Source organism: Asanoa ferruginea (genome assembly GCF_003387075.1).
Classification (GTDB): domain Bacteria; phylum Actinomycetota; class Actinomycetes; order Mycobacteriales; family Micromonosporaceae; genus Asanoa; species Asanoa ferruginea.
This window is the reverse complement of the sequence record NZ_QUMQ01000001.1, coordinates 3407511-3521303: the sequence shown is the minus strand read 5'-3', so window position 1 is coordinate 3521303 and position 113793 is coordinate 3407511. Positions and strand designations below refer to the sequence as shown.

Annotated in this window: 102 protein-coding genes and 2 pseudogenes (1 of these 104 cut by a window edge); 47 read left to right on the top strand and 57 right to left on the bottom strand. The window is 71.1% G+C overall.

Features of this window, described 5'->3' with window-relative positions; genetic code table 11:
- The first annotated feature begins 214 nt into the window (after window positions 1-214).
- Window positions 215-691: a GNAT family N-acetyltransferase gene (locus tag DFJ67_RS16640; protein WP_116068793.1), complete on the top strand. Its 477-nt coding sequence runs from the start codon at window positions 215-217 to the stop codon at window positions 689-691.
- 23 nt (window positions 692-714) lie between these two features.
- On the opposite strand, the gene DFJ67_RS16635 is transcribed toward DFJ67_RS16640, so the two are convergent.
- From DFJ67_RS16635 to DFJ67_RS16585, 11 genes are all read right to left on the bottom strand, one after another.
- Window positions 715-1713: a peptidase gene (locus tag DFJ67_RS16635; RefSeq protein ID WP_116068791.1), complete on the bottom strand. Its 999-nt coding sequence runs from the start codon at window positions 1711-1713 to the stop codon at window positions 715-717.
- Between the two features lie 16 nt (window positions 1714-1729).
- Window positions 1730-2266: a hypothetical protein gene (locus DFJ67_RS16630; RefSeq protein ID WP_116068789.1), complete on the bottom strand. Its 537-nt coding sequence runs from the start codon at window positions 2264-2266 to the stop codon at window positions 1730-1732.
- A gap of 168 nt (window positions 2267-2434) precedes the next feature.
- The gene (locus DFJ67_RS16625) at window positions 2435-3778 is read right to left on the bottom strand and encodes an FAD-binding oxidoreductase (RefSeq protein ID WP_116068788.1); all 1344 of its coding nucleotides are present in this window, start codon (window positions 3776-3778) and stop codon (window positions 2435-2437) included.
- A gap of 73 nt (window positions 3779-3851) precedes the next feature.
- A complete protein-coding gene (locus DFJ67_RS16620; protein WP_116068786.1) occupies window positions 3852-5045 on the bottom strand; it encodes an MFS transporter in 1194 nt (397 codons plus the stop codon).
- Window positions 5042-6214: a 4-hydroxybenzoate 3-monooxygenase gene (locus DFJ67_RS16615; protein WP_116076291.1), complete on the bottom strand. Its 1173-nt coding sequence runs from the start codon at window positions 6212-6214 to the stop codon at window positions 5042-5044. The genes DFJ67_RS16620 and DFJ67_RS16615 overlap by 4 nt, the downstream gene beginning before the upstream one ends.
- Before the next feature lie 5 nt (window positions 6215-6219).
- Window positions 6220-7341, bottom strand: a complete 1122-nt coding sequence (locus tag DFJ67_RS16610; protein WP_116068784.1) for a 5-methyltetrahydropteroyltriglutamate--homocysteine S-methyltransferase — start codon at window positions 7339-7341, stop codon at window positions 6220-6222.
- 14 nt (window positions 7342-7355) lie between these two features.
- A complete protein-coding gene (locus tag DFJ67_RS16605; protein ID WP_116068782.1) occupies window positions 7356-8813 on the bottom strand; it encodes a benzaldehyde dehydrogenase in 1458 nt (485 codons plus the stop codon).
- A complete protein-coding gene (locus tag DFJ67_RS16600) occupies window positions 8810-9598 on the bottom strand; it encodes an ABC transporter ATP-binding protein (RefSeq protein WP_116068781.1) in 789 nt (262 codons plus the stop codon). The genes DFJ67_RS16605 and DFJ67_RS16600 overlap by 4 nt, the downstream gene beginning before the upstream one ends.
- On the bottom strand, window positions 9598-10371 hold the full coding sequence (locus DFJ67_RS16595; protein WP_116068779.1) for an ABC transporter permease: 774 nt from the start codon (window positions 10369-10371) through the stop codon (window positions 9598-9600). The genes DFJ67_RS16600 and DFJ67_RS16595 overlap by 1 nt, the downstream gene beginning before the upstream one ends.
- Window positions 10368-11183 (bottom strand): ABC transporter permease, encoded by an 816-nt coding sequence (locus DFJ67_RS16590; protein WP_116068778.1) that lies wholly within the window; start codon window positions 11181-11183, stop codon window positions 10368-10370. The genes DFJ67_RS16595 and DFJ67_RS16590 overlap by 4 nt, the downstream gene beginning before the upstream one ends.
- Entirely contained in the window at window positions 11183-12148 is a 966-nt protein-coding gene (locus DFJ67_RS16585) for an ABC transporter substrate-binding protein (protein ID WP_116068777.1), read from the bottom strand. The genes DFJ67_RS16590 and DFJ67_RS16585 overlap by 1 nt, the downstream gene beginning before the upstream one ends.
- Window positions 12149-12336: 188 nt before the next feature.
- On the opposite strand from DFJ67_RS16585, the gene DFJ67_RS16580 reads away from it, so the two are divergent.
- The 7 genes from DFJ67_RS16580 to DFJ67_RS16550 are packed head-to-tail and all read left to right on the top strand — an operon-like array spanning window position 12337 to window position 17511.
- The gene (locus DFJ67_RS16580) at window positions 12337-13140 is read left to right on the top strand and encodes a CoA transferase subunit A (protein WP_116068775.1); all 804 of its coding nucleotides are present in this window, start codon (window positions 12337-12339) and stop codon (window positions 13138-13140) included.
- The gene (locus tag DFJ67_RS16575) at window positions 13137-13910 is read left to right on the top strand and encodes a CoA-transferase subunit beta (RefSeq protein ID WP_116068773.1); all 774 of its coding nucleotides are present in this window, start codon (window positions 13137-13139) and stop codon (window positions 13908-13910) included. The genes DFJ67_RS16580 and DFJ67_RS16575 overlap by 4 nt, the downstream gene beginning before the upstream one ends.
- Window positions 13903-14619 carry a protocatechuate 3,4-dioxygenase subunit beta gene (gene pcaH, locus DFJ67_RS16570; protein ID WP_116068771.1) on the top strand — a complete coding sequence of 239 codons (717 nt, stop codon included), beginning with the start codon at window positions 13903-13905 and terminating at the stop codon, window positions 14617-14619. Before DFJ67_RS16575 ends, pcaH begins: the two co-directional genes overlap by 8 nt.
- Complete coding sequence (gene pcaG, locus DFJ67_RS16565) at window positions 14616-15170, top strand: protocatechuate 3,4-dioxygenase subunit alpha (RefSeq protein ID WP_116068770.1); 555 nt, start codon at window positions 14616-14618, stop codon at window positions 15168-15170. The genes pcaH and pcaG overlap by 4 nt, the downstream gene beginning before the upstream one ends.
- Window positions 15145-16344 (top strand): lyase family protein, encoded by a 1200-nt coding sequence (locus DFJ67_RS16560; protein WP_116068768.1) that lies wholly within the window; start codon window positions 15145-15147, stop codon window positions 16342-16344. The genes pcaG and DFJ67_RS16560 overlap by 26 nt, the downstream gene beginning before the upstream one ends.
- A complete protein-coding gene (locus DFJ67_RS16555; protein WP_116068767.1) occupies window positions 16337-16720 on the top strand; it encodes a carboxymuconolactone decarboxylase family protein in 384 nt (127 codons plus the stop codon). The genes DFJ67_RS16560 and DFJ67_RS16555 overlap by 8 nt, the downstream gene beginning before the upstream one ends.
- The gene (locus DFJ67_RS16550) at window positions 16717-17511 is read left to right on the top strand and encodes an IclR family transcriptional regulator domain-containing protein (protein ID WP_116068765.1); all 795 of its coding nucleotides are present in this window, start codon (window positions 16717-16719) and stop codon (window positions 17509-17511) included. The genes DFJ67_RS16555 and DFJ67_RS16550 overlap by 4 nt, the downstream gene beginning before the upstream one ends.
- A 21-nt stretch (window positions 17512-17532) precedes the next feature.
- Here the strand turns inward: DFJ67_RS16550 and DFJ67_RS42740 are convergent, their stop codons facing one another.
- From DFJ67_RS42740 to DFJ67_RS16535, 5 genes are all read right to left on the bottom strand, one after another.
- Entirely contained in the window at window positions 17533-17694 is a 162-nt protein-coding gene (locus DFJ67_RS42740) for a hypothetical protein (protein ID WP_170215884.1), read from the bottom strand.
- A gap of 194 nt (window positions 17695-17888) precedes the next feature.
- Window positions 17889-18038 (bottom strand): hypothetical protein, encoded by a 150-nt coding sequence (locus DFJ67_RS42735; protein ID WP_170215883.1) that lies wholly within the window; start codon window positions 18036-18038, stop codon window positions 17889-17891.
- 316 nt (window positions 18039-18354) lie between these two features.
- Entirely contained in the window at window positions 18355-19107 is a 753-nt protein-coding gene (locus tag DFJ67_RS16545) for an SDR family NAD(P)-dependent oxidoreductase (RefSeq protein ID WP_116068764.1), read from the bottom strand.
- On the bottom strand, window positions 19091-19588 hold the full coding sequence (locus tag DFJ67_RS16540; RefSeq protein ID WP_116068762.1) for an SRPBCC domain-containing protein: 498 nt from the start codon (window positions 19586-19588) through the stop codon (window positions 19091-19093). The genes DFJ67_RS16545 and DFJ67_RS16540 overlap by 17 nt, the downstream gene beginning before the upstream one ends.
- Window positions 19585-19914, bottom strand: a complete 330-nt coding sequence (locus DFJ67_RS16535) for an ArsR/SmtB family transcription factor (protein WP_116068761.1) — start codon at window positions 19912-19914, stop codon at window positions 19585-19587. Before DFJ67_RS16535 ends, DFJ67_RS16540 begins: the two co-directional genes overlap by 4 nt.
- A 152-nt stretch (window positions 19915-20066) precedes the next feature.
- On the opposite strand from DFJ67_RS16535, the gene DFJ67_RS16530 reads away from it, so the two are divergent.
- Window positions 20067-20492 (top strand): YciI family protein, encoded by a 426-nt coding sequence (locus DFJ67_RS16530; RefSeq protein WP_116068759.1) that lies wholly within the window; start codon window positions 20067-20069, stop codon window positions 20490-20492.
- On the opposite strand, the gene DFJ67_RS16525 is transcribed toward DFJ67_RS16530, so the two are convergent.
- The gene (locus tag DFJ67_RS16525; protein WP_239097432.1) at window positions 20479-21738 is read right to left on the bottom strand and encodes an RNA polymerase sigma factor; all 1260 of its coding nucleotides are present in this window, start codon (window positions 21736-21738) and stop codon (window positions 20479-20481) included. The two genes, DFJ67_RS16530 and DFJ67_RS16525, sit on opposite strands and share 14 nt — an antisense overlap.
- Before the next feature lie 71 nt (window positions 21739-21809).
- On the opposite strand from DFJ67_RS16525, the gene DFJ67_RS42305 reads away from it, so the two are divergent.
- The 3 genes from DFJ67_RS42305 (at window position 21810) to DFJ67_RS16510 (ending at window position 24894) form a co-directional block, all read left to right on the top strand.
- A complete protein-coding gene (locus DFJ67_RS42305) occupies window positions 21810-22256 on the top strand; it encodes a hypothetical protein (protein ID WP_147315520.1) in 447 nt (148 codons plus the stop codon).
- A gap of 1219 nt (window positions 22257-23475) precedes the next feature.
- Window positions 23476-24132, top strand: a complete 657-nt coding sequence (locus DFJ67_RS16515; protein WP_170215881.1) for a GntR family transcriptional regulator — start codon at window positions 23476-23478, stop codon at window positions 24130-24132.
- A gap of 15 nt (window positions 24133-24147) precedes the next feature.
- Window positions 24148-24894 (top strand): GntR family transcriptional regulator, encoded by a 747-nt coding sequence (locus DFJ67_RS16510; RefSeq protein ID WP_170215879.1) that lies wholly within the window; start codon window positions 24148-24150, stop codon window positions 24892-24894.
- A 2-nt stretch (window positions 24895-24896) separates the two neighbouring features.
- Here the strand turns inward: DFJ67_RS16510 and DFJ67_RS16505 are convergent, their stop codons facing one another.
- From DFJ67_RS16505 to DFJ67_RS16490, 4 genes are read right to left on the bottom strand one after another with little or no spacing between them, the layout of a single operon-like run.
- Window positions 24897-25754 carry a potassium-transporting ATPase subunit C gene (locus tag DFJ67_RS16505; RefSeq protein WP_116068754.1) on the bottom strand — a complete coding sequence of 286 codons (858 nt, stop codon included), beginning with the start codon at window positions 25752-25754 and terminating at the stop codon, window positions 24897-24899.
- On the bottom strand, window positions 25754-27892 hold the full coding sequence (gene kdpB / locus DFJ67_RS16500; protein WP_116068752.1) for a potassium-transporting ATPase subunit KdpB: 2139 nt from the start codon (window positions 27890-27892) through the stop codon (window positions 25754-25756). Before kdpB ends, DFJ67_RS16505 begins: the two co-directional genes overlap by 1 nt.
- A 7-nt stretch (window positions 27893-27899) precedes the next feature.
- Window positions 27900-29555, bottom strand: coding sequence for a potassium-transporting ATPase subunit KdpA (kdpA, locus tag DFJ67_RS16495; RefSeq protein WP_203783640.1), 1656 nt, complete (start codon window positions 29553-29555; stop codon window positions 27900-27902).
- A complete protein-coding gene (locus DFJ67_RS16490; protein WP_116068750.1) occupies window positions 29555-29644 on the bottom strand; it encodes a potassium-transporting ATPase subunit F in 90 nt (29 codons plus the stop codon). Before DFJ67_RS16490 ends, kdpA begins: the two co-directional genes overlap by 1 nt.
- 207 nt (window positions 29645-29851) lie before the next feature.
- On the opposite strand from DFJ67_RS16490, the gene DFJ67_RS16485 reads away from it, so the two are divergent.
- Window positions 29852-30463: a pyridoxamine 5'-phosphate oxidase family protein gene (locus tag DFJ67_RS16485; protein ID WP_116068748.1), complete on the top strand. Its 612-nt coding sequence runs from the start codon at window positions 29852-29854 to the stop codon at window positions 30461-30463.
- Here the strand turns inward: DFJ67_RS16485 and DFJ67_RS16480 are convergent.
- The 4 genes from DFJ67_RS16480 to DFJ67_RS16465 form a co-directional block, all read right to left on the bottom strand.
- Window positions 30460-31689, bottom strand: coding sequence for an alanine--tRNA ligase-related protein (locus tag DFJ67_RS16480; protein WP_116068746.1), 1230 nt, complete (start codon window positions 31687-31689; stop codon window positions 30460-30462). The two genes, DFJ67_RS16485 and DFJ67_RS16480, sit on opposite strands and share 4 nt — an antisense overlap.
- A gap of 226 nt (window positions 31690-31915) precedes the next feature.
- A complete protein-coding gene (locus DFJ67_RS16475; protein WP_116068744.1) occupies window positions 31916-32644 on the bottom strand; it encodes an aminotransferase class IV in 729 nt (242 codons plus the stop codon).
- An 89-nt stretch (window positions 32645-32733) separates the two neighbouring features.
- Window positions 32734-33735, bottom strand: coding sequence for a S1 family peptidase (locus tag DFJ67_RS16470; protein WP_116068742.1), 1002 nt, complete (start codon window positions 33733-33735; stop codon window positions 32734-32736).
- Window positions 33736-33936: 201 nt separating this feature from the next.
- Window positions 33937-34701 (bottom strand): enoyl-CoA hydratase/isomerase family protein, encoded by a 765-nt coding sequence (locus tag DFJ67_RS16465; protein WP_116068740.1) that lies wholly within the window; start codon window positions 34699-34701, stop codon window positions 33937-33939.
- Between the two features lie 37 nt (window positions 34702-34738).
- On the opposite strand from DFJ67_RS16465, the gene DFJ67_RS16460 reads away from it, so the two are divergent.
- Window positions 34739-35245, top strand: coding sequence for a mycothiol transferase (locus DFJ67_RS16460; RefSeq protein ID WP_116076286.1), 507 nt, complete (start codon window positions 34739-34741; stop codon window positions 35243-35245).
- Here DFJ67_RS16460 and DFJ67_RS16455 read toward each other — a convergent pair.
- Window positions 35242-36186: a pirin family protein gene (locus DFJ67_RS16455; RefSeq protein ID WP_116068738.1), complete on the bottom strand. Its 945-nt coding sequence runs from the start codon at window positions 36184-36186 to the stop codon at window positions 35242-35244. The genes DFJ67_RS16460 and DFJ67_RS16455 overlap by 4 nt on opposite strands.
- 24 nt (window positions 36187-36210) lie before the next feature.
- On the opposite strand from DFJ67_RS16455, the gene DFJ67_RS16450 reads away from it, so the two are divergent.
- From DFJ67_RS16450 to DFJ67_RS16435, 4 genes are read left to right on the top strand one after another with little or no spacing between them, the layout of a single operon-like run.
- Window positions 36211-36945, top strand: coding sequence for an MBL fold metallo-hydrolase (locus DFJ67_RS16450; protein ID WP_116076285.1), 735 nt, complete (start codon window positions 36211-36213; stop codon window positions 36943-36945).
- A gap of 10 nt (window positions 36946-36955) precedes the next feature.
- On the top strand, window positions 36956-37597 hold the full coding sequence (locus DFJ67_RS16445; RefSeq protein ID WP_116068736.1) for a DUF2461 domain-containing protein: 642 nt from the start codon (window positions 36956-36958) through the stop codon (window positions 37595-37597).
- A 17-nt stretch (window positions 37598-37614) separates the two neighbouring features.
- Window positions 37615-38349 carry a PIG-L deacetylase family protein gene (locus tag DFJ67_RS16440; RefSeq protein ID WP_239097232.1) on the top strand — a complete coding sequence of 245 codons (735 nt, stop codon included), beginning with the start codon at window positions 37615-37617 and terminating at the stop codon, window positions 38347-38349.
- An 8-nt stretch (window positions 38350-38357) separates the two neighbouring features.
- On the top strand, window positions 38358-39836 hold the full coding sequence (locus DFJ67_RS16435; protein ID WP_116068733.1) for a hypothetical protein: 1479 nt from the start codon (window positions 38358-38360) through the stop codon (window positions 39834-39836).
- Here DFJ67_RS16435 and DFJ67_RS16430 read toward each other — a convergent pair.
- Window positions 39804-40445, bottom strand: a complete 642-nt coding sequence (locus DFJ67_RS16430) for a response regulator transcription factor (protein WP_116068732.1) — start codon at window positions 40443-40445, stop codon at window positions 39804-39806. The two genes, DFJ67_RS16435 and DFJ67_RS16430, sit on opposite strands and share 33 nt — an antisense overlap.
- The gene (locus tag DFJ67_RS16425; RefSeq protein ID WP_170215878.1) at window positions 40385-42283 is read right to left on the bottom strand and encodes a sensor histidine kinase; all 1899 of its coding nucleotides are present in this window, start codon (window positions 42281-42283) and stop codon (window positions 40385-40387) included. The genes DFJ67_RS16430 and DFJ67_RS16425 overlap by 61 nt, the downstream gene beginning before the upstream one ends.
- A 134-nt stretch (window positions 42284-42417) precedes the next feature.
- On the opposite strand from DFJ67_RS16425, the gene DFJ67_RS16420 reads away from it, so the two are divergent.
- Together DFJ67_RS16420 and DFJ67_RS16415 are read left to right on the top strand one after the other, a co-directional pair.
- Complete coding sequence (locus tag DFJ67_RS16420) at window positions 42418-43176, top strand: ABC transporter ATP-binding protein (RefSeq protein ID WP_116068729.1); 759 nt, start codon at window positions 42418-42420, stop codon at window positions 43174-43176.
- Window positions 43161-44684: a hypothetical protein gene (locus tag DFJ67_RS16415; protein WP_147315519.1), complete on the top strand. Its 1524-nt coding sequence runs from the start codon at window positions 43161-43163 to the stop codon at window positions 44682-44684. Before DFJ67_RS16420 ends, DFJ67_RS16415 begins: the two co-directional genes overlap by 16 nt.
- 67 nt (window positions 44685-44751) lie before the next feature.
- Here DFJ67_RS16415 and DFJ67_RS44360 read toward each other — a convergent pair whose 3' ends face one another.
- Window positions 44752-45441, bottom strand: a complete 690-nt coding sequence (locus tag DFJ67_RS44360; protein WP_170215876.1) for a fasciclin domain-containing protein — start codon at window positions 45439-45441, stop codon at window positions 44752-44754.
- Window positions 45442-45613: 172 nt separating this feature from the next.
- Between DFJ67_RS44360 and DFJ67_RS16405 the strand changes: the two genes are divergently transcribed.
- Entirely contained in the window at window positions 45614-48727 is a 3114-nt protein-coding gene (locus DFJ67_RS16405) for a putative bifunctional diguanylate cyclase/phosphodiesterase (RefSeq protein WP_116068725.1), read from the top strand.
- Here the strand turns inward: DFJ67_RS16405 and DFJ67_RS16400 are convergent.
- A complete protein-coding gene (locus DFJ67_RS16400) occupies window positions 48724-49620 on the bottom strand; it encodes a Gfo/Idh/MocA family protein (protein WP_116068723.1) in 897 nt (298 codons plus the stop codon). The two genes, DFJ67_RS16405 and DFJ67_RS16400, sit on opposite strands and share 4 nt — an antisense overlap.
- Window positions 49621-49668: 48 nt before the next feature.
- Here DFJ67_RS16400 and DFJ67_RS16395 point away from each other — a divergent pair, with 48 nt between their 5' ends.
- A complete protein-coding gene (locus tag DFJ67_RS16395; RefSeq protein WP_239097234.1) occupies window positions 49669-50043 on the top strand; it encodes a hypothetical protein in 375 nt (124 codons plus the stop codon).
- Window positions 50036-50455 carry a hypothetical protein gene (locus tag DFJ67_RS16390; protein ID WP_116068721.1) on the top strand — a complete coding sequence of 140 codons (420 nt, stop codon included), beginning with the start codon at window positions 50036-50038 and terminating at the stop codon, window positions 50453-50455. The genes DFJ67_RS16395 and DFJ67_RS16390 overlap by 8 nt, the downstream gene beginning before the upstream one ends.
- Here DFJ67_RS16390 and fabG read toward each other — a convergent pair.
- The 4 genes from fabG to DFJ67_RS16370 all read right to left on the bottom strand — a co-directional run bounded on the left by fabG (window position 50452) and on the right by DFJ67_RS16370 (window position 54443).
- A complete protein-coding gene (gene fabG, locus DFJ67_RS16385) occupies window positions 50452-51273 on the bottom strand; it encodes a 3-oxoacyl-ACP reductase FabG (protein ID WP_116068719.1) in 822 nt (273 codons plus the stop codon). The two genes, DFJ67_RS16390 and fabG, sit on opposite strands and share 4 nt — an antisense overlap.
- 45 nt (window positions 51274-51318) lie before the next feature.
- Entirely contained in the window at window positions 51319-52971 is a 1653-nt protein-coding gene (locus tag DFJ67_RS16380; RefSeq protein WP_116068718.1) for an alpha-amylase family protein, read from the bottom strand.
- Window positions 52972-53047: 76 nt separating this feature from the next.
- A complete protein-coding gene (locus tag DFJ67_RS16375) occupies window positions 53048-53734 on the bottom strand; it encodes an SDR family oxidoreductase (protein WP_116068717.1) in 687 nt (228 codons plus the stop codon).
- Between the two features lie 22 nt (window positions 53735-53756).
- Window positions 53757-54443 (bottom strand): SDR family oxidoreductase, encoded by a 687-nt coding sequence (locus DFJ67_RS16370; RefSeq protein WP_116068715.1) that lies wholly within the window; start codon window positions 54441-54443, stop codon window positions 53757-53759.
- Between the two features lie 92 nt (window positions 54444-54535).
- On the opposite strand from DFJ67_RS16370, the gene DFJ67_RS16365 reads away from it, so the two are divergent.
- The 3 genes from DFJ67_RS16365 (at window position 54536) to DFJ67_RS16355 (ending at window position 56544) form a co-directional block, all read left to right on the top strand.
- The gene (locus DFJ67_RS16365) at window positions 54536-55102 is read left to right on the top strand and encodes a TetR/AcrR family transcriptional regulator (RefSeq protein WP_116076278.1); all 567 of its coding nucleotides are present in this window, start codon (window positions 54536-54538) and stop codon (window positions 55100-55102) included.
- A 10-nt stretch (window positions 55103-55112) separates the two neighbouring features.
- Window positions 55113-55616 (top strand): RBBP9/YdeN family alpha/beta hydrolase, encoded by a 504-nt coding sequence (locus DFJ67_RS16360; RefSeq protein WP_116068714.1) that lies wholly within the window; start codon window positions 55113-55115, stop codon window positions 55614-55616.
- Between the two features lie 100 nt (window positions 55617-55716).
- Window positions 55717-56544: an alpha/beta fold hydrolase gene (locus DFJ67_RS16355; protein ID WP_116068712.1), complete on the top strand. Its 828-nt coding sequence runs from the start codon at window positions 55717-55719 to the stop codon at window positions 56542-56544.
- Here the strand turns inward: DFJ67_RS16355 and DFJ67_RS16350 are convergent.
- Both DFJ67_RS16350 and DFJ67_RS16345 read right to left on the bottom strand, forming a co-directional pair.
- Window positions 56534-57880, bottom strand: coding sequence for a DUF1501 domain-containing protein (locus tag DFJ67_RS16350; RefSeq protein WP_116068710.1), 1347 nt, complete (start codon window positions 57878-57880; stop codon window positions 56534-56536). The two genes, DFJ67_RS16355 and DFJ67_RS16350, sit on opposite strands and share 11 nt — an antisense overlap.
- A gap of 4 nt (window positions 57881-57884) precedes the next feature.
- Window positions 57885-59663, bottom strand: coding sequence for a DUF1800 domain-containing protein (locus DFJ67_RS16345; RefSeq protein ID WP_116068709.1), 1779 nt, complete (start codon window positions 59661-59663; stop codon window positions 57885-57887).
- A 138-nt stretch (window positions 59664-59801) separates the two neighbouring features.
- Here DFJ67_RS16345 and DFJ67_RS16340 point away from each other — a divergent pair, with 138 nt between their 5' ends.
- The 6 genes and pseudogenes from DFJ67_RS16340 to DFJ67_RS16320 all read left to right on the top strand — a co-directional run bounded on the left by DFJ67_RS16340 (window position 59802) and on the right by DFJ67_RS16320 (window position 65794).
- On the top strand, window positions 59802-60083 hold the full coding sequence (locus DFJ67_RS16340; RefSeq protein ID WP_203783656.1) for a hypothetical protein: 282 nt from the start codon (window positions 59802-59804) through the stop codon (window positions 60081-60083).
- 80 nt (window positions 60084-60163) lie between these two features.
- Window positions 60164-60838 carry a YidC/Oxa1 family membrane protein insertase gene (locus DFJ67_RS16335; protein WP_116068705.1) on the top strand — a complete coding sequence of 225 codons (675 nt, stop codon included), beginning with the start codon at window positions 60164-60166 and terminating at the stop codon, window positions 60836-60838.
- 76 nt (window positions 60839-60914) lie between these two features.
- Window positions 60915-62297: a carbohydrate-binding protein gene (locus DFJ67_RS16330; RefSeq protein WP_116068703.1), complete on the top strand. Its 1383-nt coding sequence runs from the start codon at window positions 60915-60917 to the stop codon at window positions 62295-62297.
- A gap of 77 nt (window positions 62298-62374) precedes the next feature.
- Window positions 62375-63238 (top strand): annotated as a pseudogene (locus DFJ67_RS44700) (cellulose binding domain-containing protein); the annotation flags it as partial.
- A pseudogene (locus DFJ67_RS44695) lies at window positions 63225-64225 on the top strand (chitinase); the annotation flags it as partial. The pseudogenes DFJ67_RS44700 and DFJ67_RS44695, both read left to right, overlap by 14 nt.
- A 9-nt stretch (window positions 64226-64234) precedes the next feature.
- Window positions 64235-65794, top strand: a complete 1560-nt coding sequence (locus DFJ67_RS16320) for a cellulose binding domain-containing protein (protein WP_239097235.1) — start codon at window positions 64235-64237, stop codon at window positions 65792-65794.
- Window positions 65795-65824: 30 nt separating this feature from the next.
- Here the strand turns inward: DFJ67_RS16320 and DFJ67_RS16315 are convergent, their stop codons facing one another.
- The 5 genes from DFJ67_RS16315 to lysX all read right to left on the bottom strand — a co-directional run bounded on the left by DFJ67_RS16315 (window position 65825) and on the right by lysX (window position 73139).
- Window positions 65825-66631, bottom strand: a complete 807-nt coding sequence (locus DFJ67_RS16315; protein ID WP_239097236.1) for an inositol monophosphatase family protein — start codon at window positions 66629-66631, stop codon at window positions 65825-65827.
- A complete protein-coding gene (locus DFJ67_RS16310; RefSeq protein WP_116068700.1) occupies window positions 66628-67275 on the bottom strand; it encodes a DedA family protein in 648 nt (215 codons plus the stop codon). Before DFJ67_RS16310 ends, DFJ67_RS16315 begins: the two co-directional genes overlap by 4 nt.
- A 69-nt stretch (window positions 67276-67344) precedes the next feature.
- The gene (locus DFJ67_RS16305; RefSeq protein ID WP_116068698.1) at window positions 67345-68781 is read right to left on the bottom strand and encodes an FAD-binding oxidoreductase; all 1437 of its coding nucleotides are present in this window, start codon (window positions 68779-68781) and stop codon (window positions 67345-67347) included.
- A 313-nt stretch (window positions 68782-69094) separates the two neighbouring features.
- Window positions 69095-69772, bottom strand: coding sequence for a DUF998 domain-containing protein (locus tag DFJ67_RS16300; RefSeq protein WP_116068696.1), 678 nt, complete (start codon window positions 69770-69772; stop codon window positions 69095-69097).
- Between the two features lie 10 nt (window positions 69773-69782).
- A complete protein-coding gene (gene lysX / locus DFJ67_RS16295; RefSeq protein ID WP_116076272.1) occupies window positions 69783-73139 on the bottom strand; it encodes a bifunctional lysylphosphatidylglycerol synthetase/lysine--tRNA ligase LysX in 3357 nt (1118 codons plus the stop codon).
- A 112-nt stretch (window positions 73140-73251) separates the two neighbouring features.
- Here lysX and DFJ67_RS16290 point away from each other — a divergent pair, with 112 nt between their 5' ends.
- The 6 genes from DFJ67_RS16290 to rocD all read left to right on the top strand — a co-directional run bounded on the left by DFJ67_RS16290 (window position 73252) and on the right by rocD (window position 79836).
- Window positions 73252-74031 carry a hypothetical protein gene (locus DFJ67_RS16290; RefSeq protein WP_116068695.1) on the top strand — a complete coding sequence of 260 codons (780 nt, stop codon included), beginning with the start codon at window positions 73252-73254 and terminating at the stop codon, window positions 74029-74031.
- Window positions 74032-74074: 43 nt separating this feature from the next.
- Window positions 74075-75217: a carboxylate-amine ligase gene (locus DFJ67_RS16285; RefSeq protein ID WP_116068693.1), complete on the top strand. Its 1143-nt coding sequence runs from the start codon at window positions 74075-74077 to the stop codon at window positions 75215-75217.
- Window positions 75210-76586, top strand: a complete 1377-nt coding sequence (locus DFJ67_RS16280; protein ID WP_116068691.1) for an FAD-dependent oxidoreductase — start codon at window positions 75210-75212, stop codon at window positions 76584-76586. The genes DFJ67_RS16285 and DFJ67_RS16280 overlap by 8 nt, the downstream gene beginning before the upstream one ends.
- A 64-nt stretch (window positions 76587-76650) precedes the next feature.
- A complete protein-coding gene (locus DFJ67_RS16275; RefSeq protein WP_116068689.1) occupies window positions 76651-77538 on the top strand; it encodes an ABC transporter permease family protein in 888 nt (295 codons plus the stop codon).
- Window positions 77539-77779: 241 nt separating this feature from the next.
- Window positions 77780-78625 (top strand): dimethylargininase, encoded by an 846-nt coding sequence (gene ddaH / locus DFJ67_RS16270; protein WP_116068687.1) that lies wholly within the window; start codon window positions 77780-77782, stop codon window positions 78623-78625.
- Entirely contained in the window at window positions 78622-79836 is a 1215-nt protein-coding gene (gene rocD, locus DFJ67_RS16265) for an ornithine--oxo-acid transaminase (protein ID WP_116068685.1), read from the top strand. The genes ddaH and rocD overlap by 4 nt, the downstream gene beginning before the upstream one ends.
- A 1242-nt stretch (window positions 79837-81078) precedes the next feature.
- Here rocD and DFJ67_RS16260 read toward each other — a convergent pair.
- Both DFJ67_RS16260 and DFJ67_RS16255 read right to left on the bottom strand, forming a co-directional pair.
- Window positions 81079-82185: an FHA domain-containing protein gene (locus DFJ67_RS16260; RefSeq protein ID WP_116068683.1), complete on the bottom strand. Its 1107-nt coding sequence runs from the start codon at window positions 82183-82185 to the stop codon at window positions 81079-81081.
- A complete protein-coding gene (locus DFJ67_RS16255; RefSeq protein WP_116068681.1) occupies window positions 82182-82475 on the bottom strand; it encodes a 4a-hydroxytetrahydrobiopterin dehydratase in 294 nt (97 codons plus the stop codon). Before DFJ67_RS16255 ends, DFJ67_RS16260 begins: the two co-directional genes overlap by 4 nt.
- 110 nt (window positions 82476-82585) lie before the next feature.
- Between DFJ67_RS16255 and DFJ67_RS16245 the strand changes: the two genes are divergently transcribed.
- On the top strand, window positions 82586-83347 hold the full coding sequence (locus DFJ67_RS16245; RefSeq protein WP_147315518.1) for a hypothetical protein: 762 nt from the start codon (window positions 82586-82588) through the stop codon (window positions 83345-83347).
- Between the two features lie 41 nt (window positions 83348-83388).
- A complete protein-coding gene (locus DFJ67_RS16240; RefSeq protein WP_116068675.1) occupies window positions 83389-84153 on the top strand; it encodes a hypothetical protein in 765 nt (254 codons plus the stop codon).
- 72 nt (window positions 84154-84225) lie between these two features.
- Here DFJ67_RS16240 and DFJ67_RS16235 read toward each other — a convergent pair whose 3' ends face one another.
- The 4 genes from DFJ67_RS16235 to DFJ67_RS16220 form a co-directional block, all read right to left on the bottom strand.
- Complete coding sequence (locus tag DFJ67_RS16235; protein ID WP_116068673.1) at window positions 84226-85239, bottom strand: fatty acid desaturase family protein; 1014 nt, start codon at window positions 85237-85239, stop codon at window positions 84226-84228.
- Window positions 85240-85339: 100 nt separating this feature from the next.
- A complete protein-coding gene (locus DFJ67_RS16230; RefSeq protein ID WP_147315517.1) occupies window positions 85340-89257 on the bottom strand; it encodes an SCO7613 C-terminal domain-containing membrane protein in 3918 nt (1305 codons plus the stop codon).
- A gap of 48 nt (window positions 89258-89305) precedes the next feature.
- The gene (locus DFJ67_RS16225; protein ID WP_116068670.1) at window positions 89306-90346 is read right to left on the bottom strand and encodes a 1-acyl-sn-glycerol-3-phosphate acyltransferase; all 1041 of its coding nucleotides are present in this window, start codon (window positions 90344-90346) and stop codon (window positions 89306-89308) included.
- Window positions 90346-91194 carry a patatin-like phospholipase family protein gene (locus DFJ67_RS16220; RefSeq protein ID WP_116068669.1) on the bottom strand — a complete coding sequence of 283 codons (849 nt, stop codon included), beginning with the start codon at window positions 91192-91194 and terminating at the stop codon, window positions 90346-90348. The genes DFJ67_RS16225 and DFJ67_RS16220 overlap by 1 nt, the downstream gene beginning before the upstream one ends.
- 100 nt (window positions 91195-91294) lie before the next feature.
- Between DFJ67_RS16220 and DFJ67_RS43260 the strand changes: the two genes are divergently transcribed.
- A complete protein-coding gene (locus DFJ67_RS43260; RefSeq protein ID WP_203783644.1) occupies window positions 91295-93094 on the top strand; it encodes a serine/threonine-protein kinase in 1800 nt (599 codons plus the stop codon).
- Here the strand turns inward: DFJ67_RS43260 and DFJ67_RS16210 are convergent.
- The 10 genes from DFJ67_RS16210 to DFJ67_RS16160 all read right to left on the bottom strand — a co-directional run bounded on the left by DFJ67_RS16210 (window position 93083) and on the right by DFJ67_RS16160 (window position 106331).
- Complete coding sequence (locus DFJ67_RS16210) at window positions 93083-94333, bottom strand: ABC transporter ATP-binding protein (protein ID WP_239097237.1); 1251 nt, start codon at window positions 94331-94333, stop codon at window positions 93083-93085. The two genes, DFJ67_RS43260 and DFJ67_RS16210, sit on opposite strands and share 12 nt — an antisense overlap.
- A gap of 73 nt (window positions 94334-94406) precedes the next feature.
- Window positions 94407-95207 carry a hypothetical protein gene (locus DFJ67_RS16205; RefSeq protein WP_116068665.1) on the bottom strand — a complete coding sequence of 267 codons (801 nt, stop codon included), beginning with the start codon at window positions 95205-95207 and terminating at the stop codon, window positions 94407-94409.
- Between the two features lie 264 nt (window positions 95208-95471).
- Complete coding sequence (locus tag DFJ67_RS42730) at window positions 95472-98897, bottom strand: cyclic nucleotide-binding protein (RefSeq protein WP_170215874.1); 3426 nt, start codon at window positions 98895-98897, stop codon at window positions 95472-95474.
- 259 nt (window positions 98898-99156) lie between these two features.
- On the bottom strand, window positions 99157-100815 hold the full coding sequence (locus DFJ67_RS16190; protein ID WP_116068662.1) for a trypsin-like peptidase domain-containing protein: 1659 nt from the start codon (window positions 100813-100815) through the stop codon (window positions 99157-99159).
- Window positions 100816-100820: 5 nt separating this feature from the next.
- Window positions 100821-102470 (bottom strand): sensor histidine kinase, encoded by a 1650-nt coding sequence (locus DFJ67_RS16185; RefSeq protein WP_116076271.1) that lies wholly within the window; start codon window positions 102468-102470, stop codon window positions 100821-100823.
- An 11-nt stretch (window positions 102471-102481) separates the two neighbouring features.
- Window positions 102482-103183 carry a response regulator transcription factor gene (locus DFJ67_RS16180; RefSeq protein WP_116068660.1) on the bottom strand — a complete coding sequence of 234 codons (702 nt, stop codon included), beginning with the start codon at window positions 103181-103183 and terminating at the stop codon, window positions 102482-102484.
- Window positions 103184-103257: 74 nt separating this feature from the next.
- Complete coding sequence (locus tag DFJ67_RS16175) at window positions 103258-103848, bottom strand: PadR family transcriptional regulator (protein ID WP_116068659.1); 591 nt, start codon at window positions 103846-103848, stop codon at window positions 103258-103260.
- Entirely contained in the window at window positions 103845-104678 is an 834-nt protein-coding gene (locus DFJ67_RS16170; protein ID WP_116068657.1) for a DUF4097 family beta strand repeat-containing protein, read from the bottom strand. The genes DFJ67_RS16175 and DFJ67_RS16170 overlap by 4 nt, the downstream gene beginning before the upstream one ends.
- 82 nt (window positions 104679-104760) lie before the next feature.
- Complete coding sequence (locus tag DFJ67_RS16165; protein ID WP_116068655.1) at window positions 104761-105603, bottom strand: lysophospholipid acyltransferase family protein; 843 nt, start codon at window positions 105601-105603, stop codon at window positions 104761-104763.
- Window positions 105600-106331 (bottom strand): GNAT family N-acetyltransferase, encoded by a 732-nt coding sequence (locus DFJ67_RS16160; RefSeq protein WP_116068654.1) that lies wholly within the window; start codon window positions 106329-106331, stop codon window positions 105600-105602. Before DFJ67_RS16160 ends, DFJ67_RS16165 begins: the two co-directional genes overlap by 4 nt.
- A 114-nt stretch (window positions 106332-106445) precedes the next feature.
- On the opposite strand from DFJ67_RS16160, the gene DFJ67_RS16155 reads away from it, so the two are divergent.
- From DFJ67_RS16155 to pta, 6 genes are all read left to right on the top strand, one after another.
- Window positions 106446-107087, top strand: coding sequence for a hypothetical protein (locus DFJ67_RS16155; RefSeq protein WP_116076269.1), 642 nt, complete (start codon window positions 106446-106448; stop codon window positions 107085-107087).
- A gap of 70 nt (window positions 107088-107157) precedes the next feature.
- A complete protein-coding gene (locus tag DFJ67_RS16150; RefSeq protein ID WP_409362931.1) occupies window positions 107158-108072 on the top strand; it encodes an ABC transporter ATP-binding protein in 915 nt (304 codons plus the stop codon).
- Complete coding sequence (locus tag DFJ67_RS16145) at window positions 108069-108899, top strand: ABC transporter permease subunit (protein ID WP_116068651.1); 831 nt, start codon at window positions 108069-108071, stop codon at window positions 108897-108899. The genes DFJ67_RS16150 and DFJ67_RS16145 overlap by 4 nt, the downstream gene beginning before the upstream one ends.
- 133 nt (window positions 108900-109032) lie before the next feature.
- Entirely contained in the window at window positions 109033-112815 is a 3783-nt protein-coding gene (locus DFJ67_RS16140; protein WP_116068649.1) for a multifunctional oxoglutarate decarboxylase/oxoglutarate dehydrogenase thiamine pyrophosphate-binding subunit/dihydrolipoyllysine-residue succinyltransferase subunit, read from the top strand.
- Window positions 112816-112819: 4 nt separating this feature from the next.
- A complete protein-coding gene (locus tag DFJ67_RS42725; RefSeq protein ID WP_170215872.1) occupies window positions 112820-112996 on the top strand; it encodes a DUF6104 family protein in 177 nt (58 codons plus the stop codon).
- A gap of 47 nt (window positions 112997-113043) precedes the next feature.
- Window positions 113044-113793, top strand: the 5' portion of a protein-coding gene (gene pta, locus DFJ67_RS16135) for a phosphate acetyltransferase (protein ID WP_116068648.1). It continues 1350 nt past the right edge of the window; the window shows 750 of its 2100 coding nt (coding positions 1-750); the start codon lies at window positions 113044-113046; the stop codon falls past the right edge of the window.

Genomic DNA, 113793 nt, shown 5'->3' with positions numbered 1-113793 from the left:
CCACCAGGCCAGCGCCAGGCGCTCGCTACCGACCCAAGCCAGCGCGACGTCCTCGCCGCGCGCCACCAGGCCAGCGCCAGGCGCTCGCTACCGACCCAAGCCAGCGCGACGTCCTCGCCGCGCGCACCGCACGCGCCGATCGCGCATTCGCGCGCTGAACGCGGCGGCGCGTAACGCGGTGGCGGTCCTTGGCCGGGTGGGGCATTCTGCTGCGATGGTGGATCTTCGGGTGTTGTCCGACGATGACTGGAAGCTGTGGCGAGACCTGCGGCTGGCCGCGCTCGCCGAGGCGCCCTACGCCTTCGGGTCGAAGCTTGCCGACTGGCACGACGCGGGCGAAGACATGTGGCGCGATCGGTTGCGCATCGCGGGGGCGTTGGACCTGGTCGCCTACCTCGGTGAGGAACCGGTCGGGATGGCCAGCGGCGTGCCTACCGGCCCGGGCACCGTCGAGGTCATCTCGGTCTGGGTGAGCCCGGCCGGGCGCGGCCACGGCGTCGGTGACGCACTGATCAAAGCCATCGCCGACTGGGCCGCCACCTCGGGTGCGACCGTCGTGCGGCTGTCGGTCCGCGCAGACAACGCGGCGGCCATCCGCCTCTACGAGCGGGCCGGATTCATCCACATCGGACCCAACGACGAGGACCCCGCCGAGATCCTCATGGAGCAGACCGTGTCCGGGGCCCCATAACGAGGGGCCCCGGACATCGGGGCTCAGTGGTGCCGGGGCCGGTAGTGAAGACCGACGACCGGCGTGACCGGTCGACGCCGGCGAAGCGCGACCGCGCCGGTGAAAACGGCGAGTAACGCACCGCCGCCGGCCAGGCCGATCCAGCTCCACGGCCAGGTGCCGCCGTCGGCGACCAGGCTGACGCCCGGCGGTGGGAGCGTCACCACGCGGTTGAGCTTGTGCTTCACGATGCCGCTGGCGAGTTCGAGGTCGAGCTTCCAGTCGCCGTCGGGCAGTTTGGCGTCGAGCGCCGCCATCACGATGCCGGTGGCTCCGGGTGCCAGCGTGGTGGCCGTGTTCAGGTGGTAGGGGCCGGCCCGCATGCTGCCTGGGCCGTCACTGAGGCTCAGCGTGCCGGTCAGGTCCAACGCCCGTTCGCCGGTGTTGGTGACCGCCGTCGAGATCACCGGCACGCCGTCTGCGCCACGGGTGGTCTTGATCTCGCCAATGTCGAAGTTGGACACCGGCTCGCCGCCGGGGCCGACGTTGAGGTAGACCCGGATCCCGGCCCGCCGGATCGCGCCGATGTTGCCATGCTTGTCGGGAGCGATCCGGGTCTCCGACCACAGCACGCCGTAACGCTCACCCTTCGACGCCTTGTCCGGCACCGCGATGGTCGCCTCGACCTCGGCCGTGTCGCCGGGTTGAAGGACTACCTTGTCGACCGACAGCTTGATCCACGAGGTCAGCTCGTTGCCCTCGCGGTCTGCGCCCGGCAGGAACTCGTCGTTGTTGAGGCTCGCCGCTCCCGGATAGACCTCGAACTCCCGGGCCTGGTCGGTCTGGTTGAGCACCTCGAAGCGCCGGGTGATGGTCGAGCCGGGCTTCAGGTGGTCGACGATATACATGTGCGCCCGCGGATCGTCGCGTCGCGAGACGGGCGCTTCGAGCAGCCGGATGCCGATCTGCCCGTCCTCCGCAGGCGCGGCGGCGCCTGGGGACGACGGCACGGCGACCGCGGCGAGAATCGCCGCGATCGCCACGCCTAAGGGCAGTCGGTTATGCCACCGAATGCGTCACCGTGCCGGTGTAGGTGCCGGCAACGGCGGCCGCCGGCAGTTGGATCGACAGGTTCGGGTTCCACCGCACCGAGTTGGAACCGACCGCGGTGGCGGTGTAGGCCGTGCGCGGGGCACCCAGGTTGCCCGGAAGGCCGGCCACCGGCACCGGAAGGCCGGAGACGATGGTGGCCAGGCCGGGGGTGTAGGTGGCCTGGTCGGCGCCGATGGTCTCCGCGGGGGTGCCGCCACCGGTCTTGAAGGGCGTGGACGAGACGGTGGCCGTCCAGCTGGCTACGAGCAGACCGCGCGTGTCGGCGACGGTGACCGGGCCGATGCTCCCGGAAACGGTCCCACCGGTGACCCCGGAACCGAGATCGACGGTAGTGGTGGGCGCGGTGATGTTGAGGCCGCCCGCGCTGATCGCGAACGTGATGGGGGTTTCAGCGCTGGGTGCGGCCACGGCGGGCGCGGCTCCGAATCCCACCATTGAGGCGAACGCCGCGAGGGCGGCCGCCAGGGTGACGCGTCTGGACATCCTGTAACTCCTCACGAACCACGCCCTGCATCGGGCGTCACGACGGCAACTTCGTGATCACCATAAGAAGTATTCACGTAACTAATCCGACGTATCAGGAAAAATTCCGGCGCAGCGCGAGGGTGACAGGGGTGGGGCGCGCCGCAGCGGCGCGCCCCACGAGATCGATCAGGCTGGCTTGGCCAGAACCGAGTCGGGATCGTAGTGCCAGCGGATCTCACCGAGCCGGGTGTTGGCCTCTTCCGACCACATGGTGGCCAGCCGCTCCGCCGTCACCGGCAGGCCCATCAGGTTGGGATTGCCCTCGGGCAGCGTCCAGGGCGCGACGAGTTGGCGCCAGTCGAACGCCGCGTCGGGCATCACCTTCTCGAACTGGTCGGGCCGCACGCCGACCAGCGCGGACGCCACCACGCCGGCCCGGCCGGCGACCGCCGAGCCGCCCTCGACGTCGCGCGCCGCGGCACCGCCCAGGTGGCGCAACTCGGCCGAGACGAACGGCGGGTCGGCCGCGGGGCCGAAGGTCGACAGGAACGCGGTCGCGAACTCCTGGTCGATCTGGCCCAGCAGCACCCCGTAGACCTGGCTGGCACCCGGCTCGGTCGGATCGTTGTGGATCCTGGCGATCTGGCCCGCCGGCATCTCGCCGAGCGCGTCGAGGTAGACCGGGGCCGCACCGCGCAACGGCGCCGCCAACTCGGCGCCCCGGTCGACCGGCCCCGGGTAGGCGAATCGCAACGAGAGCACCGTGCGCCCGCGCAGCGGCTCGGGGATCTGCTCGAACGGCGGCATCCGGATGATCGCCGCGCTGGTGGAGACCTGGTCGTCTGCGGTCGCGATGTAGTCGACCCAGGCCCGCAGGGCCGGCTCGATGTCGGCGCCGTCGAACATCAGCGAGCCGCCGTAGAGAGTGGACAGCTCGACCAGCCGGACCCGCACCTCGGTCACGATGCCAAGGCCGAACCGGCCGCCGCGCAGTGCCCAGAACAGGTCGGGGTGGTCGGTGTGGTTGGCCTCGACGATCTCGCCGGCGCCGGTGACGACGGTGAAGCTCTCCACATAGTCGGAAGCGAAGCCGTGGCTGCGCGCCAGCGGGCCGAGCCCGCCACCGACCAGCAGGCCGACGACGCCGACCGTCGACGCCGCGCCGGCGATCGGCAACAGGCCGTGCTCGGCCGCCGCCGCGACCACGTTGCCCCACTGCTGCCCCGCACCGAGCGTCGCGGTGCGGGTCTGCGGATCGATGGTCAGCCGGTCGAGCCGCTTCGTGTTGATCATCAGGCCCGACGTGATCGGAACCTCGGCGCCGTGCCCGGTGCCCTGCACGCTGACGTGCATGCCGTGGTCGCCGGCGTAGCGGACCGCTGCCGCGACGTCTTCGGCCGACGTCGCGCCGACCACGAGTTGTGGTGTGTGCGTTGCCGCGGTGTTCCACGCGGCGACCTCGTCGGCGTAGCCCTCGTCGTAAGGGGCCAACACCGGGCCCGTCACCTGAGCCGACAGGGTGGAAGTCATCAAACTCCTCCGATGGCGTGGGTGTGTGTCCCGTCCGTTGTAGCCGCCGGGTGCGACATTCCCACGCCCATCCTCACCGCCCTGCGGGGTCGCTGTGGCGCAGGACACGCCTGGTGGACGCGTTGCCGGCGGCCACCCCGACGACGAGCGTCACCAGACCGACGCCGACCAACGCCAGGTAAGGCACCCGGAATCCGCCCGTCAGGTCGTGCAGGAAGCCCACCGCCACCGGACCCACCGCGGCCAGCAGGTAGCCGACGAAGAACGCCATCCCGGACGCCTTCGGAGTGGCGGCCGGCGTCGGGGCGATCTGCCCGACCACGGTCAGCGCGAGCGTGAAGTTGGCGCCGACCCCGATGCCGAGCAGTCCGGCCCAGAGAGCCGGCGCGCTCAACGGGCTCACCCCGATCAACCCGAGCGGAACGATCGTCAGGAGCAGGCAGACGACGATCGCCGGCCGCGGGTCGCGACGGGTCAGCGCGGGCGCCGCCAGGGCGGAGACGACCTGGGTGGCGCTGAAGAGGGCGAGCAGCCCGCCGGCCTTCCCCGCGGACCAGCCGAGGTCGGTGTAGGTGGCCGCCAACCAGGCCAACGGCGCGTAGTAGAGCAGCGACTGCCCACCCATATACAGCGTGACCATCCAGGCGCCCCGGTCCCGCCACGGCGACCAGTCAAGCTCGGCGGCAGCAGCCGCCGGCGGTGCCGCGGACGACGGACGGACCACCAACCAGACCACCAGAGCAAGAACAGCCGGCACCGCCCAGATCGCCAGCGAAGCCCGCCACGACCCACCAAAGACGGTCCGCAACGGCTCGGTGCCGCCCGCGCCGATCAGCGCGCCGGTGATCAGGGCCGTCGTGTAGAGACCGGTGACCGGCCCCACCCGCGCAGGAAAGCGGGCCCGCACCAGTGCCGGCATCAGCGCACCGCCGACCGCGATCGCGACGCCGACGAACACCGTCGCCGTGTAGAGCAGCCCCACGCCCGCCAGCGGCCGGACCGCGGTCGCCACTGCCACCAGGGCCAGCGCGAACGCCATCGTCCGGCCGGTGCCCCACCGAGCCGCCGCCCACGCCGCGGCCGGCGCGAACAGCCCCATACAGACGACCGGCACCGACGTCAGCACGCCCGCCGCGGAGCCGGAGAGGCCGAGCGAGTCACGCAGCGAGTCGACGATCGGCGGAACCGACGCGATCGCCGGCCGCAGGTTGAGGGCGGCCAGCAGCACCGCCGCGAGCCAGGCGGCGGCCGACCAGCGGCCTTTCACGGAAACGGGAAGCCCACGTAGTTTTCCGCCAGCGACGTCGCCGCCGCCCGCGACGACGTCACGTAGCGCAGTTGAGACAGTTGCAGCGCGCGGTCGAACGGGTCGTTGTCGCTGGTCGGGTGCAGCATCGAGGTCATCCACCAGGAGAAGTGTTGCACCCGCCAAACGCGGCGCAGGCAGGCCTCGGAGTAGGCATCGAGACCGGTCGCGTCGCCGCTGGCATACCAGGCGGTGAGCGCGTCGGCGAGCACCTTGACGTCGGCCACCGCGAGGTTGAGCCCTTTCGCACCGGTAGGTGGCACGATGTGTGCCGCGTCCCCGGCCAGGAACAGCCGTCCGTATTGCATCGGTGACACGACGAAGCTGCGCATCGCGGCGACCGAGCGTTCCAGGATCGGCCCGTCGGCCAGCGACCAGGCCGGGTCCGAACGGTCCAGCCGGGCCCGCAACTCGCTCCAGATCCGCTCGTCGGGCCACTCCGCCAGGTCTTCGTCGGGCCGGACCTGAAGGTAAAGCCGGGTCACCGTCGGCGAACGCATGCTGTGCAGCGCGAAGCCCCGCGAACTGTGCGCGTAGATCAGTTCCTCCGACGACGGCGGCGCTTCCGCCAGGATGCCGAGCCACGCGTGCGGATAGTCGCGCTGGTGCACGGTCAGCACACCGGGAGGGATCGCCGCGCGGGACACGCCATGAAACCCGTCGCATCCCGCGATCACGTCGCAGTGCAGCGTCTGCGCCACGCCGTCGGCGTCCACATAAGACACCGTTGGCGTTGACGTCAGAGCTGACAACGCGACCGACGAGACCGAGAAATGCAGCGGACCGTCCCAGGCCGCGATCAGATCCTTCACCACCTCGTGCTGCCCATAGATGGTGATCTCCCGCCCGGCCAACTCGGTCAACGGGATCCGATGCGCCTCCCGCTCGAAGAGCAACTCGATGCCGTGATGCACCATCCGCTCACGGTGCAGCCGGTCGCCCAGCCCCAGCGAGGTCAGCAGATCGACCGTGCCGTGTTCGAGCACCCCGGCCCGGATCCGTGCCTCCACATGGGACCGAGTCTGCCGCTCCAGCACCACACAGTCGATGCCGCGCGCGCGGAGCAGGTGGGCGAGCACCAGACCGGCCGGACCGGCGCCGATGATGCCCACCTGCGTGCGTGTTTCCAAATCAGTCAGCCCCACACCTCTTGCGCCGTCTCCACGATCAGCGCCAGCTTGGCCACCTCGTCGTCGTAGCTGAGCGCGTTGCCCTCGACCGTCGAGGAGAAGCCGCACTGCGGCGAAAGGCACAGCTGCTCGAGCGGCACATAGCGGCTCGCCTCGTCGATCCGCCGCTTGAGCGCGTCTTTCGACTCGAGCTCGCCACGCTTGGTCGTGACCAGACCAAGAACGACCATCTTGCCCGGGGGTACGAAACGCAGCGGCGCGAAGCCGCCGGAGCGCTCGTCGTCGAACTCCAGGAAGAACCCGTCGACCGCCAGCTCGGAGAACAGCGCCTCGGCGACGAAGTCGTAGCCGCCCTCGGCCGCCCACGACGACCGGAAGTTGCCCCGGCACATGTGGGTGGTCACCGACAGCCCGGCCGGCCGGCCTTCGATCGCCGCGTTGATCTGCTTGATGTAGCGCAGGTGCTGGTGCTCGGCGTCGTCGCCCCGCTCGCTGAGCTGCTTGCGCTGCTCGGGGTCGTTGAGATAGGCCAGGCTGGTGTCGTCGAGCTGCAGGTAGCGGCAACCGAGCTCGGCGACGGCGGCGACCTGGGCCGCGTAGGCCGCGGACAGGTCGGCCCAGAACTGCTCCTCGTCGGGGTAGACCGCCGGATCGATCGACGCCTTCCCGCCCCGGTAGTGCACCATGCTCGGCGACGGGATGGTCAGCTTCGCGGTCACGCCGTCTTCCACAGTGGAGGCGAGGAAGGCGAAGTCGTCGCCGAAGATGGTCTTCTCCAGCCGGACCGGGCCGTCGACGGCCAGCGCCGCCGAGGTGAAGTCGAGGTCGCCCTGCTTGTTGTGGAAGTGCACCCGGATCTTCTCGTCGGTGCTGTGGATCCCGCCGAGCTGGTAGATGAAGTCCATGTGCCAGGACGTACGCCGGAACTCGCCGTCGGTGGCCGATCGCAGCCCGACGTCGCGCTGCATCCGCACCACGTCGCGGACCGCGTCGTCTTCCACCGCCCGCAACTCCTCGGCGGAGATCGTGCCGGCCGCCCGGTCGGCCCGCGCCTTGAGCAACCGTTCCGGACGCAGCAGGCTGCCGACGTGGTCAGCCCGGAACGGCGGCGTGTCGCGCAACGTCATGTCGTGCACCTTTCCTAGAACGGGTAAGCCGGAATCTCGCCACGCAGCGTGATCCAGCGCTGCTCGGTGAACGCGTCGAGGTTGCCGGCGCCGCCGAACCGCGCGCCGGTGCCCGAGTCGAGCACACCGCCGAACGGTGCCACCGCCTCGTCGTTGACGGTCTGGTCGTTGATGTGCACGATCCCGCTCGGGATCCGCTCGGCGAGAGCCAGCCCGCGCATCGCGTCGCCGGTCAGGATGCTCAGCGACAGCGCATAGGAGGAGTCGGCGGCCAACGCGGCGGCCTCGTCGAGACTGCTGAACCGCACGACCGGCGCGACCGGACCGAATACCTCCTCGGCGTACGCCGGCATGTCTGTGCGCACCTCGTCGAGCACCGTCGGCCGGTAGAAGAGCCCCTCGTGCTTGCCGCCCGCCACGAGCCGGGCACCGGCGTCGACGGTCGCGGTGACCAGGGCGTGCACCTTGTCACGCTGGCCCTCGTCGACCAGCGGGCCGAGGGCCACCTGCCCGGTGAACGGGTCACCGACCGGCAGGTGGTCGGCATGCTCGGCGAGCGCCGCGACGTAGTCGTCGGCGATCCGCTCGTGCACCAGGTGGCGCCCCGCGGTCATGCAGATCTGGCCCTGGTGCAGGAACGAGCCCCACGCCCCGGCGGAGACCGCCCGATCGAGGTCGGCGTCGTCGAGCACCACGATCGCCGAGTTGCCGCCCAACTCGAGGTGCACCCGCTTGAGGTGGCGGGCCGCGAGCTCGCCGACCCGGCGCCCCGTCGCGCTGGAGCCGGTGAACGAGATGACCCGGATCGCCGGGTCGGCGACCAGCGCGGAGCCGGCCTCGGCGCCGCCGGGCAGCACGTGCAGCAACCCGGCCGGCAGCCCGGCGTCGGCGAACACCCGGGCGATCGCGAAGCCACCGCTGACAGGGGTACGCAGGTCGGGCTTGAGCACGACCGCGTTGCCCAGGGCCAGCGCCGGCGCGACCGAGCGGATCGACAGGATCAGCGGCACGTTGAACGGCGAGATCACCCCGACCACGCCGACCGGGACCCGCTTGAGCAGGCTCAGCCGCGGTTGGTTGCTCTGGAGGATCTCGCCGACCGGGCGGTGTGCCAACGCGGCTGCCTCGTAGCACTCCTGGGTCGCGACGCCGACCGCGAAGTCGCCGAGTCCCGGCACCGCGCCGGTCTCCCGGACCACCCAGTCACGCAACTCGCCCGCGTTGGCCTCGATCAGCGCGCCGGCCCGGCGCAGCACCGCCGCCCGCTCCTCGAACGTCTTGGCCGCCCACTCCCGCTGTGCCGCCACGGCGGTCGCGGCCGCGTCGGCGACGTCACCGGCGTCGGCCACGCCGGTGCGCCCGAGCGACGTGCCGGTCGCCTTCTCCAGGATGTCGGCCGTGCCGCCTGACGGGGTGCGCCACTCGCCGCTGAAGATCTTGCCGTCCCACTCCTGCGGGTCGAAGAATGTCATGCCGGTGCTCCTTCTGAAGCTGGTGCCGTCACTTTCCTGATCCGCGCGTAGACCTGGCTGCGCAGTTCGGTGAAGCGCGGGTCGGACCGGGTGGTGAGCTGGTCGCGGTCGGCGGGCAGGTCGATGGCCAGGTCTTCGGCAACGGTGGTCGGCGAAGCCGACAACACGATCACCCGCTGGCCGAGGTAGACCGCCTCGTCGATGTCGTGTGTGACGAACAGCAGCGTCACGCCCAGCCGCTGCCACACCGAGCGGACCAGGTCTTCCAGGTCGGCCCGGGTCTGCGCGTCGACGGCCGCGAACGGCTCGTCCATCAGCAGCACCTTCGGCTGGAAGGCGATGGCCCGGGCGATCGCCACCCGCTGCTGCATGCCACCGGAGAGCTGCCACGGGTAGGCACCGTCGGCATCGGACAGTGCGACGGCCGCGAGCGCGTCGGTCGCCAGCTTCCGGCGCTCGGCGCGCGCGATGCCCTGGGCCTTGAGCGGCAACTCGACGTTGTCGCGCACCCGCAGCCACGGGAAGAGACTGCGGCCGTATTCCTGGAAGACCACCGCGAGGCCCGGCGGCGGTGCGGTGACCGGCGCGTCCTGCACCCGCACCTCGCCGGCGGTGGCCGGCAGCAGGCCGGCGAGCACCCGCAACAGGGTGGTCTTGCCGCAGCCGGAGGGGCCGACCACGCAGGCGAACTGTCCTTCAGGAACGGAGAACGTCAGGTCACCGACCGCCGTCACGCGGCGGCCGTGCCCGTCGTACACCTTGTGCAGGTTCTTGACCTCCAGCATCAAAACTCCCGTTGTCCCGCGCGCTGGCCGTGGTACCAGCCGAGCAGCGACCGCTCGGCGAGTCTGAACAGCAGGGAGAGCACGATGCCGATCAGGCCGAGCAGGAGCACGCCGCTCCACATCTCGGGGATCTGGAAACCCCGCTGGAATTGCAGAACCGTGAAGCCGAGGCCCTCGTTGGCGGCCATCATCTCGCTGATCACCATCAGGATGATGGCCAGCGGAAGGGCCTGCCGGGCACCGGTCACGATCTGTGGGCTGGCCGCCCGGAGCACCAGGTGGCGCAGGCGGAGCAGCCCGGTGATCCGGTAGGTGCGGCAGGTGTCGCTGAGCACCTCGTCGCGGGCCCGCACGCCCTCGATGGTGTTGAGCAGCACCGGCCAGACGCAGCCGAACACGATCACCAGAATCTTGGTGCGGTCGCCGATGCCGGCGAGGAGGATCGCGGCCGGGACCAGGACCGGCGGCGGGAACGCGCGCAGGAACTCGAGCACCGGTTCGAGCAGGTCGCGGACGACCCGGTTCAGGCCGATCAGCGCGCCCAGCGCGACGCCCAGCAGCACCGCGAGGAAATAGCCGGCGAGCAGTCGCCAGAGCGACGGGAACACCTGCTCCTGGAACATCTCCCAGGTCCAGGTGCGGCCGAACGTGTCGACGATGGTCGACAGCGACGGCCAGTAGAAGTCGGTGCTGCCGGCCGAGCCGAACCACCACGCCGCGATGAGCACGACCGGCAGACCGACCGCGAGCACGACGCGCCAGAGAATCCTCATGCCGCACCCTTCTCGGCCCGGTTGGCCGGGTGCCAGGAGAGCAGCCGGCGCTCGCCCCACCGGACCACGAGGTTGATCAGCACGCCGAGCAGGCCGGTGACCACGATGAGGGCGTAGACGAGGCGTACCTCATTGCTCTGTTGTGCGGTGTCGATCTCCTTGCCCAGGCCGGGCGAACCGATCACCAACTCGCCGGTGATGGTCAGGATCAGCGCGACGGCGGCGGCCAGTCGCAGGCCGGTCATCACGTAGGGCAGCGCGCTCGGCCAGACCACGTGACGCACCCTGGCCCAGGGGCTCAGCCGGAACGAGCGGGCGGTGTCGAGGGCGACCGGGTCGACGTCGGCGACGCCGTGCACGACCTGGATCAGCATCTGCCAGAAAGCCGCGTAGACCACCAGGATAAGGGTCGAGCGGACCGTCGGACCATAAAGGACGATCACCAGCGGGATCAGCGCGACCGACGGGATCGGCCGAAGGAACTCGATGGTCGTGGTCGTCGCGGCACGCAGGATGGGCAACGAGCCGAGCAGCACGCCGATGACGGCGCCGGCGACCACCGCGATCGCGAGGCCGCCGGCCCAGGTGCCGAGCGTGTGCAGCAGCGCCGTCCAGAACGAGCCGTCGTCGAGCTGCCCGACCAGGGTCACCAGGATCTGGCTGGTCGGCGGCGCGAAGTCGATCGGCACCACGCCGATCCGCGGCGCCACCTCGAGCACCAGCCCGAAGCCGATGAGGCCCAGCGCGCCCAGGGTGACCGACCGGTATCGCCGGCCGGTCACCCGCGGGCGGCGCGCCGCGACGGAGACCATCAGGGAAGCAGCCCCGCCACGTCGGGCTTCTGCTTCAGCAGCCCATCGGTGACCGCGGCGGTGGCCAGTGCGTCGATCGACTCGCGGTTGATGTCGGCCGGCCACTTGGGCAGCGTCATCTTGGCCCGGGTCGCCGGATCGATCTTCGTGTAGGTGCCGATGATGTCGCGCACCTCGTCGCTGTGCGAGTCGGCGTAGGCCAGCGACTCCTGCATCGCCTCGGTGAAGCGCTTGACCAGGTCGGGGTTCTCCCCGGCCAGCTTCGTCGAGGTGAAGTAGAGCGCCACGGTCAGGTTGGGCGCCGCGTCCACATAGCTCGATGCGATTTTCCGCATGCCGGCGGCGATCGCGGCCTGCTGGAACGGCTCGACGACGAAGATGGCGTCGACCCGGCCCGCCTGGAGCGCGCCGACCTGCTCGGGGAACGGCAGTTCGGTGAACTTGACCTGGCTGGGGTCGCCACCGTCTTTCTTCACCGACGCGCGCACGCTGGTGTCGACGATGTTCTTCAGCGTGTTGGCCGCGACCGTCTTGCCGACCAGGTCCTTCGGCGACTTGATCGGGCTGTCGGGCTTGACGAACAGCCCGGCGAAGTCGTCGGCGGCGCCGGTCGAGTTGTTGCCGTTGCAGACCACCTTGAGCGGCGCGTTGTTCGACTTGGCCAGCAGCAGCGAGACGGCGTTGCTGAACCCGAACTGGTATTGACCGGAGAGAACGGCCGGCACGATCGCCGCGCCACCCTGTGCGGTGGTCAGGGTCAGGTCGATGTTGCGCTTGCTGAAGAAGCCCTTCTCCTTGCCGAGGTAGATGGGCGCGACATCGAGGATCGCGATGACGCCGGCGTTGACCGCGTCGGGCTTGCCGGAAGCCGCGGGCGCCGCGGAACCGTCGTCGGATGAGTCACCGCACGCGGCTGTGGCGAGCAGGGCCACCGCGGTGAATAGTGCAATCAAGGGGCGTCGCATCGGAACTCCATCCACGTCAGGGGTGAGCGGAGAAGGCGGGGTGTTCGCATAGCGCACAGATGTACATCGGGAAACCTAGAAGAGCGCCGCACCAGAAGTCAATGTTTGTCGTTGTTGACGGGCGAACGGCGCGGTTCATAGTCTGGCTGCTGAACGGTTGTTCGCACAGCGCACAGACTTGGAGCCGCATGGCCGAACTCGTCAGCCTCGCCGAGGGTGTGGCGGAGCTGGTCCACGACGGCGACGCGGTCGCGTTGGAGGGCTTCACCCATCTCATCCCGGTGGCCGCCGGCCAGGAGATCATCCGCCAGGGCCGGCGCGACCTGACGCTGATCCGGATGACCCCCGACATCGTCTACGACCAGCTCATCGGTGCCGGTTGCGCGGCCCGCCTGGTGTTCTCCTGGGGCGGCAACCCCGGCGTCGGCTCGCTGCACCGGTTCCGCGACGCCGTCGAGCGGGGCTGGCCCCGGCCGATCGAGATCGAGGAGCACAGCCACGCCGGCATGGCCAACCGCTACGTCGCCGGCGCGTCCGGGCTGCCGTTCGCGGTGCTCCGCGGCTACGTCGGCACCGACATCGCCCGGCACACCTCGACGGTCAGCACCGTCACCTGTCCGTTCACCGGCGAGGTGCTCACCGCGGTCGCCGCGCTCAACCCCGACGTCGCCGTGATCCACGCCCAGCGGGCCGACCGCCGTGGCAACGTGCAGATGTGGGGCATCACCGGCGTGCAGAAGGAGGCGGTCCTGGCCGCGTCGCGATCGCTGGTCACGGTCGAGGAGATCGTCGACGAACTCGACCCGCGCCCCGACGCCGTGGTGCTGCCCGGCTGGGTGGTCACGGCGGTGGCCGAGGTGCCGCGCGGCGCCCACCCGTCCTACGCGCAGGGCTACTACGACCGCGACAACGACTACTACCAGTCCTGGGACCCGATCAGCCGCGACCGGTCGACGTTCTCCCGCTGGCTCGACGAGGTGACCGCCGGATGACCGGATGGACCGCCGACGAGATCATGACCGTCACCGCGTCGCGCACGCTGGCCGGCCGCACGTCGTGCTTCGTCGGCATCGGCCTGCCCAGCACCGCCGCCAACCTCGCGCGCCGCACCTGCTCCCCCGACCTGGCGCTGATCTACGAGTCGGGCGCGATCGGCGCCAAGCCGAGCACGCTGCCGCTCTCGATCGGCGACGGCGAGCTCGCGGAGACCGCCGACGCGGTGGTCACCGTCCCGGAGATCTTCAACTACTGGCTCCAGCCGGGCCGGGTCGACGTCGGCTTCCTGGGCGCCGCGCAGATCGACCGCCGGGGCAACATCAACACCACGGTCATCGGGGAGTACGCGCACCCGTCGGTGCGGCTGCCCGGCGCCGGCGGCGCCCCGGAGATCGCGGCGTCCTGCAAGGAGACCATCGTGGTCGTCCGGCACAGCCCACGCACGCTGGTCGAGCGCCTCGAGTTCATCACCTCGCTCGGCTTCGGCGACGGCCCCGGCCACCGCGCGGCGCTGGGCCTGCGCGGCCGCGGCCCGGTCCGGCTGATCACCGACCTGGGCGTGCTCGAGCCCGACCCCGACACCTGCGAGCTGACCCTCACCCACATCCACCCCGGCGTGGCGGTCGACCAGGTGCGGGCGGCCACCGGCTGGCCGCTGGCCGTGCGCGCCGAGTTGCCGGTCACCGAACCCCCGACGGCCGCGGAACTCACGGCCCTGCGAGCACTGACGACGAGGTCGTCGACGAGAGGAGGCGGCAATGGCTGAGTGGATCACGCCTGCGCCCTACCGGAGCGATGTCGAAGGCGAGCAACCGCCGCTGGCGGTGCCGACCTACGGCTCGACCGCGTTGCGCAGCCCGCGCCAGCCGCTGGTGGTGCTGCCGCAGGGGCTGACCGAGCTGACCGGCCCGCTGCTGGGCGAGGGCCGGGTCGGCGCACTCGACCACGACCTGACCCGGCAGCACGAGGGCGAGCCGCAGGGCGAGCGGATCGAGGTGTTCGGCCGGGTGCTCGACGGCGACGGCCGCCCGGTGCGCGACACGCTGGTCGAGATGTGGCAGACCAACGCCGCCGGTCGCTACCGCCATGCCGGTGACCGGCACCCGGCGCCGCTCGACCCCAACTTCACCGGCGCCGGCCGGGCGATGACCGACGGCGAGGGCCGCTACCGGTTCGTCACCATCAAGCCCGGCGCCTACCCGTGGCGCAACCACCACAACGCCTGGCGGCCGGCGCACATCCACTTCTCGCTCTTCGGCCAGGCGTTCACCCAGCGCCTGGTCACCCAGATGTATTTCCCGAACGACCCGCTCTTCGACCAGGACCCGATCTTCAACTCGATCCGCGACCCGGCCGCCCGGCAGCGCCTGGTGTCCGCCTTCGACCTCGACGCCACCACGCCGGAATGGTCCCTGGCCTACCGCTTCGACATCGTCTTGCGCGGCCGCGAGGCGACCCCGATGGAGGACGCATGATCTTGCCTACGCCTTCGCAGACGGTGGGGCCATTCTTCTCCCTGGGTCTGCCGTGGAGCGACGGTCCCTACGCGGTGCCCGAAGACGCGCCGGGCGCGTTCTGGCTGCGTGGTGTGGTGGTCGACGGCGCCGGCGAGCCGGTGCCGGACGCGCTGATCGAGACCTGGCAGGCCGACCCGGCCGGGCGTTTCGACCATCCCGACGACCCGCGCGGCGCGGTCGCGACGCCCGGGTTCCGCGGCTTCGCCCGCTGCCCGACCGACGCGGAGGGCCGCTGGGCGATCCGCACCGTGCGGCCGGGCCCGGTGCCGGGCCCCGACGGCACCCTCCAGGCGCCGCACATCGACGTCTCGGTGCTCGCCCGCGGCCTGCTCGACCGCCTGGTCACCCGGATCTACTTCCCCGACGAGCCGGCCAACGCCGGCGACCCGGTGCTGTCCGGGATCGACCCGATCCGGCGCCCGACGCTGGTCGCGAAGGAGTCCGACGACGGCCTGGTCTTCGACATCACCCTCCAGGGCGATCATGAGACCGTATTCTTCGCCTTCTGAGCCCGGCCGGGCCGCCGGCGAAGGGCTCTTCGACGGGATCCTGGCCCGTGGCGCGGTGCCCGCGGCCGTCGCCGACGACGCCTGGGTGCGCGCGATGCTCGACGTCGAGTCGGCGCTCGCGGCCGCCAACGCCGCGGCGGGCGTGATCCCGGCCGCGGCGGGCGAGGCGATCGTCTCGGCGTGCGTCGAGCTGGCACCCGACCCCGCCGACCTGGGTCGCGCCGCCGCCGCGCACGCCACCCCGGTCGTACCGCTGGTCGCCGCGATCCGGGCGGCGCTGCCAGCGCCGGTCGCCGAGTTCGTGCACACCGGGGCGACCAGCCAGGACGTGCTCGACACCGCGGCCATGCTGATCAGCAGCCGGGCGCTGACCGCGCTGCTGTCCGACCTGGACGCCGCCGCTGACGCCGCCGCCGGGCTGGCCACGGCACACCGCGACACCCCGATGATCGGGCGGACACTGCTGCAACAGGCCGTGCCGACCACGTTCGGGCTGACCGCCGCCGGCTGGCTGGCCGGGCTCGACGCGGCCGCCGGGGGCCTACGCGGGTATCAACCCGCCGCCCAACTCGGCGGCGCCGCCGGCACGCTCTCCGGCCTCGGCGCCGCCGGGCCGGCCGTGTTCGCCGACTTCGCCCGCCGGCTCGGCCTCGGCGCGCCCGAGCTGCCCTGGCACACCGAACGCAGCCGGATCGGCCGCCTCGCCGGCGCGCTCGGCGTCGCGGCGGGCGCGCTCGGCAAGCCCGCCCGCGACATCACGCTGCTCGCCCAGAACGAGGTCGGCGAGGTCGAGGAGGCCGCACCCGGCGGGTCGAGCGCCATGGCACACAAGCACAACCCGGTCGCCGCGGTCAGCACGCTGGCGGCGACCGCGCAGGCACCCGGCCTGGTCGCCACCCTGCTGGGCAGCGCCGTGCAGGAACACCAGCGCGCCGCCGGCGCCTGGCAGGCCGAGTGGCGCCCGCTGCGCGAACTGCTGGTCACGGTGGGCTCGGCCGCGGCCTGGCTGCGGGCCGGCCTCACCGGCCTGGTCGTGCACGCCGACGTGATGCGCGCCAACCTCGACCGGGCCGGTTGGCACACCGAACGCGGCGCCACCGACCCTTTTGGCAGCGCCGGCCATTTCGTCGATCTCGCGTTGGCCCGCTACGCATCCCGGAGGACCGATGGCTGACGAGAGTTCCGGCGAGGCCGTCCGCCGCGAGGTGCTCGGCGACGCCCACGTCGACCGGGCGGCCGCCGCCGCGACCGCGTTCAGCGCGCCCTGGCAGGAACACGTGACCGCGCACGCGTGGGGCGCGGTGTGGACCCGGCCGGGCCTCGACCGCCGCACCCGTTGCCTGGTCACCATCGCGCTTTTGGCCAGCCAGCACGCGAGCGGCGAGTTGGCGATGCACGTACGCGCGGCGATCGGTCAGGGTGTGACCCCGACCGAGATCCGCGAGGTCCTGTTGCATACTGCGGTCTACGCCGGTGCGCCGGCGGCCAACACGGCGTTCGCGACCGCCCAGCGAGTGCTCGACGAGCTAGGCATCGAGGAGGCGTCGTGACGACGGTGCGCTCGGCGGACTTCGTGCAGTCGCTCGAACGCGGCCTCGCGGTGATCCGCGCCTTCGACCGCTCCCATCCGGAGCTCACGCTGAGTGAAGTAGCCGCGTCCACCGGTGTCACCCGGGCCGCCGCCCGCCGCTTCCTGCTGACCTTGATGGACCTGGGCTACGTGCGCACCGACGGCCGTTTCTTCTCACTCAGCCCGCGGGTGCTGGAGCTGGGCTACGCCTACCTGTCCAGCCTGTCACTGCCCGAGGTCGCCGAGGTGCACCTGGAAGCGCTGGTGGCCGAGGTCAACGAGTCGTCGTCGGTATCGGTCCTAGACGGCCCCGACGTGGTCTACGTGGCTCGGGTGCCGACCTCCCGAATCATGACAGTGACGATCAATGTGGGCACCCGCTTCCCCGCGTACGCCACCTCAATGGGTCGGGTCCTGCTCGCAGGCCTGCCCGACGAAGACCTGGCCGCCTACTTCGACGGCGTGACCATCGACCGGCTAACCGCCCGCACGATCGGCACGGTCAGCGCGCTGAAGACAGAATTGCAGCGGGTACGCGCGCAAGGCTGGTCGCTGGTCGACCAGGAGTTGGAGCAGGGCCTACGCGCGGTGGCCGCCCCAATCCGCGACCGCGCCGGCCGCACAGTGGCAGCGGTCAACATCTCCACGGCCGCGAGCCGCACCACCCTAGAGGCGATCCGCCGCGACCTGGTGCCACCATTGCTCGCCGCCGCCGCCCGCATCTCCGCCGACCTCCCGGCCGCCACCCGCGCAGAGCGAAGAATCAGCTAGGTTTCTGGCTATTGACCTGCATTATCCAATCGCTCCGACGGGGCAGATTTCCCACCGCTGATCGGCAATAATTGATGCATGCGGCAGCTCCAGTTCTTCACCACGAAAGAGCTGGCTGTCATGCGCGACCGCACCGCGTCCCGCAATTATTCGGCCGCGGGTGACGAGTTCCGTCGCGAGCATCAGCGCCACCGCGCCTGGGGTTTAGGACAACGGCACGCCGAGCGTCTGCGCCAGTTGCGTGGCACTGACCGCGACCCGCGCTCGCCGACTGTCAGCGGAAACCATCCAGGGCCCGCTATTCCGCCTGTCTCCGAGGCATCAACGCCACCCAACCAGCCACCGCAGGCGACCCCCAGCCCAAACGTCGTCGCACGTCAGCACCGCTCGCGCGACGCAAAGGCCGCCGACCAATCCGGGCCGCCGGCCAAGGCATCGCTGGCCACGAAGGCATCGACCACACTGGTGGGAGATTCACCGTCGGGGCTAGCGGAGAAAACGCCGACATCTCCGACGAAGACCACCATCGGCCATCTCCGGGCGCCAGCAAAGGGAGCGTCGCAACCGTCCACAAAAGCATTCACCGAACCGACCAGGTCGCACTCTTGCGCCCGTCGAGAAACGCACCATCACGGTCCGCAAAGACCAATCCACGTCCCAAACAAGAATTGCACCGGCGCAACGTTCCGGAGAACGCACTCCCGCGGCCCACCGGAACGACGATCAAGACCGGCCCTACAGCGACCGACCACATTCGCCGGCACCCGCCAATAACACCTACACGTCGGCACGCCAATACCAGCGCGCCCCCGTTTCAGGCGGGCGATTCATCGCGGACGCGGCCTAGTCGACGGTCGCGCCGACGGTCAGGTTGAGTTTGGTGGCGGTCAGCGTGCGGGCCCAGTCGGAGGCGGCGAAGACCGCGGCGTTGGCCACGTCGTCGAGGGTTGCCGCGCGGCCGAGCATGGTCTGGTCCTCCGTCATCTTGGCGATCGCGCGCTGGGTCTTCGGGTCCTCGTTGGTCAGCGACTCGGGCACGCCGCCCGTCTGCAAGGTGAGCACCCGGATGCCGTGTTGGCCAAGCTCGCGGGCCAGCGTGCGGCGCAGCGCCTCGACCGCGCCGAACGCGACCTGGAGTCCGCCGAGGTTGGCCTGCGGGTCGCCGTAGCCGCCGAAGGTCAGCACCACGCCGCTGCCCTGCCGGATCATTTGGGGCGCGGCCGCCTTCGTGGTCAGCCACAGCGCGCGCAGCCGGCTGGTCACGTCGGCCTCCAGGTCGGCGTAATCCATCTCGACCATCGGCTTGCCGAACGCGTAGGGGTGGGCGATCAGGTTGAACGAGACGTCCAGGCTGCCGAATCGCTCGGCCACGTCCCGCGCGTGTGCGTCGACGGCGGCCTCGTCGAACGCGTCGAACGCGGCGGTCTCGGCCCGGCCGCCGGCCGACGTGATCTCGTCGGCGACCGCGCGCAGCGCCGGCTCGGAACGGCCGACCAGGTGCACGGTCGCGCCCTCGCGCCCGAACGCCCGGGCCACCGCGGCACCGATCGCGCCCGCGCCTCCGTAGAGCACGGCGTTCCTACCCTGCAACAACATGGTCATCTCCTTCACGCGATGTCACGAGTGCGTCCAGCTTGTCCAGCGAGGCCCGCAGCCCGACCTCCATGCCGCCCCGCACGTAGAAGTCGCGGTCCTGCACGGACTGGAAAACGGTGTTCTGGCGGAGCACGGTGCGCTCGCCCCGCTCTGAAAAAGTGATCGTGTTGAGGTAGACCCGGCCCGGCTGCCGGTCGAACTCGTAGGTCTGCACGATTCCCTGCGTGCTCGGTGTGCCGTGGTAGAGCCCGAAGAACGAGAAGCGCTCACCCTTCGGGTCGGTCTGGGTGTAGCGCCACCGCCCGCCGTCGCGCGGCTCGAGCACGTCGACCGTCAGGTCCACCTCGTCCGGCCCGAGCCAGCGCGCCAGCAGGTCGGGCTCGGTGTGCGCGCGCAGCAGCCTGCTGGCCGGCGCGGCGAACTCGCGGGTCACCACGACCTGCGGCACGCCCGGCTCGGCGACGATCTCGATCCTGGTCATGTCTCGTCCTCCAAGGTGGCCAGCAGCTCGTCGAGCTGGTCGTAGGTCGTCTCCCAGTAACGCCGGTATTCGGCGAGCCAACTTGTGGCGGCGCGCAGCGGCGCGGCTTCGAGATGGCTGAGCCGCCGCGTCGACATGCGGCTCCGGGAGATCAGCCCGGCCTCTTCCAGCACCTTGAGGTGGCGGGAGATCGCCGGCTGCGACATCGCGAACGGCGCGCAGATCTCCCCGACGGTCGCGTCGCCCCGGGTCAGCCGCATCAGGATCGACCGGCGGGTCGGGTCGGCGAGCGCGCCGAAGACGGCGCTGAGCTGGTCGGTGACCATCCATAACCAATCTGTTCTATAGCAACTTGGTTAAGGATGCCTCGCCCCCGGAGAACTGTCAAGAAAAGTTGGTGACCCCGTGTCGAATCGCCAGCGCTCTGGACGACGCGTCAGTGAACGGAAGAATGACGTGACCGATTGGAGACACCGCGATGCGATTCATGCTGATGCTCAAGGGTGACCCGCCACCCGGTGCGATGCCGCCGCCCGACCTGGTGCAGGCGATGCACGAATACGACCAGGAACTCGAACGCGCGGGCGTGCTGCTCGCGGCCGAGGGACTCTACGACAGCTCGCAGGGCGCCCGGGTGATCTACGCCAAAGGCGACCGCACGGTCGTCGACGGCCCGTTCACCGAGGCCAAGGAGCTGATCGCCGGCTTCTACCTCATCGACGTCAAGTCGCCCGAAGAGGCGATCGAGTGGGCCCGCCGCTGCCCGGTCGACCGCGCGATCCCGGAGGGCGCCGACTACGAAGCCGTGGTCGAGGTGCGCCGGGTGGCCGAGCCGGCTGAGATCCCGACGATCAACGAGGAGCAGGCCGCCCAGGCCGAGCGCTTCCAGATCAGGCGGGCGTAGCCCGCTCCAGCAGCAGCGCACGCTCGCGCGCGTTGTTGGTCAGTGCCGCGGCCCGGGTGAACTCCACCCGGGCCTCGTCGGCGCGCCCCAGCCGGTCGAGCAGGTCGCCGCGCACCGCGGGCAGCAGGTGGTAGGCAGGCAACAGCCCGGCCGCGACGATCGCGTCTACCAGGTCGAGACCGACGGCCGGCCCTTCCGCCATGCCGACCGCGACGGCCCGGTTGAGCTCGACCACTGCTGATTGAGCAAGCGGGGCGAGCGCGTCGTAGAGCGCCGCGATCCGCCGCCAGTCGGTCTCCTCGGGGGTGTGGGCCTGTGCGTGGCACGCGGCGATCGCGGCCTGCAACGCGTAGGGGCCAGGCTGGGCGCCGATCTCGTCGACCCGGCCGAGGGCGGCCAGCCCGCGCCGGATCAGCAGCGGATCCCAGTGCGCGCGGTCCTGGTCGAAGAGGCGAACAGCCTCGCCCTCGGGACCGACCCGCGCACGCAGCCGAGACGCCTGGAGCTCCATCAGCGCCACCAGACCGTGCACTTCGGACTCACCCGGCATCAGGCCGGCCAGGATGCGACCAAGCCGCAGGGCATCGGTGCACAGCGCGGGTCGCACCCAATCGTCGCCGGCGGTGGCGGCGTACCCCTCATTAAAGATCAGATAAATCACTTCGAGTACGGACGACAGCCGCGCCGCCCGCTCGCCCGGCTCGGGCACCTCGAACGGAATCTTGGCGTCGGCCAGGGCCCGCTTGGCCCGCACGATCCGCTGCGCGACGGTCGGCTCGGCGACGAGGAACGCGCGCGCGATCTCGGCAGTGGTCAACCCGCCGAGCAGCCGCAGGGTGAGCGCCACCCGCGCTTCGGCGGCCAACACCGGATGGCAGGCGACAAACACCAGCCGCAACATGTCGTCTTCGATCTGCTCGGTCGCGGCGGCGTCGAAGTCGACCTCGATCGACTCAGGCAGCGCCCGGCCGATCTCATGCAGCTTGCGGGCGTAGCGCTCGTTGCGCCGGATCAGGTCAACCGCGCGGCGCTTGGCCACGGCCATCAACCAGGCACCCGGGTTGCGCGGCACGCCCTCGGCAGGCCACTGCTCCAGCGCGGCGACAAGCGCGTCCTGCGCGAGCTCTTCGGCCACGCCGACATCGCGCATCATCCCGGCCAGCCCGGCGATCAGGCGCGGCGACTCGATCCGCCACACCGCCTCAACCGTGCGCCTGACCTCGTTCTCCGTCTCCACCGGCGGCACGGCGACAAACCTACCGTTGCGGCGGCCGGCCTTGTTGCAAATCTGTGGCAACAACCGCGAGGATGCGGGACGTGACGATCGTCGAGGTGGTGCTCCTATCCGCCACCGACGGCTCACTGCGGTTCCGCACCGTGTCCGCCCCGCTGCCGGCCGGCCCACATCCCGACGACCTGGCACTGCACCTGGCGGGCCTGAGCCTGTGCACCCCGGGCGCGACGCTCCACTCGACCAGTTGGCGCTACGCCGCGGGGTCGGTGGTCCTCACCTATGCCGCACTCCCCGACCCGGCGCCGCACAACACCAGCCCGCTGTCACCCGACCGAATGGTGATCGGGCGCGCCGCCCTCGCACCGTCCCCGCCACGGGTCGACGCCGACGCGGTCGCCGCACACGCCGCGCGCCACCTGGCGCTGCTGGCCAGCACCGACCCGATCGTGGCCAACGCGGCGGCCGCACAGCCGGACCTGTGGGACCTGCTGGCCAAGCTCCCGGCCGGCCCGGCCGGCGCTTTGCGCTAGCCCGGGACTCGCTGGCCAAGCTCCCGGCCAACCGACCGACGCCTCACGCCAGCCCAGCACCCGCCCGCCAAGCCCCCGACCAACCAACCGACGCCGCACGCCAGCCCAGCACCCACCAGCCAAGCCCCCGACCAACCAACCGACGCCGCACGCCAGCCCAGCACCCACCAGCCAAGCCCCCGGCCAACCAACCGACGCCGCACGCCAGCCCAGCACCCACCAGCCAAACTCCCGGCCAACCAACCGACGCCTCACGCCAGCCCGGCACCCACCAGCCAAGCCCCCGACCAACCAACCGACGCCGCACGCCAGCCCGGCACCCACCAGCCAAGCCCCCGACCAACCAACCGACGCCTCACGCCAGCCCGGCACCCACCAGCCAAGCCCCCGACCAACCAACCGACGCCTCACGCCAGCCCGGCACCCACCAGCCAAACTCCCGGCCAAGCTCCCGGCCAACCGGCCGAAGCCTTGCGCTTGCCCGGGACCTGCCGGCCGACCCGGCAAGCCCTGCCAGCCCGGCCGGCGCGCTGCGCGAGACCGGAACCTGCTGGCCCCAGCCCGATCAGCCCCGGCCGGCCCGGCCCGCGCCCCGCGCCCTGCGCCCGCGCCCCGCGGCCCGCGCGAGGCCGTGACCCGCGCCCCGCGGCCCGCGCGAGGCCGTGACCCGCTGGCCCCAGCCCGATCAGCCCCGGCCGGCCCGCCCTGCGCCCTGCGCCCCGCGCCCCGCGCCCCGCGCCCCGCGCCCCGCGCCCCGCGCCCCGCGCCCCGCGCCCCGCGCCCCGCGCCCCGCGCCCCGCGCCCCGCGCCCCGCGCCCCGCGCCCCGCGCCCCGCGCCCCGCGCCCCGCGCCCCGCGCCCCGCGCCCCGCGCCCCGCGCCCCGCGCCCCGCGCCCCGCGGCCCGCGGCCCGCGGCCCGCGCGAGATCGTGACCTGCTGGCCCCACCCCGACCAACCCTGCGGGCGCCCTGCGCTAGCCGCTTTGCTCTGCTCACACCTACGCGCCCCTCCCCGGCAGGAGCAGGTGCGTAGGTGTGAGCAGAGCAAGTGACGCAAGCCGATTGCCGACATTGTGCGGAGCCATACACCAACGATCGGAATATGGCTTATTTGGTATAGCCTGCTTCACACATTGACAGACGCCACCGCATCGGGTCGGTGCACAACGGATACTGCACAATGTATTGTGCCTGATGCCTCACCCCCAGAAGGAGCAGGTCGTGGAGGCGCAGCTCATGCCTGGTGAACGGCGCACCGCTCACCAGATGGTCCGCGACTCGCTGCGCCTGGCGATCCTCGACGGCACGCTGCGCGCGGGCTCGCGTCTCGTCCAGGCCGACGTCGCAACGCGGCTCAACGTCAGCACCACGCCCGTCCGCGAAGCGCTGCGGGACCTGGCCTCCGAGGGGTTGATCCGGCTCGACGCCCACCGCGGCGCGATTGTCCGGGAGACCAGCCTGCACGAGGTACGCGAGATCTACCTGCTCCGCCGGTTGATCGAGCCCGAAGCCGTGTCGATCGCCGTCCACGCGATGGAGCCCGAGGTGCTGGCCGCGCTCGAACAGCTCCAAGCCGAGATGGACAAAGGGCCCGACCTCGGCCGCTGGGTCGCCCTCAACCGCGAGTTCCACCGCTTGTTCAACGGCGCCGCCCGGCTCGATCGGCTCGCCGAGATCCTCAACAACCTCGACGACAACGCCGCGGTCTACGTCAACCTGGCACTGCGGGCCGCCCACACCGACCACCGCGACGCCACCAACCGCCACCACCAGCGGCTGCTCGAAGCGTGTCGCGACGGCGACGGTGAGGGCGCGGCCAAGCTGGTGGTCGAGCACCTACAGCAGACGCTCGCGACCATCGAAAGCGGCCTGCGCTGATACATAATGCACGGTGTGCTTGACGGGCTGGACCTCACGACGCTGGTGCCCGGGCCACAGCGACGGACCGCGCACGAACTGGTCCGCGACACCCTGCGCCGGGCGATCTTCAGTGGCTTGCTGGCCGGCGGCACCCACCTCGGCCAGGCCGAGATCGCCAGCCAGCTCGCGGTCAGCACCACGCCGGTCCGCGAAGCCCTGCGCGACCTGGCCGCCGACGGGCTGATCCGGATCGACCCGCACCGCGGTGCCGTCGTGCACGATCTCGACCACGACGACCTGCGGGAGATCTACGAGATCCGTGAGGCCCTCGAACCGCTCGCGATCCGCCGGGCCGCCCGGCACATCACGGCCGACGAGCTGGCGACGGGCGGCGACCTGCTGGACCAGATGGACCGGGAGACGGACCCGGCCGTTTGGGCGGAGCTGAACTGGGCGTTCCACGCTCTGCTCGGTCGGGCGTCCCGCTCACCGCGCCTCTTCTCCCTGGTCACCAGCGCGCAGGGCAGCACTGCCCGCTACGTCGGCGAGTCGTTGAAAGCCCACCCCGAACGGCTGGCCGAGGCCAACGCCGACCACCGGGCACTGCTCGCCGCGCTGGCCGGCCACGACGCCGACACCAGCGCCAAGCTGGTCACCGTCCACCTGCACCACACCCTGACCCTGCTCCTCGACGACCGAGACACCCGCCACGACCGAGACACCCGCCACGACCGAGACACCCGCCACGACCGCCACGACCGCCACGACCGCCACGACTGACATCAGCGCACCGGGAATTCCTGGTCGAGCGCCAGGTTGAGCCGCACCACGTTGACCCGCTTCGCACCCATGAAGCCGACCGACCGCCCGGTGGTGTTGTCGTCGATCAACCGCTGGATCGCCGCCGGAGTCGCGCCCCGCACCCGCGCCACCCGGGGAAGCTGGAGCTGCGCGTACGCCGGCGTGATGTGTGGGTCGAGCCCCGAGCCGCTCGCGGTCACCGCATCCGACGGCACCGCCGGCGAACTCGGCGCGTCGCCGCGGATCGGCACCACCACGCCCTTGCTGTAGTCGCCGCCCGGCACCGCGCTCTCCACCGGCACACCGCCGTAGGTCGCGATGAACGGCGGCTCCGGCGCCATCTGGTTGACGCTCACCGCCCGCGTCACCGGCCCGGTCAGCCCGTCCCGGCGGAACACCCGCAACACGGCACCGACGCCGGAGCGCGTGCAGAACGGGCGTGCACCGTCGACGCCGTTGAGTGCACCGATCTCCCGGCTCCGGGTGCAGACCTGGGTGAGCAGGCTCGGCGAATCCGCCGTGTCCTCGACGCTCTCCGGGCCCAGGTTGCTGGCCGAACTGGCCGTCGGGTCGTAACCGTCGCCGGCGGCCGACGGGCGGCTCTGGAAATAGCGGGGAATCCCCACGCCGGACGAATCGACGAAACTCTGGCCGATCAGTTTGCTGCCGACGTTCTGGCCGCCCGAGCTGATCAGCGAACCGGTCGCGCGGTGGTGCAGCCCGGGGATCAGACCGATCCCGACCAGCAACAAGGGGTACGCGATGCCGAGCACGACGGTGAACACCAGCACCGCCCGGAACGCCGCGAGGTGCTGGCCGAGCCAGTTGGGTAGGCGCATCAGGAAATCCCCGGAATCCATTGCACGATGGCGATGTCGAGCACCTTGATGCCGGCGAACGGCGCGATGATCCCGCCCAGCCCGTAGATCAACAGGTTGCGGCTCAGCAGTGACGACGCGCTGCTCGGGCGGTAGCGCACGCCGCGCAGCGCGAGCGGGATCAACACCACGATGATCAGCGCGTTGAAGATGATCGCCGACGTGATCGCCGACGCCGGCGAGCTCAGCCGCATGATGTTGAGGCCGTCCAGGCTCGGGAAGATCGGCGCGAAGATGGCCGGGATGATCGCGAAATACTTCGCGATGTCGTTGGCGATCGAGAACGTGGTCAGGGCGCCCCGCGTGATCAGCAACTGCTTGCCGATCTCCACGATCTCGATCAGCTTGGTCGGGTCCGAGTCGAGGTCGACCATGTTGCCGGCCTCTTTCGCGGCCGACGTGCCGGTGTTCATCGACACCCCGACGTCGGCCTGGGCCAGCGCCGGCGCGTCGTTGGTGCCATCGCCGGTCATCGCGACCAGCCGGCCACCCTCCTGCTCCCGCCGGATCAGCGCCAGCTTGTCTTCCGGCTTCGCCTCGGCGAGGAAGTCGTCGACCCCGGCCTCTTCGGCGATCGCCCGCGCGGTCAGCGGGTTGTCGCCAGTGATCATGATGGTCCGGATGCCCATCCGCCGCATCGCGTCGAACCGCTCGCGCATGCCGCTCTTGACGACATCCTTCAGGTGTACGACGCCCAGCGCCCGCGCCGGTTGCCCCTCGAGGTGCTCGGCGACCACCAGCGGGGTGCCGCCGGTCGCCGAGATGCCGTCGACGACCCCGCCGACGTCTTCGCTCGGGTGCCCGCCGTTCTCCCGCACCCAGCGCATCACCGCCGCCGCCGCGCCCTTGCGCACGCGCCGGCCCGCGCCACCCTCGGTCAGGTCCACACCGGACATCCGGGTCTCGGCGGTGAACGGCACGAACTCGGCCGACGGGATCACGCCCTCGTCGCGCTCGCGCAGCCCGAACTCGTTCTTCGCCAGCACCACGATCGACCGCCCCTCGGGGGTCTGGTCGGCCAGGCTGGAGAGTTGCGCGGCGTCGGCCAACTCCCCCGCCGGCACCCCGCCGACCGGCAGGAACTCGGTCGCCTGGCGGTTGCCGAGGGTGATCGTGCCGGTCTTGTCGAGCAGCAGCGTGTTGACGTCGCCGGCCGCCTCGACCGCCCGGCCCGACGTGGCCAGCACGTTGCGCTGCACCAGCCGGTCCATGCCGGCGATGCCGATCGCCGAGAGCAGTGCGCCGATCGTGGTCGGGATGAGCGCTACCAGCAGCGAGACCAGCGCGATGCCGGTCACGCCGTGCTCGTTGATGGTGAGCGTGTTCGGCGCCGCGCCCTGGAACGCCTTGGCGAAGATCGCCACGGGCTGGAGGGTCACCACGGCCAGCAGGAAGATGATGGTCAGCGCGGCCAGCAGGATGTTGAGCGCGATCTCGTTGGGTGTCTTCTGCCGCGAGGCGCCCTCGACCAGGCCGATCATCCGGTCGATGAAGCTCTCACCCGGCTTCTGGGTGATCTTGACGACGATCCGGTCGGAGAGCACCCGGGTGCCACCGGTAACCGCGCTGCGGTCGCCGCCGGACTCGCGGATGACCGGGGCCGACTCGCCGGTGATCGCCGACTCGTCGACGCTGGCGACGCCCTCGACCACGTCACCGTCGCCGGGGATGACCTGGCCGGCTTCCACCACTACGACGTCGTTCTGCCGCAACTGGACAGCGTCGACCGTCTCCTCGCGGGGCGTGGCCTGGCCCTCGCGCCAGTCGATCAGGCGCCGGGCCACCGTCTCCTGCCGGGCCCGCCGCAGCGTCGCCGCCTGCGCCTTGCCCCGGCCCTCCGCCACCGCCTCGGCCAGGTTCGCGAAGATCACCGTCAGCCACAGCCAGACGGTGATCAGCCAGGCGAACGTCGACGAGTCCTGGATGGCCAGCGCGGTGGTGAACAGCGCGCCGAGTTCGACGATCAGCATCACCGGGTTGCGCCAGAGGGTCGCCGGGTTGAGCTTGCGCACCGCGTCCGGCAACGACTTCCAGAGCTGTCGTGGGTCGAGCAGGCCGCCGCCGATCCGGCTGGGTTGTTCGATCGCCCCCGCGGTCATGGTCGCCTCACAATCCTTCGGCCAGCGGGCCGAGCGCGAGCACCGGCAGGAAGGTCAGCGCGATCAGGATGACCACGACCCCGACGACCATGCCGATGAACAGCGGCCGGTGGGTGGGCAGCGTGCCGGCCGACACGGGCACCGGGCGCTGCCGGGCCAGCGAGCCGGCCAGCGCGAGCACGAAGACCATCGGCAGGAAGCGGCCGACCACCATGCACAGCCCGGTCGCGGTGTCCCACCACTGGTCGTTGACGGTGATGCCGGCGAATGCCGACCCGTTGTTGTTGGCCGCCGAGGTGAACGCGTAGAGCACCTCGGAGAACCCGTGCGGGCCGACGTTGAGCATCGTGTTCTTGTTCTTGGTCGCCATCGCCACGGCCATCCCGATCAGCACGACCAGGGGCGTGATCAGGAAATACAGCGAGGCAAACTTGATCTCGCGAGAGGAGATCTTCTTGCCGAGATACTCCGGGGTACGGCCGACCATCAGCCCGGCGACGAACACCGTGATGATCGCCAGCATCAGGATGCCGTAGAGACCCGAGCCGACACCGCCGGGCGCGACCTCACCGAGCATCATGTTGATCATCGGGATCATCCCGCCGAGCGCGGTGTACGAGTCGAAGAACGAGTTGACCGCACCGGTCGAGGTGAGCGTCGTGGCGGCGCCGAACGTCGCCGAGTCGGAGATGCCGAACCGCACCTCCTTGCCCTCGAAGGCGGCGTTCACCGAGTTCGGCACCGTGCCGTTGTGCAGCAACTCGAACGTGTTGACCAGGATCACGCTGGTGATCGCCAGGATGGTCACGACCGCGAGGATCGCGTGACCCTGCCGCTTGTCGCCGACCATCCGGCCGAACACCCGGGGCAGCGCGAACGGGATCAGCAGGATCAGGAAGATCTCGATCCAGTTCGTCCACGGTGTGGGGTTCTCGAAGGGGTGCGCGCTGTTGGCGTTGTAGAACCCGCCTCCGTTGGTGCCCAGCTCCTTGATGACCTCCTGGCTGGCCACCGGCCCGCCCGGGATGTGCTGCGTGGCACCGGCGAGCGTGGTGACGTCGGTGCCGCCCGACAGCGTCTGCACCACGCCGCCGGCGATCAGCACGATGGCGGCGACCACCGACACCGGCAGCAGCACCCGCAGGGTGATGCGGGTCAGGTCGACCCAGAAGTTGCCGAGCGCCTGGGTGCGGTTGCGGGCGAAGCCGCGGATCAGCGCGACCGAGACCGCGATGCCGACGGCCGCCGAGACGAAGTTCTGCACCGCGAGCCCGGACATCTGCACCAGGTGACCGAGCGTCGACTCACCGGCGTACGACTGCCAGTTGGTGTTGGTCACGAAGCTCGTCGCGGTGTTCCAGCCCTGGTGCGGTGACATGCCCGGAAAGCCGAGCGAGAGCGGCAGCTTGCTCTGTAGCCGGGTGAAGCCGTAGAGGAACAGGATGGACAGCAGCGAGAACGCGAACACGCTGCGGGCGTAGACCGGCCAGCTCTGCTCCGCCGCGGGGTTCACCCCGACCAGCCGGTAGAGCAGCCGCTCGACCCACGAGTGCCGGGTGCCGGTGACGACCTTGTAGATGTAGTCGCCGAAGTAGCGGTAGGCCAGCCTGGTGAACAGCACCAGCGACAGCACGAAGAAGACGCCGGCGATCGTCGTCGACATCAGAAGCGCTCCGGGAACAGCAGCGCGATGACCAGGAAGACGGCCACCAGGAACGCGATGATCAACCCGGCCAGGTTGACCGCGCTCACAACCGCTCGACCTGCCGCACGATGATCGCCAACACCACGAAGAGCGCGATCGAGATCAGGATGTACGCCACGTCTTGCACCGGTGCCTCCGTGCCCACAAAGGTGATGAAAACGTCCTCTCATATCAAACCGCCCAGAAATATCCTGCGTGGCGCTTTGCCGCAATCGCGTAACGTCGACGGCGCCAGACGACCTGGGGGAGGACGGATGACCGCGGTCACGTCACACGAGGAGCTCCGCGCACTGCTCGGCCAGCCCGGCGCGCGGGTGCTCGCCAAAGACCGCAAGGAGCTGCACCAGCTCGACCGCGACTGGCTCGCCGCCGCGCCGTTCTGCCTGGTGGCGACCGCGGGCGCCGACGGCACCTGCGACGTCTCGCCGAAGGGCGACCCGGCCGGCTTCACGCTCGTGCTCGACGACACCACCATCGCGATCCCGGAGCGGCCGGGCAACAAGCGGGCCGACGGCTTCCACAACATCATCGACAACCCGCACGTCGGCCTGATCTACCTGATCCCGGGCCGCGACGACACGCTGCGGATCAACGGGCGGGCGACGATCCTGCGCGACGCGCCCTGGTTCGACCAGATGATCGTGCGCGGCCACCGCCCGGCGTTCGCCCTCCAGGTCGAGATCGAGCAGATCTTCTACCACTGCGCCAAGGCGTTCCTGCGCTCCGAGCTGTGGAAGCCGGAGACGTGGCAGCCCGAGGTGCTCCCCCGCCGGGCCGCGCTGATCAAAGAGGTGGAGCGGCCGGCCGAGACCCTGGCGGAGCTCGACCGGCACTATGGCCCCGACTACGCGAAAAACATCTACTAGCGGCCGGCGCGGCTGCGCTCGCGGTGCTCGCGCATCAGCCGCGCGAAGCCGTCGGTGTCGACCGACACCCCCGATTCCCGCGCGATCTCGACCGTCAGGTCGACCGGGAAGCCGAAGGTGTCGTGCAGCTTGAACACGGTCTCGCCACTCAGCGGCCCGCGCCGCAACTCGCTGTCGAGCAGCCGGTTGCCCGCCCGCAGCGTGCGCCGGAACGCCCGCTCCTCCCGCTCGACGACCTCCCGCACCTGCTCACCGGTCACCTCGGTGACGCTGTCCGCGATAGGGCCCAGCACCGGCTCGTCGACGCCGAGCAGCACCAGGCGACGCACCGCGCGGCGGAGCAGCCGGCGCACCACGTAGGACCGGCCCTCGTTCCCGGGCCGGACCCCTTCGGAGATCAGCAGCACCGCCGCCCGGAGGTGATCGGTGATCAGCCGATGCGCCGCCGGATCGTCGTCGCGCCCGGTCGCCTCGCGCACCGCGCGCAGCGTCGGGAGGGCCACGTCGACCTCCTGGAGGTTGTCGACCCCCTGCAACACCAGCGCCAGCCGGTCCCGGCCGAGGCCCGTGTCGATGTGCCGGCCCGGCAGGTCGCCGAGGATCTCGTCGTCGGAGTCGCCCCGCCGGTATTGCATGAACACCAGGTTCCACAACTCCATGAAGCGCTCGCTGTCGACCGCCGGGCCGCCGTCGCGGCCGACGGTCGGCCCGCGGTCGTAGAAGATCTCCGAGGTCGGGCCGCTGGGGCCGGGCACGCCCATGCTCCAGAAGTTGTCGTCGGGCCCGAGCCGCTGGATCCGCCCCTCGGGCACACCCAGTGAGCGCCACAGGTCGACGCTCTCCTCGTCGCCGCGGAGCACGGTCATCCAGAGCCGCTCGCGCTCCAGCCCGTAGCCGTCGGTGAGCAACTCCAGCGCCCACGCCATCGCCTCGCGCTTGAAATAGTCGGCGAACGCGAAGTTGCCGAGCATCTCGAACGCGGTCGCGTGCCGGTCGGTCAGGCCGATCCGGTCGATGTCGACGGTGCGCACGCAGCGCTGCGCCGACATCAGCCGCGGCCGGGGCGGGCTGGTCCGGCCCAGGAAGTAGGGCTTGAACTGGACCATGCCCGCGTTGGTGAAGAGCAGGTCGGGCTCGTCGGTGACGAGCGGGCCGGGCGGCACCTCGAGATGGTCGAGGCCGCCGAAATAGTCGAGGAAGGTCGCGCGTATCTGGTCGGATCGCATGATTTACGCCGTTTCGGTCGCGTGGATCAGCGCGTCCACGAGCCCGGACGTGGGCTCCTCACCGCGAAACGTCGCGGACGCGTGGGTCGGTTGACGCACTCGCCGAGCCGGCACCGAGGGTCAGGCGAGGACGAAACCTCAGCCGACCGGCTCGGCGCGGCTAGCTCGCCGCACTCCCACACACATGCCATCAATGATGACCACCACCGCGCCCAGCGGCAAACCGTTAAACCGGATCCCAGGGTACGGTCGCGAAAAGGCGGTCGAGATCGGCCATCAGGCCCGGCTCGGGCAGGCAGGGAATGTCGTCGATCGATGCGACCGCTGCCAGGCCGATCGAGTTGGCGAGGAAGGCGCCGTGGAACCCGGCGACGTCGGCCAGCGTGATCGGCTGCCGGGTGGTCGGCCGGTGCTGCTCGATCAGCAGCATCGCGGTGCCGTGCAGCCAGGGTGGCGCGGGCCAGACCACCGCACCGTCCGCGTCGAAGAACCCGATGTTGGCCACCGACGACTCGGAGATCGTGCCGTCGGCCGCGGTGAGCAGCGCGTCGTCGTAGCCCTCGGCCCGCACCCGCCGGGCCCATTCCGTCTGCGCGAACCCGCCGAGGTGCTTGAGGTGCGGGAACGGCCGCAGGTAGGGCACCGACCGCAGCCGCACCGGGCCGGTCGCCGGCGGCGTCGGCGGGGCCACCGAGACCATCAGCAGCGCCGGGTCGCGCACCGTGACCCGGACGGCGGCGTCGCTGTCGCCGGCCAGCGCGTGCCGCACGTGGCTGCGGACCCGCTCCGGGTCGAGCGGCTCGCCGAACAGCTCCCGGTTGGCGGCGTCGAGCCGGTCGAGGTGGTTGGCCAGCCCCTGCACGCCACCACCGCGCACCTGCATCGCGGTGAAGTGGCCGTAGGTCGAGAACAGTTCCTCAGCGGCCGCGGGCCGGCCGTTCACCTCGATGCGCACCCACCAATGGTCGCGCGGCGACCCCCGGCTCGGGGTCCGGGGGTCGCCGGCCGGCCCGCCTCAAGCGGACTCAGGGGAGGGAGGGGCGATTAGAAGACCGAGACGCCGTAGACGCTGAGGGGCTCGGTGACGGGCTGGAAGTAGGTCGTGCCGCCGCTGCTGCAGTTGCCGCTGCCACCGGAGGTCAGGCCGAGGGCCGAGTTGCCGGCGTAGAGCGAGCCGCCGCTGTCGCCAGGCTCGGCGCAGACGTTGGTGCGGATGAGGCCGCTGACCGAACCCTCGGCGTAGCGGACCGTCGCGTTGAGACCGAGCACCGTGCCGGACCGAATGCCGGTGGTGCTGCCGCGGCGGGTGACCCGCTCACCGACGCTCGGGGTGCGGGCGTTGGTGATGTCGACGCTGCCGACGCCACCGGTCTTGGTGATCGTCGTGTTGGTGTAGCGGACGATGCCGTAGTCGTTGCCCGGGAAGCTGGTGCCGGCGCGGGTGCCGAGCACGGTCGTCGAGCTGGAGTTGGCATACCAGGTCGTGCCGATGTTGGTGCAGTGGCCGGCCGTCAGGAAGTAGTTGGTCGTGCCGGACCGCACGTTGAAGCCGAGCGAGCAGCGCGCGCCGCCGGTGTAGATCGCGTCGCCACCGGAGATGGTGGTGCTCAGCTTGGCGGTCAGCTTCTCGATCCGGGCCCCGCCGTTGCTGGCGGCCACACCGCTCTGCAGCGCCGCGAGCTTGGCACCGGTGACGGTGGTGTCGACGTCGATGACGACCTGGTTGGAGACCGGGTCGACCCACCACGCGGTGCCGGTCACGCCCTTGTCGAGGCGGGCGGTCAGCGCGGCGAGGTCGGAACCGCTCCGCTTGACGATGCGGGCCTTCCCGCCGCGGGCCTTGACGGCCGAGGCGGCGGCGGCGTCGGTCACGTTGACGACCGTCGCGCCGGACGAGTCGACATAGGAGCCCGCGTTGCGGTCGGCGCCGAACGAGTCGGCGAGGGTGGTCGCGGCGTCGGCGCTCAGCGGGGTCGAGGCCGCTTGAGCAGGTGACACCGCGAAGAGTGCTCCCGCCACCAGGGTCGTGGCCGTGGCGGAGAGCATGACGCGTCGGGTGATACTCACTGATCCTCCCGGGGGATGTGGACCGGCCGGTCGGCCGATCCGGAGGCATCGATCTGTCGACATGTTTCCAGTCGAATAGATCAGCGTCAACGCCTAAGGGACGACCGATCCTGACCATTAGGTCGAGGTCATATCACCGGAATAATGGAAACGCTATTGGCGAAAATGAATACGTTTCGATCACGGACGCCAGCGGAAGTTGGCCGGCCGGCGCTCCAGAAACGCGGCCGCGCCCTCGGCGACGTCGCCCGCGCGGAGCATCTCGGCCTGCCAGAACGCCTCCCGCTCGGGCGACGGGCGGCCGGCAACGGCGAGGTCGATCGTCTCCTTGGCCGCCGCGATCGAGAGTTGCGAGCGTTGGGCGATCGTGTCGACCAGGCGGGCCACGTGCGCGTCGAGTTCGTCGGCCGGCACCACCTCGTCGACGAGACCGATCACGGCCGCCCGAGCCGCGTCGATCTGGTCGGCGGTGAACAGCAGCCACTTCGCCGCCGCCGGACCGACCAGGCCGAGCAGCCGGCGCGTGGTCGGGCCCGGATAGACGATGCCGAGCCGGGCCGGCGGCACCGCGAACCTCGCGTCGACCGAGGCGATCCGCAGGTCGCACGCGACCGCGAGTTGGCAGCCGCCGCCGACGCAGTAGCCGCGGACGCGGGCGATGGTCGGCTTCGGGAACGCCGCGAGCCGCTCCTCCGCCCGGGTCGGCGGGCTGTCGGTGCCGACCAGGTCACGCACGCCGGTCAGGTCGGCGCCGGCGCTGAACGTGTCGCCGGCACCGGTGAGCACCAGCACCCGCACCTCGGGGTCGGCGGCGGCGGTGTCCAGCAGTTCCGGCAGGCGGCGCCACATCGCCGGGGTCAACGCGTTGCGGCGCGGAGGGTTGCTGATCGTGATGGTCGCCGTGTGCCCGGCGAGGGTGAGATCGATCGTGCCTGCGTCTTTCACGGGCCGACGCTAACCAACGAGGAGCATGATGGTGCGGATGGACATCAACGACCTGTTGAGCGACGCCTTCGGCCGGCTGCCCGGCCTCGTCCGCGGCGCCGTCTCCGGCCTCGACGCCGAACAGTTGCGCCGCCCGCCCGCGCCCGGCGCCAACACCGTCGGCTGGATCGTCTGGCACCTGACCCGCATCCAGGACCACCACGTCGCCGACCTGATCGGCGACGACCAGATCTGGGTGACCGGGCCGTGGGCGCCACGCTTCGAGCTGAACCCCGATCCTGACGACACCGGCTACGCGCACGGCCCCGACGAGGTGCTCGGCGTGCGCCCGGCCAGCGGCAAGGTGCTCGTCGACTACTACTCGGCCGTGCACGAGCGCACCGCGGCGCTCGTCAAGGCGGTCACGCCGGAAGACCTCGACCGGATCGTCGACCGGGCCTGGAACCCACCGGTGACGATGGGCGTGCGGTTGCTGAGCGTGCTCAACGACGACGTGCAACACGCCGGCCAGGCCGCCTACGTGCGCGGCATCATCCTCCGCTAGAGGGTGTTGCCGTGCCGGTCGCGCACCTTCAGCCTGGTAGTCGGCAGCGCCGGCGCCGGTAGCGCCTCGCCGGCGTAGCCGCGCACCGTGCCGAACCGGTCGCCGGAGGCCCACTCCTCCCGGGCCTGGCGGATCTCCTCGTCGCTGCGGGCGACGAAGTTCCACCACATCACCAGCGGCTCCTCGAACGGCTCGCCGCCCACCAGGAACAGCCGCGCGCCCTGCTCGCTCGCGATGTTGGCCGTCGTGCGTTCCGCGCCGAGGTAGAGCAGGCCGCCCGGGGTCAGCTCGGTGCCACCGACGTCGGCCGCTCCGTCGAGCGACAGCAGCCCGTATTCGAAGTCTTTGCGCAGTGCCAGCGACGTGCGCGCACCCGGCTCCAGCAGCAACTCGGCGCCGAGCAGCGGGGTGTGCACGCGGGCCGGCGAGGTCAGGTCGCCCAGCTCGCCGACGACCACCGTGGTGGTTACGCCGGCGATGTCGGCCGACGGGAGCACCGGGTGGTGCTCGAACCGGGCCGGCTGGTGCCGGGCCTCCTCCGGCAGCGCGACCCAGAGTTGGAGGCCGTGCATGAGCGGCGGATGCTCGGCCGGCGACTCCTCGGAGTGCGCGATGCCGTGCCCCGAGGTCATCAGGTTGAGCTGGGCCGGCCGGATGGTCTGGAGGCTGCCCAGGCTGTCGCGGTGCAGCACCTCGCCGGCGACCAGCCAGGTGACCGTTTGCAGGCCGGTGTGCGGGTGCGGCGGCACCTGCATGCCGGGCCGGCCGAGCACGTCGTCGGGCCCGAACTGGTCGACGAAACACCAGGCGCCGATCATCCGGCGGGGTCGCTGCGGCAACAGCCGCCGCACGGTCGTGTATCGCCCCAGGGGCACATCGTGCCCGGGCAGCAGGACGCTGGCGGGAAGCCCGGCCAACGCGACGGCGCCGTCAGTGCTCACCCGTCCGAGGGTAGCCTCCTGCCGGTGAGGCTGACCGTGCTCGGCGCCCGGGGCGCCTTTCCCGAGGCCGGCGACGCGTGCAGCGGCTTCCTGGTCGAGCACGACGGGTTCCGGTTGTTGCTGGACGCCGGTTATGCGACGTTTCCCCGGCTGCTCGCCGTCTGTCCGGCGGCCGCTGTCGACGCGGTGCTGATCACCCACGGTCACCCCGACCACTGCGTCGACCTCAACCCGCTGCTGCGGGCCCGCTCGCTGGCCGACGACCCGCCGCCGGCGCTGCCGGTCTACGCCCCGCCCGGAGCGCTGGACGCGGTGCTCGCCCTGGACCGGCCCGGAATGCTCGACTACGCGCTGAACCCGGTCGGCGACGGCGCGCGGATCCAGATCGGACCGTTCACTGTGGACGTGCGCGAGCTGCCACACTTCGTGCCCAACAATGGGGTACGCGTCGCGGCCGGCGGCGTGGCCCTCGCCTACCAGGGTGACAGCGGCCCGACCCCCGACCTGGCCGCGCTGGCCGACGGCGCGGCGCTGCTGATCGCCGAGGCGACCTATCCCGAAGCCGTGCCGGAGCACAGCGCCGGCCGGCTGAGCAGCGCGCTCGACGCCGGCGCGGCTGCCACCGATGCCGGCCGGCTGCTGCTCACCCACCTCTGGCCCGGCCTGCCGGCCGCCCCCGCGGTCGACGCCGCCCGGTCGGCGTACGCCGGCCCGGTCGAGATGGCCGACGCCGGTCTGGTCCGCGATCTCCCGGGATAAGGTCGTCTCCGTGGCGTTCAGCGGCTGGCCGAGTGAGGCACTGGAGTTCTACGAGGGGCTCGAGGCAGACAACTCGAAGACCTACTGGATGGCGCACAAGGCGGTCTACGACGAGCAGGTCCGGGCGCCGATGGAGGCGCTGCTGGCAGACCTGGAGGCCGAGTTCGGCCCGGGCCGGATCTTCCGCCCCTACCGCGACGTGCGGTTCAGCGCCGACAAGTCGCCCTACAAGACCGCGATCGCCGCGACGCTGACCCGCGGTGGCTACATCCACCTGTCCGCGGCCGGGCTGGCCGCCGGCAGCGGGATGTACCACATGGAGCGCGACCAACTCGCCCGTTACCGGGCCGCGGTCGACGACGACCGGATCGGCCCGCCGCTGGAGCGGATCGTCGCCGAGGCCGCTGCCGACGGCGTCGGGATCCACGGGCACGACCGGCTCAAGCGGGTGCCCCGCGGCTACCCGCCCGACCACCCGCGCGCCGACCTGCTGCGGCACAAGGGCGTGGTGGCGTGGAAGGAGTGGCCTATCGCGCCCTGGCTGGGCACTGCCGCCGCCAAGCGCCGGGTGGCAGACTTCCTCCGCGCGTCCGTCCCGCTCAACCAATGGCTGGCCACCCACGTGGGCCCCAGCATGCCCGCTGCCGAATGATCGACAGGAGTGCGCCCGTGTCCGACATCGAGCCATACGAGTCCGTGCGGGAAGACTGGCAGCGGGCCCTGGCCGTGGTGGCCCACCCCGACGACCTCGAGTTCGGCTCCGCGGCGGCGGTGGCCCGCTGGACCGCGCAGGGCAAGGAGATCGTCTACTGCCTGGTCACCAGCGGTGAGGCCGGCATCGACGGGATGGCGCCCGACGAGACCCGGGTGGTCCGTGAGGCCGAGCAGCGGGCCTCGGCCGGCGTGGTCGGCGTCTCCGCCGTCGAGTTCCTCGGCCTGCCCGACGGGATCATCGAATACGGCGTGCCGCTGCGCCGCGAGCTGACCCGGGTGGTCCGCCGGCACCGGCCCGACATCGTGATCACCAACAACTTCCGCGAGACCTGGGACGGCGCGGAGGCGCTCAACCAGGCCGACCACATGGCGACCGGTCGGGCCACCCTCGACGCGGTGCGCGACGCCGGCAACCGGTGGATCTTCCCGGAGTTGGGGCTCGAGCCGTGGGGCGGCGTCCGCCAGGTCTGGGCGGCCGGCTCCCCCGCCGGCCGGCACGCGGTCGACATCAGCGGCACCTTCGACCGCGGCATCGAGTCGCTCCAGGCGCACGAGGCCTACCTGCGCGGGCTGGGCGAGGGCGCCTTCGATCCGGAGGAGTTCCTCGAGGGTGTCGGCCGCGCGGCGGGCACCCGGCTCGGCACCCGCTACGCTGCCTCGTTCGAAGTGTTCACGATCAACCTGTTCTGAGGGACGCGATGTCGACTCCCGCGCCGTTGGCGGCTGAGCCCGGCACGGCACCGGCGCCGGCGGGGTGGCGCCAGCGGCTGACCGGCTGGCTGCGCGGCGGCGGGTGGGTGGCGGTCGCCGCCTACCTGATCGCGCAGGCCGGGCTGCTGTTCTGGTGGGCGGCCAACTTCCCGGGGCTGTTCAGCCCCGACTCCCTCGACTACATCTGGCAGTCGACCACCGGCAACTGGAACAACCACCACTCCATCCCCTACACCGCGCTGGTCTGGCTTTCCCTGCAGTTGACCGGCGGGGTCGGCGCGTTGACGCTCGGTCAGACGATCGCGATGGCCCTCGGCGTCGCCTACCTGCTCACCGGCCTGCGCCGGCTGGGTGCCCCGGCCGCCGCGCTGCTGCCGGCCGCCGCCGTGCTGGTCGCGCTGCCACCGGTCGGCACCTTCTTCGCCTGCGTCTGGAAAGACGTCGGGTTCGTCATCGCCGTCACGTTCCTGGTCGGCACGCTGGTGAGGCTGGTCGCGGCCGACCGGAAGCGGCGCGGCGGGCACCTGGTGTGGCTGCTGGGCGGCGAGGCGTTGCTGGCCGCCGTGTTCCGCCAGAACGGCTTCGTGATGGTCGCGATCGTCGCCGCGGTCGGCGCGGCGGTGCTGGCCGGCGCCCGGCTGCGGATCGCCATCGCCGGCCTCGCCGCGATCGTCGTCGCGCTCGGGCTCAACCTGGCCGTGCTTCCCGCGATGGGCGTCAAGAACGGCTTCGCCGGCGTCTCCCTGGAGGCCTTCGTCGGCGACATCGCGGTCGCCTACCGGCACGATCCGGGCAGCTTCACGGCGCAGGACCGCGCGGCACTGGAGACCACCGCACCGCTGTCGCTGTGGGCGTCCAGTGGCACCTGCGCCAGCACCGACACGACCGTCTACGACCCGGCGTACGACCGGGACGCCTCCATCGCCAACCAGGACGCGCTGATGGGCGTCTGGTTCCGGGTCGCCCGCCGGACGCCCGGCGAGGTGGTCGCGACCCGGTGGTGCCGGGGTGCCCTCGCGTGGAGCGTCACACCCCGCTACGGCCTGTCCCGCAACCCCAACCCGTGGAGCGCGAAGACCTACGTGGCGCGCGATCCCCGGATGGCGCAGACCCCGTTCCGCGGCGCCGTCACCTCGAAACCGCTCAACGACACCGTCTACCGGCTCGCGCAGCGCGGCGTGCGGGCCACCAACGGTCGCGGGGTCGAGTGGATCGCCTGGCGCGGCGCGACGCTCGCCTACCTCACCTACGCCGTGGTCGCGTTCGCGGCCTGGCGCCGGCGCGACCCGACCCTGCTGCTGGTCGCCGTGCCGACCGCCGCCGTCCAACTCTCCGTGCTGCTGGTCAACAACGTGCAGGCGGCCCGCTACATGGCGGCGCCCTACGTCGTCGGCGTGCTGCTGCTCCCGCTGCTGTTCGTGCGCCCGGCCCCCTCAGCGCCCGTCGAGGAAGGCCAGGACGGCTAGCACGCGCCGGTTGTCGTCGTCGGAAGCGGCCAGCCCGAGCTTGCCGAAGATGCTCGCGGTGTGCTTGCCGACCGCGCTCTCGCTCAGAAACAGCCGTTGCCCGATCGCGCCGTTGGACCGGCCCTCGGCCATCAGCTCGAGCACCTCGCGCTCGCGCGGGGTCAGCCGGCCGACCTTCTGGTCGCTCCGCGCGAACAGCTTGGCGATCACGTCGGGGTCCATCGCGGTGCCGCCGGCCGCGACCCGGCGCACCGCGTCGACGAACTGCTCGGCGTTGAACACCCGGTCCTTGAGCAGATATCCGACCCCACCGGTGCCGTCGGCGAGCAACTCGCGGGCGTAGAGGCGCTCGACGTGCTGGGAGAGCACGAGCACCGGCAGGCCGGGCAGTTCGCGGCGGGCGGCGAGCGCGGCCTGTAGCCCCTCGTCGGTCTGGGTCGGTGGCAGCCGCACGTCGACCACGGCGACGTCGGGCCGCTCGTCGAGCAGGGCCCGGAGCAGATCGGGCCCGTTGTCGACGGCGGCGACGACGGAGAACCCGTGCGCGCTCAGGAGTTGCTTGAGTCCCTCGCGGAGGAGGTAGAGGTCTTCGGCGAGAACAACGCGCACGGAACCTCCAGCGTCACGGTCGTCGGTCCGCCGGCCGGACTGACCACCCGGACAGTACCGTCGAACGCCGAAAGCCGGTGCCGCATGCCGCGCAGCCCGCTGCCCACCGCCGGGTCGGCGCCGCCCCGCCCGTCGTCCTCGACCACGGCGGTCAGCACGCCGTCATGATGGGCGAACGCGATCTCGACCGTCGACGCCGCCGCGTGCTTGGCCGCGTTGACGAGCGCCTCGCTGACCGCGAAGTAGACGGCGGACTCGACCGGCTCGGGCACCCGGCCGGCCAACCCGCCCGCGACGGTGGCCGGCACCGGGCTGTCCAGTGCGAGCGCGCGGACCGCCTCGACCAGGCCGCGTTCGGCGAGCACCGGCGGGCGTACGCCGCGGACCAGGTCACGCAGCTCGGCCAGGGCCCGGGCGGTGCTCTCCCGCGCGTCCGCGACGAGCCGCCGGGCCGCGGCCGGGTCGGTCTCGATGAGCGCCTCGATCGCCCCGAGCGCCAGGCCAACGGCGACCAGCCGCCCCTGCGCACCGTCGTGCAGGTCGCGCTCGATCCGGCGCAGCTCGGCCGCCTGCGCCGAGGTCGCGTCGGCCCGGCTCTCGGTGAGCTGCTCGACCCGCGTCGACAGCCGGGCCTTCGCGGTCGGCGCGAGCAGCACCGCGGTCCACCGGCCGTGCCATCGCAGCGCGGCCGGTGCGGCCAGCGCACCGGCGACCACCAGCACGACGCCGGCAGCCAGCGCGAGCGTCGGCCGGTCGGCGAGAACCAGCAGCGCCGGCGGGTCGTCCACCCGGGTCAACCGCAGCAGGGCCGGCAGCGCGACGCCGAGGAAGCCGTAGCCCACGGCACCGGCCGACATCAGCACCAGGGCACCGCCGACGAACGGGTCGGTGACCGTCCACAACAGATCGCGCCAGGTCGCCGGGTCGTGCCAGATCCACTCCAGGCGCTGGAAGAACCGGGTCCAGCCGGTCGACTTGTAGAGGTTGTCGCCGACGGCGTAGAGGCCGTCCGGCCGGCGCGGCGGCAGCGGCGGCTCGGGCCGGTAGGGGGTCTGGATCGACACGCCGGACCATTGCTCCGCGAGCCGGCGGCGGATCTCGGTGACCCGGCGGGTCAGCGCCGCGTTCTCCGGTATGGTGCCGACCACGCCCACGGCGAACAGGGCCAACGCGGCAGCCGACAACACCGCGAGGCCGGCGGTGACCACGGTCAGGCCACCGAGCGCGGCCAGCCGCACCAGCGTCATGAATCGCAGGCCCAGCCACGCTTTCAGCGAACCGACCTCGTCGCGCGGTCCGAGCATCCGCCGGGTCCAGCTGTCGTGTGCCCGCAGCGCCGCCGGCGCGACGACGACGCCGAGGGCGATCAGGGCAAGTCCGACCGCAATCCAGTAACCGGTGGCGAAGGCGACGGTCAGCCCTGCGATGACGAGCGCGGCCGGGCCGGCGCCGAGCACCACGCCCACCACCGGGTTGAGCAGCATCCAGCCGACGTCGCGCCAGGTCGCCGGGTCGCCCAGCACCCAGTTGAGGTAGCCGACCTGCCGGGGCCAGAACGGTGAGTGGTAGAGCATGCGGTCGTAGCGGTAGCGGCCGTCGGCCTCGGGCCGCGGCGGGCCGGGGCGGTCGCGGTAGGGCCGCGGGACGTCGCCGCACGACCGGCGGACCAGATTGGTCACCGGACGCAGCTGGACGATGGGCCAGGGCAGCAGGAAGATCAGCCCCAGCCCCAGACCGGGCACGAAGAGCACGAGGTGCACGACCAGCAGCCCAGCGGACGCGACCGCGTAAAAGCCACGGAGCAGGCCGCGAGCCAGAGCGCCGAGTCCACGGGTCATGCGCCACAGTCTCGCCGAATCAGTGCCGCGCGGGCAGTGCGGCCAGGCACAGCGAACGGCGGTGTAGGTAGCTCCACCCCGCTCGGTAGCTGGACGCATTCCGCGCGCCGGCCCGAGTTTCTAGCGTTTTCGGCATGACAACGAACGCGCTCCGGCTCGCCGGACTGACCAAGCGATTCGGAGACCAGACAGCGGTCGACGGGATCGACCTGACCGTTCCGGCTGGCTCGTTCTTCGGCCTGGTCGGCCCCAACGGCGCCGGCAAGACCACGGCGCTCTCGATGGCCGTCGGCCTGCTGCGCCCCGACGCGGGCACCGCCGAGATCTTCGGCACCGACGTCTGGCGGGCGCCGACCGCGGCGAAGCGCCTGGTCGGGGTGCTGCCGGACGGCATGGCGATGACCGAGCGGCTGACCGGCCGGGAGATGCTCACCTTCCTGGGCCACCTGCACGGGCTGCCGGCCGGCGTCGTCGCCGACCGGGTCGACGAGCTCCTCTCGGTGCTCGACCTCGACCGCGCCGAGCGCACCCTGATCCTGGGCTACTCGGCCGGCATGCGGAAGAAGATCGCCCTGGCCAGCGCGCTGCTCGGCGCACCCCGGCTGCTGGTGCTCGACGAGCCGTTCGAGGCGGTCGACCCGGTGTCGGCGCTGACCATCCGGTCGATCCTCAAGCGGTTCGTCGCCGGTGGCGGCTCGGTGGTGCTCTCCAGCCACGTGATGGCGCTGGTCGAGCAGCTCTGCGACACGGTCGCGGTGATGAACGCGGGCCGCGTCGTCGCGGCCGGCCCGATCGACGAGGTCCGCGGCGGCCGAACCCTCGACGAGGTGTTCGTCGAGCTGGTCAACGCCCGCACGGCCGGTGAGGAGGAGCTGTCATGGTTGGCGTCCTGATGGGGATGAAGTGGCGGATCCTCCGCAACTCCTTCACCGGCACCAAGGCGACGTCGATGGTCACCGGCGTGGTGGCCGGTCTCGCCGCCGCGGGCTGCACCCTCTGGCTGACCATCTCGGCCGGTCCGGACCGGGCCGGTGGCGCGCTCCTGCTGACGATGGCGTCCTGGTTGGTCGGCTGGATCGTCGGGCCGATGATGGGCGGCAGCGACCCGGGCGTGCGCCGCGAATACCTGCGGCACGTGCCGCTGACCGACCGGCAACTCGCCGCCGGGCTCTTCGGCGCCGCGCTGGTCGGGATCGGCCCAGCGGTCACCCTGATCGCCGGAACCTCGCTGATCTGGTACGCGCTGCGCGTCGGCGCCGCCGCCGTGCCGGTGGCCCTGGTGACCCTGGTGCTCTTCGTCCTGCTGCTGGTCGCACTCTCCAATGTGGTCGTCGCGTTGGTCGGCCGGGTCGTCAACAGCCGGCTGAGCGCCGCGCTGATGGCGATCCCGTGGGGGGCGATCGTCTGCCTCGGCGCGCAGGGCTGGGTGATCATCGCGGCGATCACCGGCGGCCCGGAAACGGCGCTGCCCCCGTTCATCGCCGACAAGCTGCGGCTCGCCCCCTCCGGCTGGCCGGTCGTGGCGATCGAGGCGGCCGGGCGGGGCGACTGGGCGCTGGTCGTTGCCGTCGTCGCGGGCCTGGTCGCGCTGATCGCGGCGGCCCTGGCGGGCTGGGCGCTGCTGCTGCGCCGGCCGGCCGGCCGGACGGTGATCCGGGCCGCCCGCTGGCGCGGCTGGCGGCCGGCGACCCCGCTGGCCGCCGTGCTCGGCAAGGAGTTGCGCACCTGGCGCCGGGACCTGGTCCGGATCCACTTCCTGACCTTCTCCCTGGTGTACGCGCTGACCTATGTGCTGCTTCCGCTGCTCATCAACGTGACCGACTACCTTCCGATGGCCGGTGTGTTCTTCGTGGCGCTCGCCGTCGGCAGCAGCGCACACCTGCACAGCTCCGACGGCACGGCACTGTGGCAGACGCTGCTGGCACCGGGCTCGGAGCGGGCCGACATCCGGGGCCGGCAGCGCGCCTGGCTGCTGGTGGTCGCTCCGGTGGCGATCGCGCTGACCGTCGTCGGGCTGGTCTGGCACGGCAAGGCCGACATGGTGCCCTGGGCCGTCGGCCTGCTGCCGGTCGTACTCCTCGGTGGTGCCGGGCTGTTGATCCTCTTCTCGGTCCTGATGCCGATCCGGATCGCCGACCCGCACCTGCGCGGCAACAACCCGGGCTCCGACGGCGGCGCGATTTCCGGCATCGTCTGGCTCTCGCTCATCGCCCTGGTCGTCGTCGCGTCGCCGGCGCTGGCCCTGCTGATCACCGGCACCGTCCGGCACAGCGAGGTGCTCCGCTGGTCGGCGGTGCCGGTGAGCGTCGTGCTCGGCGTCGGTCTCGCCTGGGGCTTCGGCCGGCTGGCGATCACCCGGCTGACCCGCCGCGGCCCGGAACTGCTGGCCAAACTGGGCTGACGGGTGAAAGGAAGGGCCCCTTGTCAACTCAGAGCGTTAACAAGGGGCCCTTCCTTTCACCCGTGGATCAGGTGGCCGACGGAGTCGGCGTCGCGCCCGGGAGCGTCAGGACGGCGTCGATGAGGTAGACGGTGGCGTTCTTGGTCTGGATGTTGCCGCAGACCACGCTCGCGGTGTTGTTGACCGTGAAGTCCTCACCGCTGCCCGTCACGGTCAGGTTCTGGCCTTCCATCGTCTTGTGCGTGCCGGCCAGGTTGCTCGGGCTCAGCCGCTGCGGCACCACGTGGTACTCCAGCACCTGGGTGAGCTGCGTCTTGTTGGCCAGCAGCGCGTTGAGCTGCGACTGCCCGAGCTGGTTGAACGCGTCGTTGGTCGGCGCGAACACCGTCAGGTTCTGTGCGTTGTTGAGGGTGTCGGTCAGCCCGGCGGTCTTGATCGCGTTGGACAGCGTCGACAGCTGCGGGTTGCTGGCCACCGCGGTGGCCACCGGCTGCGAGGCCATCGACGACAGGCTGCCGGCTCCCGAGCTCGGGAGCGAGGAGCAGCCGGGGCCGAAGGCCGGGCCGCCGCTGCCGGCGGTGTTGGACCCCGACGGCTGAGGGCTGGCGCTCGCACTTCCGCCGGGCGACGCGGTGGCGGTCGTGCCACCGGTTGGCTGAAGGGCGGTGGACGGGCTGGTGTCCGAGCCGCACGCCGCCATGGCCAGGGCCATCGCGGCCACCGTGACGGCAAGACCCGCTGTCCTGAAGACACGCATGATGCTGAGATCCCCTCATGTCGGTTTTGAGATGCTTTACACAGATTCGTACCAGCATGGGGGAACCGATGATGCCTACTTGACGTAATCGAGACATAGCGTTGCGTGATGGCAAGGCTCGTCGGCGTAACGTGTAAATGCCGGTTAATTGACAATTGATCGGAGTTGGTGCATGACGCGGCGGATCGGGCTGGCCGCCTACGGTCTCTGGATGGCCGTGCTGGCGGCCATCTACTTTGTGGTGCCCGACTCCTGGCTGACCGGCGTATGGACTGTCATCAGCGCCAGCAGCGTCGCCGCCGTCTATGTGGGCATCCGGATCAACCGGCCGCGGATGGCCCGCACCTGGCTCTGGTTCTGGGCGGCGATAGTTTTCCTGGCCGCTTCCGACCTGGCGTTCAACCTCACGCTGCCGGGCGGCCCGGCCAGACCCCCGCTCACCCTCTCCGACGACATCCTGTTGCTGATCTCGTTCGTCCTGCTCGGCGTCGCGCTGATCAAGTTCGCCCGCGCCGCCGAACCGGAGCGCGACCGGCCGGCGCTGATCGACGTGCTCGTGCTGATACTCGGCGTCGGCCTGCTCGTCTGGGTGCTGACCGTCGAGGCCAACTTCCAGCAGCCGCAGACCGGCGTGATCGCCGACGTCCTGCTGATCGCCTACCCGGTCGCCGACATCCTGCTGCTCGGCCTGATCGTGCGCCTCGTCACCGCCGTCCGGTTCACCCCGGCGGTGCTGTTGCTGGTGCTCGGCACGGTGGGCTACGTCGTCGCCGACGCGCTCTTCCGGGTCGGCCGGGTGGACGGTGCCTGGCCCATCGGGGTCCCGCTCGACCTGGGCTATTTCGCGCTCTACGGGTTCTGGGGCGCGGCCGCCCTGGTGCCCTCGATGCGCAAGATCACCGAGTGGGAGTTGCCCCGCCAGCGCGACGTCACCGTTCTGCGCCTGGTGTTGCTCGCGTTCTGTGCGCTGATCCCGCCCGCGATCCTCTTCTACGAGTCCCTGGCGTTCGAGTCGGTCCGGCACGGTGTGGTGATCGCGGTGGCCTCGTTGGTGATGTTCCTGCTGGTGCTCACCCGGCTGGGCTACCTCGCACAGCGGCTGCGCGAGCAGATCGCCCGGGAGCGCGGGCTCCGCGACGTCACCGCCGCGCTGGTCTCGGCCGCCGACAACGAAGGGATCGCCGACGCGCTCGACGACGGGATCCGCCGGGTGCTGGGGCCGGGCACCAACTACCGGTTCCTCCTGCTCACCGACGGCGTCAACAGCGAGACGCCCGGCCGGCACATGGGCATCCTGCCGACCGACCGGTCGCACGAGGCGATCCGCGCGCTGCGCGAGCCCACCCTGATCCACTCGGGTGATCTCCCGGCGCCGACCGCCGACGCGCTCGGCGCCCGGCGGGTCTCCGACGGCCGCCAGACGCTGATCCTGGCCCTGCCACTGCCGATCGGCGAGGGTGGGGAGAAGCCCGACACGATCGGCGCCATGTTGGTCGACGCCGCGGAGCGCCCCCTGGTGTCGGCGCAGGACCGGCTCGCGGTGCTCGCCTCGCAGGCCGCACTGGCCATCGACCGGGTGGCGCTGAGCGAGAAACTACGCAAGCGCACCAGCGAGGAATACTTCCGGGCACTGGTGCACAACGCCGCCGACGTCATCCTGATCGTCGACAGCGACGACCGGATCGCCTACGCGAGCCCGTCCGCCCAGGCCATGTTCGGCGACATCGACCTGGTCGGCAGCGGGTTGCTCGAACACAGCGCGCCGGCCGAGCGACACCGGGCCGAGCGGGTGTTCCGGCGACTCCAGGCGCAGCCCGCGGACAGCGCCGACCTCAACTCGCGCGGCAGCACCGACTGGACGCTGAAGCGCGCCGACGGCACCGCCGTGCAGGTCGAGATCTCGGTCCGCGACCTGCGCGACGACCCGACCGTGCGCGGCCTGGTTTTCACGCTGCGCGACGTCACCGACAAGCGCCGGCTGGAGCGCGAGCTCACCCACCGGGCCAACCACGACGCGCTGACTGGGCTGGCCAACCGGGCGCTGTTCGCCGAGCGGATGCAGAAAGCGATCGACGCGCGGCGCGGCGTCGTCGGGGTGCTGTTCATCGACCTCGACGACTTCAAGGTGGTCAACGACACGCTCGGGCACGCCAGCGGCGACCAGGTGCTCAAGGCGGTCGGCCGGCGGATCAGCGCCGCGCTGCGCCCGCACGACACGGCGGCCCGCCTCGGCGGTGACGAGTTCTCGGTGCTGATCGACGACGCCGGCGAGCCGGCCGATGTCGAAGACGTCGCCGACCGGATCACCCGGGCCCTGCGCGAGCCCTACACCATCGCCGGCCACCAGATCAGCTGCTCGGCCAGCATCGGCATCGGCACCACCGCCGACGCCGAGGACGGCGCCGAACTGCTGCGCCAGGCCGACCTCGCGCTCTACGTCTCCAAGGGCGCCGGCAAGAGTCAGTGGCGGCGCTACCAGCCCGAGTTGCACACCACGATCGTCGAGCAGTTGGAGCTGCGCGCGGAGCTCGACCACGCGATCCACAACAACCAGCTCGTGCTGGAATACCAGCCGATCGTCCGGCTCTCCGACGGGCACACCGCCGGCTTCGAAGCGCTGCTGCGCTGGAACCACCCGACCCGCGGCCGGCTGGCGCCCGACGCGTTCATCGACGTGGCCGAGGAGTCCGGGCTGGTGGTGCCGATCGGCGAGTGGGTGCTGAAGACCGCCGTCGAGGCCGCGCGGACCTGGCGGCGCGAGCACCCGACCGGCGCGCCGTACGTGGCCGTCAACGTCTCGGCCCGGCAGTTCCGCACGCCCGGCTTCGTCCGGCTGATCAAGCGTGAGCTGGCCGGGCACGGGTTGCCACCGTCGTGCCTGATGCTGGAGATCACCGAGAGCCTGCTGCTCCGCGACGACGAGCAGGTCTGGGACGACCTCGCCGAGGTACGCCGGCTCGGCGTGCGGGTGGCGATCGACGACTTCGGCACGGGCTACTCGTCGCTGAGCTACCTGCGGCACGTGCCGCTCGACGTACTCAAGATCGACCGGTTGTTCACCGGCACGATCGCGACGTCGGCGCAGCAGCGGGCGCTGGTCGACGGCATCGTGCGGCTGGCGCACACGCTGGGCCTGGAGGTGGTCGCCGAGGGCATCGAGACCACCGAGGAACGCGACCTGCTGCGCCGCACCGGCTGCCCCTACGGCCAGGGCTTCCTGTTCTCCCGACCGATGCCTCTGCCGGCCGCCCTGCGCTGGCTGCGCCTCAAGCAGCTGGCCGCTTAGAGTTTCGCGACGCGGCCGTCTTCGCGCGACCGCTCGGCCGCGGCCAGCACCGCGACCACGTCGCGTCCGAAGTGGACACCGACGTCGTGGCTGGCGCCGCCGATCTCGGCGATCAGCAGGTCGATGGCGGTGGCGAAGACGGCCCGCACGTCGCCCTCGCCGCGCGGCACCGATGCGACCCCGTGCTCACCGAAGAACGTGATGTCGCGCAGCACCGCGGCCGGCGGCGCGTCGACTGTCACGGTGACCGTGCTGACCGCGCCGGAGGTGTGCCGCAGCAACAGGTTGGTGGTGGCCCGCGGCCCTTCGATGGCGGACACCTCGGCGACCGGGCCGAGCACCGGCAGCACCTGCGACAGCGCGTGCGGGCCGACGTCCCAGAGGCCGCCCTCGGTGCGCCGCCACGGCGACGCGCCGTAGGGGTTGCCGGGCTGGAAGATCGAGCTCAGGTGGGCCATCCGGCTGCCTTCCCAACCGCCGGTGGCGATGATCTCGCGGAGGGCAGCGGTCACCTTGTCGTCGAACCGGGCGGTGAAGAACACCACCGACGCCACCCCGGCCTCGTCGGCCGCGGCGACCACCCGGTCGGCCGCGTCGACGCTGAGCGCGAGCGGCTTGTCGAGCAGCAGGTGCTTGCCGGCCTCGGCGGCCCGCTCGGCGATCCCGGCCTGCACGTCGGGCGGCAGGGCGACGGCCACCGCGTCGACGTCGGCGAGCAGCGCGTCGATCTCGGCGTAGGCCCGGCTCCCGGTCTCGCCGGCCAGCGCGGCCGCCTTGGCCGGGTCGCGGCCCCAGACACCGACCAACTCGGCGTCGGGGTGGGCGACGATCGCGGGCGCGTGGGTGGCGGTGGCCCAGGGGCCGGTGCCGAACAGACCGAACCGGAGAGGCATGGGCCCAGTCTGCCCGATGAGCTGCGGCGCCTTCGCGCCGAGTACGGTGTGCCCGTGAACGGCACGCTCTCCGGACTCGTGATCGGCCTGTCGCTGCTGGTCGGCGTCTGGGCCCTGGTCGAGGCGCTGCGCGAACGCGCGCCGGGCCGCGGTCAGCTCCTCGGGTTGGCCCTCGTCGAGGTCGCGCTGATCGCGCTGCTGATCTCGGCGGCGGTCGCGGCCTCGGGCGGCGACCGGCCGGCCAGCGCGGTGACGTTCCTGGGCTACGTCGTGACGATCATCTGCCTCCCGCCGCTCGGCTACGTGCTGGCCAAGCTGGAGCCGACCCGCTGGGGCTCGGTGATCATCCTTGTGGTCTGTCTGACGGTCCCGGTGCTGGTGTTGCGCCTGCACCAGACGTGGCAGGTGGTGACGAGTGGCTGAGACGACCGCGCCGCGCACGCTGGGCACCGGCCCCGGCCGGGTGCTGATCGCCGTCTATGGCATCTTCGCGCTGTCGGCCAGCGGCCGGGCCGTCGTGCAGATCGCCACGAAGTTCACCGACGCCCCGCTGGCCTACCTGCTGTCGGCGTTCGCCGCCGCGGTCTACATCGTGGCGACGGTCGCCCTGGCCAAGGGCGGCGAGACGTGGCGCCGGGTGGCGCTGGCGAGCTGCTCGATCGAGCTTGCCGGCGTGGTCGCGGTGGGCCTGCTGACCGTCTTCGACGCTGCCGCCTTCCCCGACGACACGGTCTGGACCGACTTCGGCCGCGGTTACGGCTACGTCCCGCTGGTCCTGCCGATCATCGGCCTGCTCTGGCTCCGCTACGCCGGCAAGCGCCGCGCGGTCGTCTAGAACAGCACCCCGAGCTGGGGGCCGCCGGAGACGTAGATGACCTGGCCGCTCACGAAGCCGGCACCCTCGCTGGCGAGGAACGAGATCGTGTGGGCCACGTCTTCTGGCTGGCCGATCCGCTTCACGGCGGTCTGCTCGGCGCCGCCCTTCTTGAGCGCCTCGAAGTCGACGCCCATCCGGGCCGCCGTGGCAGCGGTCATCGCGGTCTCGATGAAGCCCGGCGCGACCGCGTTGGCGGTCACCCCGTAGCGGCCGAGCTCGATCGCCAGGGTCTTGGTGAAGCCCTGCATGCCGGCCTTGGCCGCCGCGTAGTTGACCTGGCCCCGGTTGCCGAGCGCCGAGGTGCTCGACAGGTTGACGATCCGGCCCCATTTGGCCTGCACCATGTGCCCCTGCACGGCGCGGGTGACCAGGAACGCGCCGCGCAGGTGCACCGAGAGCACGGTGTCCCAGTCGTCGTCGGTCATCTTGAAGATCAGGTTGTCGCGCAGCACGCCGGCGTTGTTGACCAGCACGGTCGGCGGACCCAGCTCGGCCACCACCCGGGCCACCGCGGTCTCGACCTGCTCGCGGTCGGCCACGTCGGCGCCGATGCCGACCGCGGTGCCACCGGCGGCGGTGATCGTCTCCACAGTGGACTTGGTCGCGGTCTCGTCGAGATCGAGCACCGCCACGGCCAAACCGTCGGCGGCCAACCGTTGTGCGGTCGCCGCGCCGATCCCGCGCGCCGCCCCTGTGACGAGCGCCACTCGCGTGACCGGAAGACGGGCCGCCGCGTCAGCGGCGGGCTGTCTGAGGACCTCAACGTTATCTGCCATGAGTCTTCCTCCCCTTTGGTTACCGCACAGTAGCGGACGCCGCGCTCAACTGGCAGGGCTGCGGTTGAGGCGGATCCAGCGGTAGCCGTAGCCCGCGACCTTGAGCTCGGAAAGGTCGCCGACCTCCGGGTATTCCTGGTCGGCCAGCACGTCGTTGGGGTGGTCGGCGTCAATGGCGAGCTTGCCGAGGTCGACGGTGGCCGGGCGGCGGCCGAGGTTGTGCACGAACAGCATGCAGCCGGTCGGGCCGTCGGCCCGGTGCGCCAGCACGCCGGCCGGCACCGCGACGTCGACGTGGGTGCACGAGCCGGCACCGACCTCGGGCGCCTCGCGGAGGGTGCGGATCATCCGCTCGAACCAGGACAGCAACGACGTCGGGTCGTGCCGCTGTGCGGTCACGTTGACCTGTTCGTAGCCGAAGTCACCGCCGGAGACGACCGGCCGGACCAGCTTGTCGGATGCCGCGCTCGAGAATCCACCATTGGGCAGGACAGACCATTGCATCGGGGTACGGATCGCCTGCCGCCCGTCCAGCGACAGGTCCTCGCCCATGCCGATCTCGTCGCCGTAGCGGAGCACCGGCGTGCCGCGCAACGAGAACTGGAGCGCGTAGGCCAATTCCAGCCGGCGCCGGTCGTTGCCGAGCATCGGGGCGAGCCGGCGGCGGATGCCCCGGTCGTAGATGCGCATGTCCTCGTCGGGGCCGAACGCTTCGTACACCTCGGCGCGTTGTTCGGCGGTGAGCCGGGAAAGGTCGATCTCGTCGTGGTTGCGCAGGAACGTGGCCCACTGCCCGCCCGCCGGCAGCATCGGGGTGTCCCGCAACGCGTCGATCAACTGCTCCGGCTCCTCGCGGGCGAGGGCGAGCACCAGCCGCCCGTTGAGCATGAAGTCGAAGAGCATGTGCACCCGGTCGTTGGCCTTGGGGCCGGTGCCGAAATAGTCGACCAGCTTCGCCGGCTCGACGTTGGCCTCGGCCAGCAGCACGGCGTCGCCCCGCCGCCATTGCGCGTGCTCGCGCAACTCGGTCAGGAAGTCGAAGTCCTTCGGGGAGTCCGGGTTGCCCGGCTCGGTCAGCTCGATGATGAACGGCAGCGCGTCGATCCGGAACCCGGCGACGCCGAGCTGCAGCCAGAAGGCGATGATCCGCTTGATCTCTTCGCGTACCTCGGGATTGGCGAAGTTGAGGTCGGGCTGGAACTTGTAGAACCGGTGGTAGAACCAGGCCTTCGCGGTGCGGTCGTAGGACCAGGTCTCGTCCTGCTCGCCCGGGAAGACCATGCCCTGGTTGCGGTCGCTGGGCTCGGTGTCGCTCCAGACATACCAGTCGCGGTAGGGCGAGTCCGGCGACGATCGGGCCGACTGGAACCAGGGATGCTGGTCGGAGGTGTGGTTGACGACCAGGTCGATAATCACCTTGATGCCCCGGTTGTCGGCCTCGTGCAGCAGTTCGGCGAAGTCGCCGAGCGAGCCGAGCCGCGGGTCGACGCCGTAGAAGTCGCTCGCGTCGTAGCCGTCGTCGCGGCCGGGGGTGGGATGGATCGGGTTCAGCCACAGGCAGGTCACACCCAGCCGGGCCAGGTAGTCGAGGCGGCCGATCAGCCCCCGCAGATCGCCGACGCCGTCGCCGTCGGAGTCCTGGAACGTGTCGACGTCGAGGCAGTAGACGACAGCCTTCTGATACCACCGGTCACTCATGTGCTCTGGAGTTAACCCCGGGGCGGCCCGGCCAAACCGAACCGCCCCGGGGCGCGCACATGGTGCGCATGCGTGCTCAGCCGAGCAGCAGCGTCGGGTCGCCGTTGAGCGCGGCCCGCACCGCCCGGGTGAACTCGTCGCCGAGCACCTCGTCGGCGTCGGCCTCGACACCGTCGACGGCGGCCCGGGCGATCACCCGCGGGTCGGCCTTGGGCTCCGTCGTGTAGGACGCCATGTCGGTGTCGACGTAGCCCATGTAGAGCCCGGTCACCCCGATGCCGAGCGGCTTGAGCTCGCCCCGCAGGTGGTTGGTGGCCGACCAGAGGGCCGCCTTGGCCGCGCCGTAGCCGGCCGCTGGCAACCAGGACAGCACCGACGCGACGTTGAGCACGTGCCCGCCGCCGTTGCGGGTGATGCCCGGCACGAAAGCCCGGGTTACCTCGAGTGGGCCGAACAGGTTGGTCTCGAACTCACGCCGGAGGTCGGCCAGGTCGCCGCCGACGACGCTGCGGTTCAGCGTGTCGATCCCGGCGTTGTTGACCACCAGGGTGACGTCGCCGGCGGTGGCCGCGGCGCGCTCGATCGATGCCAGGTCGGTCACGTCGAGCGCGATCGGGACCGCGCCCGGGGTGGTCACCGTGCGTGGGTCGCGGGCCGCCGCGTAGACGGTCTTGGCACCGCGCTCCAGGAACTCTTCGACGAAGGCCTTGCCGAGCCCTCGGTTGCCGCCCGTAACCAGGACGGTGGCGCCGTTGATCTGCATTTTCTCTTCCTCACTGATCGATTCAGCCGAGCAACGCGGCGGGGTCGCCGCCGAGCGCGGCCCGGACGGCCTTGGTGATCTCATCGGCCAACACCTCGTCGGCGCCGGCCTCGATGCCGTCCGCGGCGGCCCGGGTGATCACCCGGGGCTCGCTCTTGGGCAGCGTGACGTGTGCGGCCAGGTCGGTGTCGACGTAGCCCATGTAGAGCCCGGTCACCTCGATGCCGCGCGGCCGCAGTTCGGTGCGCAGCGCGTTGGTCGCCGACCAGAGCGCCGCCTTGGTCGCGCCGTAGCCGCCGCTGGGCAGCCAGGACAGCACCGACGCGACATTGAGCACGTGACCGCCGCCGTTGCCGACCATCGCCGGCACAAAAGCCCTGGTCACGTCGAGCGGGCCGAAGAGGTTGGTGTCGAACGCGCGGCGGAGGTCCGCCGGGTCGACCTCGATGAAGGTGGGGCTGGAGGTGCTCACGCCAGCGTTGTTGACCAGCAAGGTGACGTCGCCGGCCCGCTCCGCCGCGCGGGCGATCGACGCTGGGTCGGTCACGTCGAGCGCGATCGGAACGGCGCCGAGGTTGGTCACGCTGCGTGGGTCACGGGCGGCCGCGTACACCTTCCTGGCCCCGCGCTCGAGGAACTCTTCGACGAAGGCCTTGCCGAGCCCGCGGTTGCCACCGGTCACCAGGACGGTGGAGCCTCTGATCTGCATCTCTGTTCCTCCGGGGGGGGGTAAACCGATCGGTTTCCAACACCGTAAACCGATCGGTTTCCGATCGCAAGAAACGGCGCTACGCTGTGGTGATGGCAACGGCGACGACTACACCACGTGATCGGCTGCTCACCGCAGCGGCCGCGCTGTTCTACCGCGACGGGGTGACCGCGACCGGCGTCGAGCGCATCTGCGCCACGGCCGGCGTCTCGAAGCGGTCGATGTACCAGCTCTTCCCGACCAAGGACGCGCTGGTCGCCGCGGCGCTGGCCGAGGACGGGCCGGCGGTGCACGCCGCCTTCCTGCCCGACGACACGGTGACCGAGCCGCGGGAGCGCATCCTGCACGTCTTCCGGGCCCTAGAAGACACCGTCGCGCAGCCGGGCTTCTTCGGCTGCCGGTTCGTCAACACCGCCTCCGACCTGCGCGACCCGACCCACCCGGCGGCGGTCCTGGCCCGCGAGTTCAAGCAGGAGTTGACCGACTGGTTCGCCGCCGAGGCCCGCACCGGCGGAGCCACCGACCCCGACCTGCTGGCCCGCCAACTCACCGTCGTCTTCGACGGCTCGGGCGCCCGCACGGTCGTGCACGGCACCACCCTCGACGGCCTCAGCGTGACCACCGCCGCCGCCCTCCTCGACGGCGCCGGGGTCAAATAGACTCTCCCCTATGACCCGCTACCTGCTCGTGCCGGGCCGTGGTGTTCCGTTGGCGGGCCATTGGATGCGGGCGTGGGCGCGCAAGCCCGGGTATCGGTGGGCGCCGGAGCCACCCGGGCCGCCCTATGTGGTCGACGAGCGGGTCGAAGCCCTGCGGGCGGCCGTCGACGCCGACGGCACTCCCGCCATCCTCATCGCGCACAGCGCGGGCTGCGTGACCGTCGCCAACTGGGCTTCCCGGCACGACGGACCGGTGCGCGCGGCGCTCCTCGTGACGCCGCCCTTCATCCCTCCAGAGTGGATGCATGTCGCGCGGCAGCCGTTGCCGTTCCGGACGGTCCTGGTCGCCAGCCGCACCGACCCGCACTGCACGATGGAGCAGGCCCGCGAATGCGCCGACAACTGGGGCGCGGTGCTTGTCGACGCCGGTGACGTCGGCCATCTCGACAGCGCGACGGGGTTCGGGCCGTGGCCCGACGGCGAAGCACTGGTCGCGCGGCTAGCCGGTCCCTAGCGCATCACCATTCACTGAAGGCGCGGAACACCGGAAGTGACAGCGGGCCGCCCGTAACGTCGGAACGAGTGGAGACCGACGTTCCCACGGGGGGAAATCCATGACCACCGGACACGTTACGACCAACGACAACACCGACATCTTCTACAAGGACTGGGGCAGCGGGCAGCCCGTCGTCTTCAGTCACGGCTGGCCGCTCACCGCAGACGCATGGGACGACACGATGATGCTGGTCGCCGACAACGGCTTCCGCGGCCTCGCGCACGACCGGCGCGGTGGTGGGCGGTCCAGCCAGCCCTGGGAGGGCAACGACCTCGACCACTACGCCGACGACCTGGCTGCGGTGATCGAGTCCAACGACCTGCACGACGTGGTGCTCGTCGGACACTCCACCGGTGGCGGCGAGATCACCCGCTACGTGGGCCGGCACGGCACCGACCGGGTGTCGAAGATGCTGCTCGTCGGCGCGATCCCGCCGTTGATGCTGAAGACCAAGCAGAACCCGGAAGGGTTACCCAAGGAGGTCTTCGACGGGCTGCGGGAGGGCGTCAAGGACGACCGGGCACAGTTCTACAAGGACCTCGCACCGCAGTTCTTCGGCGCCAACCGGAAGGGGTCAGACGTCTCGCAGGGCATCCTCGACGACTTCTGGGAGCAGTGCATGACGGTCGGAATCAAGGGGGCCTACGACTGCATCGAGGCGTTCTCCGAGACCGACCTGACGAGCGACCTCGAAGCGATCGACGTGCCGACGCTGTTCATCCACGGCGACGACGACCAGATCGTGCCGTTCGCGGACGCGTCGAAGAAGGCCGTGAAGATCGTCAAGGACGCCGAGCTGAAGGTCTACCCGGGCGCGCCGCACGGTCTGTTCGAGACCGAGCAGGACAAGTTCCAGGGCGACCTGCTCAACTTCCTCAACTCTTAAAGATGCCGATCTTCTTCGGCACGTACCCGGGGAAGATCTTCTTCGCGTCTTTGACGCCCATCCGGGCGCCGAGCAGCTCGCTGACCACGTCACGGTAGTCGTTGGCACCGGCCAGGTCGCCCTGGTCGAGCGCACCGGCGGACAGGCCCGGCCATTTGCCGTGCACCTTGCCGCCGTTCATGCCGCCGCCGAGCAGCAGCATCACGCCGCCGTGGCCGTGGTCGAGCCCGGAGTTGCCGTTGGCCTCGACCCGGCGGCCGAACTCGCTCATCGTCACGATCGACGTGTTGTCGAGCGCCGGACCGAGGTCGGTGGCGAACGCGCCCAGCGCGCCGGCGAGTTCGTTGAGGCGGTTGCGCATGTCGCCGCCGTCGGGGCCGCCGATGTTGGTGTGCATGTCCCAACCGCCGATGTCGACGGCCGCGACCCGCAGGCCGACCTTGGCCTTGATCAGCCGGGCGACGTCTTTGAGTTGGTCGGCGAAGCCGCCGCCGGGCCATTGTGCGGTGGTCTGGTACTCGCTCTGCGCGATCTTCCGGGCGGTCGAGATCGACTTGAGCGTCTCGGCCGCCTGCGAGCCCAGCGGATGGTCGCCCACGCCGGTGTAGAGCGCCTTCAGCGCGGTGAGCGTCTTCTCCCGCATGCCGCCGCCGGCGTTGAGGTCGAACTCGCGGATGCCTTGCAACACCAGCTTGCTCTGGCCGCCGACCAGCGACCGGGGCAGCGCCGCACCCTCGGCGACGGCGCGGAACGTGGTGCCCGGGCCCAACTGCTCGAGCACCCGGTCGAGGAACCCGGTGTGCACGGCGGTCGACGCCGCACCTCGCTCCAGGCAGTCCTGCGCCTGGAAGTGCGACCGGCTGGCGTCCGGTGAGGCGACCGCGTGCACCGCGGCCATCTTGCCGGCCTCCCAGAACGGCGCCAGCGGCGCGAGCCCCGGGTGCAGGCCGAACCGCGAGTCGCCGGCGAGCAGCGCGCCGGGCTGCACGGCGATGTCGCGCCGGGCGTTGAGATAGTTGCGGTCGCCGCGCGGCACGATTACCGACAGCCCGTCCATGCCGCCGCGCAGGAAGACCACGACCAGAGTGCGGTTGGTGGTCGACGGCGCGCCGAACGCGACCCGGGTGGTGGCGATCTGGTTGGCCAGGCCGGCGACACCGACCGCACCCGCTCCGGCGAGCACCCGGCGCCGGGTGAAGCCCTTGCGCCACTGGTCGCGCTGCGCCTGGAGGTCGGCGGCGACCGCTTCGGCCTGCACCCGGATCGCCGCTTCCGGCAGGTTGGGGCCGTAGCGGGCCAGCTCTTCTTCGGTGCGTGGTCCATTGTCGACAGTCATGGCCTCACCGCAGCGCGTGGTAGATGGAGTCGAGCAACAGCGGAGCCAGGCTCTCGATCTTCCCGCCCAGGCTGGCGTTGCGCACCGCGGTGCCGTCCTTCGCGCTGAGGAAGGAGAGCAGGGCCTTGCGGTGCGGCGCCGCGACCTTCTGGAACACCAGCCGGGCCGCCAGGCTGTCGAGGTAGGGACCCGTGGTGGCGGGGCGCTTGCCCACCAGTCCCTCGGCCTTCGGGTAGGACAGCCCGCGTTCCCAGCCCTCGATCAGCGACCGGTGGGCGTTCCACAGCGCGAGCGTGGCGTGTGCCGACCGCCAGGCCGCCGCGACGTCGGGGTAGCCGTTGGGCGGCACCCACGCCAGCGGCGCGTTCCCGAACCGCTGGGTCATGTAGTAGAGACCCTCGATGCCGGACCGCGTGTCGGAGCCGGGCGCGATGCCGATCGCGCGGGCGGTGGCCACGAAGTTCTCCAGCGGCCGCCGCGTCTTGAGCCCCGTCGAGATCCAGAACTCCCGCGAGCGGAAGAGCACCCGCAGCACCGGCGCGATCGCGGTGCCGTTCTCCAGGTAGGTGTCGGCGAGCCGTTGCACCAGGCCGTTGGGCGGGGAGTCGCAGACGAACCGGACCGCCAGCTTGCGGGCGATGTTCTTCGCCGTCGCCGGATGGGTGGCCAGGTAGCTCAGATATTTCTCGCCGACGGCCAGGCCCTTCGACCGCGACGCGTTCTTGTCCTTGAAGCCGAGCACCTTGACCGGGTCGACCCAGTGCCGGCCCGAGTCGTAGCGGAACTCGCCCTCGTTGGTCACCGTGCGGCCGGTCAGGATGTAGGCGCTGTTGCGCACGTCTTTCTCGTTGTAGCCGCCGTCGATCCCGACGGTGTGCAACTCCAACAGCTCGCGCCCGTAGTTCTCGTTGACCGAGCGCCGGTCGGAGTCGGCATTGTCGAGATAGCGGAGCATGGCCGGGTGCCGGGCACTGGCCTTGAGCATGTCGACGAACTTGCCGAGCGCGTGCTTGCGGATCACATCATTGTCGTACGACGTCCGCACGTCCCACCCGCCGTCGAACGGGTTGGTCACGTTGAGGTGGTTGGCCCAGAAGTCGACCATCACCTCGAAGAGTTGGCGCTCGCTCCAGAACTGCCGGGCGATGGTCGCCTGCCCCAGCTCGAACTGCGCCTGGAAGTCGCCCTCCTTGACCGTGCGGCGGATCTGCGCGGTGCTCATCGACACGGTCGGGAACGCGCTGAGCGCCTTGGCCGACACCGGGTCGTCGATCTTCCCGGGGTTGAGCTGCCGCTCGAGCCACTCGTCGATGCCGGTCTTGGTGGCCGCGTCGACCAACGCCCGGGTCGGCCCGAACGTGGCCCGCCGCAACATGTGCAGGATCGGATCGCGGCTGAGGAGGTTGGGGCTGGTCGGCTTGGCCTTCGCGGCGGCCGCGGCGGCGGCGCTGAAGGTGTCGTCGAGGCCGGCGGCGCCGAGGTTGATGGAGTCGCCGAGCGACTGCGTGTAGCTCGCGTCGCGGTCGGCGAACGCACCCGCGTCGCGCGGCGACCGGGTCGAGGTGGCCGAGTCGCCGAGCGCCGCGGCGATCCCGTCGCCGCCACCCATGACCATGGCCGCGGAGCCGACCGCACCGGTGGCGACCACCACCGCGCCGGCGCCCATCAGCACCTGCCGGCGGTTGCGCACGAGCTTGAGCAGCGTGGGCTCGCCGGCCCGCGCCAGCCGCGCGACTTTTGGCACCAACGGGTCCGGGGCCCGATGCCGCGACGGTTGCGCCATTGCCCCCCACCTCACCGTTCGGCCACTTCAGGCCGGACCATAGATGGACGCGTGCGGTTCTCTCAATGTGAGCAGGCTTTTGTTAAGCCGGCCCTAAAGAACGTTGACCTATTGCCGCCACGTGCTTGACTGGTCGGCGTGCGGTTGGTCATCTCGACGCTCACCGGGGCGCTGCTCTTCGCCCTGGTCGACACGTCTGGCCCGGCGTCGCCGCTGACGTTGCTCGCCGCGTTCGCCGCCGCCCTGCTGGTCGCGGCCACCCTCGGCGGCCTGGTGATCGGTCGGCACGACCGGTCCGGCAACGCCGCCCGGGGCACCCGGTTACGGGCCCGGGCCCAGTCCCGGCGCACGCCACGCGCGCTTGATCCCGACGGGGCCGGTCGTCCCCGTCCGCGTGCACCGTCGCTCCACCTCGCCTGATCCCTTCACCCGTTCCGCCCGGTCGCGCCGTGCGGTCCTGCCGCCGCGCGCGGGCACCCCCATCAGTCGAGGAAACGACCATGCTTGCCTTCGCTCCACTCGACGGCGCCGTGGGCGCCGCAACGTCCGTCCTGTCCGGAATCGCCGCCTTCATCGCGCCCGTCGCGGGCCCGGCCGCGATGGCTCTCGCCATCGTCGCGTTCACCGTCGCCGTGCGGCTCGCGGTGGCCCCGCTCAGCCTCGCCGCCGTCCGCGGCGAGCGTCGCCGCACGGCACTCATGCCGAAGATCCAGGAGCTACAGCAGCGGTACGGGAAGCAGCCCGACCGCATGCGCACGGAGCTCACCGCCCTCTATCGCGAGCAAGGCACCTCGCCACTCGCCGGTTGCCTGCCGGTCCTCGTACAGGCGCCGTTCTTCATGGTCATGTATCGCACGTTCACCATCGCGCCTCCGGCCGGCGAGCTGTGGGGCGTGCCGCTCGGCCACCACCTCATGCAGGGCCTCGGCGGCAGCGTCCTGCCGCTTTACGGCGTACTCCTGCTGCTTCTGATCCTGCTCGCGGTGTTCTTCGCACGGCGGTCGCGGCGCCAACTCGGGCCGCAGGCGACCGGGCTGGCCAAGCTGATGCCCTTCATGTCCTTTCTCACCATCCCGACGGCGCTGGTGCTGCCTCTGGCGGCGACGTTGTACCTGGTCACGACCACCTCGTGGACGGCGCTGGAGCATCTCGTGTTGCGCCGTCCCACCCATTGACATTCGTGAGTATGTCCGATACAACCCCTCTGAGAGCGCTCTCACGGCACCGTCCCCCGCAGGAGAGAGGCTTTACATGAAACGTCGCGTCCTGCTGTCCATCGCCACCGTCACCATCAGCGTCGCGGCCGTCGCAACGACGGTCACGGCCAACGCCTCCGTGCCGGCCACGCCCTCGGGCTGGAGCCTGGCCTGGAGTGACGACTTCAACGGCTCGGCCAACGCCCTGCCCTCGTCGGCCAACTGGATCATCGACACCGGCACCGCCTATCCGGGCGGTCCTGCCCAGTGGGGCACCGGCGAGATCCAGACCTACACCAACAGCGCGTCCAACGTGAGTCTCGACGGCTCCGGCAACCTGCGGATCACCCCGATCCGCAACGGTTCCGGGCAGTGGACCTCGGCCCGGATCGAGACCACCCGCAGCAACTTCAAGGCACCCGCCGGCGGCGTGCTGCGGATCGAGGGCCGCGTCCAGATGCCCAACGTGACCGGCGCGCAGGCGGCCGGCTACTGGCCGGCGTTCTGGGCGCTCGGCGCACCGTTCCGGGGCAACTACTGGAACTGGCCCGGCATCGGCGAGTTCGACATCATGGAGAACGTCAACGGGATCAACTCCGTCTGGGGCGTTCTCCACTGTGGAGTCGCACCCGGCGGCCCGTGCAACGAGTTCAACGGCCTCGGCACCTCGCGCGCCTGCCCCGGCTCCTCGTGCCAGTCGGCGTTCCACACCTACCGGTTCGAGTGGGACGCGAGCGTGAGCCCGCAGCAGTTGCGCTGGTATGTCGACGGCACGCTGTTCCACACCGTCACCCAGGCCCAGGTCGGCGAGCCGCACTGGACCAACATGACCAACCACGCCGGCTATTTCATCCTGCTCAACGTCGCGATGGGCGGCGCCTTCCCCAACGGCGTCGCCGGCTCCGGCACGCCGACCGCGTCCACCGTGTCCGGCCGGCCGATGCTGGTCGACTACGTGGCGGTGTGGACCCGCGGTGGCGGCACCACGCCCACCGACCCGCCGACCACCCCGCCGACCAACCCGGGTGGCGGCGGCAGTGCCTACAACCAGATCCAGGCCGAGTCGTTCAACGCGCAGAGTGGCGTGATCGTCGAGGCGTGCAGCGAGGGCGGCCAGAACATCGGTGCCGTCAAGAGTGGCGACTGGGTCCAGTTCAACAACATCAACTTCGGCTCGACCCCCGCGCGCGACTTCGTCGCCCGCGTGGCGTCGGGCGCCGCGGGCGGCATCAGCGGGCTGGTCGAAGTGCGGCTGGACAGCCGGAGCAACGCCCCGATCGGCAGCTTCGCGCTGGCCAACACCGGCGGCTGGCAGAGCTGGCGCTCGGTGCCCGGCAACATCACCCCGACCACGGGCACCCACACGGTCTTCCTGACCTTCACGAGTGGGCAGCCGAACGACTTCGTCAACGTCAACTGGCTCCAGTTCCGAAACTAGGTATTGACAAGTATCTGTAAACAGTCTTAATAATTGGCCATCTCATCAATGTAAGCGCGGGCCTGGGGAGGAACTTCATGCGCTTGCGGACTGTGATGGTCACCGCGGCGGTCACCCTGCTCGGTGGGGTGGCCGCCGTGGCGGTGGCCGCACCCGCCATGGCCGCCGGACCGACCGCGACCTTCGTCAAGACCTCCGACTGGGGCTCCGGTTGGGAGGGCAAATACACGATCAGCAACGGCGGCACGACCACGATCAACGGGTGGACGGTCGCCTTCGACCTGCCGTCGGGAAGCTCGGTGAGCAGCTTCTGGGACGCCGACATGACCCGCTCCGGCCAGCGCTTCAGCTTCACCAACAAGTCCTGGAACGGCACCCTCGCGCCGGGTGGCACCGCCTCGTTCGGGCTGATCGGCGCCGGCGCCGGCGCACCGGCCAACTGCACGCTCAACGGCGCCTCGTGCGGCGGCGGCACCGACCCGGGCACGCAGGTGCCGGGCACACCCGGGGCGCCGAGCGTCACCGGCGTGACGCAGACCAGCATCTCGCTCGCCTGGGGCGCCAGCAGCGGCACTGTGACCGGCTACCGGGTCTACGAGGGCAGCACGCTGCGCGCGACCGTCACCGGGACCTCCGCCACGGTCAGCGGGCTGACCGCCAACACCACGCACACCTACACCGTCGCGGCCTACAACAGCGCGGGTGAGTCGGCCCGCAGCGCCGCCGTCACTGGCACGACCAGCGGCGGCACCGGCCCACAGGTGCCCGGCACGCCCGGCAACTTCCGGGTCACCGGCACCACCGGGACCTCGATCTCGCTGGCCTGGAACGCGTCCACCGGCACGGTCACCGGCTACCGGGTCTACGAGGGCACCACCGTCCGCGCGACGGTCACCGGCACGACCGCGACCATCGGCAGCCTCGGCGCCTGTCAGAACCACAGTTACACCATCGCGGCCTACAACACCGCCGGTGAGTCGGCCCGGAGCGGCGCCGTCAGCGGCACCACCACCGGCTGCTCGACCGGGCCGTTGCCGGCACACTTCCTGACCGGCTACTGGCACAACTTCGTCAACCCCGCCGTCGAGTTGCGGCTGCGCGACACCCCCGCCGCCTACGACCTGATCGCGGTCGCCTTCGCCGAGTCGACCGCCACACCGGGCGCCGTCACGTTCGCCGTCGACTCCGGTTTGTCGGCCGCGCTCGGTGGCTACTCCGACGCCGACTTCCGCGCCGACATCGCCACGCTGCACTCGCGCGGCAAGAAGGTGATCCTCTCGGTCGGAGGCGAGGCGGGCCGGGTCGCCGTCAACGACGCCGCCAGCGCCACCAACTTCAGCAACTCGATGTTCAACCTCATCTCCTCGTACGGCTTCGACGGCGTCGACATCGACCTCGAGAACGGCCTGAACCCCACGTTCATGGGCCAGGCGCTGCGCAACCTCCGCAGCCGGGTCGGCGCCAACCTGATCATCACGATGGCGCCGCAGACGATCGACATGCAGAACCCGACGGTGTCCTACTTCAAGCTGGCCCTCGACATTCGCGACATTCTCACCGTCGTACACACGCAGTTCTACAACTCCGGCTCGATGCTCGGCTGCGACCAGTCGTTCGCCTACTCGCAGGGCACGGTCAACTTCATGACCGCGCTGGCCTGCATCCAGCTCGAGGCCGGGCTGCGGCCCGACCAGGTGTCCCTCGGCCTGCCCGCCGGCCCTGGCGCCGCGGGCGGCGGAGTGGTCTCACCGAGCCTGGTCAACCAGGCGCTGGACTGCCTGGCCCGCGGCACCAACTGCGGCAGCTTCCGCCCGCCGCGCACCTACCCGGGCATCCGCGGCGCGATGACCTGGTCGATCAACTGGGACGTCAGCAACGGCAACCAGTTCGCCAACACCGTCGACCCCCACCTCGCCACCCTCCCCTGAGGAGCAGTCGTGAAATTCAGCAGGAAGGCCGTCGTCACCGCCGGCCTGGCCGTCGCGGCCATGGCGCTGAGCGTGGCCGTCGCGCCCGCGGCGTCCGCCGCCACCGCCGCCTTCGTCCGCACCTCGAGTTGGGGTTCGGGATACGAGGCCAGGTTCACCGTCACCAACAACACGTCGTCGACGATCACGTCCTGGAACGTCCAGTTCGACCTGCCCAGCGGCACCTCGGTCGGCAGTTTCTGGGACGCCGACCTGGTCCGCAGCGGCCAGCACTTCACCTTCACCAACAAGGGCTGGAACGGCACCCTCGGCCCCAACGCGACGGCCAGCTTCGGCTTCGTCGCTGCCGGCAACGGCGACCCGACCAGTTGCACGGTCAACGGCTCGTCCTGTGCGGGCGGCCCGCCGACCAACCCGGGCGCGCCACCCACACCGGGCAACGTGCGGGTCACCGGCACGACGGCCAACTCCATCACGGTGGCGTGGAACGCCTCGTCCGGCACGGTCACCGGCTACCGGGTCTACGAGGGCACGACCGTCCGCGCGACGGTGACCGGCACCAGCGCCACGATCGGCGGGCTGGCGGCATGCACCTCGCGCTCCTACACGGTCGCGGCCTACAACGCGCAGGGTGAGTCGGCTCGCAGCGCCGCCGTCAGCGGCACCACCACCGGCTGCACCGGCGGTGGCAGCGGCGCGATGGGTGCGGCGCCCTACATCTACTCGTGGGGCAACGTGCCCAACGTGACCACGGTGATGTCGGCGACCGGCGTCAAGTGGTTCACCAAGGCGTTCGTGCTGTCCGGCGGCGGCTGCACGGCCGCCTGGGACGGCAACCGGCCGATCAACAGCGCCGGTGACGCACAGCAGATCGCGGCGATCCGGGCCGCCGGCGGCGACATCATCCCGTCGGTCGGCGGCTGGAGCGGCAACAAGCTCGGCCCCAACTGCTCCTCCGCGTCGGCCCTGGCGAGCGTGCTCCAGTCGGTGATCAACACCTACAGCCTCAAGGCGATCGACATGGACGTCGAGAACACCGACGAGTTCGAGAGCGAGGTCGTGCAGGACCGGATCCTCGGCGCGCTGAAGATCCTCAAGCAGAACAACCCCAACCTGAAGACCATCGTTACGATCCCGACCGCGACCACCGGCCCGACCTACTGGGGCACCCGCCTGATCAACCAGGGCGCCGCGCTACAGGCCAATGTGGACGTCTGGACCATCATGCCGTTCAACTTCGGCGGCGGTGCCGACATGTACGCGTCGACGGTCAGCTCCTCGGAAGGCCTGAAGAACGCGCTGAAGACCGCCAACGGCTGGTCCGACGCGACGGCGTACGCCCACATGGGCATCTCCGGCATGAACGGCCGGTCAGACCAGGGCGAGATCACCACGACGGCGCAGTGGACCTCGGTCCGCGACTGGGCCAAGTCGCACGGCCTGGCCCGCCTGGCGTTCTGGTCGGTCAACCGCGACCGCGGTTGCGCCGGCGGCCCGCTCAGCTCCGACTGCTCCAGCATCGCGCAGCCGGACTGGGAGTTCACCCGGATCACCGCGCAGTTCGGTTAACCGGCTAGTCGACCCGCCGCCGTCACTGCCTCAGGGCGTGGCGGCGGCGGGGCTCTCTTGCTTGCGCACCAACCGCAGCAGCGCGGCGTGGGTCTGCGCGTCGGCGGCGACCAGCAGGCCGCCGATGCCCGTGTGCAGGGGCTGCCCGTGGATCCCGGTGACGACGCAGCCCGCCGCCCGACAGATCGCGAGACCGCTGGCGAAGTGCACGCTGTCCTCGAAGTGGCCGTCGGTCACGTAGGCCGCCCGCCGGCCCGCCGCCACCCAGGCGACCGCGAGCGTTGTGGAAAGCACCCGGGGCCCGAACGCGGCACCGAACTCCGGGTCGGCCAGCAGCGTGGTGGCCCGGAAGACGTCGGCGTTGGGAAACGGCGGGTCGAGGTTGAGGTCGACCAGCCGGGAGTCGCCGGTGGGGACCAGGCGCTCGTCCTCGCCCGCGCGGCGCAACCAGGCGGCGGTGCCGTCGGTCCAGAAGAGCTCGCCGGCCAGCGGGTCCGCCGCGGCGGCGACGGTCACCCCGGTCGCGGTGCGCAGCGCGACGTTGACAGCCACCAGCGGCGTCTGGACGGCGAAGTTGAGCGTGCCGCAGAGCGGGTCGACCATCCACATGCGCGGCCCGGCCGGCCCGCTCCGGCCGCTCTCCTCGCCCAGGAACGCGTCGTCGGGCCGCTCGGCCCGGATCACCGCGAGGATCGCCCGCTCCGCCTCCAGGTCGGCGGTGGTCGCGAAGTCGCGGTGTGACTTGGCGAAGTGGTCGACCGGCGTGCCGTAGTAGCGCCGGACCACGTCGGCACCGGCCCACGCCGCCGCGATCGCGAGGTCGGCGTCTGACGTCACCGGTGCACGGCCCGGCGCTTACGGATCTTCTTGTTGACCCACAGGCCGACGCTGATCACCACGAGCGCCAGGATCGCATAGTCGAACCAGCGGGCATACTGATCGACCTGCTCCCAGCGGGAGCCGAGGGCGAACCCGGCGCCGACGAAGAGCGAGTTCCACACCGCTGAGCCGAGCGTGGTGAACGCGACGAACCGGGGCAGCGGCATCCGGTTGGCGCCGGCCGGGATGGAGATCAGGCTGCGTACGACTGGCACACAGCGCCCGAGCAGCACGGCCGCGTTCTCGTGGCGTTCGAACCACTTGTCGGCCTTGTCGAGGTCGTCGGCGTCGACCAGCGGGATGTGGTCGAGCCAGCGCTTGAGCCGGTCTTCGCCGAGGCTGCGGCCGAGCCAGTAGAGCACCAGCGCACCGACCACCGACCCGGCCGTCGCGGCGACGATCACGATCGGCAGGCTCATCCGCCCCTCGCTGGCCAGGAAGCCGCCCAGGGCGAGAACGATCTCGCTCGGGATGGGCGGCACCAGGTTCTCCAGCGCCACCAGCAGCCCCACCCCGGCGGCGCCGAGCGAGTCGAGCACACCGGCCACCCAGCCGGTGAGTCCACCAAGATCGCGGGGGTCGCCTTCAGCGGCCAGCGCCATGCCTCATCTCCTCAGGTAGTTCGCGGTAGCCGTGATTCCTACCCGAGGGACCTGAAAACATGCTGATGATCAGCCGGACGCGGGCGTGATGTTGTTATTGGCGCGGAACACGTTGGTCGGGTCATATTTGGCCTTGACCTCGGCGAGCCGCCGCAGGTTGGCACCGAACGCGCTGTCCACGCCGCTCTCCGCCGGCTCCTCGGCGCTGCCGGTGAAGTTGAGATACACGCCGTCATTGCCGAACCGGGCTGATTCGGCGAAGGTGTCGCGTACCCATGCGATATTTCTGTCGTTGTCGGCCGGATCGGTCCAGTTGCCGTCGATCGAGAGCAGGAACGGCGACGACCGCTGCGCGAAGGCCGTCGCGCCAACGGGCACGTCGGCGATCGCACCGCCCATGTGGAACACGTTGACGAGCGTCATCGGGCTGGGCCGCTCGGCCGCCTTGGCGGCGACGAAGTCAACCGCGGCGTCGCTCAACTCCGACAGATAGCGCGACTTCCAGTAGGCCTGCATGGTGTTGCGCGGGAAGAAGGCGTCGAACCCCGACTGCACGGCGGTGAACGGCATCGGCTGCGACATGTCCATCAACGGTGTGCCGAGTTCGCGCAGCGGCTGGAGGATGTCCATGCCGCGCTCGGCGTCACCGGCGTAGACACCGCCGATCACCACGCAGGCCTGGTCGTGCACGGCCTCGGGCAACTCCGGGTCGGCCGGCAAAGTGATGGTCAGGCAGGTGGCGGTGACCTCGTTGGGCGCGACGTTCACATAGTCGCGCCACCCGCGGATCACCTGCGCCGCCTCCGCGACCGGGTAGAACGTGCCGACGAACGCCACGGTCGGCCCGATCTCCTCGAGCGCGAACGTGAACCAGGTGACCACCCCGAAGTTGCCACCGCCACCGCGCAAGGCCCACAGCAGGTCGGCGTTCTCGTTCTCGGAGGCGGTCCGCACCCGCCCGTCGGCGCCGACCACCTCGGCCGACACCAGGTGGTCACAGGCCAGCCCGTGCTGCCGGCGCAGCCAGCCATAGCCGCCGCCGAGAGTGAGCCCCGCGACGCCGGTGTCGGAGACCACCCCGCCGGGGGTGGCGAGGCCGAACGCCTGCGTCTCCCGATCAACGTCGCCCCAGACGGCACCGCCCTGCACGCGGGCGACCCGGGCCGCGCGATCGACCTGCACGGCATGCATCGGGGCGAGGTCGATCAGCAGTGCATTGTCCGATGCGGACAGTCCGGCGATCGAGTGCCCACCGCCGCGAACGGACACGACCAGCCCGTTGTCGCGGGCGAACCGGACCGCGTCGATCACGTCGGCGGTGCCGGAACAGCTCACCACCAGCGCCGGCTCACCGGGGTGCATCGCGTTGTAGACCTCGCGAATCGCATCGAACCCGGGATCTTCGGGCGCCAGCACCGGGCAGCCGACCCGGTCCCGCAACTCACTGATGATCTCGTCGGTCAGGGTCGCCAGGCCGCCTTGGACGGTCGTCGCGGTCACAGTCATCGCGCACACCTCCGAACCTGAACATTTTACGCATATCCACCGCCTGGTCGGGGCCCAACGCCGGAGGCTTTGCTCTGCTCACAAATACGCAACACCTAACCGTTAGCGGTGTTGCGTATTTGTGAGCAGAGCAAGGGGAGATCACCGCCGCGGTGGCTTTGCTCTGCTGCCAGATACGCCCCGGCGACCGCCGGAGTGGGGCGTATCTGGCAGCAGAGCAAGCGGGGATCACCCCGCTTGCTCTGCACCCCTGTAGGCAGCACCTCTAACGGTTAGGTGTTGCCTACAGGGGTGCAGAGCAAAGCCTGCGAACTCATGCCGGCCGGCGAGGCGGTTGCTGACTGCGCACGGCGGCATAGACCAGCCACGCGGCCAGGTTGGCCAGCTCCACCCGCTGCCAGATGCCTTCGTGATCACCGTTGCGGGCCAGCTCGACCAGGAGACCCACGTTGACCGCCAGGCTGCCGACGCTGAGCCCGGCCGCCCACGTCCGGTCCGTGCTGCCCGCGCGGGACGACCGCCAGAACGCCAGGATCGAGCCGACCCCGCCGATGACCGCGAACGCCGACGTCAGGGTGTGCGGGTCGCGCAGGGTTTCGAGCAGCCCGCCGGACAGGTTGCCCGGGCAGCCCGGGTCGATCGACGGCGCACATGGCAGCGCGGTCAGGCCGCCGTCGAAGATGGTCGCGAGCGCGAACACCGCGACGAAGACCCAGGCCGTGCGCTCGGCCGCGCGAAGCCGGTGCCAGCGCAGCCGTCGGTCACCGCGCCCGCCGACCAGCATGCGGGCCGAGCCGAGCAGGGCCAGCGAGCCCGCCGCCACGTCGCAGTAGCGGAAGACCTCGTGCCAGGGCTGGTCGGCCGCGGCCAGATCGCTCGCCAGCCCGGTGGTCAAGCCCAGCCGCGGGTTGAGCCACGGGCCGAGCAGCCACGAGCTGTAAAGCACCGACGACGCCCCGAGCGCCGCCGCCGGCCAGCGCGCCGGCCTCACGACGCCAGCCTCACGACGCCGCGCGGACGAGGGGGAACGGCAGCGTCTCGCGGATTGACCGGCCGGTCAACAACATGACCACGCGGTCAACCCCGATGCCGAGGCCACCGGTCGGCGGCATCGCGTACTCCAGTGCCTGTAGGAAATCCTCGTCCAGCTCCATCGCCTCCGGGTCGCCCCCGGCCGCCAGCAACGACTGCTCCGTCAGCCGGCGACGTTGCTCGACCGGGTCGATCAGCTCCGAGTACGCCGTGCCCAGCTCGAAGCCGAAGCCGACCAGGTCCCAGCGCTCGGCCAGCCGCGGGTCGTGCCGGTGCTGGCGGGTCAGCGGCGACACCTCGGTCGGGAAGTCCTTGTAGAACGTCGGCAGGTCCGTCTTCGACTCGACCAGGTGCTCGTAGAGCTCCAGCAACACCGCGCCGCGGCCCCACTTCGGGTCATAGGCGATCTCGGCCTTGTCGCAGAACCGGCGCAGCGTGGCCACATCCGTGTCGGCGTCGACCACCTCGCCGAGCGCCGTCGACACCGCCTCGTTGACGGTGCGCACCGGCCAGTCGCCGGAGATGTCGACCTCCTCGTCGGTGCCCGGCCGCCGGGCCACCGCCCGCCCATGTGCGGCGATGGCCGCGTCCTGGATCAGCTCCCGGGTCAGCCGCAGCATCGTGTCGTAGTCGGCGTAGGCCTGATAGGCCTCCAGCACCGTGAACTCCGGGTTGTGGCTGTAGTCGGCGCCCTCGTTGCGGAACGTCCGGCCCAGCTCGAAGACCCGCTCGACGCCGCCGACCGCGAGGCGCTTGAGATACAGCTCAGGGGCGATGCGCAGATAAAGCTTCAGGTCGTACGCGTTGATGTGGGTGGTGAAGGGTTTGGCGTTGGCACCGCCGTGGATCCGTTGCAGGATCGGCGTCTCGACCTCCAGGTAGCGGCGGCCGACCAGCGACTCGCGCAACGCGAAGATGGCGTTGCTGCGGGCCCGCAGGATGTCCCGCGACCGCTTGTTGGTCACCAGGTCGAGATAGCGCTGCCGGACCCGGGCCTCCGGGTCGGCCAGGCCGCGGTGCTTGTCGGGCAGCGGGCGCAGGCACTTGGCGTTGAGTTGCCACGAGGTCGCCTCGACGGTCAGCTCGCCGGTGCGGGTGGTGATCACCTCGCCGGAGACGCCGACGTGGTCGCCGATGTCGATCGTGTGGTCCCACTTGTCGACCGCGGCGTTGCCGAAGAGCATCACTTGCAGGTCGCCGCTCCAGTCGCGGATCGTCGCGAACAGGATGCCGCCGTGGTCGCGCATCAGCATCACCCGGCCGGCCACGCCCACCTTGTCGCCGCTGCGCCGGTCCGGCGGCAGGTCACGGTGTGCGGCGGCCACCTCGGCGCAGGTGTCGGTCCGCGGATAGTTGACCGGGTACGGGTCGATGCCCGCGTCGATCAACTGTTGGCGCTTGGCGAGGCGTACCCGCATCTGCTCCGGTGCCTTGTGGTCGATCGCACCCGGCGCCGCCGGTGCGGCCGCGGCGTCGATCTCCTCCGCTGACGCCGCCCGCTCCTCGTAGTCCGGCGGGAGCACGTCGAGCTGCGAACCCGGACTGCCGGGCAGCGCGATGAAGCCCTCGGCGATCGCCGACGCGATGCCGACCCGGGCCAGCTCGCGGCGCTCGCCGAAGCACAGGTAACGCGGCTGCCAGGTCGGGTGGTATTTCGCGTTGGACCGGTAGAGCGACTCGAGCTGCCACCAGCGGGAGAAGAACAGCAGCAGCTTGCGCCACAACCGCAGGATCGGGCCCGCGCCGATCCGGGCGCCCTCCTCGAAGACCGCACGGAAGACGGCGAAGTTCAGCGAGACCTTCTCGACGCCGAGCCGCGGCGCCGCCTCCATCAGCTCGGCGACCATGAACTCCATCGCGCCGTTCTCGGCGTCGTGCGCGCGGCGCATCAGGTCGAGCGACAGGCCCCGGCTGCCCCATGGGCTCAGCGAGATGATCGCCTTGACCTGGTTGTTCTTGTCGATCGCCTCGACCAGCACGCAACGACCGTCAGCCGGGTCGCCGAGCCGGCCCAGCGCCATCGAGAAGCCACGCTCGCTCTCCGTGTCGCGCCAGCTCGTCGCCAGCGCCGACAGCTCCTTCATCTCCGCCTCGGGGACGTCGGAGTGCCGGCGCACGGCGGCGGTGTAGCCGGCCCGCTCGACCCGGTTGACCGCTTGCCGCACCGGGCGCATCTCCCGGCCGTCGAGCTTGAAGTCCCGGGTGAGCAGGATCGCCTCGTCGCCGAGATGGATGACCTTCAAACCGGTCCGGGCGTACGCGATGGCGCCTTCCTCGCTCGCGCCCATGACCGCTGGTGTCCACGCGTAGTAGCGGGACTGCGCGAGCCAGGCGTCGATCGCCGGTCCCCACGCCTCCGGGTCGCCGACCGGGTCCCCACTGGCCAGGCTCACGCCGTTGACCACCCGGTAGGTGATCGCCGACTTGCCGGTCGACGAGAAGATCGCCGACTTGTCCCGCCGGGTTGCGAAGTAGCCGAGCGAGTCCCGGTCGCCATATTTGGCCAGCAGCATGCGGATCCGCGACTCGTCGCCGGCGTGCAACTCGGCGTTGCGGCGCTGCGAGCGCAGCAGGGTGGCCAGCGCCGCGAACACCGCGATCGCGCCGAATAGGCCGAGCACGAAGCTGACCCAGCCGGGCGCCTCACCGACCCGGGTGATGTCGAAGCTGAAGCCGCCTCCGAGCACGCGTTCCGTCGCGTAGGCGAGCTGGTTGCCGGTCCCGGTCAGGCTCCCGGGGAACGCGGTGACCAGGCTGAGGCCGAGTCCGATGCCGACGAGCAGAAGCCCGAAGAAGACCACCAGCGCCCGGCGTACGCTGCCCTTCGCCACGTGCGCGTAGAACTCGCCGCGGAACAGGATCAGGGCGGTCAGCGCGATCACCGAGACGCCGAGCCCGCACCAGAGCAGCACGAGTTCGCCGGTGGTGTCGAAGAGCCGGTTGCCGGCGTCGTCGATCAGCTCCCCGTCCGGCACGATCGTGACGATCAGGCCGATGATCGTGGTGATCAGCACGCTCAGGCCGAAGTAGATGGTCAGCAGCCACCAGGCGACCCGCTTGCGGCGCAGGGTCGCGGTGGCGAGCGCGGCCAGGAACACGGCGTACGCGATGTTGGCCGGTGCCGGGATGATCAGCGCGTCGATGGTCTCCCGGATGGGTTGCACGCCGGTGCGGAAGATGTGGCCGAAGGCCGCGATGCCGGAGATGATCGCGACGATCCACATGATCATGCCGAAGATGCGCGGGACGTAACGACCCCAGGCCAGGCCGCGCGGGCGAGCTATCGGCAGCGCGCCGCTGGTCTCGGCGGCCTCCTCAACTGTCATGGTCACGGCGGCGACCTCCCGGTGTCGGCAGAACCCAACTCAGACGATAGGCAGCTACCTAGAATGATTCTCATAAAACGGACTTAAAAGGCGTCAGGAGGTGGGTACGCCGATGGGTGGTTGGTTTACCCGCACGATCGTCGATACGGGGCGACTGCCGCTGTTCTGCTTCTTCGCGGGGTTCATCGTCACGTTCGCCTTCATCCGGTTCTCCGTCCGGATGATCCGCGCGAACGTCAAATGGTGGCCCGGCAACGTCAGCCCCGGCGGGACACACATCCACCACGTGGTGTTCGGGGTGATCTTCATGCTCATCGCCGGGGTCACCGGCTTCGCCCTGAACACCGACAACGGCGCGGCCAACGCGGTGTTCGCCGGCATCTTCGGCCTCGGCGCGGCGCTCGTACTCGACGAGTTCTCGCTGATCCTGCACCTCGACGACGTCTACTGGTCGGAGAAGGGGCGCACCTCGGTCGACGCGGTCTTCATCGCGGTCGCGTTCACCGGCCTGCTGCTCGTCGGGGTGCGACCGATCGGCGTCGACAACTTCATGACCACCAGCGGGGCCACGGTCAGCACGTGGCTCGTCGGATCGGCCGTGCTGGTGGCCAATTTCCTGCTCGCCGGCGTCACGCTGTTCAAGGGCAAGATCTGGACCGGCCTGATCGGGCTGTTCATCCCGATCCTGATCCTGGTCGGTGCGATCCGGCTGGCCCGGCCGCACTCGCCCTGGGCCCGCTGGCGCTACCAGCGCGACACGCCGCGGGCGAAACGCAAGATGGCCCGGGCGATAACCCGGGAACGGCGGATCCGCACGCCGATAATCGCCGGCAAGGACTGGGTGCAGAACATGATCGCCGGACGGCCGGATCTGCCCTCTTCCGAGGGATGACGCTTACGCTTCGTGAGCCGGAAGGCTGGGTAACGATGGTTTCATGTCAGAACTGGTGCAAGAGGCCGCCGAGCGGGATGCTGACCGCGCGTTGCTGACCGTCGGCGTCGAGGAGGAGTTCCTCCTGGTCGACCCGGCGACCGGTGCGGCCGCCGAGGCGGCCGAAGCCGTCCTCGCCGAGGTCCCGCCCGACCTGCGCGGGCAGGTGCAGCACGAGTTCCTGACCAGCCAGATCGAGATCGGCAGCCCACCTGGCCTCCAGCTGGACGCGCTCTCCCACTCGCTGGGCATGCTGCGCTCCGGCCTGTCGGAAGCCGCCGAGCGCGCCGGCTTCCAGATGCTCGCCGTCGGCACCGGCCCGGCCGGCCCGCCCGACGACAACAGCCCGGCGATCTTCGACGACCCGCGGTTCCACCGGATGATCGAGCGCTACGGCATGGTCTCCCCCGGCCCGGGCTACAACGGCATGCACGTGCACGTCGGCATCCCCGGCCCGGAGATCGGCATCGAGGTGCTCAACCACCTGCGCCCCTGGCTGCCGGTGCTGCACGCGGCCACGGTCAACTCGCCGTTCTACAACGGACGCGACACCGGCTACGGAAGCTGGCGCTCGGTGCTCTGGAACCGCTGGCCCCCGGTCGGCCCGACGCCGTGGCTCGAGTCGCACACCCACTACCTCACCCTGGTCGAGCAGCTCATCGACTCCGGCATGCTGCTCGACGAGGGAATGCTCTACTGGTATGCCCGGCTCTCGTCGCACCTGCCGACCGTGGAGATCCGGATCGGCGACGTCTGCCTCAGCATCGACGACACGATCCTGGTCGCGGCCCTGATCCGGGGTCTGGTCTCGGCCGCGCTCGAAGACATCGAGGCCGGCCGCCCGGCGCTGCCGATCGAGCACCACCTGCTGGTCGCCGCGCACTGGCGCGCCTCGCACGACGGGCTGGAAGGCATCGCCTGCGACCTGTTCGAGGGCGGCACCCACCCCGCCTGGCAACTGATGCGCCGGCTGTTCGAGCGGGTCGGTCCGCACCTCGAACGGCACGGCGACCTCGAAACGGTGACGTATCTTCTGGGGCGGTTGCACACCCACGGCACCGGCGCCGCCCGCCAGCGCTCGGTCTTCACCCGCACCGGAGAGATGAGTCAGGTGATCGACTACCTCGCGACGCAGACCCGTGGCTGAGCGCCTCGTCGTCATCGGCGGCGACGCGGCCGGCATGTCCGCGGCGTCCCAGGCCCGCAAGCGCCGGCCCGTTGGCGACCTGTCCGTCGTCGCCTTCGAGAAGGGCCGCTACACGTCCTACTCGGCGTGCGGCATCCCCTACTGGGTCGGCGGCCTGGTCGACGACAGCAGCGAGTTGATCGCCCGCAAGCCCGAGGTGTTCCGCGACGACTTCGACATCGACGTGCGCACGCGACACGAGGTGGTCGACATCGACCTCGACCGCCGCGAGGTGGTCGCCGTCGCGCTCGACGAGGGCCGGCGGGAAGTGCGCGAACCTTTCGACCAACTGGTGTACGCCACCGGCGCGCTGCCGATCCATCCGCCCTGGGCCGTGGAGGGTGTCCGCGGCGTCTTCGGCGTGCAGACCCTCGACGACGGCGACGCCCTGCACGCCTGGCTGCACCGCGACCCGAAGCCCAAGCACGCGGTGGTGGTCGGCGGCGGCTACATCGGCGTGGAGATGGCCGAGGCGATGATCAACCGCGGGCTCTCGGTGACGCTCATCGAGCGCGGCGCGCAGCCGATGTCGACGGTGGACCCCGACATGGGCAAGCTGGTCGCCGACACGATGCGCACGCTCGGCGTCGACGTACGCAGCGGCCTGGCGGTCACCGGCCTCGACCACCGCGACGACGTGGTGTCCGCGGTGCACACCGACCAGGGTTCGATCCCCGCCGACGTGGTCGTGCTGGGTCTAGGCATCCGGCCCAACACCGCGCTGGCCAGCACGGCCGGGCTGCCGCTCGGCCCGACCGGCGGCGTCCGGGTCGACCTGCGGATGCGGGTGATCGGCAAGGAGGGTGTCTGGGCGGTCGGCGACTGCGTCGAGTCGGTGCACCGGGTCACCGGCCAGCCGGTGCACATCCCGCTCGGCACCCACGCCAACAAGCAGGGCCGGGTCGCCGGGATCAACATCGGCGGCGGCTACGCAACCTTCCCCGGCGTGATCGGCACCGCGGTGACCCGGGTCTGCGGCCTCGAGGTGGCGCGCACCGGGCTGCTCTCCCGCGAGGCCGACGCGGCCGGCTACTCGTTCGTCACCGCCACCGTCGAGTCGACCAACCGGGCCGGTTACTTCCCCGGCGCCGACCCGATGACCATCAAGCTGCTCGCCGAGCGGGGCACCGGGCGACTGCTCGGCGCCCAGATCGTCGGTCGGTCCGAGGCGGCGAAGCGGATCGACCCGCTCGCGGTCGCACTGTGGAACAACATGACCGTCGAGGAGATGGTCGGGCTCGACCTGGGGTACGCACCGCCGTACGCCCCCGTCTGGGATCCCGTGTTGATCGCGGCCCGCAAGACGGTCGACGCGCTGGGGGTTCTGTGAGCTAGGCATGGATTCTGGCCACTGTGGGTAACACCTCGTCGGTAACCCTTGATGGAGGTGTGCTGTGGTCAAGATTCCTTCGTTCGCTCGGCGCGAAGAACGCGCCGAAGTGGACGAGAACCGCACCGCGACCGACCCGGACGTCGTCCGCGACCGGCCCGCTGAGCGGCCGACCCTGTGGGGCCGCTGGTCCGACCGCGACCGCACCCGGGTGACCGATCCCGCGACCGGCGCCCCCGTGCCGGCCGGCGAGCCTGTGCCGGCCAGCGCCACCGCGCCGGCCAGTGCCACCGCTCCTGTTCGTTCCACGTCCCCGGTCCGCGACACGGCGCCGGTGCGTGACACGGCACCGGTCCGCGACACCGCGGTCCGTGACACGACGCCGGTCCGTGACACCGCGGTCCGTGACACGACGCCGGTCCGTGACACGACGCCGGTCGATCCCACGTCGCCGGCCGGTCCCAACGCGCCGACGGCGGCGGAGCGGCGTCTCGCCGGCACCGACCTCGCCGACGGCCGCCGCGCCGACGGTCGGCTGACCGACGTCCGGTCGACCGACACCAAGCCGACCGACGTCCGGCCCACCGAGCCGGAGACCGAGCCGACCCCGGTCGTGCCGGCGGGCCCGCGGCCGCGGACCAGTGGGCTCGCGACGCTGAGCCTGGTCTTCGGGATCAGCGGCATGTTCCTCGTGCTGAGCGGCGCGCTCGCCGGTTACGGCATCGCCGTCGGCGCGATCGGTGTGCTGCTGGCGATGTTCGCGTTCAGCGCGACCCGCAAGCGGCACGTGGCCGGCAAGTTCGACGCCATGCTCGGCCTGCTCATCGGCGGCGCCGCCGTGGTGATCGGCATCCTCGCGTTCTCCGGCGCCTTCGGCTGGCCCACCACCGACGGCGACTGGGTCGAGCGGCTCCGTGGGTGGCTCGACTCACAGTTTGTGGACCGGTTCTAGCGGGCATTAGTGATCTCGGAGCGGCACGGACAACCGTTCCGGCTAGACCTGGGTGAAGTGGTTCACAGACCCCGTGGTTGTTTGGGGGGCAGCGGTGTGGCTGCCCCCCAAAATGCTGTTCTGGGGCGTTTCCGGCCGCGCAACGAATCAAGGGTGCCGCCCTCGAATGACGCAACGATCTTCCGGTGGACGCAATCGTTTCCCATGGCCCCGGTCCGACCTGCGCACATAGCGTTGCCGCATGACGATGGACTCGGTCGGCGGGCGGCGATACCTCATGTGTCGGCCGACGTACTTCGCCGTGAACTACAAGATCAATCCGTGGATGGACCCGACCGCGCCCTATGACACGGCGCTGGCGATCGAGCAGTGGACGAAGCTACGCGAGGTCTTCGTCGACCTCGGCCACACTGTCGAGGAAATCGACCCGTTGCCCGGTTTGCCCGACATGGTGTTCGCCGCCAACGGCGCGACCGTGGTCGACGGCACCGTGCTCGCCGTCCAGTTCCGCGATCCCGAGCGGGCCGACGAGGGGCCGGCCTACCGGTCGTGGTTCGAGCGCGCCGGCTACGCCGTACACGAAGCGAAGTTTGTCAATGAGGGTGAAGGCGACCTGATGCTCGCCGGCGACGTGGTGCTCGCCGGCACCGGGTTCCGCACCACGCACGCCGCGCACGCCCGGGCCCAGGAGGTGCTCGGCCGGCCGGTGATCACGCTGCAACTCGTCGACCCGCGCTTCTACCACCTCGACACCGCGCTGTGCGTGCTGTCCGGTTCCGACGGGGTCGGGCCGGCGAAGGTGGCCTACCTGCCCGAGGCGTTCTCGCCGGGCTCGCAGGCGGTGCTGCGCCGGCTGTTCCCCGACGCGGTGCTGGCGACGATCGAAGACGCCGAGGTGCTCGGGCTCAACGCGGTCAGCGACGGGTCAACCGTGGTGCTGCCGACGCAGGCCGCCGGCCTGGCGGAGGCGTTGCGCGAGCGGGGCTACCGCACAATCGGTGTAGACATGTCAGAACTGCGCAAAGCGGGCGGCGGGCCGAAGTGCTGCACGCTCGAACTGCGCCCGGGCGGAGGAGCCGACTCATGATTCTCGACGACGTGCTGCGCACGCCCGCCGCGATCCGCGACGCGGAACGCCACACGGCACACAACTACCACCCACTGCCGGTCGTGATCGCGACCGCCGAAGGCTCGTGGGTGACCGACATCGACGGCCGGCGCTACCTCGACTTCCTGGCCGGCTATTCGGCGCTCAACTTCGGTCATCGCCACCCGGCCCTGACCGCGGCGGCACACGCCCAACTCGACCGCGTCACGCTGACCAGCCGGGCGTTCGTGCACGACCAGTTCGCCGAGTTCTGCTCGGGCCTGGCCGACCTGTGCGGCAAGGACCAGGTCCTGCCGATGAACACGGGCGCCGAGGCGGTCGAGACCGCGATCAAGATCTCGCGCAAGTGGGGCTACCAGGTCAAGGGCGTCCCGACCGACCAGGCCACGATCGTCGTCGCGGCCGGCAACTTCCACGGCCGCACCACGACGATCATCTCGTTCTCCGACGACCCGGACGCCCACGACGACTTCGGCCCTTACACACCGGGCTTCCGCATCGTCCCCTACGGCGACCTGGCGGCGATGGCGGCGGCGATCGACGAGACGACCGTCGCGGTGCTGATCGAGCCAATCCAGGGCGAGCAGGGCGTCGTGGTCCCGCCGGACGGCTACCTGCCCGGGGTGCGAGCGTTGTGCACCGACCGCGACGTGCTCTTCGTCGCCGACGAGATCCAGTCGGGCCTGGGCCGCACGGGCGACACGTTCGCCTGCGACCACGAGTCGGTAGTCCCCGACATCTACATCCTGGGCAAGGCCCTGGGCGGCGGCATCGTGCCGGTCTCGGCGATCGCGGCCAACACCGACGTACTCGGCGTGATCAAGCCAGGCCAGCACGGCTCAACGTTCGGCGGCAACCCGCTCGCCTGCGCGGTGGCCATCGAGGTGGTCAAGCTCCTGAAGACCGGCGTCTACCAGGCAAAGGCCAAGGAGCAGGGCGCCTACCTGCACGCCGAACTGGAGAACCTGGTCGGCGACGGCCTGCTGGCCGTTCGTGGCCGCGGTCTGTGGGCCGGCATCGACGTGGACCCGGCGCTGATGACGGGCCGCGAGGCCTGCGAGCGGCTGGCGGAGCGCGGAATACTGGCCAAGGACACGCACGGGTCGACGTTGCGCCTGGCGCCGCCGCTGATCATCGACAAGGACGACATCGACGTCGCGGTGGCGGCCCTGAAGGCCATCCTCAAGTAACCCGCTGGACGGTAATTCGCGGCAAGGGTCCTGTTTGGGCCCTTGCTGCGGTTCCTTGCTCTGCACCCCTATAGGAACCACCTCTAACCGTTAGGTGGTGCCTATAGGGGTGCAGAGCAAGGGGTCCGCGAGTTTCCGGCGAAATGCACCCGGCGGCTGGCCAGTGATCGTTTGCATCTGGTCAGGGCTGGCCAGGCGGTTTTGCCTGATCGTTTGCAGCTCATCGACACCCAGCGCGGCGTGTCGTACAGGCCTGACACACATGATCATGGCGGAAGCCGTCTGAGGCACCGATCCGCGACAAACGATCAAGGCGTGCGATGTCCGCCGCCCAAGCCGCGGCCCCGAGCCCCGCGGTGCCGCCGCTGCTGCTGCTGACCAGCGAATCTAGGTAACAAATTGCTGCTCGGGCCGCATTCTCTTTCCTAGATTGCCCGCAGGTTGGGTCGTGGCCGGCGTGGCGGCGCCGACACGCCGGCTAGTCAGCGCCGTCCGGGCGGCGCGGCGCCATTGCGGCCCGCGTGGCCCGCAGGGCAGGCACTCGGTTGGCCTTGCACGACCCGCGCGGCCGCAAGCGGGCACGAGCGTGGTTGGCACCGCGACCCGCGTGGCACGCAGGGTTGGGTCGTGGCCGGGATGGCGGCGCCTCCACGCCGGCGGGGCAGCGCCGGCCGGGGGCGGCACGGCGCCACTGCAACCAGCGTGGCCTGCAAGCGGGCACGCGGTTGGCATCGCGACCACGCGGCCGCAAACAGGCACGGGCGTGGTTGGCACCGCGACCCGCGTGGCACGCAGGGTTGGGTCATGGCCGGGGTGGCGGCGCCGCCACGCCGGCGGGGCAGCGCCGTCCGGGGCGGTGCGGCGCCACTGCGACCCGCGTGGCGTGCAGGCGGGCACGCGAATGGGCATCGCGACCCGCGCGGCCGCAAGCGGGCACCGGCGAGGTTGACATTGACCCGCGTGGCCTGCAAGCGGGCGCATGGTTGGCATTGCGGCCGCGTGGTCCGCATCGCGGGTTCGGCCGCCGCCACTACGGGCTCGGGCAGATCTCCGCGGAGGTGTCGGGCCCGGGGCAAAGGCCCGAGGAACGGGGCAAGGGGCGAAGCCCCAAAACCAAACGCGGACCTGGCAAGCGGAGCGAAGGCGGAGCGATCCCCGGCGGGAGCGACGGTCGTGCCCCCGGCGGACCCGGGACCGGATCTGCCCGTATCACCGGATCTGCCCTTATCGCCGGATCTGCTCTTATCGGTCGAGGGCGCGCATGGACATGGTCGGCGCCTCGGCCATCACTGAGGCCGGGTTGGTGACGCCGCCGCTGGTCCAGGTGCGGGAGCGGGCTATCTGGACCCCCGGGAAGAGCTCGACCACGTCGCCCAGCCCCAGCGCGCGGCTTTGCGACTTCAGCGTCACGCGGTTGTCGTCGTCGATCGAGCCGCCCGGGCGCAGGCCCGTGCCGTTGGTGCTCACGTCGCTCACGACCAGGTCGGAACCGTGTAGCTCGAAGCGGACGTGGTTGCGGCTGATCCAGCGCCGGGCCTCGTCGGTCAACCACTGGCCGAGCATCACGCCTCGGTCGGGGGCGCGCCCGACGGTGACCGGGTGGTCGGCGGCGACTACGAAGCGTTGCCGGACCACGCCGCCGACGCGGGCCGAAAGCACCTCGACTCGCGGGCGCGGGCCACCGTCGCCCAGGCGCTGCTCGTGGCGGGGGCAGGTGGGTGCGCCTGTGCGCAGCGTGGGTGGTGGCTGGCCGCCAGGGCGTCCGGCCGGCTTCGCGCCGTAGGACGAGCAGCCTGGCTCCGGGCAGCGCCACAGGCGGGACAGCAGCTTCATGCCCGCGGGTGACGGGTCGGCGGTGCCCGGGTGGGCTCCGCCGCCCACGCGGGCGATCAGGGTCGGGCCGCCGGGGCCGGTGACCGGGGCGAGCAGGCGGCCCGGCTGGGCCAGCCAGCCGTAGCGTTGCCGGGCGCCGTCGAAACGGTTGCGGCTGAGCACTGGCAGGCCGAGCAGCTCGGCGACTTCGAGCATCCGGTCGCCGGGCTCGCGGAGGACCTCGATGCGGCCGTCGTCGGCCCAGCGGCGCACCACCATGCGCTCGTTGGAGGTCAGGTCGGCGTCGGAGATCAGCGCGCGCGGCGCGATCACGTAGACCGGGACGTTTTCCTCTTCGACCTGGCGGCCCAGCGCGTCGACCGAGATGCCCAGGCGCAGCAGCGTTGCCGGGCGGCCGCCGTCTAGGTCCTGGAAGCGGCTCACCTCGCCCAGGTCGAGGACCGCGCGGGCGAGTGCCGGGTCGAGGCAGAGCCGGCCCTCGATGGCATCGAGCACCCGGCTGATCTCGAACCTCATGCGGCCTCCCGCACGATCGTGTCGATGCGGCGGGCCAGGTCGAGGTCTTTGGCCGTGACGCCGCCGGCGGAGTGGGTGCTCAGCGTGAACCGCAGGCGCCGCCAGCGGATGTCGATGTCGGGATGGTGGTCGAGCGCCTCGGCCACCTCGGCGACGCGGTCGACCACTGCGATCGCGCCCGGGAAGCTGGACAGCTCGGCGTCGCGGCTGATCCCCGACGGATCACCCGCCCAACCGTCGAGACCCGCCAGCGCTGCCTGCAGGTCATCGGCGCCCAACACCTCTGCCACGCCAGAGACCCTACCCTCCGCGCGCACCCGCGCAACGGCGGTTGTGGACAGCGCGCGAGGTCTCACACCGCGTCCGCCGCTGATTTGACGGCGCCGGTTAACTGTTGGACATGCGGATACGACGATTGATTACGGGGCTTGCTGCGCTGTCCGCCCTCTCCCTCGCTCTCACGGGATGCGGTAGCGACAGCGGTTCGACGGGCGGCGCTCCCGCCGCCACCTCGGCCGCCCCGGCCAGCGCGACAGACGAGCTCGCCGCCGCGGCGCGCAAGCTCAACGACACCACCATGAAGATGAAGCTGGCCTCGGCCGGCAGCAACAGCACCGGCAGTCTCGACCCGAAGAACAAGCTCGGCGAGATGACGATGACGGTGTCCGCCGCCGGGCGTGAGCTGAAAATCCAGATTCGCACCATCGGCACCGACGTCTACCTTCAGGCCGACGGCCTGCCGGGCATCGAGGGCGGCAAGTGGCTGAAGATCAGCGGGGAGCGGCTCGCCGGCTCCTCGTTCGACGTCTTCCCCGAGAACGACCCGGCCGGCACCCAGCGCATCCTCGACGCGCTGGCCGACATCAAGAAAGACGGTCCGGGCAAGTTCAGCGGCACCATCGACCTGACCAAGACCAGCACCAACGCGGCCGCCGCGGCCACGCTCGGGGAGAAGTTCAAGGCGCTGCCGTTCACCGCTACGGTCGACGACCAGGGCCGGCTGACCAGCACGACCATCGACATCACCCCGGCTGAGCCGAGCGCGGGCAAGACCACGGCGACCTACTCCGACTTCGGCGCGGCCGTCACGGTCGAGCCGCCGCCGGCCGGCGAGACCGTGCCCGCGCCCGACGACGTCGTCAAGATGCTCACCGGCGGCTGATCGACGTTTGCCGTTGGGGTGGACCGGGCACCTTTGCCCGCATGCGGATACGACTAGCGACCACCGGGCTCGGCGTGTTCGCCGCGCTCTGCATTGGACTCGCCGGCTGCGGAAACACCACCGCGCCGATCGTTTCGTCCACCCCATCGGCCGGCGCGTCCGACGCGTCGCCACCCAGTGCGGCGACCGCGGAGCTGACCGCGGCCGCGCAGAAGCTCAACGACGACACGGTGAAGGTCACCCTCGAGTCGGCGACCGTGAAGAGCACCGGAAACCTCGACCCAAGAGCCGATAAAGCCACCATGAGTGTACGAATCGGCACGACGTCGAGCGTCGACCTGCGTTCTGTCGGCGAGGACGCCTGGCTCCAGGCGACCGGCGTTCCGGGCGTCGAGCCGAACAAGTGGCTGCACATCGACGGTGCCCGGCTGGCCGGCACCACGTTCGACGCGCTGCCCGACGGCGACGCGGCCGGTGCCGGCAAGTTCGTCGAGCGGATGGCCGACGTCACCGAAACCGGCGACGGCAGCTACAGCGGCTCGATCGACCTGACCAAGGTCGCCGGCAGCGGTGTCTCGGTCGACCTGCTCGGCGGCAAGGGCAACAAGGTCCCGTTCACCGCGAAGGTCGACGACCAGGGACGGCTGACCGAGCTGACCATCGACCTGAGTTCGATCGACGCCCAGCTCGGCAAGATGACCACTACCTACTCGGACTTCGGCGCCACCGTCACGGTCGCCGCACCGCCGGCCGCTGACGTAGTCGAGGCACCGGAGACGCTGCTCCAGGCCATCGGCGCCAAGTAAGTAGGCATTGCTCTCCCCCTCCCGTACCCCTGTCGGCGCCCCCGCTCCGATGGGGGTACGGGCTTGTCCGGGTCAGTCGGCGACGCTGTCCATGTGGCGCAGCGCCTGCCGGTAGGAGTCGACCAGCCCGGTCCACACGTAGGGCACGCCCTGCTCGGCGCAGTAGGCCCGCACGATCGGTGCCGCCTGGCGCAGGTTGTGCCGCGGCATGCTCGGGAACAGGTGGTGCTCGATCTGGAAGTTGAGCCCGCCGAGCGCGACGTCGACCCCGCGGCCGCCGAGCACGTCACGCGAGGTGAGCACCTGCTTGCGCAGGAAGTCGAGCTCGTCTTCCGCCGTCAGGATCGGCATGCCCTTGTGGTTGGGGGCGAACGAGAGTCCCATGTAGACACCCCAGAGCGCCTGGTGGATGGCCATGAAGGCGAACGCCTTGCCGACCGGCAGCACGGAGAAGACCAGGGCGAGATAGCCGGCGGTGTGCAGCACCATCAAGATGGCCTCGGCTCGGCGGTGTCGCATCGGCACGCTGAACAGCGCCCGGAAGCTCGCCACGTGCAGGTTGAGGCCCTCGAGGGTGAGCAGCGGGAAGAACAGCCACGCCTGGTGCCGGGCGGCCCAACGGCCGAAGCCGGTGCGCTTCGCGGCCTGCTTCTCGGTCCAGACCAGGGCGCCCTCGCCGATGTCCGGGTCGTGGTCCTCGTGGTTGGGGTTGGCGTGGTGCCGCGCGTGCTTGTCGATCCACCAGCCGAAGCTGAGCCCGGTGGCCAGGTTGCCCGCCGTCAATCCGGCGATGTCGCTGGGCCGGCGGCTGCGGAACATCTGCCGGTGGCCGGCGTCGTGGCCGAGGAACGCCACCTGGGTGGTCGCCACGGCCAGCACCGCGGCGACGGCGAGCGTCCACCACGAGTCGCCGACGAGGACGAAGGCCGCCCACGATCCGGCGAAGAACAGGCCGACAAGGCCCACGGTCAGCACGTATCGCCCCGGACGCCGCCGCATCAGGCCCGCAGCGGCGATTTCGCGGGACAGTTGGGCGAAGTCGCTCCCGCGTCTTTCCTGGGCCCGTTCCTGGGCGATCACTGTCATGCCCACCAGCGTTCCGGGAAGATGACCTCGCCAGAAGCCCACGGTCCCCCGAACCCATGGTGGTGCCAGCCCTACCCCCCGACCGCCTCGGGCGGCCCGATCAGGTCATCCGGGCCAGCGCGCCCCGAACCCGGCGCAGATCGCGCAGCCGCCGCTCATAGGTGATCGCGACGGCGATCAACGCCAAGCCACCGGCAGCGAGGTAGGCCCACCGCGGCAACAGGTCCCACACGGCCAGCTCGTGGATGATCAGCACGACCAGGGTGAGCCCACCGGCGACGACCGGCGCCCGCCATCTCCGGTGGGTGCCGACCAGCACGATCACGATCGCGGCGGCACCGAGCAGCAGCCGGCGCCAGGGTTGGCCGCCCTCGACCATGATCGAGGTGAGGCTGGGCAGCAGGGCGGCGGCCAGGCCGGGCCCGAGGGCGAGCCAGCTACCTAGCCTCGCGTTCCGGTGGAGCGCGACGTAGCCGGTGACCAATGCGAGCGCCGCCGCCGGGAGCGTGTAGGCCTCCCGGAGCGCGACGTCCTGGGCCGCCAGCAAGAGCCACCAGGCGAGCAACTCGCTCGCCGCCGCGGCGAAGGCCAGCCGCCAGCGGGCCTTTTCGCCCTTCAGCACGGCGCGGATGCCGAGGACGGCGCCCCAGATCGTGGCTACGGCGGCTGCCAGGCGCAGGTCGTTCCAGGCCAGCAGGAGCGCGGGGAGCACCGCGATATGGCCGACCGCGTCGACTGCCAGGGCTTCCAATCCCGGTCGGCGTTGGTGCAAGAGGTAGCCGAGGGCCAGCGCGAGCACCCCGACTGCCAGCACGGGGAAGGCGGCAGTTTCCAGCGGTAGGTCGGCGGCGGCGACCGCGGCGATCGCGAAGCCGGCCGCCGCTCCGATCGCCGTCAGCCAGCCGGCTATCCGGGCTGGGGTTGTCGTTCCCGCCGCGCCAGCGGCGGCGCCGGCCGCGATCAGGGCACCGAGCGCGGCGAGGGTGCCGGCTTCGGTGGGGAGCAGGCCGGCTTGGCCGGCGGCGGCCAATAGCAGCGCGGGTAGGACTGCCCCGGCGCGCGCCGGCCGCACAGCGGCCGTGATGCCGAAGGCAATGCCGGCCGCGAGGGCGAGCGAGGGGACCGTTGGCCATGGTGTGCCGGCGATCGCGAGTAGGGCCAGCACCCCAGCGACGGCCAGGAATCCGGCCACAACCAGGGCGAAGCCTCGCGCGACCGGGTCACGCAGGACCACGACAAAGGGCCGGTAACCCGGCGCCCCAGCGAGGGTTTCCGCCGAACGCGCCGGCGGGGCGACCGGGTCACCTACCTTCTGGTCGGCCGCACCGGCACCCACTGAGACGTCTTCCGGGGCGGTGCCCGAAGGCTGTTCTCCGCCAACTGTCGGCGCCGGACCGTGCGACGGCGCTGGTCCACTGGCGGAGGCCGGATCGTCCATCGGCGCCCAACGGCCGGCAGAAGCCGCGCCGCTCATCGGCGCCGGACCGTCGGCGGCCGCCGGAAAGGTTGCGGACGCTTCGCCGCTTGCGGAGGCCTCGCCGCTTGCGGAGGGGCCACCCACAGACGCCGGGCCGGCTGCAGACGCCAGACCGCCAACAGCCGTCGGACCGGTTGCGAAGGGCTCGCCGCCCGCAGAAACCGGGCCGCCCGCAGACGCCGGACCTTCCGTCGGCGCTAAGCCACCGGCGGGGGTCTGGCCGCTTGCGGAGGCTGGCCCACTTGCAGGGGTCGCGTATCCGACGGGCGCGGGGTCGTCGTTGGATGCCGGTCCAACCAAGGACCCCGCGCCCGGGTCGCGGCCGGCCGAGCCGCCGAAAGATGTCGCGACGCGAGCCGGAGTTGGAGTGCGCAGGATGAGCGTGGCGCTGACCGCCGCCAGAATCAGGAGTGTCGCCGCCGGCCCTGCCGTGAACTCGACCTCGCCCGACGGCGTCAGGCCGACGCCACTCGGCGCCCCCGACCAGGCGTGTTCCCACCAGCCATAGGGCCCGAACAGCAGTGCACCCAGCGTCGGCACGGCCGCGACTACGGCCAGCAACGTGAGCGGCACCGCCGCGACCCAGGTCGCCACCCGCGCGAGGCCGCGCGCCCCAAGCGCGGCGAGGACGACGACCAGCAATGCCGCCGAAGGGTAGACGCCGGCAGGTTCGTCCAGATCGGACAGTGCCGGCCAAACCCCGGCCACCACGGCCGACAAGGCGAGCGCGACAGCCGCTGCCGACGCGTAGCCGGCGAAGCGCGGCAGCCGCCCGAGCACGAACGTCGCCCCCAACGGAACGACGATCGCCGCCAGCCCCGCCCGGGCCGGCCAGGCCCCACCGGCACCGGCCGCGTAGACCGTCGCGGCGACCGCCGCCGGGAACGCCGCCAGCCCGACCGCGCACCACTGCGCCGCACCACGCCGGGACCGGACCGCGGCCGCCAGCCCCAGCAGGCTCACCGCACCGAAGACCGCTGCCGTCGACCATGGGCGGGCCAGCCCGACCACCACGCCGTGCACGGTGAGCGTCGCCGCGACGATGGTGAGTTCCAGGGCGGGGCGCAACGCCAGCAGCAGGAGCGCCGCCAGCACCAGGTCCATCATGGACACGGCCCACCACGACAGCGGCAGCCACGTCGGCAGGGCCAGCACCGCCAGCGCGGCGCCGCCGGTCAGGGTCGCGGTGCGCCAGGTGCGGGGCACGAGCAGCGCGAGCGCCACCGCGCCGAGCACCAGCGCCGCCGGTAGCTGCCAATCCTGCGGCAGGTCTGCCGCGTTGGCGCCGGGAGCGGTGAACGCCGGCGTCGACTCGGCCATCGTGAAGGCCGCGACGGTCACCGCGGCGCTCCCGGAAATCAACAGGAAGACGCCCGCCGTCAGCAACGCACCGGGCCGGGCGACCGGCAACCGCAGCGCGGCCAGCGCGATCACCAGCACGGTCGCCGCCGCGACGATCAGCAGGATCGCACCGTGTGACTGCGCCACCGGGCGGAGCACCACGATCGCCAGCGCCGGGGGCACCGTCGCCGCGCCGACCGTGCTCAGCCAGGCCACCCGGCCGACCGGGCCGGCCGCGGCGAGCAGCACGGCCACGAGCAACGTTGGCACACCGGTGAGCAGCGCCGGGACGCCCGTGTCGAAGACCAGCACGGCGAGCGCGCACACCCCCGTGGCGACCTGCGCGCACCCGAAAGCGATCCAGCCGACCACCCGCGCCGGGCCGCCGGCGAACCGCACCACCGCCAGGTCGAGTGCGGCCGTGCCGGCGAAGGCCAGCGACCAGCCGAACGCCGACGCGTCGACCCAGTCGGCTATGAGAGGCAGCACCGGTTGGACGGCCACCAGCGCGGCCAACCCGGGCGCGCCGAGGCGGGTCAGCCGCCCGTACCCCGCTCCGACCGCAGCGGTCACGGCGCAGACCATTGCCGCGTAGCCCGCTCCGTCGATGAAGCCGATGCCGAACAGGTCCGCATACCAGGCGGCGTAGCCGTCGAGCACCACCAGCAGCATGCCGATCGCCGCGAACGTCTCGGCGGTCGAGCGCAGCCCGCGCCGCGCGGTCACCGGCGGCACCGCGAGCACCAGCGCGGTCACCACCGCGAGGATCACCGCCCGCGCGGCCACGCCATAGGTCGCCCAGGCCACGCCGGTGAACACGATCGCGGCCGCGCCGACCAACAGTCCACCAAGGACGAACAAAACATTCTGCGCGGTACGTGGAGTCGTCTCACCGGCCGGCCCACCGACAAGCGGGGCCGGCGCGGGCACAGGGGCAGGCAACGGCGCCGGGCCGAAACCCAGGAACGTCGCCGCCCGGACTCGCGCGGCCGCGTCTTCGCGCCGGCGGTGTGCGGCGGCCAACTGGGCCGCGCGCTCGGCGTACACCTGGCGCGCTTGTTCGACCGAAATGGTCAGTTCGGCGATCTCCGCGTTGAGCCGAACGACCTCGTCGGCGTCGGGATCCGGCCCCCGGCCGCAGCTGGGACAGCCGGTTTCCAGCGACGCGGGCGCCTTGCAGGACGGGCACGGATAGGTCACGCTCCGCATCCTGGCCGGATTCCGGCCCGCGGCATAGAGTGCGCGTACTCAGGAAGCCGTCAGATGCCTTTCAGGCGCGCCGACCAACGGCCGGTTTTCCTCTATCCACGCGTCGATCTTGGCCCACCAGTCGTAGAGCCACTCGATCCGCTGCTCCCGCCCCTGCGGCACGTCTTCCGGCGGCACCGACCAGAACCGCATGGTGATCTGCTTGTCCATCGGCAGCTCGCGCCACACGTCGCCGACCGTGAGCATCCGGTCGAGGCCAGTGTGCGCCACGAAGATCACGCCGGCGTCGGGTGCGGCGTCGAGCGCGGCGAGCAGCCCGCCGGGGCGCGGCGCCAGCACGTTGCGCATCTTCTCCGCTTTCGCCGCCATCCGGTAAAGCCCGCGCGAACGGAGCAACTCGATCGCCCGCAGCCGGCGGCGCGGCGTGAAGTTGCCACCCTCCGGGAAGATCACGAAGGCGTCGTTCTCGTCGAGACCGACCGCGAGGTTGCCGACCAGCTTCTCCAGCCCGTCGGGGTCGCGCTGCGGCGCGATGAACCGGTTGGGCAGCCGGTTGAGCATCACGTCGACGGCCGGATCCCACTGCAACGTGTCTTTCAGGACAATCCGGGGCTCTCGATCAAACCAATTAACCAGCGCGTGTACGAGCACGAACGAGTCACCCGGCCCCGCGTGCCGGCATACCACCAACTCGGGCCGGCCGGGCAGGGCGGTGTCGGGGTCGCTGCCGGCGATGTCGAGGCGCAGCTTGAGCGTCCAGCGGGCTTGCGCGAACAGAAACCGAAGAAACGCTCCGACGAGTACGTAGTGTGCCCGCTGGAAGGCCGGCGCCCGCACCTTCCAGCCGAAGCCGGACGCGACCCACAGCGCGAACATGGTGACCAGCGCGCACGCGTCCCAGACCACGTAGACGGTGCCGAGCCAGATCACCCGCAGTGGCCGCAACCGGCCGGGGACCAGCGGCGACACCGCCGAGGCGAGCAACAGCCAGACCGGCAGCGTGGTCAGCAGCACCAACGCCAGGGCGATGACCAGCGGTGCGAGCAGGATCCGTCGCAGCCAGCGGGGCGGCGGGCCCATCAGCCGTCGTCCCGGGCGGCGAGCGGGTGCTGGACGAGATAGCGCCGCGAGGCCGTGTAGGCGCGGCTGATCCGGCGGCCGACCGCGGCCATGTCGCGGTAGGCCCAGGGCGTGTCGTCGCGGGGCTCCAGGCCCCCGGTGGGAAGCACGTGCACGGTTACATCGTCGGGCAGGGCCGCCAGTTCGCGCGCGAAGCGGTGCCGGCGGGCGATCTCGAACGCGACCTGGGCCACCTCCCAGGGCCGGCGAGGAGGTGTCAGCGGGCGCTCGATCCGGCCGACCTGAAGCACGAAGATGTGCCGTGCCCCACTGCTGACCGCCTCGCCGATGGGGATCGAGTTGACGATCCCACCGTCGACGTAGTGCTCCTCGCCGATCTCGGCCGGCGGCAGCAGCCCCGGCACGCTGGCGCTGGCCAGCACCGCGTCGACCACCGGCCCGGTGGAGAACCAGTGCTCGGCGGCCCGCTCGATGCTCGCGGCGCAGCACCGGAACGGGATCTTGAGCTCCTCGAACGTGGTGTTCTCACCGAGTTCGCGCTCCAGCAGCCGCCGCAGCGGCCGGGGCGAGTGCAGGTGGGTGCGGGCCGCGAAGCGACGCAACTGCCGGGCCACCGAGTCGCCGTAGACCTCGCTGGCCTCCGGGCTCGCCCACAGCCGGACCAGCCGGTCGGTCACCGCCTCGGTCGGGTCGGCGGCGACCAGCGCGCCGTTGACCGCGCCGATCGAGGTGCCGATCACCAGATCGGGCTTGATGTCGGCGCGAAAGAGCGCGCGCAACATGCCGACCTCGACGGCGCCCAACACACCGCCGCCACCCAGCACGAACGCCACTCGACCGCTACCCACCCGCCCATCCTGGCATGACCGGCGGTGCCGCCCCCGGTTGACAAGCCACCAGGCATCGCCGAGATTGAATCGATCCCCTCCTTCGCCGGCAGGTGCACGCATGTCCACGCTCACTCCGGGCGCTCTCCTGGCCCGCCGCTACCGGCTGATCGACCGGGTCGGTGCCGGCGGCATGTCGGTCATCTGGCGGGCCCGCGACGAGGTGCTCGACCGCACCGTCGCGGTCAAGGTGCTCTCCGCCTCGCTGGCCGCCGACCCACGCTTCCGCGACATGGTCCGCGACGAGGCCCGCGCGGCCGCCCAACTCGTCCATCCACACGTCGCGACGGTGCACGACTACGCCGAGACGGTCGCGCCGGACGGCACGGTCACCGCGTTCGTGGTCATGGAGTTGCTCGCCGGCGAAGAGCTGGAGGCCCGGCTGACCGAGGGCCCGTTGCCCTGGCGCACCGCGATCGAGGTCTGCGCCCAGGTGGCCGAGGCGCTCGCGGCGGCGCACCGGCTCGGCATCGTGCACCGCGACGTGACACCGGCCAACATCATGATGACCGCGACCGGCGCGAAGGTACTCGACTTCGGCATCGCGACCCGCATCGGCGCCCCCGACGAAGACGCCGAGGGCGAGACGTTCGGCACGCCGGCCTACGTCGCTCCGGAGCGCCTCGACGGCACGCCCGCCCAGCCGGCGACGGACAGCTACGCGCTGGGGGTGCTGCTGCACGAGACACTGACCGGCCGTGTTCCCGTGCCGGCCGACACGTGGGAAGACCTGACCCGCGCGCTGCGGGCCGGCATCGAACCGGCGCCGCCCGAGGTGCCGGGCCTGCCGCCCGCGGTGGCCGACCTCTGCCTGCGCTGCCTGGCCCGCGACCCGGCCGCCAGGCCGACAGCGCACGCCGTCGCGGTAACCCTCCGCGCCGCGGCGGCAACGCCACCGCCCACAGCCGATGCCGCACCGCAGGCCGGTCCAGCTCCCCAGGCCGATCCCACGCCGCAGCCCGGACCAACCCCGCAGCCCGGTCCCACGGCGCAGGCCGGCCCCACGGCGCAGCCTGGTTCGATGCCGCAGCCCGGTCCCACGGCGCAGCCTGGTTCGACCCCGCAGCCTGGTTCGACGCCGCAGACAGAACCGACGTCCCAGGCCGGACCGACGTCGCACGCCGAACCAACGTCGCAGGCCGAACCAACGTCGCAGGCCGAACCAACGTCGCAGGCCGAACCAACGTCGCAGGCCGAATCCATGCCGCACACCGAATCCGCGCCGCAGGCCGGAGCCACAAACAACACCCCACCCGCGCCGCAAGCCGGGCCCTCCGGCAACGGCGGACCCGCGCCGCAGACCGGACCGACGCCGCAGACCGGACCGACGCCGCAGGCCGGACCGGCGCGGCAAAACGATCACTCGCCGCGAAGCGAACCCGGGCCACAGGCCACATCGGCGCTGCCGGGCGTGCGACGCGCCCGCAAGCGGCGAGCCGTTCTGGTCGCCGCCGCGATCGCCGCCGTGCTCGCCGTCGGCACCGCCGCGTTGGTCCCGCTGCTCCGCGACGACCACGCATCCCCCGGCAGCGTGACGGCCCAGCCCGCGCCGACGACCGAACCACCCGCCAACCCCGAACCAGCTCGCCAACCCCAGCCGGAACCGACCACGGCCGGATCCCTCGGCGAGGCGATGAGCCACCTCGAAGGTGTGATCGACGAAGGCCAGCAGGCGGGCGCCATCCGCCGCGACACCGCCGTCGACCTGCGCAACCTGCTCCGCGAGCTGCACAACACCCAGGCCCGCGCCGACCAGGTCACGATGCTGAGAGAGAAGGTCGCGGTCCGCGCCGGCGAAGGCGCCATCAGCCGCCCATATGCGGAGCGGCTCGACCTGGCGCTCGCCGGCCTACCGGGCTGACAGCCGGATCCGCGCACCCGTGCGGTCGAAGAGCAGCAGCCGGTCGACGTCGACGGCCAACGTGATGGTCTCGTCCAAACGCGGCAGCCCAGCCACCGGCACCCGCACCACCACCTCGCCGACCGTGGGCGGTTCGCCGGGCAGCTCCGGGTCGTACACCGGATAAAAGCCGTATTCCGTCTTTGCCGTCGCCGGCCGCGCAGCAGGCCGCATGCGTGCGAGCGTCGGCGCGTCGGGCACCTCGAGCCGGGACCGCTCCGTCGACGTGGGCAAGGCACCGGTGTCGACGTGCACCAGCGCCTCGTGGCCGAGATGCTCGACCAGCCGCACCGTGCCCGACAGGGTGGGCCCGCCGTGCCCGGGCGGCGCCGGCGTCAGCGCGTCGGCCCGCAGCGCCAGGGTGACCCGGTCGGTGTGCCGGGCCCGCACCGGATGGTCGGCGGGCAACTCGATCACCTGCGAGCCGAGGTCGAGCACCACGCGGTCGCCGTCGGCGTAGACCGCGCCCTCCAGCAGGCTCGTCCGCGGGGTGCCCAGGAACGCGGCGACGAACAGCGTCGCGGGGTCGTTGTAGACCTGCTCCGGCGGCCCGACCTGCTGCAACACGCCGCGGCGGAGGACCGCGACCCGGTCGGCCATGGTCATCGCCTCGGACTGATCATGCGTGACGTAGAGGGTGGTCACGCCGAGCCTGCGGGCCAGCGCGGCGACATCGGACCGAAGTTCGGCGCGCAGGCCGGCGTCCAGGTTGGACAGCGGCTCATCGAGGAGAAACCCGAGCGGCTGGCGTACGATCGCCCGCGCCATCGCCACCCTCTGCCGCTCGCCGCCGGACAGGGCGCCGGGGAGCTTGCGCAGCAGCGGGGTGATGCCGAGTTGGCCCGCGACCTCGTTGACCCGGGCCGACACATCGGTCGCGGTCTCGTGGCGGACCCGCAGCGGGAAGCCAATGTTCTGCGCGACCGTCAGATGTGGATAGAGCGCGTAGTCCTGGAAGACCATGGCCAGCCGGCGCTCGCGGGACGGCAGGTGGTCGACCACCTGGCCGTCGATCAGCACGTGCCCCGCGCTCGGCGCCTCCAGGCCCGCGACCAGCCGCAGGATCGTCGACTTGCCGCAACCGGTCGGCCCGAGCAGCACGAGGAACTCCCCCGCGCCGGCCGTCAGGCTGACCTGGTCGACCGCCACGGTGCCGTCGTCGAACACCTTGGTCAGCGAATCCGTGGCGATGGCTACCACCCCGAACACCTCCCTGACGCAATGGTGTACGTCGATCACCATCAGCGCCAGAGCAATCTCGGCCGTTTAGGCCCTAGGGGTGGTGCGGAACCGTGCGGTCCATCCAGCCGTCGCCGTTGTCGTCGTACATCGTCTTCTCGAAGAAGCCGTCGTTGTTCTTGTCGTAGTCGGCCGAGTTGACCAGCCCGTCGGCATCGGTGTCGTGCCCGACGAAGTCGACGCGGCCGTCGTGGTTGTTGTCGACCAGGATGTCGACACCGCCGTCGTCGCGGCCGAGCAGCACGTGCTTGTCCCAGTCGCCGTCACCGTCGACGTCGACGCGGGTGTGGTAGCCCTCCGGCGGCCCAGAAGGCGGCGCCGCGCCAAGGCCCACGTGATCGGTGGGCGCCGAGCCGAGGCCGTCGATGGGCACCGGCGCGTGGCCCATGCCCGCCGAGCCCGTCGGCGTGTCGGACAGACCCTGGCCGATCTCGTCGCCGAAGCCGGCCAGGCCGCCCATGCCGCCGTGGGTGCCCTCGGCCTGCGCGTAGGGGCCGAAGCTGGCGGCGTCATGACCGGCCGGGCCGAAGCCGCTCGTGCCTGCGGAGCCGAGGCCGCTGGTCGCCGCGTGCCCGATGCCCGACGAGCCGCCGCCGATGCCGTCGGCGAGCAGCCCGCCGAAGGACCCGAGCAGGCCGAACGTGCTCGACTGGTTGGCCCGGGTCTCCACGCCGTGCTCGGTCGACGGGGCGGCGCCGACCTGGGTGTGCAGGAGGGAGATCTCGTCGTCGCTCAAGGAATAGCTGGCCAGGGCCAGCCCCGGGTTGGACGCGAGGGCACTGGCGAACCCAGGGTCGATGACCAGTCGCTCCAGCACCTCGTCGAAGTCACTCATCGCCCGGCCTCCCATCGACGCGCTCCTACCGTAGCGCCGTCAGTCGAGCTCCGGCATCGGCACCGGCTGTGGACGGGGTCGGCAGGTGCCACATTGCACCGCGTCTTCCACGACCAGACCCTCGGCGCGGCCGCGCGTCTCCGAGCGGTGCACCTCCAACAGGAACGGGCCGAATCGGGCGTGGTCCTCGCACACGCCGCGCCCACAGAACCGGCACGACCCTCGCGCCGACTTCTGACAAAACCAGCAGAGCACCAAATCTCCTTATGAAGGCGGATTCTGGAAGTCGCAGGGCGCGACGGTGATGTCGGTGCCCGAGATCGTGCTGCTCTCGCCTTCGGAGTCGGTCGCCGTCACCTTGATCGACAGCGTGCCACCGTCGTTGGGCTTGCCGGTGTAGGGCACCGGGCCGATCGTTCCGAAGAACGGGCCGTCCCACGACATCGCGTCGCTGCCGGAATCGAACCCGCTCCACGAGACCGTGACCTTGAGCGCCTGCTCCGGATCGTTGTCGTCGGTGACGACGACGGACGCGCCGGCACTCGTGCCGTTCCTGCCGCACGACGACTCGCCACCGATCTGCTGGTCGATCGTGCCGCCAGGATCGTTGCGCCAGGTGATCTCGGGCGGGTCGTTGGTGTCGGCCGGCGACGTGGGTGGGGTCGTGGGCGGACGGGTCACCGGTGGGCGGGTGGCCGGCGGCGGGTTCCCAGGAGGTGGGTTGCCCGGCGGCGGGTTCCCGGGCGGCGGGTTGCCGCCGTTGCCGTTGTCGCCGCCGTTGTCGTCGACCGGCGGCGTGGCCGTCGGCGTCGGTGTCGCGGTCGGTGACGGCAGCTCCGACGGGGTCGGCTCGTCGCTCGGCGTCGGCTCCTCGGTCGGCCCGGCCGGGCGCGGCACCTCGCGGCCGTCGCCACAGTCGAGCGCCGCGTCGGTGGCCGGCTGGAGCTGGTCGTCGGCCAGCACCCGACCCTTGGAGACGGAGCTGGCGCCGCCGGCGCTGGCCTGGTACCAGGCTTCGCCGTCATTCGTCAGCTTCGCGCCGCTCGCGTCGACCGACAGGGCCAGCGGCCGGAACGTGCTCCGCGTGCTCGCGGTGTCGACCAGCACCCGCCCGTCGGTGAGCCGCACCTCGCCGTGCGGCACGGTGCGCCGGTCACCCTCGCTCCACAGCGGACCGACGTCGATCGAGCTCCCGGCGCAGAGCACGGTGACCGCGCCGCCGCGGAAGGTCAGCTCCGCCCGCGAGCGGTCGCGCAGGTGCACCCGGTCGCCCTCGGTCACGTAGAGCTTGTCGCCGGAGGACAGCTTCACCGCCTGGCCGTTGACGTCGACGTCGGCGGTGCCCCGGGTGGCCGCGAGCAGTGCCCGGTCGGCGGGCATCTCGGCCCAGGCCGGCCCGGGGATGAAGTTGGTGGCGGTGAGCAGGAGCGCGAGCAGCAGGAGCAGCGAGACCAGCCACCAGAGCCGGCGTTCGAACCGGCCGTCGACGTTCTCGTCGATCACCGGCGGCGGCCCGGGCGGCGCGGCGAGCGGCGGGTAGCCAGTGACCGGGTGGACACCGACCCGCGGGCCGGCACCGGCCGCGGAGGCTCGCGCCAGAGCATTGGGATCAGCACCGAGCAGCAGGGGGGTGCCCGACAGCGCCGGCACCGACCACAGCCGGGTGGGCGTGCGGGCGGTGGCCACGGTCCCGCCGGGGCCGTCGCCGATCGGGCCGATCAGCGTGCCGCGGCGCAACTCGGTGCCGTCGGGCAGGGTCACGGTGCCCGACTCGATGACCACCGCGTCGGTGGCGCCGTTGAGCGTGACCGGGTCACCCGGTGCGAGCAGGGCCGGCCGGGCGGCGGAGACCAGACCCATCCGGTCTTCGGCGCTCAGCGCGTGCAGCGCGGGCGCCTCGCCGAAGAGCCGGTCGGCCTCGTCCCATTCGCCCGGTGGCGGGCCGGGGATCGGGCCGATCGCCCGGGATACCGCCGAAGACGGGAGGGACAGCAGGGTGGTGCCGGCGGTGTGCCAACCGAGCGCGGCCGGTGCCCCACTCAGCGCGCTGGCCAGGCCGACCACGCCGCCGGCGCCGAGCCGCTGCCGGACCAGGCCGGACGGGTCGTCGGGCCGGCGCGCCTCGACCGCGCCGTCGACCACGACGTAGACCGCGCGCTGGGCGGCGCCGGCGAAGACGAGTTGCTGGCCGGTGCGCGGGCGGACCCAGGTCGCGACCGCCGCCAGGTCGGCCAGCGCCGCGCCGGGCAGCCGGCCGAGGGCCGAGGCCCGCAGCGCGTCGAGCCGGCGCGGTGCGTCGAGGTCGCGGCGGCGCGATTCGATCCGCCGGCGCAGCGCGCGGACCTGACCGGCGACCCAGCCGAACGCGAGGTAGACCAGCGGTGCGGCCAGCCCGCAGACGACCACGAACAGCAGGACCCGGGCCGGCCAGCCGGACCGCCACAGGCCGATCGTCAGCCCGGCGACCCGGTCGGTCCAGATCCGCCAGCCCAGGTTGACCGCGATGGCGAGCCAGAGCACGGCGACCGTGCCGTAGAGGGCGACCAGCCGGCCCTCGCGGTCGAGCTGCGACCAGCGCGGCGGGCGGCGGCGCAACCGGCTGACCACGAAGGTGAGACCCCGGGCACGCAGGTTGGGGATCTCCAGCCAGTCCATTAGCAGGTAGTAGCCGTCGAGCGCGAGGAAGGGGTTGAGGTTGAACAGCGCGTTGAGATACCAGGCGAAGGCCAGCTTGAACATCCACGGCGCCGCCTCCGGCACCAGGACGCCGACCAGCGAGGCGGTGCCGGCCAGCACGAGCCCCGCGGCGGGACCGGCGGCCGTGGTGGTCATCCGCGCGCGGCGGCCGGCCATCCAGACGTCGGTGGTGTCGACGAAGACCGACGGGATGCCGAAGTAGACGAGGAAGCCCGCCGCCGGAACCCGCCGGCCGGCGTGCTTGGTGGCCAGCGCGTGGCCGAACTCGTGGCAGGCCAGCGCGAGCACGTTGAGCCCGAGCAGGACGGCCGCGCCGGTCGCGTAGGAGCCGCCGGTCAGGAAGATCGACTCTTCGCCGTGCCACCACGTCCAGCCGAATGCGACCAGGCCGACCAGCGCGACGGTGCCCAGCAACGCGACGACCGCCGGGTGGAAAAGGAGGCGCCCGCCGGCCCGGTAGAGGAAGCCGACCAGCGGGTCGATGTTGGCGACCACCGTGCGCCGGCCCTGCGCGAACGCCAGCAGCGCGCGGCCCAGCCGCAGCGGCCACGGCCGGCGGTGCACCTTGGACAGCGGGCGGAACGCGTCGACCGGCAACTCGGCGAGCATCCGGTTGGCGGCCAGGTCGGCGACCACCCGGGTGACCTGGTCGGGCGCGAGCCGGCCGCCGATGCGGGCGAACTCAGCGACCAGCCGGGCGACGGTGCGCGTGCCGTCCATCAGGGTCGCGAGCTGCCACTCTTCCGGCGTCAGCCGCAGGTAGCAGGCGCCGCCGCGGTCGTCGGGGGACCGGAGCATCACATAGGGCACTCCGCGTACGGAGATCAGCTCGGCCTGCTCGATGCCGGCGCGCAGCACGGGCCTGGCCCGGGCCGGATTGAGCCGCTCGACGACGGCCGCCCACATGCCGGGGTCGTGCGGGCCCACCGGCTGCCCAGGCGCCCGCCCGGCCAGCGCCTCCCACACACTCACCCGGGTCTCGACGACCGTCACAACCCCTGCCTCCCCCTACACCACCGGGGATGCACAGTAGGCCCGTCATAGATCGGAATCGACCTCGCGTCTGCAACCCGACAGCGACACACAGCGAGCATCCGCCCGCGGTCACCGACTGGTTACCGAGGGCGGATATGGGCGGTGGCGGGCAGCACGACCAACCCCCGAGGGCCGTGCCACCCGCCACCATTTGGGAGGAGGACCGTCTCCGCGGGTCACGCGGCTCGCGAGTCCTTGGTGTGCGCGTATCTAGCTCTTATGACGCTTCAGCGAGCGTCACGGTTGCGGTCTTTTCCGACCCGTTCCGGCTGTAGGTGAGCTGCACCTGATCGCCGACCTTGTGCGACTGGACGGCCGACACCAGATCGTCCGAAGTGTTGATCGTCTGGCCACCGAAGTTGCTGACGATGTCGCCCTGCTGTAGGCCGGCCTTGGCGGCCGGGCTGTTGGCGGTGACGCCGCTGACCAGGGCACCGCCGCCGTTCTCGTTCTCGGTGACCGAGACGCCGAGGGCCGGGTGCGAGATCTTGTCACCGTTGCGCAGCGCCTGGGAGACCTGCTCGGCCTTGGCGCTCGGGATCGCGAAGCCGACGCCGATGCTGCCGTTGCCCTGGCCCGAGGTGGCGATCGCGGTGTTGATGCCGATCACCTCGCCGTTGGTGTTGACCAGCGCGCCGCCCGAGTTGCCGGGGTTGATCGGCGCGTCGGTCTGGAGCAGGCCGGACAGGGAGGTGGCCGTCTGCTGCTGGTCGCCGCTCGGGAAGGGGCTCTGCTGCTGGTCTTCCGACTGGGTGCGGATGGTGCGGTCCTTGGCGCTGATGATGCCGGCGGTGACCGAGCCCTGGAGGCCCAGCGGGCTGCCGAGGGCGAGCACGGTGTCGCCGACCTGCATCGCGGCGCTGTCGCCGAACTTGACCGGGCTCAGGCCGGAGACGCCGCTGGCCTTGACGACGGCCAGGTCGGTCTTCGGGTCGGTGCCGACGATGCTCGCGGTGGTCCGCTTGCCGTTGTCGAAGACCACGGTGACGGTGTCGCCGCTGGCGCTGGCCACGACGTGGTTGTTGGTCAACACGTAGCCGTCGGCGGTGAGCACGACGCCGGAGCCCTCGCCGGTGCTGGTGGTGATCGAGACGACGCTCGGCTCGACCTTCTGCGCGATCTCGGCGAGCGACGACCGGTTGATCACCGGTGCGGCGGCGGCGCGGGAGGCGGCGTTGTCCTTGTCGTTGCCGTTGATCGCGGCGCCGATGACGCCGCCGACCAGACCGGCGCCGAGCAGCAGCACGAGGGCCACGGCGGCCGCCGCGATCCAGCGACCGACCCGGTTGGGGCGGTGCGGGCCGGGCGACTGCTGCCAGGGCTGGCCGGGCGGCGGCCCACCCGGACCGCCGGGGCCGGTCCACGGGATCGGCGTGCCATGCGGCTGGTGTGCCTGACCTGGGTGCGGCTGGCCCGGGTAGGTCTGGCCCGCGTCGGCCGCGTGCGCCGCGCCGTAACCGGGCTGGCCGTAGCCGGGCTGCTGGCCCGACGGGTAGCTGTAGCTGGGGTAGCCCGGCGCGGAACCGGCCTGCGGGTAGCCCGGGCCCGGCTGCGGGTAGTGCGACGCCGGCGGCTGCCACGGGCTCTGCGGCTGCCCGGTGACGGGCGTGCCGCTGACCGGCTGAGGGACGGAGGGCTGCTGCGCGGTCGGCTGCTCCACCGCGGGCTGATAGGCCGTCGGCTGCTCTGCCGCGGGCTGGTAGGCCGTCGGCTGGTCCGCCGCCGGTTGGTAGGCCGTCGGCTGCTCAGCGGCCGGCTGGTAGGCGGTCGGCTGCTCGGTGCCTTCCGGCCGCGGCGCCTGCGGCGCGTCGGATTCGGCGGCCGGCTCGGCACCCCGCTCGGGGTCGGATCGCCGGGGGTTTTCGTGCTCGGTCATGACATTTACCTTTCCCCACCGCTCTGCGACGGGCCTGGGGCCGGGCTGAGCGTTGTCTGAGAGTGCCGGTCCGGATCCGTGCCGTTGCCGTTGTGGCCCGCGGGACTGTCGGGGCCACCGTGGTTATCGGGACCGTCGTGTTCGTCGTCGCCACCGCCGGTGGCCAACGGCAGGCGTACCCGGAAGGTCGAGCCCTGTCCTGGCACGCTGTCGACCTCGACGTTGCCGCCGTGCGCGCGGACCAGAGCGGCCACGATCGCCAGCCCGAGGCCGGTGCTGGTGGCCTCCCGGTCGCGGCGCCGGGCGGCGTCGGCCCGGTAGAACCGTTCGAAGACGCGTTCGGCCTGGTCGGCCGAGAGGCCCTGGCCGGTGTCGACCACCTCGACGATCGCGTAGTCGCCGTCGGAGCGGAGCCGGACGCTGATCTCGGCGTCGGGCGGGGTGTGGATGATCGCGTTGGTCAGCAGGTTGCCGAGCACCTGGCGGAGCCGGGCGTCGTCGGCCCGCACCACCAGCGCACCGGCGCGCGGCGCCACGTCGATCGCGATGTGTCGCTGCGGGGCCATCGCGCCGGCCGCCTGCACCGCCTCGCTGGCCAGCACGCGCAGCTCGACCGGGGACAGCGACAGTGGTCGCTCCCGATCCAGCCGGGCGAGCAGCAAGAGATCCTCCACCAGGAGGCCCATCCTGGCCGCCTCGTCCTCGATCCGACGGACCAAGCGTGCGGTGTCTTCCGGCGGGCCGGCGGCGCCCTGCCGGTAGAGCTCGGCGAAGCCACGGATGGTGGTCAACGGCGTACGCAACTCGTGAGAGGCATCCGCGACGAACTGCCGCATGCGTTCCTCGGATCGCAACGCCCGTGCCTCCGACGCCTGCGCGGCGAAGGCCGCGTCGCGGGCAGCGGTCTCCGATTCGGCCCGCGCGGCGAAGGCGGTCTCGATCTGGGTGAGCATCGCGTTGAGCGCCCGGGAGAGGCGGCCGAGCTCGGTCTTGGGCTCGTCGACACCCGGCTCCGGGTCGGGCACGCGCTGGCTCAGGTCACCGGCCGCGATCGCCACCGTGGTGCGCTCGATCTGGCGCAACGGTTTCAGGTTGCTCCGGACTATCCCGGCGCCGAGCGTGGCGAGGACGATCAGCACCGTGCCGCCGGCCAGGCCGTCGATCCAGAGGAGCTGTTTGACGGTGTGGTCGACGTCGGAGAGGTTGAAGCCGACCGCGACGATCGCGTTGCTGTCCTGCGGCTGCACCATCAGCACCCGCCAGCGGGTCTGGCTGCCGATCGCCTTGATCGTGTAGGGGTCGGTGTGGTGCTTCTGCAACTCCTGCTGAAGGCCTGCGTAGTTCTGCGGCAGGTCGGGCCCGTCGGGCGTGAAGAGCTGGCTCGGCTTGCTGCTCAGGTCGTTGAGCGTGGGCTGCGCCGGGGTCGACGCGACCGCGAACGCGTTGTCGCCGACGGCGAACTGGATGTTGTCGCGGAGCAGCGCCTGCACGTTGTTGTTGAGGCTGCGCAGGTTGCCGTCGACCTGGTCGAGCAGATAGTTGCGCAGGAAAAAGGTGCTGGCCGCCCCGATGACGAGCAGGGCGGCCGTCACGAGCGCCAGCACGGCGGCGACGAGCTTGACGCGCAGCGGTGTGCCACGCAGGGGGGCCAACATCGGCACCCCGGTCAGGCCGTTGGCTTGCGCAGAACGTATCCGACGCCACGCAGGGTGTGGATCAGCCGCGGCTGTCCGTTGTCGATCTTGCGACGCAGGTAGGAGATGTAGCTCTCCACGATGTTGTCGTCGCCGCGGAAATCGTAGTTCCACACGTGGTCGAGGATCTGCGCCTTGGACAGGACCCGATTGGCGTTGAGCATCAGGTAGCGCAGCAGCTTGAACTCGGTGGGGGAAAGCTGGACCCGCTGGCCGGCGCGGTAGACCTCATGGGTCTCCTCGTCGAGCTCGAGGTCGGCGAACGTGAGGCGGGAGGCGCTCTGGTCGCCGGCCGTGGTGCGGCGCAGCACGGCCCGGATGCGGGCGGTCAGCTCTTCGAGGCTGAACGGCTTGGTGACGTAGTCGTCGCCGCCGAGGGTCAGGCCCCGGATCTTGTCGTCGGTGGCGTCGCGCGCGGTCAGGAACACCACGGGGGTGCGGGTCCCGCCTTCGCGCATCAGCCTTATCACCTCGAACCCGTCGAGGTCGGGCAGCATGACGTCGAGGACGACCAGGTCGGGGCGGCGGTCCTTGGCCGCGCTGACCGCGGAGCTGCCGCTCGTCGCGGTGCTCACGTCGAAGCCCGCGAACTTCAAGCTGGCTGAGAGCAGCTCAAGAATGTTGGGGTCGTCTTCGACCACGAGGAGTCTCGCCTCGGTCTGTGGTGCGGCCATGACACCCATCATTTACCCGTACGCTGTGGCGCTGCTGGACTGAAGCTGAAAGTCCGCTGTGCGCGATGCGCAAATTACCTCTGCATCCGCCGGAGCCCGTCGAGCACGCCGTCGAGCAGGCGGGAGGCGGTGCGGAGCTGGTCGTCACTGAATCGCCCACGGCGGACGATCCCGCGCACCTCGTCGGTGAACGCCACCAGCCGCCGGTCGAAGTCGTCGCGCGGGTCGGTTCCGGGGTAGGGCCCGACCACCGGCGCGTCGACCGACCATGATCCGCGCCGGGTCTGCCGGGCCGCCTCGCGCAGCTCGCGCTTGAGGTCGCGGGTGGCACCGCGTACTTCCGCCTGGATCTCCGCGGCGAGATCGGCGACCGAGGCGTTGATGTCCTGTTCCAGCGCGGCCAGCTCACCGGCCCGCTGCCGCAGCTCGGCGCGGCCGCCGTCGGTGATCGCGTAGGTCTTCCGGCCACCGGCCGCGGTGTGCGTGACCAGGCCCTCGGTCTCCATCCGGGCCAGCCGCGGGTAGATCGTGCCGGCGCTGGGTGAATAGGTGCCGTGGAACCGGTCGGCCAGCAGCCGGATCAGCTCGTAGCCGTGCTTCGGGCCGTCGTCGAGCAGCTTGAGCAGGTAAAGGCGCAACCGCCCGTGGCTGAACACGGCCGTCATTCCGGCGTCTCCTCGTCGTCGTCGACCGGCCGGGCCAGCAGGGCGATGCTGCCGGAAACGGTCGTCGCCCAGAGTTTGCCGGTTCCCGGCCCGAGAACGCCGCGCCGGTGCTGCGAAGCGCCGTGCTTCTCCGCGCCCAGTCCCGCGAAAGCGGTGGTGATCTGCCCCGACTGGGTGTGCAGGTCGACGGCCAGGTCGGCGTCTTGGCGGACCCGCACCGTGACGCTGCCGGAGGTGGTGTGCAGCCGCAGCTCGCGGTGGTGGGCATTATCAAGATCACACGTGACCGAGCCCGAGACGGTCGTCATCTCCACCCGGTCGGCCGCGCTGTCGGCGAGGATCAGCTCGCCGGAGACGGTCCTCAGGCTCAGGTCGCCGTCGACACCGAGCGCTTCGACCGGCCCGGAGACGACCTTGGCCCGGGTGCGCCCGCCCAGCCCCATCAGGGTGATCCGGCCGGAGGTCAGGTCGACCTCGGTGTCGGTGCGCAGGCCGGCGGCGACCACCGCGCCGTCGACCAGCCGCACGTGGGCGGCGGTCGAGCGGGGCACGCCGATCGAGACGTCGACCCGGAACCGGCGGCGGATCTGCCCGAGCCACCAGAGCACGCCGGGGAACCTCGGACGGCGGTTGTGCCGGACCACGAGGGTACGGTCGACCACCTCGACGATCACCGGGTTGCGCCCGATCCGGTTGACGTCGACCCGTGCGCGGCCATCGTCACCGCCGACCAGGTTGACCCGGCCGGAGAAGAGGTCGACGTCGACCCGCTCGAAGGGCGTCTCGATGACGATCTGACGCGGTTCGTCGACGGTCCAACTGTTGGACACGGCTCACCTCCCGAAGCCGCTTGAGCATAACGCGATACATCGCGATAGGCCAGCGGCCTCGGGATCACTCCTTGCTCTGCGGCTATGCCGCCAGAGCCAGCGGCACCGGCTGCGGCTCGACTTCGACACGGGCCGGCGCGGCGGCGGCGAACACCGGCGTGCCGATGGCCGCCTGAGCCACCCGGGCCAGGGCCCGGCGGGACGCGGCGGGCTCCGGGTGCAGGGCCGGCGCGATGGTCACCGACGCGACCAGTTCGGGCATGGCGAGCACCCGGCGTACGGAGCTCCAGAGTGTCTCGTCGCCGATGAACGAGGCCGCCGGACTGCCGTACCGCAGCACGACCGGGACCACCCGCGCGCCCGCGTCGATCGCGGACTGGAACATCGCCGGGCGGAACGTGCCGACCTCGGAGCCGCAGCCCGTGGTGCCCTCCGGGAAGACGGTGACCACGGCGCCGGCGCGGAGCGCGGCGGCCACGTCAGCCACCGTGTCGGGCAGGGTCTTCGGCCTGGCCCGGTCGACGAAGATCGTGCCGCCCGACGCGGCCAGCGCGCCGAACAGCGGCCAGCGCTTCACCTCGACCTTGGCCAGCATCCGGCCCGGTGCCACGGCCTGGAGCGCGACGATGTCGAGCCAGGAGACGTGGTTGGCCACCACCAGCGCGCGGTTCTTCGGTGGCCGGCCGCGCAGCCGCAGCCGCACGCCGAGCGCGGCCAGCGTCAGTCGGGCCCAGGCCCGCCCGGCCCGGTCCCGGCCGCGTTCGGTGAGCAGCGGCAGCACCGGCACGAGCAGCCCGCCGACCAGCAGCGCACCGATCAGCCGGACGAACCGCAGGACCTGCACCGCCTTCGGCGCCTGCCCGGGTTCGTCCGGCGTCAGCAGGCAGTCGGTGCCGCACTCGTTCTGCGGCCGCCAGAGGCTCATTCCGACTCCCCGAGGAAGTGACGCCGGTAGCGGGGGTCGATCCGGTCCGTGGACAGCAGCACGTAGAGGTCGGCGACGTCGAAGTCCGGGTCGTAGGCCGGCGGCCCGCAAACCCAGGCGCCGAGCCGCAGATAGCCGCGGAGCAGCGGCGGCAGCGCCGACGTCGACGACGCCTCGGCCGGCTGGATCTCCCACGGGTGGTGCGGCCGGACCCGCATCCGGGGCGGCGACAGGTGCTTCGTGCGAGCCCGCTCCCAGACCGCCGCGGCGGTCTTTCCGCCGTCTTCCAGCGAGATGGAGGCGCAGCCGCCGAGCCAGCGCTTGTTGTGCAGGTGCAGGTAGCGGGCGATGCCCGCCCACATCAGGTTGATCACGGCGCCGGAGCGGTGTTCGGGTGCGACGCACGAGCGGCCGGTCTCCACCAGCAGGTCCCGCAGGGGGTCCAGGGCGGAGAGGTCGAACTCGGTCTCGGCGTAGCGGCGCGGTGCGCGCCCGGGCAGCAGCATCCGGTAGGTGCCGACGATCTCGCCGGACTTGTCGTCGCGGACGATCAGGTGGTCGCAGGCGTCGTCGAACTCGTCGACATCGTGGCCCGGCACGGTCGTGTGCAGGGTCGCGCCCAGCTCCCCGGCGAACACCTGGTAGCGCAGCCGTTGGGCGGCGGCGACCTGCTGCGCGTTGTCCGCGATCAGCAGGGTGTAGCCGCCGGTCCTGGTCAGGAGGTCCATGCGTTCTGTGTAAGTGTGCTGGCTACCACATGCGTGTCGGAGAACCTGTCCAGGGATGTCGATTGCGTGAACGCCGGACGCGCCGCGCTGGTGTGGGAGTGTGTGCACGTGGAGATGGTCATCGCGGCCCGGTTCAACGGACCGCCGGGCACGGGCAACGGCGGCTACTCGGCCGGCACCTTCGCGGCACTGGTCGGCACCGGCATCCCCGAGGTCACGTTGGTCAAGCCGCCACCGCTCGACGTGCCGTTCGCCGCAGACGAAGACCGGGTGCTCGACCCGACCGGCGCGGTCGTCGCGACGGTCCGCTCGGTCCCGCCGTTCGGGGTCGGCGCGCCGCCGGTCACGCTCGCGGCCGCCACCGACGCCGCCCGGAGCTACGCCGGCTTCGCCGACCATCCGTTCCCGACCTGCTACGTCTGCGGCCCCGAGCGGGCCGACGGGCTGCGGGTGTTTCCCGGGCCGGTCGACGGCGTGGTCGCCGCCCCGTTCACCGCGCCGGCGCAGGTCGGGCCGGAGACCGTGTGGGCGGCGCTCGACTGCCCCGGCGGCTGGTCGGTCCTGTCCCCCGGCCGGGCCTACGTGCTGGGCCGGATGGCCGCCGTGGTCACCGCGCTACCGGCCCCTGGCAGCGAGAACGTGCTGGTCGGTGCGCTGGCCGGGACCGAAGGGCGCAAGGCCGCGGTGCACACCGCCCTCTATTCGGCCGGCGGCGACCTGTTGGCACACGCCCGGGCCACCTGGATCGCCATTTAAGGGCAGCATCTCGGCGGAGGGCACCGGTATGGTGTGGCGGCCATGCCACCCCGGGGGGAAAGGGAGTGAGATGTCCGACGGCCAGATAACGGTCTCCGGTCTCACCAAACGCTATAAGAACCTGCTGGCCGTCGACGGTCTCTCGTTCACCGTGCAGTCGGGCCGGGTCACCGGCTTCCTCGGCCCCAACGGCGCCGGCAAGACGACCACCCTGCGCATGCTGCTCAACCTGGTCACACCGACGGCCGGCACGGCGACCATCGGCGGTGCCCGCTACGCGGACCTGACCGACCCGGTGCGCACCGTCGGCGCGGTGCTGGAGGCGTCGGCCGCCCACCGGGGCCGCACCGGCCGCAACCATCTGCGGGTGCTGTGCGCCGCCGCCGGACTGCCCGACCACCGGGCCGACGACGTGCTCGAGCTGGTCGGCCTGACGCCGGCCGCCAAGCGCAAGTTCAAGGGCTACTCGCTCGGCATGCGCCAGCGGCTGGGCATCGCGGCCGCGATGCTCGGCGACCCGAAGGTGCTGATCCTCGACGAGCCGGCCAACGGCCTCGACCCCGAGGGCATCCGGTGGATGCGCGGCTTCCTACAGAGCCTGGCCAAGCAGGGCCGCACCGTGCTCGTCTCCAGCCACCTGCTCTCCGAGATGGAGCTGCTGGCCGACGACGTCGTCATCATCGCGGCCGGCAAGCTGGTCCGGCAGGGCCCGGTCGCCGAGGTGCTCGCCTCGATGTCGACCTCGGCCCACGTCCGGGTCCGCACCCCACAGGCCGACGCGCTGGCCGCGGCGCTGGCCGGCATCCCGGGCGCCGTCGTCACCCCGCGTGCCGACGGCACGCTGCTGGTCACCGGCGTCGAGGCGCCCGCGGTCGGCAAGGCGGCCCTGGCCGCAAGTGTCGAGTTGCACGAGCTGACCCCCGAGCGCCCCGACCTCGAAGGCGTGTTCCTGGAGCTCACGGCCGGAAAGGCGGGCATCCGATGAGGCTGGTCAAGGCCGAGTTCCGCAAGCTGCTGACCACCAACACCTGGTGGCTCTTCGCCCTGGGCGCGATCGTGACCTGGGCCGCGACGTTCGCGCTCAACGCGCTGTTCGCCCACTTCACGCTGACCCAGGCGCCGCCGACCGACGTCTCGCCGGAAGACGCGGCCAACCTCGCCGCCGTGAGCGACCAGGTCTACCAGGCGGCCAACCTCTACACCTCGGGCCAGTTCTGCGGCCTGCTGTTCGTGGTGCTGCTCGGCATCCTGATGGTGACCAACGAGTTCCATCACCAGACCGCGACAGCAACGTTCCTCGCGACGCCGCACCGCACCTCGGTGATCAGCGCCAAGCTGGGCGTCGCCTCGATCATCGGCGTGCTGTTCTGGCTGATCACGACCGCGCTCAACATCCCGGCCACGATGATCTTCTTCCAGAGCGAAAACCTGCCGACCCACTTCGGCGACTCGTCGGTGCAGCGGGCCATCCTGCTCAACGGCCTGGCCTACCTGCTCTGGGGCATCTTCGGCGTGGGCATCGGCGTGCTGATGCGCAGCCAGATCGCGGCGACCGTGACGGCCGTGCTGGCCTATGTGCTCGGCACCGCGATCGTCGGCTTCCTGTTCACGCTGCTCTCCCAGTCGCTCGACCAGCCGTGGATCAACAACGTGCAATACGCACTGCCGTCGATCGCTTCCGGGTTGATGGTCGCTGGGCGTGACCTTCCCGACCAGCCGGCCTACTGGGTCGGCGGCGTGATCCTGGTCGCCTGGGCCGTGGTCACCGGCACTGTCGGAACCCTCATCACACGCACGCGCGACATCTCCTAACATCTTCCCGCGTTTTAACCTGTGAGACGTGACACGGACGGACGTCGGCGACGGCCGTCCATGTCGCGCGGCGTAGCCTTGGACCCGACTTCTCACACATACACACAGCGCGCGGAAGAGGCGATTACCGGCCGTGTCGAGCCAGCAGACATCCGATAACCCACTGGCGGGTTTCGGCCCCAACGAGTGGATCGTCGACGAGATGTATCAGCGCTATCTCGCGGATCCGAAGAGCGTAGACCCGGCGTGGCACGACTTTTTCGCCGACTATCGCCCAGACGGTGACGGCTCCTCGCCCACTCAGGCCACCGCCAAGACCGCGAAGCAGACGGCCGCCCGCGCCGGCACCGACGCCCCCGGTGCGGCCACGTCCCCCGAGCCCCGTGCGGCCGATGCGAAGCCCGCCGCGAAGGTAACCCCGGCAACTGCGAAGAGTGACGGCAAGGTGGAAACCCCCGCGAAGGCCGTCAAGGCCCCGGCGCAGCCGCGACCCGCCACGACCCCCGCCCCCGCCAAGACCTCTCCTCCCGCCAGCAAGGCCGCGGCGCCCGCGGCCGATAAGGCTGCCGAGACCACCCCCTTGCGTGGCGTCGCCGCGCGCATCGTCCAGAACATGGACGCCTCTCTCGCGGTCCCGACCGCGACCAGCGTCCGGGCCGTGCCCGCGAAGCTCCTGGTCGACAACCGCATCGTGATCAACAACCACCTGGCCCGCGGCCGGGGTGGCAAGGTCAGCTTCACCCACCTGATCGGCTGGGCGATGGTCCGCGCGCTGCGCGAGATCCCGGAGATGAACAACTCGTTCACCGAGGTCGGCGGCAAGCCCGCGGTCGTGCAGCCCAACCACATCAACCTGGGCATCGCGATCGACCTCAAGCGTCCCGACGGCACCCGCACTCTGGTCGTGCCGTCGATCAAGGGCGCCGAGGCGATGGACTTCCGGCAGTTCTGGCAGGCCTATGAGGACATCGTCCGGCGGGCCCGGCGCAACGAGCTGACCATGGACGACTACGCCGGCACGACGATCTCGCTGACCAACCCGGGCGGCATCGGCACCGTGCACTCGCAGCCCCGGCTGATGGTCGGCCAGGGCACGATCATCGGCGTCGGCGCGATGGAATACCCGGCCCCCTACGCCGGCATGTCCGAAGAGCGGCTGGCCGACCTCGCCGTCAGCAAGATCATCACGCTGACCAGCACCTACGACCACCGGATCATCCAGGGCGCGCAGTCCGGCGAGTTCCTCAAGGCGATCCACGAGCTGGTGCTCGGCGAGCGCGGCTTCTACGACCAGATCTTCACCTCGCTGCGGATCCCCTACGAGCCGGTCCGCTGGATGCGCGACGTCGCGGTCAGCTCCGAGGGCGCGATCGACAAGACCGCGCGGGTGATCGAGCTGATCCACGCCTACCGGGTGCGCGGTCACCTGATGGCCGACACCGACCCGCTCGAGTTCAAGATGCGCAGGCACCCCGACCTCGACGTGCTCCAGCACGATCTGACCCTGTGGGACCTCGACCGCAGCTTCCCGGTCGGCGGTTTCGCGGGCAAGCAGACGCTCAAGCTGCGCGACATCCTCGGCGTGCTGCGCGACAGCTACTGCCGCCGGGTCGGCATCGAATACATGCACATCCAGGACCCGGAAGAGCGGCGCTGGATCCAGGACCGGATAGAGCGCAAATACGAGAAGCCGACGCCGGAGGAGCAGAAGCACATCCTCAACCGGCTCAACGCGGCCGAGGCGTTCGAAACCTTCCTGCAGACGAAATACGTAGGCCAGAAGCGCTTCTCGCTCGAAGGTGGAGAGTCGCTGATCCCGCTGCTCGACGAGGTGCTCCAGACCGCCGCCGAGGGCGACCTCGACGAGGTCGTGATCGGGATGGCCCACCGCGGCCGGCTCAACGTGCTCGCCAACATCGTCGGCAAGCCCTACGAGAAGATCTTCTCCGAGTTCGAGGGGCACATCGACCCGAAGTCGGCGCACGGCTCCGGCGACGTGAAATACCACCTGGGCCAGAACGGCAAGTTCACGACGCCCGACGGTGAGCACGCGATCAGCGTCTCGGTGACCGCCAACCCGTCGCACCTCGAAGCCGTCGACCCGGTGATGGAAGGCATCGTCCGGGCCAAGCAGGACCGCATCGACCTCAAGCTGGAGGGCTACACCGTCCTGCCGCTGGCCATCCACGGCGACGCGGCCTTCGCGGGCCAGGGCGTGGTCGCGGAGACGCTCAACCTCTCGCAGCTGCGCGGCTACCGCACCGGCGGCACCGTGCACGTGGTGGTCAACAACCAGGTCGGCTTCACCACCGCGCCGGAATACTCGCGCTCGTCGCTCTACTCGACCGACGTCGCCCGGATGATCCAGGCGCCGATCTTCCACGTCAACGGCGACGACCCCGAAGCCGTCGTCCGGGTCGCGCGGCTGGCGTTCGAATACCGCCAGGCGTTCAACAAAGACGTGGTGATCGACCTGGTCTGCTACCGGCGCCGCGGTCACAACGAGGGCGACGACCCTTCGATGACCAACCCGCTGATGTACGCGATCATCGACCAGAAGCGTTCGGTCCGGAAGCTCTACACCGAGGAGCTGATCGGCCGCGGCGACATCACCGTCGACGACGCCGAAGAGCTGCTCCGTGACTACCAGGCCCAGCTCGAGCAGGTGTTCAAGGCGACCCGCGACGCGGCGGCCAGCGGCACCCGGCCGGTGCGCAGCCGTCAGCCCGAGCCGGAGCCGGCGGTCGAGACGGCCGTTCCGATCGAGGCGGTCCGCGCGGTCGGCGAGGCACACGTCAACCTGCCGGAGGGCTTCACCCCGCACAAGCGGCTCCAGCAGTTGCTCGACCGGCGCCACAAGATGTCTGTCGAGGGCAACATCGACTGGGGCTTCGGCGAGATCATCGCGTTCGGCACGCTGCTGGCCGACGGGCTCACCGTCCGGCTGGCCGGCCAGGACTCGCGCCGCGGCACGTTCGTGCAGCGGCACGCCTCGGTCGTCGACGCCGACACCGGCAAAGACTTCCTGCCGCTGCAGACGCTCACGAAGGACCGCGCCCGGTTCTTCATCCACGACTCGCTGCTCTCCGAATACGCCGCGATGGGCTTCGAATACGGCTACTCGGTGGAGAACACCGAGGCGCTGGTGTTGTGGGAGGCCCAGTTCGGCGACTTCGCCAGCGGCGCCCAGTCGGTGATCGACGAGTTCATCACTTCGGGCGAGGTCAAGTGGGGCCAGCAGTCGGCGCTGACGCTGCTGCTCCCGCACGGCCACGAGGGCCAGGGTCCCGACCACACCTCCGGCCGGCCCGAGCGCTGGCTCCAGATGTGCGCCGAAGACAACATGCGGGTGGCCATCCCGACCACCCCGGCCAACTACTTCCACCTGCTGCGCCGGCAGGCCCTGTCGTCGAAGCGCAAGCCGCTGGTGGTCTTCACGCCCAAGTCGCTGCTGCGGCACAAGCTGGTCGTCTCGTCGGTGGAAGACTTCGCCACCGGCAGCTTCCAGCCGGTCATCCCCGACACCAGCGGGCTCGACCCGGCCGGTGTGCGGCGGGTGCTGCTCTGCTCCGGCAAGCTCTACTACGACCTGGTGCAGGCCCGCGCCGAGCGCAAGATCACCGACACCGCACTCGTACGCATGGAGCAGCTCTACCCGCTCCCCGTCGACGAGGTAAAGGCGGCGCTGGCGCAGTTCCCCAACGCGGTCGACTTCGCCTGGGTGCAGGAAGAGCCGGCCAACCAGGGTGCCTGGTCGTTCGTCGCGCTCAACCTGCTCGAGCACCTCGAGGGCGTGCGGCTGCGGCGGATCTCCCGCCCGGCGGCCGCGGCGCCGTCGGTGGGCTCGACCCGGCTGCACGACGCCGAGCAGAGCGCGCTGATCGAGGCCGCACTGCCTCGGCCCGCTGAGGGGTAGGAACGTGTACTTCACCGACCGGGGCATCGAGGAGCTGACCGAGCGCCGAGGTGCCGAGACGGTGTCGCTGGAGTGGGTCGCCGACCGGCTCCGCGACTTCGTCGACGACAACCCGGAGTTCGAGACGCCGATGGAGCGCTTCGCCACCTTCCTGGCCCGCCTCGACGACGACGAAGACTGACGCGCCGATCACTGCGCCCCACAGGCCCACCTCGGTAGGTTGGGTTGGTGGGGCGCAGTGTCTATATCGCCGGTTTCGGCGAAGGTGGCGGCAAGTCGACGGTGGCACTCGGTCTGGCCGAGCTCCTTTCCCGACAGGTCGGTCGGATCGGCGCGTTCCGGCCATTGGTCACCAGACCCGGGCACGACCCGATCCTCGACCTGTTGCGGGAGCGCTACGCGATCTCGCTGCCGGCCGCTGACCTGCACGGTATGACCTACGCCGAGGCGGCCGCGCTGGTGGCGGCCGGCAACCGCGAGGAGCTGATCTCCCGGATCGTCGAGCGCTATCGGGCCGTCGAGGACCAGGTGCCGGCGATGGTGGTGATCGGCAGCGACCTGGAAGACAGCGACGACCCCCGCCAGCTCGGCTTCAACGCCCGGCTGGCGACCGAGCTGGGCAGCGTGGCAGTCGCCGTGGTCGACGGGCAGACCGACGACCCGGCGTCGGCGATGAGCACGGCCTACCACAGCCTGACCGACCTCGGCGCCACCGTGCTGGCGGTGATCGCCAACCGGGCCCCGGCCGGTGTCGTGCCGCCGGCCCTACCCGTTCCGGCCTACGTGATCCCCGAGGTGGCCACCGTCTCCGCACCAACGGTGGGCGAGGTGGCCACCGCCCTGGGCGCCACGGTGCTGGCCGGCGACGCCCGCGCGCTCGACCGAGACGTGCTCGACTATGTGGTCGGTGGTGCGCACGTGCCGGCCTTCCTCGACCACCTGACCGACGGCTGCCTGGTGATCACCCCGGGCGACCGG

Coding starts and splice junctions, on each gene's coding strand:
- DFJ67_RS16260 (WP_116068683.1), bottom strand. CDS start 82,185: ATGAGGTTCGAGATCAGCCGGGTGCTCGATGCCATCGAGGGCCGGCTC.
- DFJ67_RS16235 (WP_116068673.1), bottom strand. CDS start 85,239: ATGACAGTGATCGCCCAGGAACGGGCCCAGGAAAGACGCGGGAGCGAC.
- DFJ67_RS16380 (WP_116068718.1), bottom strand. CDS start 52,971: ATGAGTGACCGGTGGTATCAGAAGGCTGTCGTCTACTGCCTCGACGTC.
- DFJ67_RS16355 (WP_116068712.1), top strand. CDS start 55,717: ATGACCACCGGACACGTTACGACCAACGACAACACCGACATCTTCTAC.
- DFJ67_RS43260 (WP_203783644.1), top strand. CDS start 91,295: ATGTCCACGCTCACTCCGGGCGCTCTCCTGGCCCGCCGCTACCGGCTG.
- DFJ67_RS16505 (WP_116068754.1), bottom strand. CDS start 25,754: ATGCGCCTACCCAACTGGCTCGGCCAGCACCTCGCGGCGTTCCGGGCG.
- DFJ67_RS16155 (WP_116076269.1), top strand. CDS start 106,446: ATGGTCATCGCGGCCCGGTTCAACGGACCGCCGGGCACGGGCAACGGC.
- DFJ67_RS16305 (WP_116068698.1), bottom strand. CDS start 68,781: ATGACTGTGACCGCGACGACCGTCCAAGGCGGCCTGGCGACCCTGACC.
- DFJ67_RS16630 (WP_116068789.1), bottom strand. CDS start 2,266: ATGTCCAGACGCGTCACCCTGGCGGCCGCCCTCGCGGCGTTCGCCTCA.
- DFJ67_RS16425 (WP_170215878.1), bottom strand. CDS start 42,283: ATGACCCGTGGACTCGGCGCTCTGGCTCGCGGCCTGCTCCGTGGCTTT.
- DFJ67_RS16590 (WP_116068778.1), bottom strand. CDS start 11,183: ATGGTCTCCGTCGCGGCGCGCCGCCCGCGGGTGACCGGCCGGCGATAC.
- DFJ67_RS16460 (WP_116076286.1), top strand. CDS start 34,739: ATGGACATCAACGACCTGTTGAGCGACGCCTTCGGCCGGCTGCCCGGC.
- DFJ67_RS16600 (WP_116068781.1), bottom strand. CDS start 9,598: ATGCTGGAGGTCAAGAACCTGCACAAGGTGTACGACGGGCACGGCCGC.
- DFJ67_RS16530 (WP_116068759.1), top strand. CDS start 20,067: ATGCGATTCATGCTGATGCTCAAGGGTGACCCGCCACCCGGTGCGATG.
- DFJ67_RS16335 (WP_116068705.1), top strand. CDS start 60,164: ATGCTTGCCTTCGCTCCACTCGACGGCGCCGTGGGCGCCGCAACGTCC.
- DFJ67_RS16190 (WP_116068662.1), bottom strand. CDS start 100,815: ATGACCGAGCACGAAAACCCCCGGCGATCCGACCCCGAGCGGGGTGCC.
- DFJ67_RS44360 (WP_170215876.1), bottom strand. CDS start 45,441: ATGCGTGTCTTCAGGACAGCGGGTCTTGCCGTCACGGTGGCCGCGATG.
- pcaG (WP_116068770.1), top strand. CDS start 14,616: ATGATCTTGCCTACGCCTTCGCAGACGGTGGGGCCATTCTTCTCCCTG.
- DFJ67_RS16370 (WP_116068715.1), bottom strand. CDS start 54,443: ATGCAGATCAGAGGCTCCACCGTCCTGGTGACCGGTGGCAACCGCGGG.
- DFJ67_RS16420 (WP_116068729.1), top strand. CDS start 42,418: ATGACAACGAACGCGCTCCGGCTCGCCGGACTGACCAAGCGATTCGGA.
- DFJ67_RS16605 (WP_116068782.1), bottom strand. CDS start 8,813: ATGACATTCTTCGACCCGCAGGAGTGGGACGGCAAGATCTTCAGCGGC.
- DFJ67_RS16165 (WP_116068655.1), bottom strand. CDS start 105,603: ATGAGCCTCTGGCGGCCGCAGAACGAGTGCGGCACCGACTGCCTGCTG.
- DFJ67_RS16150 (WP_409362931.1), top strand. CDS start 107,158: ATGTCCGACGGCCAGATAACGGTCTCCGGTCTCACCAAACGCTATAAG.
- DFJ67_RS16145 (WP_116068651.1), top strand. CDS start 108,069: ATGAGGCTGGTCAAGGCCGAGTTCCGCAAGCTGCTGACCACCAACACC.
- pcaH (WP_116068771.1), top strand. CDS start 13,903: ATGGCTGAGTGGATCACGCCTGCGCCCTACCGGAGCGATGTCGAAGGC.
- DFJ67_RS16160 (WP_116068654.1), bottom strand. CDS start 106,331: ATGGACCTCCTGACCAGGACCGGCGGCTACACCCTGCTGATCGCGGAC.
- DFJ67_RS16180 (WP_116068660.1), bottom strand. CDS start 103,183: ATGGCCGCACCACAGACCGAGGCGAGACTCCTCGTGGTCGAAGACGAC.
- DFJ67_RS16185 (WP_116076271.1), bottom strand. CDS start 102,470: ATGTTGGCCCCCCTGCGTGGCACACCGCTGCGCGTCAAGCTCGTCGCC.
- DFJ67_RS16485 (WP_116068748.1), top strand. CDS start 29,852: ATGACCGCGGTCACGTCACACGAGGAGCTCCGCGCACTGCTCGGCCAG.
- DFJ67_RS16480 (WP_116068746.1), bottom strand. CDS start 31,689: ATGCGATCCGACCAGATACGCGCGACCTTCCTCGACTATTTCGGCGGC.
- DFJ67_RS16535 (WP_116068761.1), bottom strand. CDS start 19,914: ATGGTCACCGACCAGCTCAGCGCCGTCTTCGGCGCGCTCGCCGACCCG.
- DFJ67_RS16575 (WP_116068773.1), top strand. CDS start 13,137: ATGACCGGATGGACCGCCGACGAGATCATGACCGTCACCGCGTCGCGC.
- DFJ67_RS16610 (WP_116068784.1), bottom strand. CDS start 7,341: ATGACGTTGCGCGACACGCCGCCGTTCCGGGCTGACCACGTCGGCAGC.
- DFJ67_RS16285 (WP_116068693.1), top strand. CDS start 74,075: ATGTCAGAACTGGTGCAAGAGGCCGCCGAGCGGGATGCTGACCGCGCG.
- DFJ67_RS16640 (WP_116068793.1), top strand. CDS start 215: ATGGTGGATCTTCGGGTGTTGTCCGACGATGACTGGAAGCTGTGGCGA.
- DFJ67_RS16415 (WP_147315519.1), top strand. CDS start 43,161: ATGGTTGGCGTCCTGATGGGGATGAAGTGGCGGATCCTCCGCAACTCC.
- kdpA (WP_203783640.1), bottom strand. CDS start 29,555: ATGTCGACGACGATCGCCGGCGTCTTCTTCGTGCTGTCGCTGGTGCTG.
- DFJ67_RS16175 (WP_116068659.1), bottom strand. CDS start 103,848: ATGACGGCCGTGTTCAGCCACGGGCGGTTGCGCCTTTACCTGCTCAAG.
- DFJ67_RS16545 (WP_116068764.1), bottom strand. CDS start 19,107: ATGTTGTTGCAGGGTAGGAACGCCGTGCTCTACGGAGGCGCGGGCGCG.
- fabG (WP_116068719.1), bottom strand. CDS start 51,273: ATGGCAGATAACGTTGAGGTCCTCAGACAGCCCGCCGCTGACGCGGCG.
- DFJ67_RS16435 (WP_116068733.1), top strand. CDS start 38,358: ATGTCGACTCCCGCGCCGTTGGCGGCTGAGCCCGGCACGGCACCGGCG.
- DFJ67_RS16595 (WP_116068779.1), bottom strand. CDS start 10,371: ATGAGGATTCTCTGGCGCGTCGTGCTCGCGGTCGGTCTGCCGGTCGTG.
- kdpB (WP_116068752.1), bottom strand. CDS start 27,892: ATGACCGCGGGGGCGATCGAACAACCCAGCCGGATCGGCGGCGGCCTG.
- DFJ67_RS16580 (WP_116068775.1), top strand. CDS start 12,337: ATGGCCGAACTCGTCAGCCTCGCCGAGGGTGTGGCGGAGCTGGTCCAC.
- DFJ67_RS42740 (WP_170215884.1), bottom strand. CDS start 17,694: ATGCTCGCGACGGAACTCGTCACCCGCGGCCGAATAATTGCGGGACGC.
- DFJ67_RS16400 (WP_116068723.1), bottom strand. CDS start 49,620: ATGCCTCTCCGGTTCGGTCTGTTCGGCACCGGCCCCTGGGCCACCGCC.
- DFJ67_RS16310 (WP_116068700.1), bottom strand. CDS start 67,275: ATGGCGCTGGCCGCTGAAGGCGACCCCCGCGATCTTGGTGGACTCACC.
- DFJ67_RS42735 (WP_170215883.1), bottom strand. CDS start 18,038: ATGGTGGTCTTCGTCGGAGATGTCGGCGTTTTCTCCGCTAGCCCCGAC.
- DFJ67_RS16290 (WP_116068695.1), top strand. CDS start 73,252: ATGGGTGGTTGGTTTACCCGCACGATCGTCGATACGGGGCGACTGCCG.
- DFJ67_RS16225 (WP_116068670.1), bottom strand. CDS start 90,346: ATGGGCCCGCCGCCCCGCTGGCTGCGACGGATCCTGCTCGCACCGCTG.
- DFJ67_RS16625 (WP_116068788.1), bottom strand. CDS start 3,778: ATGACTTCCACCCTGTCGGCTCAGGTGACGGGCCCGGTGTTGGCCCCT.
- DFJ67_RS16585 (WP_116068777.1), bottom strand. CDS start 12,148: ATGCGACGCCCCTTGATTGCACTATTCACCGCGGTGGCCCTGCTCGCC.
- DFJ67_RS16375 (WP_116068717.1), bottom strand. CDS start 53,734: ATGCAGATCAACGGCGCCACCGTCCTGGTTACGGGCGGCAACCGAGGG.
- DFJ67_RS16560 (WP_116068768.1), top strand. CDS start 15,145: ATGAGACCGTATTCTTCGCCTTCTGAGCCCGGCCGGGCCGCCGGCGAA.
- DFJ67_RS16350 (WP_116068710.1), bottom strand. CDS start 57,880: ATGACTGTCGACAATGGACCACGCACCGAAGAAGAGCTGGCCCGCTAC.
- DFJ67_RS16330 (WP_116068703.1), top strand. CDS start 60,915: ATGAAACGTCGCGTCCTGCTGTCCATCGCCACCGTCACCATCAGCGTC.
- DFJ67_RS16205 (WP_116068665.1), bottom strand. CDS start 95,207: ATGAGTGACTTCGACGAGGTGCTGGAGCGACTGGTCATCGACCCTGGG.
- DFJ67_RS16345 (WP_116068709.1), bottom strand. CDS start 59,663: ATGGCGCAACCGTCGCGGCATCGGGCCCCGGACCCGTTGGTGCCAAAA.
- DFJ67_RS16360 (WP_116068714.1), top strand. CDS start 55,113: ATGACCCGCTACCTGCTCGTGCCGGGCCGTGGTGTTCCGTTGGCGGGC.
- lysX (WP_116076272.1), bottom strand. CDS start 73,139: ATGACAGTTGAGGAGGCCGCCGAGACCAGCGGCGCGCTGCCGATAGCT.
- DFJ67_RS16540 (WP_116068762.1), bottom strand. CDS start 19,588: ATGACCAGGATCGAGATCGTCGCCGAGCCGGGCGTGCCGCAGGTCGTG.
- rocD (WP_116068685.1), top strand. CDS start 78,622: ATGATTCTCGACGACGTGCTGCGCACGCCCGCCGCGATCCGCGACGCG.
- DFJ67_RS16470 (WP_116068742.1), bottom strand. CDS start 33,735: ATGCTCTCCGCCACGGCCACGACCCTGGTGGCGGGAGCACTCTTCGCG.
- ddaH (WP_116068687.1), top strand. CDS start 77,780: ATGACGATGGACTCGGTCGGCGGGCGGCGATACCTCATGTGTCGGCCG.
- DFJ67_RS16405 (WP_116068725.1), top strand. CDS start 45,614: ATGACGCGGCGGATCGGGCTGGCCGCCTACGGTCTCTGGATGGCCGTG.
- DFJ67_RS16240 (WP_116068675.1), top strand. CDS start 83,389: ATGCGGATACGACTAGCGACCACCGGGCTCGGCGTGTTCGCCGCGCTC.
- DFJ67_RS16555 (WP_116068767.1), top strand. CDS start 16,337: ATGGCTGACGAGAGTTCCGGCGAGGCCGTCCGCCGCGAGGTGCTCGGC.
- DFJ67_RS16245 (WP_147315518.1), top strand. CDS start 82,586: ATGCGGATACGACGATTGATTACGGGGCTTGCTGCGCTGTCCGCCCTC.
- DFJ67_RS16365 (WP_116076278.1), top strand. CDS start 54,536: ATGGCAACGGCGACGACTACACCACGTGATCGGCTGCTCACCGCAGCG.